At 39.9% G+C, this 115,343-nt stretch carries 107 protein-coding genes, 2 tRNA genes and 1 pseudogene (2 of these 110 running past the window's edge); 89 read left to right on the top strand and 21 right to left on the bottom strand.

Features of this window, described 5'->3' with window-relative positions; all coding sequences use genetic code 11:
- The 10 genes from J0J35_RS09700 to era form a co-directional block, all read left to right on the top strand.
- Positions 1–690, top strand: the end of a protein-coding gene (locus tag J0J35_RS09700) for a peptide chain release factor 3 (protein ID WP_003133826.1). 882 nt of this gene lie to the left of the window's left edge; the window shows 690 of its 1,572 coding nt (coding positions 883–1,572); its start codon lies beyond the left edge, outside the window; it ends in the stop codon at positions 688–690.
- A gap of 166 nt (positions 691–856) precedes the next feature.
- Positions 857–3,451 carry an LTA synthase family protein gene (locus J0J35_RS09705; protein ID WP_242534016.1) on the top strand — a complete coding sequence of 865 codons (2,595 nt, stop codon included), beginning with the start codon at positions 857–859 and terminating at the stop codon, positions 3,449–3,451.
- Between the two features lie 221 nt (positions 3,452–3,672).
- Positions 3,673–5,292, top strand: coding sequence for a DEAD/DEAH box helicase (locus J0J35_RS09710; protein WP_019291400.1), 1,620 nt, complete (start codon positions 3,673–3,675; stop codon positions 5,290–5,292).
- Positions 5,293–6,014: 722 nt separating this feature from the next.
- A complete protein-coding gene (locus tag J0J35_RS09715) occupies positions 6,015–7,175 on the top strand; it encodes a signal peptidase I (protein ID WP_206916786.1) in 1,161 nt (386 codons plus the stop codon).
- A complete protein-coding gene (locus tag J0J35_RS09720) occupies positions 7,150–8,214 on the top strand; it encodes a hypothetical protein (protein WP_206916787.1) in 1,065 nt (354 codons plus the stop codon). Before J0J35_RS09715 ends, J0J35_RS09720 begins: the two co-directional genes overlap by 26 nt.
- Before the next feature lie 101 nt (positions 8,215–8,315).
- On the top strand, positions 8,316–9,230 hold the full coding sequence (locus J0J35_RS09725) for a hypothetical protein (RefSeq protein WP_242534017.1): 915 nt from the start codon (positions 8,316–8,318) through the stop codon (positions 9,228–9,230).
- Positions 9,231–9,251: 21 nt separating this feature from the next.
- Positions 9,252–9,422, top strand: a complete 171-nt coding sequence (locus J0J35_RS11700) for a hypothetical protein (RefSeq protein ID WP_242534018.1) — start codon at positions 9,252–9,254, stop codon at positions 9,420–9,422.
- A gap of 76 nt (positions 9,423–9,498) precedes the next feature.
- Positions 9,499–12,582 carry a Cna B-type domain-containing protein gene (locus J0J35_RS09730; RefSeq protein WP_206916790.1) on the top strand — a complete coding sequence of 1,028 codons (3,084 nt, stop codon included), beginning with the start codon at positions 9,499–9,501 and terminating at the stop codon, positions 12,580–12,582.
- 315 nt (positions 12,583–12,897) lie between these two features.
- Positions 12,898–12,972 (top strand): putative holin-like toxin, encoded by a 75-nt coding sequence (locus J0J35_RS11815; protein ID WP_370569340.1) that lies wholly within the window; start codon positions 12,898–12,900, stop codon positions 12,970–12,972.
- 623 nt (positions 12,973–13,595) lie between these two features.
- Entirely contained in the window at positions 13,596–14,507 is a 912-nt protein-coding gene (era, locus tag J0J35_RS09740; RefSeq protein ID WP_061413835.1) for a GTPase Era, read from the top strand.
- 31 nt (positions 14,508–14,538) lie between these two features.
- On the opposite strand, the gene J0J35_RS09745 is transcribed toward era, so the two are convergent.
- Together J0J35_RS09745 and J0J35_RS09750 are read right to left on the bottom strand one after the other, a co-directional pair.
- Complete coding sequence (locus J0J35_RS09745; RefSeq protein ID WP_019335966.1) at positions 14,539–15,837, bottom strand: PTS sugar transporter subunit IIC; 1,299 nt, start codon at positions 15,835–15,837, stop codon at positions 14,539–14,541.
- 2 nt (positions 15,838–15,839) lie between these two features.
- Entirely contained in the window at positions 15,840–16,637 is a 798-nt protein-coding gene (locus J0J35_RS09750) for a tyrosine-protein phosphatase (RefSeq protein WP_206916793.1), read from the bottom strand.
- Between the two features lie 225 nt (positions 16,638–16,862).
- Between J0J35_RS09750 and J0J35_RS09755 the strand changes: the two genes are divergently transcribed.
- The 3 genes from J0J35_RS09755 to recA all read left to right on the top strand — a co-directional run bounded on the left by J0J35_RS09755 (position 16,863) and on the right by recA (position 19,857).
- The gene (locus J0J35_RS09755; RefSeq protein WP_019335965.1) at positions 16,863–17,603 is read left to right on the top strand and encodes a MurR/RpiR family transcriptional regulator; all 741 of its coding nucleotides are present in this window, start codon (positions 16,863–16,865) and stop codon (positions 17,601–17,603) included.
- A 177-nt stretch (positions 17,604–17,780) separates the two neighbouring features.
- A complete protein-coding gene (gene mutM / locus J0J35_RS09760; RefSeq protein ID WP_086582750.1) occupies positions 17,781–18,605 on the top strand; it encodes a DNA-formamidopyrimidine glycosylase in 825 nt (274 codons plus the stop codon).
- A 100-nt stretch (positions 18,606–18,705) separates the two neighbouring features.
- Entirely contained in the window at positions 18,706–19,857 is a 1,152-nt protein-coding gene (recA, locus tag J0J35_RS09765; RefSeq protein ID WP_019291389.1) for a recombinase RecA, read from the top strand.
- Positions 19,858–19,891: 34 nt separating this feature from the next.
- Here recA and J0J35_RS09770 read toward each other — a convergent pair whose 3' ends face one another.
- Positions 19,892–21,256, bottom strand: a complete 1,365-nt coding sequence (locus tag J0J35_RS09770; protein ID WP_019291388.1) for an amino acid permease — start codon at positions 21,254–21,256, stop codon at positions 19,892–19,894.
- Positions 21,257–21,460: 204 nt separating this feature from the next.
- Here J0J35_RS09770 and J0J35_RS09775 point away from each other — a divergent pair, with 204 nt between their 5' ends.
- Together J0J35_RS09775 and J0J35_RS09780 are read left to right on the top strand one after the other, a co-directional pair.
- A complete protein-coding gene (locus tag J0J35_RS09775; protein ID WP_019291387.1) occupies positions 21,461–21,835 on the top strand; it encodes a YlbF family regulator in 375 nt (124 codons plus the stop codon).
- Positions 21,819–22,175, top strand: a complete 357-nt coding sequence (locus J0J35_RS09780) for a YlbG family protein (RefSeq protein ID WP_019291386.1) — start codon at positions 21,819–21,821, stop codon at positions 22,173–22,175. The genes J0J35_RS09775 and J0J35_RS09780 overlap by 17 nt, the downstream gene beginning before the upstream one ends.
- 59 nt (positions 22,176–22,234) lie before the next feature.
- On the opposite strand, the gene J0J35_RS09785 is transcribed toward J0J35_RS09780, so the two are convergent.
- Together J0J35_RS09785 and J0J35_RS09790 are read right to left on the bottom strand one after the other, a co-directional pair.
- Entirely contained in the window at positions 22,235–22,753 is a 519-nt protein-coding gene (locus J0J35_RS09785; protein ID WP_019291385.1) for a hypothetical protein, read from the bottom strand.
- Between the two features lie 129 nt (positions 22,754–22,882).
- Entirely contained in the window at positions 22,883–23,479 is a 597-nt protein-coding gene (locus J0J35_RS09790; protein ID WP_206916803.1) for a CYTH domain-containing protein, read from the bottom strand.
- A gap of 317 nt (positions 23,480–23,796) precedes the next feature.
- Here J0J35_RS09790 and J0J35_RS09795 point away from each other — a divergent pair, with 317 nt between their 5' ends.
- From J0J35_RS09795 to J0J35_RS11705, 4 genes are all read left to right on the top strand, one after another.
- Positions 23,797–24,477: a GTP pyrophosphokinase family protein gene (locus J0J35_RS09795; protein ID WP_206916806.1), complete on the top strand. Its 681-nt coding sequence runs from the start codon at positions 23,797–23,799 to the stop codon at positions 24,475–24,477.
- Positions 24,464–25,276: an NAD kinase gene (locus J0J35_RS09800; protein WP_206916816.1), complete on the top strand. Its 813-nt coding sequence runs from the start codon at positions 24,464–24,466 to the stop codon at positions 25,274–25,276. The genes J0J35_RS09795 and J0J35_RS09800 overlap by 14 nt, the downstream gene beginning before the upstream one ends.
- A gap of 212 nt (positions 25,277–25,488) precedes the next feature.
- Positions 25,489–26,370, top strand: coding sequence for an RluA family pseudouridine synthase (locus J0J35_RS09805; protein WP_019291381.1), 882 nt, complete (start codon positions 25,489–25,491; stop codon positions 26,368–26,370).
- A 248-nt stretch (positions 26,371–26,618) separates the two neighbouring features.
- On the top strand, positions 26,619–26,702 hold the full coding sequence (locus J0J35_RS11705) for a putative holin-like toxin (RefSeq protein WP_225210261.1): 84 nt from the start codon (positions 26,619–26,621) through the stop codon (positions 26,700–26,702).
- Positions 26,703–26,896: 194 nt separating this feature from the next.
- Here J0J35_RS11705 and J0J35_RS09810 read toward each other — a convergent pair whose 3' ends face one another.
- Positions 26,897–27,655 carry a peptidylprolyl isomerase gene (locus J0J35_RS09810; protein ID WP_019335964.1) on the bottom strand — a complete coding sequence of 253 codons (759 nt, stop codon included), beginning with the start codon at positions 27,653–27,655 and terminating at the stop codon, positions 26,897–26,899.
- 324 nt (positions 27,656–27,979) lie between these two features.
- Here J0J35_RS09810 and J0J35_RS09815 point away from each other — a divergent pair, with 324 nt between their 5' ends.
- The 4 genes from J0J35_RS09815 to J0J35_RS09830 are packed head-to-tail and all read left to right on the top strand — an operon-like array spanning position 27,980 to position 31,828.
- Positions 27,980–29,410, top strand: coding sequence for an amino acid permease (locus J0J35_RS09815; RefSeq protein ID WP_206918202.1), 1,431 nt, complete (start codon positions 27,980–27,982; stop codon positions 29,408–29,410).
- 12 nt (positions 29,411–29,422) lie between these two features.
- Positions 29,423–30,223 carry a transporter substrate-binding domain-containing protein gene (locus J0J35_RS09820; protein WP_206916817.1) on the top strand — a complete coding sequence of 267 codons (801 nt, stop codon included), beginning with the start codon at positions 29,423–29,425 and terminating at the stop codon, positions 30,221–30,223.
- Between the two features lie 56 nt (positions 30,224–30,279).
- Positions 30,280–30,876 carry an NADPH-dependent FMN reductase gene (locus J0J35_RS09825; protein WP_019291376.1) on the top strand — a complete coding sequence of 199 codons (597 nt, stop codon included), beginning with the start codon at positions 30,280–30,282 and terminating at the stop codon, positions 30,874–30,876.
- Positions 30,845–31,828 carry an FAD:protein FMN transferase gene (locus J0J35_RS09830; protein WP_206916819.1) on the top strand — a complete coding sequence of 328 codons (984 nt, stop codon included), beginning with the start codon at positions 30,845–30,847 and terminating at the stop codon, positions 31,826–31,828. Before J0J35_RS09825 ends, J0J35_RS09830 begins: the two co-directional genes overlap by 32 nt.
- 19 nt (positions 31,829–31,847) lie before the next feature.
- On the opposite strand, the gene J0J35_RS09835 is transcribed toward J0J35_RS09830, so the two are convergent.
- Both J0J35_RS09835 and lysS read right to left on the bottom strand, forming a co-directional pair.
- Positions 31,848–33,446 carry an NAD(P)/FAD-dependent oxidoreductase gene (locus J0J35_RS09835; RefSeq protein WP_198495033.1) on the bottom strand — a complete coding sequence of 533 codons (1,599 nt, stop codon included), beginning with the start codon at positions 33,444–33,446 and terminating at the stop codon, positions 31,848–31,850.
- Between the two features lie 95 nt (positions 33,447–33,541).
- Positions 33,542–34,996 (bottom strand): lysine--tRNA ligase, encoded by a 1,455-nt coding sequence (lysS, locus tag J0J35_RS09840; RefSeq protein WP_050813460.1) that lies wholly within the window; start codon positions 34,994–34,996, stop codon positions 33,542–33,544.
- Between the two features lie 451 nt (positions 34,997–35,447).
- Here lysS and J0J35_RS09845 point away from each other — a divergent pair, with 451 nt between their 5' ends.
- From J0J35_RS09845 to J0J35_RS09860, 4 genes are all read left to right on the top strand, one after another.
- Positions 35,448–37,286 carry an APC family permease gene (locus J0J35_RS09845; RefSeq protein ID WP_019291372.1) on the top strand — a complete coding sequence of 613 codons (1,839 nt, stop codon included), beginning with the start codon at positions 35,448–35,450 and terminating at the stop codon, positions 37,284–37,286.
- Between the two features lie 179 nt (positions 37,287–37,465).
- Complete coding sequence (locus tag J0J35_RS09850) at positions 37,466–38,455, top strand: YeiH family protein (protein WP_206918204.1); 990 nt, start codon at positions 37,466–37,468, stop codon at positions 38,453–38,455.
- A gap of 89 nt (positions 38,456–38,544) precedes the next feature.
- A complete protein-coding gene (gene thiI, locus J0J35_RS09855) occupies positions 38,545–39,765 on the top strand; it encodes a tRNA uracil 4-sulfurtransferase ThiI (RefSeq protein ID WP_117516762.1) in 1,221 nt (406 codons plus the stop codon).
- Between the two features lie 65 nt (positions 39,766–39,830).
- Positions 39,831–41,258 carry an MFS transporter gene (locus tag J0J35_RS09860; protein ID WP_206916821.1) on the top strand — a complete coding sequence of 476 codons (1,428 nt, stop codon included), beginning with the start codon at positions 39,831–39,833 and terminating at the stop codon, positions 41,256–41,258.
- 19 nt (positions 41,259–41,277) lie between these two features.
- Here the strand turns inward: J0J35_RS09860 and J0J35_RS09865 are convergent, their stop codons facing one another.
- From J0J35_RS09865 to tyrS, 3 genes are all read right to left on the bottom strand, one after another.
- Positions 41,278–43,368, bottom strand: coding sequence for a sodium:proton antiporter (locus J0J35_RS09865; protein ID WP_019291366.1), 2,091 nt, complete (start codon positions 43,366–43,368; stop codon positions 41,278–41,280).
- 78 nt (positions 43,369–43,446) lie between these two features.
- Entirely contained in the window at positions 43,447–43,914 is a 468-nt protein-coding gene (locus J0J35_RS09870; protein ID WP_206916823.1) for a hypothetical protein, read from the bottom strand.
- Between the two features lie 124 nt (positions 43,915–44,038).
- Positions 44,039–45,298 (bottom strand): tyrosine--tRNA ligase, encoded by a 1,260-nt coding sequence (tyrS, locus tag J0J35_RS09875; protein WP_019291364.1) that lies wholly within the window; start codon positions 45,296–45,298, stop codon positions 44,039–44,041.
- A 136-nt stretch (positions 45,299–45,434) separates the two neighbouring features.
- On the opposite strand from tyrS, the gene J0J35_RS09880 reads away from it, so the two are divergent.
- From J0J35_RS09880 to J0J35_RS09890, 3 genes and pseudogenes are all read left to right on the top strand, one after another.
- The gene (locus J0J35_RS09880) at positions 45,435–47,858 is read left to right on the top strand and encodes a transglycosylase domain-containing protein (RefSeq protein ID WP_019294208.1); all 2,424 of its coding nucleotides are present in this window, start codon (positions 45,435–45,437) and stop codon (positions 47,856–47,858) included.
- 78 nt (positions 47,859–47,936) lie between these two features.
- Positions 47,937–48,446: a methylated-DNA--[protein]-cysteine S-methyltransferase gene (locus J0J35_RS09885; RefSeq protein ID WP_206916826.1), complete on the top strand. Its 510-nt coding sequence runs from the start codon at positions 47,937–47,939 to the stop codon at positions 48,444–48,446.
- Positions 48,436–48,840: pseudogene (locus J0J35_RS09890) on the top strand (methylated-DNA--[protein]-cysteine S-methyltransferase). The gene J0J35_RS09885 and the pseudogene J0J35_RS09890 overlap by 11 nt, the downstream one beginning before the upstream one ends.
- Positions 48,841–48,856: 16 nt before the next feature.
- On the opposite strand, the gene J0J35_RS09895 reads toward J0J35_RS09890, so the two are convergent.
- Both J0J35_RS09895 and pepA read right to left on the bottom strand, forming a co-directional pair.
- Positions 48,857–49,540, bottom strand: a complete 684-nt coding sequence (locus tag J0J35_RS09895) for a phosphatase PAP2 family protein (protein ID WP_019291360.1) — start codon at positions 49,538–49,540, stop codon at positions 48,857–48,859.
- 110 nt (positions 49,541–49,650) lie between these two features.
- Entirely contained in the window at positions 49,651–50,718 is a 1,068-nt protein-coding gene (gene pepA / locus J0J35_RS09900; RefSeq protein WP_206916830.1) for a glutamyl aminopeptidase, read from the bottom strand.
- Positions 50,719–50,918: 200 nt separating this feature from the next.
- Here pepA and J0J35_RS09905 point away from each other — a divergent pair, with 200 nt between their 5' ends.
- From J0J35_RS09905 to groL, 7 genes are all read left to right on the top strand, one after another.
- Positions 50,919–51,206 carry a hypothetical protein gene (locus J0J35_RS09905; protein ID WP_029343529.1) on the top strand — a complete coding sequence of 96 codons (288 nt, stop codon included), beginning with the start codon at positions 50,919–50,921 and terminating at the stop codon, positions 51,204–51,206.
- On the top strand, positions 51,203–51,523 hold the full coding sequence (locus J0J35_RS09910; protein ID WP_206916832.1) for a thioredoxin family protein: 321 nt from the start codon (positions 51,203–51,205) through the stop codon (positions 51,521–51,523). The genes J0J35_RS09905 and J0J35_RS09910 overlap by 4 nt, the downstream gene beginning before the upstream one ends.
- A gap of 1 nt (position 51,524) precedes the next feature.
- Entirely contained in the window at positions 51,525–52,148 is a 624-nt protein-coding gene (ytpR, locus tag J0J35_RS09915; protein ID WP_206916834.1) for a YtpR family tRNA-binding protein, read from the top strand.
- A 69-nt stretch (positions 52,149–52,217) separates the two neighbouring features.
- Positions 52,218–52,607 (top strand): single-stranded DNA-binding protein, encoded by a 390-nt coding sequence (locus J0J35_RS09920; RefSeq protein WP_019293857.1) that lies wholly within the window; start codon positions 52,218–52,220, stop codon positions 52,605–52,607.
- A 56-nt stretch (positions 52,608–52,663) separates the two neighbouring features.
- Positions 52,664–53,194 carry a ClbS/DfsB family four-helix bundle protein gene (locus J0J35_RS09925; protein ID WP_019293858.1) on the top strand — a complete coding sequence of 177 codons (531 nt, stop codon included), beginning with the start codon at positions 52,664–52,666 and terminating at the stop codon, positions 53,192–53,194.
- A gap of 117 nt (positions 53,195–53,311) precedes the next feature.
- Positions 53,312–53,593 carry a co-chaperone GroES gene (groES, locus tag J0J35_RS09930; protein WP_019291353.1) on the top strand — a complete coding sequence of 94 codons (282 nt, stop codon included), beginning with the start codon at positions 53,312–53,314 and terminating at the stop codon, positions 53,591–53,593.
- A gap of 29 nt (positions 53,594–53,622) precedes the next feature.
- Positions 53,623–55,248 (top strand): chaperonin GroEL, encoded by a 1,626-nt coding sequence (gene groL / locus J0J35_RS09935; RefSeq protein ID WP_206916835.1) that lies wholly within the window; start codon positions 53,623–53,625, stop codon positions 55,246–55,248.
- 49 nt (positions 55,249–55,297) lie between these two features.
- Here the strand turns inward: groL and J0J35_RS09940 are convergent, their stop codons facing one another.
- Genes J0J35_RS09940 through yycF form a run of 3 tightly spaced genes read right to left on the bottom strand, consistent with a single transcriptional unit; the run spans position 55,298 to position 58,219 of the window.
- Positions 55,298–56,110 (bottom strand): MBL fold metallo-hydrolase, encoded by an 813-nt coding sequence (locus tag J0J35_RS09940; RefSeq protein ID WP_019293859.1) that lies wholly within the window; start codon positions 56,108–56,110, stop codon positions 55,298–55,300.
- Positions 56,107–57,525, bottom strand: coding sequence for an ATP-binding protein (locus J0J35_RS09945; RefSeq protein ID WP_206916837.1), 1,419 nt, complete (start codon positions 57,523–57,525; stop codon positions 56,107–56,109). The genes J0J35_RS09940 and J0J35_RS09945 overlap by 4 nt, the downstream gene beginning before the upstream one ends.
- Positions 57,518–58,219, bottom strand: coding sequence for a response regulator YycF (gene yycF, locus J0J35_RS09950; RefSeq protein ID WP_003133894.1), 702 nt, complete (start codon positions 58,217–58,219; stop codon positions 57,518–57,520). The genes J0J35_RS09945 and yycF overlap by 8 nt, the downstream gene beginning before the upstream one ends.
- A 210-nt stretch (positions 58,220–58,429) precedes the next feature.
- Here yycF and tmk point away from each other — a divergent pair, with 210 nt between their 5' ends.
- The 6 genes from tmk to J0J35_RS09980 all read left to right on the top strand — a co-directional run bounded on the left by tmk (position 58,430) and on the right by J0J35_RS09980 (position 62,937).
- On the top strand, positions 58,430–59,059 hold the full coding sequence (gene tmk, locus J0J35_RS09955; protein WP_117516745.1) for a dTMP kinase: 630 nt from the start codon (positions 58,430–58,432) through the stop codon (positions 59,057–59,059).
- Positions 59,060–59,084: 25 nt separating this feature from the next.
- Complete coding sequence (locus J0J35_RS09960; RefSeq protein ID WP_061413779.1) at positions 59,085–59,948, top strand: DNA polymerase III subunit delta'; 864 nt, start codon at positions 59,085–59,087, stop codon at positions 59,946–59,948.
- 12 nt (positions 59,949–59,960) lie between these two features.
- On the top strand, positions 59,961–60,734 hold the full coding sequence (ricT, locus tag J0J35_RS09965; RefSeq protein WP_019335957.1) for a regulatory iron-sulfur-containing complex subunit RicT: 774 nt from the start codon (positions 59,961–59,963) through the stop codon (positions 60,732–60,734).
- Positions 60,735–60,758: 24 nt separating this feature from the next.
- On the top strand, positions 60,759–61,100 hold the full coding sequence (locus J0J35_RS09970; RefSeq protein WP_016171014.1) for a DNA replication initiation control protein YabA: 342 nt from the start codon (positions 60,759–60,761) through the stop codon (positions 61,098–61,100).
- Complete coding sequence (gene rsmI / locus J0J35_RS09975; protein ID WP_117516743.1) at positions 61,097–61,963, top strand: 16S rRNA (cytidine(1402)-2'-O)-methyltransferase; 867 nt, start codon at positions 61,097–61,099, stop codon at positions 61,961–61,963. The genes J0J35_RS09970 and rsmI overlap by 4 nt, the downstream gene beginning before the upstream one ends.
- A 131-nt stretch (positions 61,964–62,094) precedes the next feature.
- The gene (locus J0J35_RS09980) at positions 62,095–62,937 is read left to right on the top strand and encodes a transporter substrate-binding domain-containing protein (RefSeq protein ID WP_117516741.1); all 843 of its coding nucleotides are present in this window, start codon (positions 62,095–62,097) and stop codon (positions 62,935–62,937) included.
- A gap of 29 nt (positions 62,938–62,966) precedes the next feature.
- Here J0J35_RS09980 and J0J35_RS09985 read toward each other — a convergent pair whose 3' ends face one another.
- A complete protein-coding gene (locus tag J0J35_RS09985) occupies positions 62,967–63,146 on the bottom strand; it encodes a hypothetical protein (RefSeq protein WP_029343527.1) in 180 nt (59 codons plus the stop codon).
- Positions 63,147–63,310: 164 nt separating this feature from the next.
- On the opposite strand from J0J35_RS09985, the gene mvk reads away from it, so the two are divergent.
- From mvk to J0J35_RS10080, 20 genes are all read left to right on the top strand, one after another.
- On the top strand, positions 63,311–64,243 hold the full coding sequence (gene mvk / locus J0J35_RS09990; protein WP_117516739.1) for a mevalonate kinase: 933 nt from the start codon (positions 63,311–63,313) through the stop codon (positions 64,241–64,243).
- A gap of 153 nt (positions 64,244–64,396) precedes the next feature.
- Positions 64,397–64,810: a universal stress protein gene (locus J0J35_RS09995; RefSeq protein WP_061413748.1), complete on the top strand. Its 414-nt coding sequence runs from the start codon at positions 64,397–64,399 to the stop codon at positions 64,808–64,810.
- A 182-nt stretch (positions 64,811–64,992) separates the two neighbouring features.
- A complete protein-coding gene (gene mvaD / locus J0J35_RS10000; protein ID WP_206916839.1) occupies positions 64,993–65,940 on the top strand; it encodes a diphosphomevalonate decarboxylase in 948 nt (315 codons plus the stop codon).
- Positions 65,927–66,868 carry a mevalonate kinase gene (locus J0J35_RS10005; protein ID WP_191672884.1) on the top strand — a complete coding sequence of 314 codons (942 nt, stop codon included), beginning with the start codon at positions 65,927–65,929 and terminating at the stop codon, positions 66,866–66,868. The genes mvaD and J0J35_RS10005 overlap by 14 nt, the downstream gene beginning before the upstream one ends.
- The gene (gene fni / locus J0J35_RS10010) at positions 66,861–67,916 is read left to right on the top strand and encodes a type 2 isopentenyl-diphosphate Delta-isomerase (protein ID WP_086582727.1); all 1,056 of its coding nucleotides are present in this window, start codon (positions 66,861–66,863) and stop codon (positions 67,914–67,916) included. Before J0J35_RS10005 ends, fni begins: the two co-directional genes overlap by 8 nt.
- A 52-nt stretch (positions 67,917–67,968) precedes the next feature.
- The gene (locus tag J0J35_RS10015; RefSeq protein WP_117516733.1) at positions 67,969–68,577 is read left to right on the top strand and encodes a superoxide dismutase; all 609 of its coding nucleotides are present in this window, start codon (positions 67,969–67,971) and stop codon (positions 68,575–68,577) included.
- Positions 68,578–68,695: 118 nt separating this feature from the next.
- Positions 68,696–70,036: a DEAD/DEAH box helicase gene (locus J0J35_RS10020; protein WP_019291337.1), complete on the top strand. Its 1,341-nt coding sequence runs from the start codon at positions 68,696–68,698 to the stop codon at positions 70,034–70,036.
- Positions 70,036–70,620, top strand: coding sequence for a YdcF family protein (locus tag J0J35_RS10025; RefSeq protein ID WP_019293868.1), 585 nt, complete (start codon positions 70,036–70,038; stop codon positions 70,618–70,620). Before J0J35_RS10020 ends, J0J35_RS10025 begins: the two co-directional genes overlap by 1 nt.
- 19 nt (positions 70,621–70,639) lie before the next feature.
- Positions 70,640–71,380 (top strand): MurR/RpiR family transcriptional regulator, encoded by a 741-nt coding sequence (locus tag J0J35_RS10030; RefSeq protein WP_019291335.1) that lies wholly within the window; start codon positions 70,640–70,642, stop codon positions 71,378–71,380.
- Between the two features lie 214 nt (positions 71,381–71,594).
- Complete coding sequence (locus J0J35_RS10035; RefSeq protein ID WP_117516729.1) at positions 71,595–71,921, top strand: PTS sugar transporter subunit IIB; 327 nt, start codon at positions 71,595–71,597, stop codon at positions 71,919–71,921.
- Between the two features lie 24 nt (positions 71,922–71,945).
- Complete coding sequence (locus J0J35_RS10040; protein WP_019291333.1) at positions 71,946–73,286, top strand: PTS sugar transporter subunit IIC; 1,341 nt, start codon at positions 71,946–71,948, stop codon at positions 73,284–73,286.
- Between the two features lie 200 nt (positions 73,287–73,486).
- The gene (locus tag J0J35_RS10045; protein WP_206916841.1) at positions 73,487–74,989 is read left to right on the top strand and encodes a 6-phospho-beta-glucosidase; all 1,503 of its coding nucleotides are present in this window, start codon (positions 73,487–73,489) and stop codon (positions 74,987–74,989) included.
- Positions 74,989–76,425 carry a glycoside hydrolase family 1 protein gene (locus J0J35_RS10050; protein WP_206916843.1) on the top strand — a complete coding sequence of 479 codons (1,437 nt, stop codon included), beginning with the start codon at positions 74,989–74,991 and terminating at the stop codon, positions 76,423–76,425. The genes J0J35_RS10045 and J0J35_RS10050 overlap by 1 nt, the downstream gene beginning before the upstream one ends.
- A 91-nt stretch (positions 76,426–76,516) precedes the next feature.
- Positions 76,517–76,837 carry a PTS sugar transporter subunit IIB gene (locus J0J35_RS10055; protein WP_003133928.1) on the top strand — a complete coding sequence of 107 codons (321 nt, stop codon included), beginning with the start codon at positions 76,517–76,519 and terminating at the stop codon, positions 76,835–76,837.
- A 34-nt stretch (positions 76,838–76,871) separates the two neighbouring features.
- The gene (locus J0J35_RS10060) at positions 76,872–77,204 is read left to right on the top strand and encodes a PTS lactose/cellobiose transporter subunit IIA (protein WP_019293871.1); all 333 of its coding nucleotides are present in this window, start codon (positions 76,872–76,874) and stop codon (positions 77,202–77,204) included.
- 141 nt (positions 77,205–77,345) lie between these two features.
- Positions 77,346–77,416: transfer RNA gene (locus J0J35_RS10065), tRNA-Cys, on the top strand.
- A gap of 380 nt (positions 77,417–77,796) precedes the next feature.
- Positions 77,797–78,165 carry a phage tail tip lysozyme gene (locus J0J35_RS11710; RefSeq protein WP_242534109.1) on the top strand — a complete coding sequence of 123 codons (369 nt, stop codon included), beginning with the start codon at positions 77,797–77,799 and terminating at the stop codon, positions 78,163–78,165.
- Between the two features lie 117 nt (positions 78,166–78,282).
- Positions 78,283–78,918: a peptidoglycan amidohydrolase family protein gene (locus J0J35_RS11715; RefSeq protein ID WP_242534020.1), complete on the top strand. Its 636-nt coding sequence runs from the start codon at positions 78,283–78,285 to the stop codon at positions 78,916–78,918.
- A gap of 12 nt (positions 78,919–78,930) precedes the next feature.
- On the top strand, positions 78,931–79,596 hold the full coding sequence (locus J0J35_RS10075) for a CHAP domain-containing protein (protein ID WP_242534021.1): 666 nt from the start codon (positions 78,931–78,933) through the stop codon (positions 79,594–79,596).
- Between the two features lie 357 nt (positions 79,597–79,953).
- The gene (locus tag J0J35_RS10080) at positions 79,954–81,699 is read left to right on the top strand and encodes an ABC transporter ATP-binding protein (protein ID WP_206916845.1); all 1,746 of its coding nucleotides are present in this window, start codon (positions 79,954–79,956) and stop codon (positions 81,697–81,699) included.
- Positions 81,700–81,741: 42 nt separating this feature from the next.
- Here the strand turns inward: J0J35_RS10080 and J0J35_RS10085 are convergent, their stop codons facing one another.
- A complete protein-coding gene (locus J0J35_RS10085; RefSeq protein ID WP_206916848.1) occupies positions 81,742–83,883 on the bottom strand; it encodes a transglycosylase domain-containing protein in 2,142 nt (713 codons plus the stop codon).
- Positions 83,883–85,004, bottom strand: a complete 1,122-nt coding sequence (locus J0J35_RS10090) for a PASTA domain-containing protein (protein WP_206916854.1) — start codon at positions 85,002–85,004, stop codon at positions 83,883–83,885. Before J0J35_RS10090 ends, J0J35_RS10085 begins: the two co-directional genes overlap by 1 nt.
- Before the next feature lie 103 nt (positions 85,005–85,107).
- Here J0J35_RS10090 and ligA point away from each other — a divergent pair, with 103 nt between their 5' ends.
- The 21 genes from ligA (at position 85,108) to J0J35_RS10195 (ending at position 111,406) form a co-directional block, all read left to right on the top strand.
- Complete coding sequence (gene ligA / locus J0J35_RS10095; protein WP_206916857.1) at positions 85,108–87,075, top strand: NAD-dependent DNA ligase LigA; 1,968 nt, start codon at positions 85,108–85,110, stop codon at positions 87,073–87,075.
- Entirely contained in the window at positions 87,072–88,076 is a 1,005-nt protein-coding gene (locus tag J0J35_RS10100) for a diacylglycerol kinase (protein WP_019292903.1), read from the top strand. Before ligA ends, J0J35_RS10100 begins: the two co-directional genes overlap by 4 nt.
- Before the next feature lie 296 nt (positions 88,077–88,372).
- A complete protein-coding gene (locus tag J0J35_RS10105) occupies positions 88,373–90,127 on the top strand; it encodes a hypothetical protein (protein ID WP_165720049.1) in 1,755 nt (584 codons plus the stop codon).
- Between the two features lie 142 nt (positions 90,128–90,269).
- On the top strand, positions 90,270–91,406 hold the full coding sequence (locus J0J35_RS10110; RefSeq protein ID WP_061413723.1) for an ABC transporter ATP-binding protein: 1,137 nt from the start codon (positions 90,270–90,272) through the stop codon (positions 91,404–91,406).
- 137 nt (positions 91,407–91,543) lie between these two features.
- The gene (locus tag J0J35_RS10115; RefSeq protein ID WP_019335950.1) at positions 91,544–92,527 is read left to right on the top strand and encodes a LacI family DNA-binding transcriptional regulator; all 984 of its coding nucleotides are present in this window, start codon (positions 91,544–91,546) and stop codon (positions 92,525–92,527) included.
- A gap of 113 nt (positions 92,528–92,640) precedes the next feature.
- Positions 92,641–93,033, top strand: coding sequence for an RDD family protein (locus tag J0J35_RS10120; protein ID WP_019292899.1), 393 nt, complete (start codon positions 92,641–92,643; stop codon positions 93,031–93,033).
- Positions 93,023–93,274: a hypothetical protein gene (locus J0J35_RS10125; protein ID WP_019292898.1), complete on the top strand. Its 252-nt coding sequence runs from the start codon at positions 93,023–93,025 to the stop codon at positions 93,272–93,274. Before J0J35_RS10120 ends, J0J35_RS10125 begins: the two co-directional genes overlap by 11 nt.
- A gap of 49 nt (positions 93,275–93,323) precedes the next feature.
- Positions 93,324–95,624, top strand: a complete 2,301-nt coding sequence (locus J0J35_RS10130; RefSeq protein ID WP_206916859.1) for a glycoside hydrolase family 65 protein — start codon at positions 93,324–93,326, stop codon at positions 95,622–95,624.
- Positions 95,625–95,663: 39 nt separating this feature from the next.
- A complete protein-coding gene (locus J0J35_RS10135) occupies positions 95,664–96,923 on the top strand; it encodes an ABC transporter substrate-binding protein (protein ID WP_206916861.1) in 1,260 nt (419 codons plus the stop codon).
- 83 nt (positions 96,924–97,006) lie between these two features.
- Positions 97,007–97,921, top strand: a complete 915-nt coding sequence (locus J0J35_RS10140) for a carbohydrate ABC transporter permease (RefSeq protein WP_019292895.1) — start codon at positions 97,007–97,009, stop codon at positions 97,919–97,921.
- Complete coding sequence (locus J0J35_RS10145) at positions 97,908–98,753, top strand: carbohydrate ABC transporter permease (protein WP_019292894.1); 846 nt, start codon at positions 97,908–97,910, stop codon at positions 98,751–98,753. Before J0J35_RS10140 ends, J0J35_RS10145 begins: the two co-directional genes overlap by 14 nt.
- Before the next feature lie 19 nt (positions 98,754–98,772).
- Positions 98,773–100,764, top strand: a complete 1,992-nt coding sequence (locus J0J35_RS10150; protein ID WP_206916862.1) for a glycoside hydrolase family 65 protein — start codon at positions 98,773–98,775, stop codon at positions 100,762–100,764.
- Positions 100,757–101,434 (top strand): beta-phosphoglucomutase, encoded by a 678-nt coding sequence (pgmB, locus tag J0J35_RS10155; RefSeq protein ID WP_086582712.1) that lies wholly within the window; start codon positions 100,757–100,759, stop codon positions 101,432–101,434. Before J0J35_RS10150 ends, pgmB begins: the two co-directional genes overlap by 8 nt.
- 269 nt (positions 101,435–101,703) lie before the next feature.
- The gene (nifJ, locus tag J0J35_RS10160; RefSeq protein ID WP_206916863.1) at positions 101,704–105,351 is read left to right on the top strand and encodes a pyruvate:ferredoxin (flavodoxin) oxidoreductase; all 3,648 of its coding nucleotides are present in this window, start codon (positions 101,704–101,706) and stop codon (positions 105,349–105,351) included.
- A 114-nt stretch (positions 105,352–105,465) separates the two neighbouring features.
- Complete coding sequence (gene cdaA / locus J0J35_RS10165; protein ID WP_019292889.1) at positions 105,466–106,293, top strand: diadenylate cyclase CdaA; 828 nt, start codon at positions 105,466–105,468, stop codon at positions 106,291–106,293.
- Positions 106,293–107,246 carry a YbbR-like domain-containing protein gene (locus tag J0J35_RS10170; protein WP_019293423.1) on the top strand — a complete coding sequence of 318 codons (954 nt, stop codon included), beginning with the start codon at positions 106,293–106,295 and terminating at the stop codon, positions 107,244–107,246. The genes cdaA and J0J35_RS10170 overlap by 1 nt, the downstream gene beginning before the upstream one ends.
- A gap of 30 nt (positions 107,247–107,276) precedes the next feature.
- A complete protein-coding gene (gene glmM / locus J0J35_RS10175; protein WP_206916864.1) occupies positions 107,277–108,638 on the top strand; it encodes a phosphoglucosamine mutase in 1,362 nt (453 codons plus the stop codon).
- Positions 108,639–108,831: 193 nt separating this feature from the next.
- The gene (gene tsaE / locus J0J35_RS10180) at positions 108,832–109,287 is read left to right on the top strand and encodes a tRNA (adenosine(37)-N6)-threonylcarbamoyltransferase complex ATPase subunit type 1 TsaE (RefSeq protein ID WP_061413705.1); all 456 of its coding nucleotides are present in this window, start codon (positions 108,832–108,834) and stop codon (positions 109,285–109,287) included.
- Positions 109,284–109,799, top strand: a complete 516-nt coding sequence (locus J0J35_RS10185; RefSeq protein ID WP_019292884.1) for a GNAT family N-acetyltransferase — start codon at positions 109,284–109,286, stop codon at positions 109,797–109,799. Before tsaE ends, J0J35_RS10185 begins: the two co-directional genes overlap by 4 nt.
- 96 nt (positions 109,800–109,895) lie before the next feature.
- Positions 109,896–111,269 carry an LCP family protein gene (locus tag J0J35_RS10190; protein ID WP_046401076.1) on the top strand — a complete coding sequence of 458 codons (1,374 nt, stop codon included), beginning with the start codon at positions 109,896–109,898 and terminating at the stop codon, positions 111,267–111,269.
- A gap of 63 nt (positions 111,270–111,332) precedes the next feature.
- Positions 111,333–111,406 (top strand) — tRNA-Arg (locus J0J35_RS10195).
- A 157-nt stretch (positions 111,407–111,563) separates the two neighbouring features.
- Here the strand turns inward: J0J35_RS10195 and J0J35_RS10200 are convergent.
- Positions 111,564–112,154 (bottom strand): hypothetical protein, encoded by a 591-nt coding sequence (locus tag J0J35_RS10200; protein ID WP_019294176.1) that lies wholly within the window; start codon positions 112,152–112,154, stop codon positions 111,564–111,566.
- A gap of 11 nt (positions 112,155–112,165) precedes the next feature.
- Positions 112,166–112,510, bottom strand: coding sequence for an XRE family transcriptional regulator (locus tag J0J35_RS10205; protein ID WP_206916866.1), 345 nt, complete (start codon positions 112,508–112,510; stop codon positions 112,166–112,168).
- A gap of 280 nt (positions 112,511–112,790) precedes the next feature.
- On the opposite strand from J0J35_RS10205, the gene J0J35_RS10210 reads away from it, so the two are divergent.
- From J0J35_RS10210 to J0J35_RS10230, 5 genes are all read left to right on the top strand, one after another.
- Positions 112,791–112,997: a hypothetical protein gene (locus tag J0J35_RS10210; RefSeq protein WP_019292651.1), complete on the top strand. Its 207-nt coding sequence runs from the start codon at positions 112,791–112,793 to the stop codon at positions 112,995–112,997.
- A gap of 11 nt (positions 112,998–113,008) precedes the next feature.
- Positions 113,009–113,224, top strand: coding sequence for a hypothetical protein (locus J0J35_RS10215; protein ID WP_019292650.1), 216 nt, complete (start codon positions 113,009–113,011; stop codon positions 113,222–113,224).
- A 213-nt stretch (positions 113,225–113,437) separates the two neighbouring features.
- Positions 113,438–114,184 (top strand): tRNA pseudouridine(38-40) synthase TruA, encoded by a 747-nt coding sequence (truA, locus tag J0J35_RS10220; RefSeq protein WP_019294175.1) that lies wholly within the window; start codon positions 113,438–113,440, stop codon positions 114,182–114,184.
- Positions 114,177–115,010 carry a pyridoxamine kinase gene (locus J0J35_RS10225; protein ID WP_195916703.1) on the top strand — a complete coding sequence of 278 codons (834 nt, stop codon included), beginning with the start codon at positions 114,177–114,179 and terminating at the stop codon, positions 115,008–115,010. Before truA ends, J0J35_RS10225 begins: the two co-directional genes overlap by 8 nt.
- Positions 115,007–115,343: the 5' portion of an ECF transporter S component gene (locus J0J35_RS10230; protein WP_019294173.1), read on the top strand. The gene runs 146 nt beyond the window's last position; only the first 337 of its 483 coding nucleotides appear in the window; it begins with the start codon at positions 115,007–115,009; its stop codon lies beyond the right edge, outside the window. Before J0J35_RS10225 ends, J0J35_RS10230 begins: the two co-directional genes overlap by 4 nt.

Here is a 115,343-nt window from a genome sequence, read left to right on the forward strand (position 1 = left end):
TTTGTCTTTAAAATTCAAGCCAACATGGATATTCGTCACCGCGACCGTATTGCCTTTGTGCGGATTGTATCGGGTGAATTTGAGCGAGGAATGGGCGTAAAACTCCTTCGGACAGGGAAACAAGTCAAACTTTCAAATGTGACTCAGTTTATGGCAGAATCTCGTGAAAATGTCGAAAATGCGGTAGCAGGTGACATCATTGGGGTTTACGATACAGGAACTTACCAGGTTGGTGATACACTGACCACAGGTAAACTTAAAACACCTTTTGAACCACTACCAACTTTTACACCAGAACTCTTTATGCGCGTGACTGCTAAAAATGTCATGAAGCAAAAATCATTCCAAAAAGGGATTGAGCAGTTGGTGCAAGAAGGGGCGATACAGCTCTACAAGACTTATACGACTGGGGAAATCATGCTTGGTGCGGTAGGTCAACTGCAATTTGAAGTTTTCAAACACCGTATGGAGAATGAGTACAATTCAGAAATTATCATGACACCAATGGGCAGCAAAACAGTCCGCTGGATTAAACCCGAAGATTTAGATGAAAAAATGTCGTCAAGCCGTAATATCTTAGCACGAGATCGCTTCGATCATCCACTCTTCCTCTTTGAAAATGACTTTGCCATGCGTTGGTTTAAAGATAAATACCCTGATGTGGAGTTGATGGAGCAATTTTCTGTTTAATATTCTGACAAATTACTTGAAAAGTCCCTAAAGGACTTTTTTTATTTTTAAGATGAGTATTTCCCAAAATTGTATCAGAGGAGAAAGTTCAGTGTTAGTCTTTTTATAAGAAAAAGACTTGTATATCGGTGGTTTTTAAGTTGTTTAATATGCTATAATGAAACTTATGCAAAAGTATAGTAATATAATAAAAAAGAACAGAATATTGCAAATAATTTCGATAATTTTCTTATTTATAGGCTTATCCAGTGTAAACTTTGCTAATGTTTTACCTGAGGAGGTAACTTACTCAACACCAGTTAATTTTTTCCTTTTAGCCTATCGTATTGTTGGATTTTTCGGTCTTGCTTATCTGGCGCTTGTTTTTGTAAAGAATAAAGATATCTGGATGATGCAAGTCACGAGACGTTCGAGGAGAAAAAATAAGCTATTGGACTGGAAAAAGATCCTTGCCGTTCCTTGTATTTTAATTGCGTATTATCTTTTTCATCTTTCGATGATTCTGGTTGAGAATATAAATAATGCAGCTTTTAGCATAGATTATATTTCCTTAAATTTGAATCTTCTTGTCGAGCGGTACTTTCCATTAGCTTTTGTGATTCTTTTAGCTATCGGACTGGTCACACATATACCTGACAGTAAGAAATTACAAAAAGTCTCCAATATTGCGGCAGATATTAAAGTCGAGCATTTTTATATGGCTTTACTGACGAGTGTGGCTTTTCTTGATAATATGACACGACGCTTAGTTTGGAACACAGGCTTCGGACCGATAAATTCTGCAGGGAATCTACGCTTGGTTTATGTCGCAAATAATATCGTAGGACGTGATGACTTTTTACGTCTTTTCGGAAATTTTCTTTTTGCCTTTATAGTTATTTGTATTCTAAGCTATTTTATTGTTAAAGGGATTCAAGCGTTTAAAGCCAACAAAGTGAACTTTTCATTGGCTTTGACAAGCAGTTTACTTTTGGCTATGGTATTCAACTATTTTATCCAAGCATCAATGAAAGTTGAATCAGGACCTATGTTCTATGGTTACGTTGTTGCAGGGATGAGCCTCTTCCAAATCTTAGTTTTAACTTTGATTTTTATGGCTATCTATTTACTACTTAATCGTTACATGATTGCTACAGCAGTTATTATCCTTATCTTTGGAAGTTTCACTGTCGGAAATGCAATAAAATTTTCTGAACGACAAGAACCTGTCTATGTTTCAGAACTTTCATGGTTAATGAATCTTAAGTCTTTGCTCTCTTTCGTTGATTTAAAATTGGTAGCTGTAGCTGCGGCAATACTTTTAGTTCTTGCAGCTCTTGTCATTTTATTAAGCCGAAAATTTTTCAAGGGTAAGATAATGTCTTGGAAAGAAAGAGGATTGACAGCGGTTATTCTTATCGTTCTTGCTTTCCCTTTGGTTCAAAACTTCCGAAATTTTACTTCGCCAGATAAACAGATAAATGTGCCGGTATTAACACAATATATTAAAGTTTCAAATGGAGATATTTTATGGAAAGGCTCACCAAATATTGCGCGTGCCAAGTCCCTTTCCTATGTTTGGGTGAAGCAAATATTTGGTAAAGCGATGGATGAGCCAGAAGGTTACAGTCAAGCCAAAATACAAGAGATTGTTGAAAAGTATAGCGATGAAGCGGAGAAAATCAACAAAAATCGCTCCTCGCACATCACGGATCAAACGGTTATTTATCTTTTAAGTGAATCCTTATCAAATCCCAACCGTGTCCAAGGCGCAACTTTATCAGAAAATCCGTTGAAAAATATTGATGAAATTAAGGCAAATGCAACCGGTGGTTTGATGTATTCAAATGGATTTGCTGGTGGAACTGCCAATATGGAAGCACAAACTTTAAGTGGACTTCCGAAAGTTAATTTTTCAAGTAATATTTCTACGATTAATTCTGATGTTTTTCCAAGCATGCCGTTTATTCCTTCTATTTCGAATTACTTCCCAAATAAGATTGCGCTTCATCCAGAAAATGCAACCAATTATAATCGTAATTCAATCTATAGTAAACTTGGTTTCGATCATTTCTATGCGCTCTCGGGCACAGACAAAGCTGATTTATTAACTAACCAAGAAACACTCGATGGCAAGGTTTCAGATGCTCAAATTTATAGAGATGTTTTAGAGAAAATTGATCCCTCTAAATCACAATTCTTTAGTGTTTTGACCATGCAAAACCATATGCCATATACGAGCTATTCTGGCTCCTCTACTATCACAGCTTCAGGCGAAGGTTATTCCGAAGCGCAAAATAAACTTCTGGAGAATTATGTTCGTAAGATTTCTGATACAGATAATGCAACCAAAGAATTCTTGACAGAACTTGAGAAGATTGATAAAAAAATTACTCTGGTTTTCTATGGCGACCACTTGTCAAATGTCTTTCCTTCTGACTATGCTGGCTTCAAAGAGGATCCACTAAATGCTTATAAGACAGATTACTTTATCTGGACTAACAAAGGAAACACTACCAATAAACAAGTGGACTTAAGTTCAGCAACCTTTACGCCAGCTTTATTTGAAGCAACAGGCTCCAAAGTTTCACCTTACTATGCTCTCTTGTCAGATGTGATGTGGGAAGTTCCGGCAGCCTATAACTCGCCTCTATCTTCAACAGTAACCTTGACAGAAGAGCAAAGCAAACGTATGGAAGATTTGAAGTTGGTACAATATGACTTAACCTCTGGTAAACATTATTTGAAAGAAGATTCTCCTTTCTTCAAATTGGAAAAATAAAAAGTGCTTCAAGGAGTGCTTTTTTATTGGTTCTTTTGATGCTAAAAAAAATTTTAAAAAAAATAAAAAAGGTAAGCATTTACATCTTTAAAAGTATGATATAATAGTCAAGTTATATATTCAGGCGAGTTAAGACAAAGATTTTTTCGCCTGTAACTGAGCTTTCGAGCTTGGTCGTCATATTTGCCAGTGGCAAATTTAGAAAATTATAGGTGAAACAATTGAAATTCAACGAACTCGGCCTTTCAGAAGGCATTGTCGAGACGCTTACAGCTATCGGTTATGAGCAACCAACGCCAATCCAAGAGCAAACGATTCAACTCGCGCTCTCAGGACGTGACGTTCTTGGACAAGCTCAAACAGGTACTGGTAAAACAGCCGCTTTTGGCCTTCCAACAATCGAAAAAATTAATCCAGAAAATAAAGCGATTCAAGCTCTTGTAATCGCCCCAACACGTGAACTTGCAGTTCAAGGACAAGAAGAACTTTTCCGTTTTGGTAAATCTAAAGGGCTTAAAGTCCGCACTGTTTTTGGTGGTTCAAGCATCGAAAAACAAATCAAAGCTTTGCGTTCAGGTGCCCATATCGTTGTCGGCACACCGGGACGTATGGTTGACTTGCTTAAACGTAAAGCACTTGACCTTTCACACCTTGAAACATTGATTCTTGATGAAGCAGATGAAATGCTTAATATGGGTTTCCTTGATGATATTGAATTCATCATTGGTAAAACACCAGCAGAACGTCAAACTTTACTCTTCTCAGCAACTATGCCAAATGACATCAAAAAAATCGGTGTCAAATTCATGAAAAACCCAGAGCATATCAAAGTTGCAGCTAAAGAAATGACAGCTGACCGTATTGATCAATACTTTATCAAAACAAAAGAATTTGAAAAATTCGATGTTTTGACACGCTTGCTTGATGTGGAACGTCCAGAACTCGCTATTGTCTTTGGACGTACAAAACGTCGTGTGGATGAAATCACACGTGGTTTGAAATTACGTGGTTATCGTGCTGAAGGTATTCACGGTGACTTGGACCAAAACAAACGTTTACGCGTTTTACGCGATTTCAAAGGTGGCCACTTGGATATCTTGGTTGCTACTGACGTTGCAGCCCGTGGACTTGACATCTCAGGTGTAACCCACGTTTACAACTACGACATTACCCAAGACCAAGAAAGCTATGTTCACCGTATCGGTCGTACAGGTCGTGCCGGTAAGTCAGGTCGTTCTGTAACCTTTGTTAGTTACAATGAAATGGGTTATCTCCGTGCCATTGAAAAATTGACCAAGAAAGAAATGAAGGGCATGCGTCCACCAACAAAAGAAGATGCTTATCAAGCCAGTCTTTCTGTTGCCATGGATGAAATCAAACGTGACCTCCAAGACGGTAGCCTTAAAGGCAAGTTGACAAAATTTGATGCTGATGCAGAACAACTCATGGCAGAATACGATGTCAAAGAATTGGTTGCTATGCTTATCCAAAGCCGTGTGAAAGACCCTGACACAATGCCAGAAGTCCAAATCACAGCAGAACGCCCATTGCCATTTAATGGTGAAGGCAAAGGCTTCAAGGGCAAAGGTAAAGGCGGCAACAAAGGTGGCGGCCGTTATGGACGTGATCGTAACAACAACCGCGGTGGCCGTGGTGGCGATCGTGATGGCAAGGGCGGTTACCGTGGCAAAGGCGGCGACCGTGACCGCGACGACAAGAAACGCAACTGGCGTGATCGTGACGATAAAAAACGGGACTACTACAAAAAAGACCGTAAACCAAAAACACAAGGTAGCGAAAAACAAGCTGGCTTCGTAATGCGTAATCGCGGCGATAAATAAATAGAAAAAACGCTCAAAACGGCATTTGAATAGCTGTCTTGAGCGTTTTTTTTTTTAGAACGAATATGAAAAAAGGAAAAGTAAAGCAGTATTTGAGGATATGTCATGACAATGTTATAATAATGTCATAGCCAAGTGAGATTGATCCCTCGCTTGTCTTGTAAGTCTGTTTAACTGGAACAAATAGCGTGCCCTTCACACAATCCAAGACATGGGAGGTTAACACTATGAGGGAAAGGAAAGCATGGGATGCTTGTTATCTATGTTGCTCTTGCGATATCGATAGTTCTTAGGGCTTGGGGTCGTTTCAAAATTGACTCATCAATAGCTGATAGAATTAAAAAAACGTCTCGCAGGAGACGTTAAAGACAAGAGTTCCAAGACTTACGCTGGGAGCTACGGCAATAGCTCTCAGCTTTTATTTTAGTATATCAAAACGCGTAAATAAAGTCAATAAGAGTAGCTACAACTGTGGCAGAGAGAATATTCCCAACTCATAGGGAAGTATCCAAAAACAAAAACGCAAATTTATGAGAGCCAACAAAGGCTCTCATTTTTTTTCATAATCCTCACATATCTTTTTTATTTTCAATATTAATTTTATATAATTTTTATGTAACTAAAATGTAACTATATAAATATTAGAAATGTTATATATATATCTGTAACTCAAAATTTATATGAAGAGAGAAATCATACTTTGGCTAGAAAGGAGGAAAGGAATGGACAAGACACCCTACCCGCTCGATACGCTGAAAAGTTGGGATCTGAGTGGTGGCGGCAAGTTTACCTTGGATGCTCTTGAATTTTCACCGGACATCCAAGACCTTCTCGATGAAGTGGAACTCATCCTCTCAGCCAGCGAAGCACGGCTGAAGGATGCCCCATCAGAATCAGCCCCATCAGAATCAGCCCCATCAGAATCAGCCCCATCAGAATCAGCCCCATCAGAATCAGCCCCATCAGAATCAGCCCCATCAGAAATCTTGCGCAACAAAAGTCCGGCAGTTGTGCCCGACAGCAACGACATAGTTAAGGAGCAACCACCTACAGCTGTAGCTGTGGGAAAGGATGTGCTACATACTGATCCCCAAAAGCCTTACCATTGTTATACCGCCTTTCCTCAAGAGGCAAGGCGTTATCCGACACTGGTCGTCAGTCAGATGACGGTATCGCCGGCGGCGCGCTCGGAGTTTTATCATCGGCACAGTCCACAGCTGGCTTTTGAGGATTATGGCAGTAACCACCCAGCAAAGCCCAAATCAAAAGGCGCTAGCCTTGTGAGCAATGCTTTTTTCTACCTTATCATCATCGTGCTTTTGGTCTTTGTCGAATCACTCTTAATCTTGCAGGATGAAGCCAGTAAGCCCATCAATATAGGTGGTTTTTCGCCCATGACTGTATTGTCTAACTCTATGCGCAGCGTTTATCCACGAAATACCTTCCTCCTGACTCGACAGGTGGATGCTAATACACTGGATATCGGTGATGATATTACCTTTATCACCGAGTCCGATCGGGTGGTGACCCACCGTATCACAGGCATCGAGGAAAATCATCTGCGGACCCGTGAGCGAGGTTTCACGACTAAGGGGACGGACAACCAGCGTGAAGATGCCGATATGGTCCATGCCAGCAACATCATCGGGCAGGTTATCTTTTCCAGCTATCCGCTGGGGCGCGCCATTCACTTTATCCGAAACAATCTGATTGTTTCAGTTATCGTCATGTTAATTGCTACCTTGTTGCTCCATGAGATTATCAACTATATCCTTTTGGCATTGAAACAACGGAAGTTGAAAAAGAAAAAAGGGGGACGGCAAACGCGCGATGTGACAGAAAGCGAGGTGCGGACATATGAAACAGCGCACGAAGTTTTTTGAGAAATGGGCTTTGCAAAAGTGCACTCTAGCTGTCAAAGCCTGCCCAAAAGGCTTGCGCTTTCTGTGGCATTACAAGAAAAGGCATATCATTTTCGTCCTTCTTCTGACAACATTAAGTCTTAGCGTGAGTGGCACCTTTGCCTTTACCAACTTCGGACAACGTGTGCTGGGTATAACTTCTCATCAAGCACCGCCCGGTGCACGCTTGCATGATGACTTTGAGGGTTTTGGTCATCTGACCAATGGGTCAGGTAGAGTAAACAAAGATATCTATGTGGAGAACTTCTCCTCAAGAAAAATCTTGGCTCGAGTGCTTCTGAGCGAGTACATGGAGCGTGGACAGGGCGCGGGCGAGCTGACAGGCAATCAAGCGAGGCCACTGGAAGGTGCAGGTTTAGAGCAAGCCCAGCTTACTGATCACAGCTCTTGGGCGGTTGTTAAACCTGAGCGCGCGAGCAACTCTACGATGGCGGACTTTGTCACGCTCTATCTGGGCGATGACAATAGTCGTCCGAAAATCTTCATGCCGACCTTTAACCAAAACAATCACAGTGCCGAGTCCAATACCACAGGAGACGGGCGTGAAGGGCAGACAGGAGGATTCAACACTGACTTAGGGATACCGATGCCCGGCACGCACGATCAGTGGAGCGAGGGACAAAAGCATACGTCCGACTTACGCACTTGGGATAAGGCAGCAGAAGTAGAGGTGGTGATACCTGATGTGACCCACGTGGCACAGGCAACGGTCCAGTCCGACTTTGGCGGCTACATGACCATGCAAGAATGGCAGAGCACAGGTAAGCCGACTGGCAACTTCTGGGTGCATGATGATAACGGTTGGCTTTACTGGGCGACATGGTTGCCCCAGCGCACAGCGACCAGTCTTCTACTGGATGCTCTAGAGGTGGACTTTGACAACAAAGACACCTACTACGGGCTTTATGCCGAGTCCGACTTGGCAACATCCGAGGATGTGGGCGACTGGACAGGAGTTTCGCCCTCAGCGCAAACGCTCCTCGACAAAATCATCAACTAAAGAAAAAGACAACTAAAGGAGGATACTATCATACCGAAAAATACCGTCTCTATAAAGTTTCAACACTCAAAAAATAAAAAAAGAAAAGGAATTATGATTTTATGAAAGATAGAACCAAAAAACTCCTCAAGATTGGTGGCCTTGCTGCGGCGCTTGCCCTGATCGGCGGCACTTTCGCCTTTACCAACTTCGGACAGCGTGTCCTCAATATCACGGAAGACACCAACCGTCCAGACTATGGGGCGCGTGTCCATGACTATTTCCAAGATGATGAGGAGACATCCAACAAGGACGTTTTCGTCGAAAACTTCGGTACGGAACCTGTCTTCGTACGTGTCAAACTTACAGAGCTCTTTATGCGTAATGGTCTCCCTGTCGATGAGAACGGTGATGTAATCAATGCCGAATCAACCACAGACATTGACCCGGAAGACCCAGACACATGGCCAGTCTTCATCCCTGCTTATGACTCCTCTTTAACCCAGGGGGATGCAGAGCACTTTGCGGCGCTTGGTCACCGTACTATGCAAGATAACCCGTTGCATTTTATGGATAATTATTTCCACTTGCAGCTGGGACAGTCAACACCACGTGGTGACAATCGTCCGTGGTACATGCCAACCTTTAACTTCAATCCAAATAGCGATGAAACTGCGGCTGCCGGACGTGCACAGGATTTATCTTTAACTGTTCCTGGCATCACACATCCCGGTGACGGGACAGACGGTTATTGGTCTGGAGGAGACACAGCATTTGCCCTTCCAGCAATGATAGGTGCCCCGCATAATCACTCGGAAGAAGAGCACACAGCAGCACAAGTCTTGGAGCAAGAACGTGCACCAATTCCTTTTGAACAATGGGTTGGGCTTGATATGGAAGACCGCGTTGGGAACTTCTGGGTCTTTGACCGAACTACAGGCTGGGCTTACTGGGCAGACGCTTTAGGCGGAGCCACACCGGGGAGCGCTGCCGGCGGTCAGGCGACAAGCTTTTTGGTAGATAATAAAGTGCGATAACCTGGTCTTGAAAGCATCGATATGGACTGGACTTATAAACTCCATGTTATCGGAGGATTCGCAGCGGCTACAGAACAAGGTATTGATGATTTTGCAGCGATGGATGATCCTGATGGTGACAACCCTGCACTAACACATAATATGGGTACAATTCTTGGAGCTATCTATAATTACCATAATTTACAATCTTAATATTAAAAGAATCATAAAGATGATATGTCAGAAGTCATTTTAAATTAAAACATCACTAAAAAAAGGAGGACAGGTTTTGAGTAAATTCCAGCAGATTTTTCGCGGACTGGTAGCTAAACGCCCTGTCCTCTTTTCGTTGCTTTGCTTGCTGCTGCTTGCCACAGGGATAACAGGAACCTGGGCATGGAGCAGCGACAGACAGAGCGCCATCAATGACGGACAGGTTCAGACCGCCAAGCGCACCGTCCAGCTGCTTAAGCTGGAGCGGGATACAGAGGGCAACACGACCGATATCCCTGTCCCCGGCGCTGACTTTGCCCTCTATGAAATCATTCAGCAAGACCCTGAGGATTATGAGCAGGTCGTACTAGAGGACGAAGCGCTCTGGACCACCGATGCAGACGGGCGGATAAGTCTTGCCTTGCCACCGGGGCGGTATTTCTTCCGTGAAGGCCGTCTGCCTTACGGCTTTGCGCCCGATAAGGACCCGCAAGGACAGGAGCTAAGGCGCTACGACTTCACGGTCGAGCCCAGCACACCTAACGGCTCTACGGTCGTGACCGCCTACAACCGCCGGCTCTCAGGCGACCTCATCATCGAAAAGACACTGGAAAACGACGATGGACGTGAGCTTTCCGGGCTTCAGCGTGCGCAAATCTTTGAATTTCGTGTGTTCTTCTCTGATGGGGGAACGTACAGCTACCAGATCAATGGCGAGGGCGAGGAACATCAGCTGGCTTCAGGCAAAACCTTGAAGCTCCGCCACGGTCAGCGAGCTGTCTTTACCGCTCTACCTGTCGGACTGCACTACGAGGTTGAGGAAGTTAGGTTTCAGCATGGGCAAGCCCATAATACCTCGGGTAATATCAACCATGAAGCACCGTCTGTCGTAGCTTTTACCAACTTTGGTAAGACACGCACGCTTGATATTAAGAAAGAAGTGATAAACTTTGACGGCTCTGAGGTGACCGAAGAACAAAAGCTACTTGAGTTTGAATTTACCGTCCAACTTTCTGATGTGCCAGAAGATGCTAGCTTTCGCTATACCACAAACCGCTACCAAATCGACGATGATCCGGAGAATGACGACGACATTCGTGAAGGCAAGCTTGCGCATGGCGACACGATAAAGCTCCGTCATGGCGAGATTCTCATTATCCATGACTTGCCCATCGGCATATCCTATAAGGTCAGCGAGTCAGGCAGGGAAGACTTTGTCTCTGAGACAGAGTATGTCCGTGGAGAGATAGTGGCAGATACCGCGAGCAACCGCCATCTCTTCCGCAATATCTATCAGCCTGAGGGTCAGTTGCCAAGCTTTACAGCACTTGCCTTTACCAAGTTCCTCTACTCGGATGATCCTGCCGGCCTCAAAGAATACTTTGAGTTTGAGGTGATACTTGAACCTCATGAAGGGCGGACTTTCCAGTATAGGATTGTGGAAGGCGATAAAGAAGGGGACTTAATCGACTTCGTCTCAGGCGATATCATTCGCTTGCGCCACGGTCAGAAAGCCCTCTTTCAGGATTTACCACCGGGCTTGACCTACAGGTTGCGCGAAATTTCCACCGACTCTTATATTGAAGCCCTACAAGAAATCAAGGGGCACACGGTCAATGTGCCCAAGGAAGAGCAAGTCGATAAGGCGCATAAGACGGAAAAGACAGTAGAGATGGAAACTAATGATGATGCGGATGAGTCGGATGAGTCTGACGGCTCTGATGAAGTTCCTGCTGATAATAACGACTTGCATGTCGTGCGTTTCCCCAACTACCGTATCCCGTCCGAGCGTGCCAAGTTGATTTTGCAAAAGCTTGTCGAAGGTGTTGGTTATGACGCAGTCCATGAGTTTGTGTTTGACCTCTATATCAATGATGTGAAAGACCGGGAGATTCGCCTGCGCAGTGGTGAGAGTTCTGTACCTATCGAGCTGGAGCTGGGCGACCGTTGGCGAGTGGTCGAGCATGACAGCTTTGATGCGGGCTTCAGCCAGCAGAGCATTGAGTATGGCACAAGAAGCGTGGAGGATGAACATCGCAATCGTAATATCTATGTCCGCCAGACTAACCGCTATCTCCGCTCAAACATTTCCCTTTCAGGACAAAAGACTTGGGAAAAACCTGACAGTGTGCAAGTGCCTGAGCAAATCACAGTACAGCTCCTGCAAGATGATATGGTCGTCCGTCAGACCGATGTGACCGGTCCGGACTGGACTTACCGCTTCGAAAATTTGTCCAAGTTTGACGATGCGGGCGAGGAGATAGACTATCGTATTCGCGAAGTGCCAATCTCTGGCTGGCAAACCAAAACTAAGGCGGGGTCTATCGATCTGCATAACACATGGATACCGCCAGTTAAGGCGCAGTTAGAGATTGAAAAACGCCTGATAGGCGATCCTGCACCACAGGACGAACGCTTCAGATTTGTCATGAATCCGGGTGGGCAGACGGTGCATATCACCAATAGCGGGCGCGTTTCTTTTCCTCAGGTTTCTTTGGACCGAGCGGGAACTTTTGAGTTTATGGTCCATGAAAAATGTGGAAATACTTTGGGCTGGACCTATGACAATGCAGAGTATACCTGGCATGTACAAGTGGAGCAAGCTCTAGATGGCAAGCTGAGCTTAGGCAAGCAATGGCTGAGCAAAAACGGGCAAGCGTTTGAGGGATTACGGCCGGTCTTTACCAACCATTTTGACAAGCGCGCCTTGCTGGGTGAAAGCTTGGATATTCCTGTGAAAAAAGTTTGGGAACATAAGGAACTCACGCCTGACTTGCAACCGCAGTCCATCATTGTTCAGCTCTTTGCAGGTCAGGAGGAAGTCAGCCGGAAACAGCTCAGTCAAGCGAGCGACTGGCAGGCGGTTTTCCAAGATGTGCCACGCTTTGATGCAGAGGGCAAGGAGATTGTCTATCAGGTTAAAGAGCTGGCTGTCAATGGCTATGAGACAAAGATAAGCGGCAATGCACGGAAGGGTTTCACCATTCGCAACACTTATGTGGGCATGAAGCAACCGCCAAGCCAAGTGCCTCCAGCAGACAAACCACGAACCACGGAGCGCTTGCCAGATGTTGGCGATACGCTGGCAGTTGGTGCGGTACTTCTAGGACTTATCTTCCTACGGGTTGCTTACCAACTCTATAAGAGGAGCAACAGCTAAAAATAAAAAATGGAGCAAGTGAGGACTTGATCCGTTTTTTAATGGTGTGCCAAATATGGCTTACTGACTGCCAAGTTTTTAGAGCGGTAAAATTCCGTGGAGACAGGCTTTGCAGGGCTTCCCGAGGGGAATAGAAGCACAAGTGAGAAGGAGAAGCGCTCTTTTTAAGGCGCAACGTCTATGCTATAATGAAGCTGAGAGAGTTTTAAGCGGTTGGCTTAGTATAGAAAGAGGGGTGATGCCGATGATACAGGGCAATTCCCTATCAAACTAGAAAGGCTAGATTTTTTGAGTATTTCCGACAGCTTAAGCTTGATGCTCGCCTTTGCGGGCTTCATCCTGATGCTGCTCCATCTCATTATCGAGATAATAAAGAATACAAAAAAATAGACCGCTAACTTTTGGACAGTTCGGTCTATTTTTTGACTAACTAATGCCAACCGTCTTAAGCGGTCTCATTGGAGCTTGTTAGTAGCAAGCTCCTTTTCTTATTTTTATTATAACATTAGCCATACCTTATATCAAGAGAGTTGAAAACAAGTTTTAAAACATTAAGGGACGGGATGGGCATATCTGCCCCTAGCTAAAGCAGACAACTTAGGTTTAAGATTTCTCTATGCTAGAATGATAGGGGAGAAGTAAAAAGACGGTAGCCTGATTGGAGGTGATGCCATGGTTTTGGTAATCTCTCATAAAACATGAAAGGCGAAAGGTTTGTCAATATTTGAGACTTTAATGTTTGCTCTTGCATTTGCAACGCTGATGTTAAAAATCAACGATAGAAACAAAAAATAACTGTCATTATACTTTTAGCTGAGTATGACAGTTATTTAAACTAAATATTGGCTACCGTTCTTAAAACGGCTACAGGGGACTTGTTAGCGCAAGTCCTTTTCTTATTTTTATTATAGCATGAGCTATACTTAATATCAAGGCACTGAAAACTTTCTCTTTTCCCTCAAGAAAATATAGAAGAGGGAGAATATAAGTCTAAAATATGGTAGAATAGCACTATGACAAATAATACTTTTAAATCAGGATTTGTAGCCATTTTAGGCCGTCCCAATGTTGGAAAATCAACATTTCTAAATCATGTGATGGGCCAAAAGATAGCGATTATGAGCGACAAGCCGCAAACAACACGGAATAAAATTCAAGGAATTTATACGACAGATAAGGAACAAATTATCTTTATCGATACACCGGGTATCCATAAACCGCATAATGCCTTGGGCGATTTTATGGTGCAGTCTGCCTATTCTACGCTTCGTGAGTGTGATATGGTCCTTTTCATGGTTGCTGCTGACGAGCCGCGCTCAACGGGTGAAAACATGATTATTGAACGTCTGAAAACAGCAGATGTTCCTGTTATTTTGGTGGTCAACAAGATTGATAAAGTTCATCCAGATGCCCTTTTTGAAACTGTTTCAGACTATACTTCGCAAATGGACTTTGCAGAAGTTGTGCCAATTTCGGCACTTCAAGGCAACAACACAGAGCGTTTGCTGGAAACGTTGAGCAGCAAGCTTGAAGAAGGTCCTCAGTATTTCCCAGAAGACATGGTGACAGATCATCCGGAACGCTTCTTGGTTAGCGAAATGATTCGTGAAAAAATTCTTCTTTTGACACGTGAAGAAGTACCGCACAGCATTGCTGTAACGACAGATTCTATGAAACGTGATGAAGAAACAGGGAAAATTCATATTATGGCAACAATCATTGTCGAACGTAAGAGCCAAAAAGGAATAATCCTCGGTAAAGGCGGCGATATGATTCGTAAGATTGGAAAATTGGCCCGCCGTGATATTGAGTTGATGCTGGGTGATAAAGTTTATCTTGAAACATGGGTCAAGATTAAAAATGACTGGCGCGACCGTAAGATGGATTTATCTGACTTTGGTTACAAGAAAGAAGATTATATGTAAAAGTTGGCTCGTTTGAGCTGCTTTTTTATTTTTAGGATTTATTTTCCCCTTGGAATATAGTTTTCTCGTCTTCCAGATAAGAAAGATCTTGTGATTTCATAAAAGGAATATAGATGAGTATGCAAAGAATTAACTGTATCAGCTGTGCTACAATCCCTTGCCAGCCATTTGTTAAGAAACCTCCAAAAATAATAGGAAAACCTGAGGGAAGATTGACACCGTTTTGATAAGGAAGAAAGCCGATGATTGTTAATAGCCATGCGGAAAATACAGAGACAGCAGGTGTTAGCATGAGTGGAATGAGCATACGGACATTCATGATTTGGGGCAGTCCGAATTTTACTGGTTCAGATATTCCAAACATGGAGGGGATAAGCGCAAGCTTACCTACTGATTTAAGCTGTTCCGACTTACACTTGAAAATGGCGAGTAGGGCAACAGCAAAGCTTCGAGCACCGCGGTTGTTTAAAATAAAACCAGTAGTGAATAAAAAAGGAAGTGCTTGTCCGGCGCTGTAAGCTTCAAGGTTTGCCATCTGAGGTTGCTGGTAAACCATCATCAGGACAGGATACACAGCCAGTACGCCATGAATACCAAAGAACCAGATTAATTCGATAAAGGCAACGATAAACATAACTGCAAATATATTTGAGCCGAGAGAAAGAAGCGGTTTTTGCAGCAGTGTATTGATTAAATTAATCATATTACCTTGTGAGGTAAGCGAAACGAGGAGGAAGATTCCGCCCACTATAGCAGCCACCAGAACGCCAGGAACAATAGATTCAAAAGTTTTTTGAACCACTAAAGGTACGGATTCGGGCATCTTGATGGTTAATTTTTTATCAATGAAGAAAATGTAGAGTCGTGTTCCGACTAGTCCACCAATCATGGCAACGAATATTCCGGCAGAGCCAAGGTCTACAAGATTTAAAAATTGTGTCTTGTCCTCGACAGACAAGTTGCTTAGGATAAAGAAGGACATTAAGCCAACCAATGTCGCATTGAGCGGCTCGTGTTTGAGATTTGTTGCTAGTTTATAAGAAATCAATATAGCCACGTAAACAGCGACAATACTAATAGTCATAGCATTAATCTGCTCAAAAAACTTTGTCAAACCGATATTCTGGAAAAAGGGTTTGATTCCCCAAAAATCAATCGCATTGAGCAGTGAAGCAAGAGAACTAATCATCATAATGGGCATCATCCCCATCATTGCTTCAGAAATCGTCCGCATGTATAAATTAGTGGACATTTTTCCTGCGGTTGATGCAAGAACATGTTTGATTTTTTCAAATTTTTTTTGATTCATTTTCTTCATAACGTTACCCATTTTTAAAATTCCTCACGACTTTCTAAATATCTTTCTTTAAGATACTGAATTTGACTTTCTGTGATTGAAAGTTCTTTTTTTACGTAATTTTCAATGCTTTGATACTGCTCTTCGATGTAGTTTAGAGCTGTGCCAAGAAATCTTGTGTCTGCCTTTTTGAAATAACTCATCGCTTTCACCAGAGAAAGATTGCCTGTTTCTTCTCTAATTTTTTTTAGACTTTGCTGGTTTTTGTCTTTTTTATAGAGATTCGTTAAGAGGTAGTCTCTGAGAATGTCCTTTTTCTCGACACCAAGTAGACCTTGCAAAAGAGCGACACCATATCCTGTACGGTCTTTTCCCCCGCGGCAATGTTGAACGATTATTCCATTCTCAGGGCTTGTATAAATCTCTATCATGCTTTTATAAACTGCCTTACAGCAGGGATCAGTTACAAAAGTACGGTTTTGCTCAATCATTAAAAACTTAATCAAGTCAGGGGTTAATGTACTTTGGTCCTCCATCTCAATTTCCCCAAATTCTGCCGAAGCTAAGGCTGCGATATCAGCGACAGGAGTAAGATAAAAAGTTTGTTTTTGTCCAAAGTCTTTATTTTCGTTGCCTTGACGTTCTTCGGAGCTCCGATAGTCGATGACCGTTTTTATATGTAGTTGTTCCAGCTTTTGTTTATCTTTTTCTGTCAAATGACTGAATTCATCTGAACGGTACAAAAGTCCTTTTTTAAGTTTCCTCCCATCTCTTGTGTCATAGCCTCCAAAGTCTCGGAAGTTATAAAGCTGCTCCAAGTGAAGATTATCCATTCCTTCTTGCCCCTTTCTCTTTATACTTACAGTATAAAAAAATTTGAACACATAATATAGAGCATTTCTTAAGGTTGACAAGTTTTCCCAAACTTTTGGGATTTGTCTTAGATTTTTTTTGGAGGAGGAGTTCCGTAAGCAGTAAAACGAATTTTTTGTTAGACTATAGTAAATGTCGAAACAGTTAAAATGGGGAAATTCAGAAATAAGCTTGATTGGAGGAAAATGATATTGGCAAGGTTAGAAGAAATTATTGGACCCTATTTGAACGATTTGTCTGACAACGAAAAGCAGACTTATCAGGCTTTGCTTGAACATCGGGCGGATATTCCTAAGCTTAGTCTAACTCAGATGGCAGAACGCATCTATACATCCAAGTCTTCTCTTTTACGCTTTATTCAAAAATTAGGGTTTAAGGGAGTATCTGATTTTAAGTATTCGCTTGATTGGTCTTTGCCTCATGAGGAAAGGGAGGAGATTGATTGTGACTTTTCCCAGACTATGGTAAGTTTGGAAACAATGCTCACAAAAAATTTATTGATAGACTTTAAAAGTTTGATAAATGCTTCTTCAACTATTTATTTATGCGCTTCTTCGGAGAGCCAGTATATTTTGATGGAACTCTTTTCTTATTTATTATTAAAAAAAGGCTACCCCTCCTCGCGAATTCGTATTTCTTATGCTTCTGAACTTACAATTACTGTTTTTGAGCGACTTTCCAGCCAATCCTTGGTAATTTTCTTCTCAGCAAATGCCAAGTCATCAGCTATTCGCAATGCCTTGCATAATTTTAAAAAACGAGAAATTCCAACAATTTTAATTACTGAGCAGTCCAATGAATGGTTAGAAAAAGAGGTGAAATTGCTTCTGGCTATGGACTTTCTCTGTCATCTCTCAGAGATTTCCCGTTTTCGTCTGGGATTAAGCAGTCTTTTTATTAATTATCTTATTGAAAAATCTTTATAAGAAAAAATTTATGTTATATCGAAAAAACCAATATAATCTATTGATTTTAATAAGGAAATAGACTATAATATTGATAGGTTCAATATTTGATGGGTGGGAAGAGCTCCGGCTTTTGCATGAGTGTGCTGTACTCTCCATTTATTAGACCCAATAATTAGGATAGGATGCTGCAAACAGATGCCAGAGTTACCAGAAGTCGAAAATGTACGCCGAGGCTTGGAAAAGCTGGTGAGAAATAAAAAAATATTGGAGATTGAAAGTTCATATCCACGAATGGTTTTAACAGGATTCGAGGAGTTAAAAAAAGAACTTGAAGGTCAAGTCATCAAAGATATCCAGCGCCGTGGCAAGTACTTGCTTTTTGATTTTGGTCAGTGGACCTTGATTTCCCATTTACGTATGGAGGGGAAATACCGGGTAGAACCGCTGGAGTTTGTCAAGCAAAAGCACGATCATCTCTTTGTCAAGTTTTCAGATGCGACACTTGTTTATGCTGATGTCCGCAAGTTTGGCACCTGGGAATTATTGAAAAGTCAGGATGTTGAACGTTATTTCCTTTCGAAAAAGATTGGCCCAGAGCCAAGCTTTGAAACCTTTGATGAGAAGATTTTTGCTGAAAAACTAAAGAAATCGAAAAAGAAGATAAAACCTTATCTTTTAGACCAGACTTTAGTTGCTGGGCTAGGAAACATCTATGTTGATGAGGTACTTTGGCGCTCACAAGTGCATCCTGAAATGCTGGCTTCAGCCTTGAGCGATGTTCAAATTCACCGCATTCACGATTATACGATTGAAGTCCTCCAAACGGCAGTTGAACGTGGGGGATCCAGCATTCGGACGTATAAAAATGCGATGGGTAAAGAAGGAAGTATGCAGGAGTTACTTATGGTTTATGGCAAGCAAGGACAGCTTTGTCCACATTGCCAGCAAGCAGTGATTGAAAAGATAAAGGTCGCAGGACGCGGTTCACATTTTTGCCCATATTGTCAAAAAGTAGAGTGAAAACTTCAATTTTTTACGTACTAAAATATGCGGTGCAATCAGTTTCAAACAAAATTAAAAATGCTATAATATAAAGAGCAAGAGATTAACGGAGAAAATAATGGCTACAAAGAAAAAGAAAAAATTAGAAGATATCACAAAAAAATATGGTGCAGAACGTGAAAAAGCCTTAAAAGATGCGCTTGACCTTATCGAAAAAGATTTTGGTAAAGGTTCTTTGATGCGTTTGGGCGAAGCAGCGAGTCAAAAAGTTCAAGTCACAAGTTCAGGAAGTTTGGCTTTGGATATTGCACTTGGTGCCGGTGGTTATCCTAAAGGTCGTATCATCGAAATCTACGGTCCAGAAAGTTCTGGTAAGACTACGGTTGCGCTGCATGCGGTTGCTCAAGTGCAAGCTGAAGGTGGTATTGCTGCCTTTATCGATGCGGAGCACGCTTTGGATCCCGTCTATGCTGCAGCGATTGGTGTCGACATTGACCAACTTCTTTTGTCACAACCTGACTATGGTGAGCAAGGCTTGCAAATTGCTGAGAAATTGATTGAATCTGGTGCAGTGGACCTTGTTGTTGTCGACTCTGTTGCTGCTTTGACACCACGTGCCGAAATTGACGGTGAAATCGGAGATTCGACAGTTGGTTTGCAAGCACGTATGATGAGTCAAGCCATGCGTAAGCTTGCTGCAGGCATCAACAAAACAAAAACAACAGCGATCTTTATCAACCAATTGCGTGAAAAAGTCGGTGTTATGTTTGGTAGCCCAGAAACAACGCCTGGTGGTCGTGCTTTGAAATTTTATGCTTCTGTACGTTTAGACGTTCGTGGTAGCACAAAAATCGAAGAAGGCTCTGGTGACAACAAAACAGCCATTGGTAAGTTGACGAAGATTAAGGTTGTTAAAAACAAAGTTGCGCCACCATTTAAAGTTGCTTTAGTAGATATCATGTTTGGTGAAGGTATTTCTAAAACAGGTGAACTCTTAACAATTGCCGTTGAAGAAGGCATTGTGAAGAAAGCAGGTGCTTGGTTCTCTTATAATGACGAAAAGATCGGTCAAGGTGCGGAGAAAGCGAAAGCCTTCCTTAAAGATAATCCTGAAATTTTCAATGAAATCGACCGTAAAGTACGTCAAAATCACGGTTTGATTGAAAGTGATGAAGAAAATGAAAAAGAAGATGCTAAACCAGCAAAAGCAGATGAAAAAGTAAAGGTTGAAGCTGCTGGAGTAGAAGAAATCGAGCTTGAATTAGAATAAATAAAAAAACTTCTGTATTCAGAAGTTTTTTTATTTATAAGTCAACTGTTTTTTCTTTACGGAGATAAGAAATAATCCCGAAGACGACAATCCAGATTGCTGAACCAATCGCTGGTATACGTGTATCTTTGAAGAAGAAGAGGGAAATAAAGATTAAGCCAAATGCGACGATAGTCACTGGAACTAATACGTTCGGCATTGGAACCTTAAAGCCGTCTTCGAGATACTCACTTGATTTTCTATATTTTGTATAAGCAATCAAGGTCATGATATAAACAATCAAGAAGAGATTAGTCGCAACACTTGTGATAAAGACAAAGCCGTTAGACACACCAGGAATAAGTGAGATAAATGGGGCTAAGAAGATTAGTGCTGCTGTGAAGAAAAGGGCATTTGTTGGGATACCATTTTTCGAAAGTTTTGTGAAGGGCTGTAATGCTTTGTCTCCGTGTAATTTTGAAAGAGAGAAAAGATTACGTGTAGTTGAGAAAAGTGCTGAATTAAGCGCTGAAGCTGCAGAAGTCAAGACGACAAAGTTAATCACTGCTGCTGCCCACTTGAAACCAATAAGGTCAAAGACCATAACGAATGGAGACTGATCTGCAGGAATATCTGTCCAATGATAGATAGACATAATCGCAGTGAGTGCTCCGATATAGAAGATTAAAATACGAATCGGAATTTGATTAATTGCTTTTTTAAGTGTTGGACGTGGATCCAAGGTTTCAGCAGCAGTCATTCCGATAAATTCCATCGCAACAAAGGCAAACATTACCATTTGGAAGCTTCCGATGAAGTTTGTAATGCCATTAGGGAAGAAGGAGAAGTCCTTCGTCACATTGCTAAGGCTAACTGTTGTACCATCTGCTTGGAAGCCACTGAAGGCCATGATGATGGCAGTAACAATCAAACCAACGATAGCAACGATTTTTATCATCCCAAACCAAAACTCTGTTTCACCGAAGAATTTAGCATTGAGTGTGTTTAAAGCAGTTAATGCCAAGAGGATAACGGTTTCGGTAAGCCAGACAGGAACACTTGGTAACCAGAACTGGATGTAGACCCCGACAGCGGTTAACTCAGCCATAGCCATAAAGATAACAACAAGCCAATAAGACCATTGAATAAAATATCCGGCCTTGTTGCCTAGATAGTGACTGACGAAGTTAAGGAAAGAGTGTTGCTCAGGATCCATATAAAGCATTTCACCGATTGCACGGAGCAAGATGAACATCAAGGCACCAATAATGATATAAATCAAAAGAATGGAAGGCCCGGTCATACTGATAGATTGACCTGCTCCTAAGAAAAGACCTGTTCCGATAGTTCCTGCTATTGCAATAAGCTGGATGTGACGATTTTTCAGACCTCTCTGGGTCTGATTGTTTTCATTATTCATAAAAACCTTTCTGTAATTTTATGTACAATTATAGACATTATCAGTTAATTATATCTTTTTTGAATTAATTTGGCAAGATGATGTGCTACATGTTTAGAACAGACTTATAAAAAATGTCATTTATGGAAAATGAAAAAACAGAGAAAGTTTACGGAAGAGGGTTGAGAAAAAGCGGTAAAGTTGGTTTTCTGGTATAATAAGGTTATGTTAATCATAAATGAACAGTTGTTTGAAATTGATGATTTAATCGATGAAGTGGTTAAAGATTTTTTGGAATTACCCGAAGTCGCTACTTATCGTGCTTTAAAAAAGGCTTTTGAGGAAGATGAAGACTTACAATCTAAACTCCGACTTCTTACGGACAATCAGGAGTATATCGCTTTTAGGCCAGAACTGGCTCAGCTCCGAAAAGAAATCCTGCTTAATGAGAAGGTTTATCAGCTTCGCGTAGCTGAAAATGATTTGCAGGAGCTGTTATCCGAGCTAACAAAAGACATCAGTTCAGCAATTTCAGAACACATTTTTGTAGATGAAAATTTACCTTTGAAAGGAGGAAGCCGTCATGGACGCCATCATTGATAAAGAAATATTGACAAAGAAATCGGAAGATAAGACAGTTCGTCCGCTTGAAATGCAAGGGAGAATTGCACTTTTTGTCTATTGCAACTCTTACAAAGGGAACAGACAACTTAGTCACTATGGGGATCTTGGTTATACAAGCCGCAAAGCACATTATAGCTTGCTTTATGTGAATGAAGAAGATGTTTCCGAGACAATCAAGAAACTTAAAGCACTGAAATTTGTGAAACGAGTACGTCCAAGTCATCTGAAAGATCTCAACCAGAATTTCTCTGAAGCTTTTGCGGAGACAAATGAGGTGATTAAAGGACAACTTGAAGCTGCTTTAGGTAAATTGTAATGGAGACAAGACATTATAGACACAGCCTTTAAGGCTCTGTTCTACAAAAAAAACTGCCCTTAGGCAGTTTTTTCAATGTGACGAAGATAATTTTGAATAAGGGCTTGTGAGCAATTTTCGATGTGTAAACATTCAGTGTCGGTATAAATTAAAGTAGAGGGTACTTGGGTAAACTCATTTTTATAAAATTCCTGAGCATTCTTAATCATTTGTTTTTTAGCGAACTGACGATGAGTAATAAAGTCAGCGGTTGTGAGCTTTATTTCGCAGAGAATTTCATGGCGCATTTGATTGTTATAATCCAGTATGCTGAGGTTGTCCAGTCTCTCCTGTAAAGCTAAGATGAATTTTCGCCCATACTTTCGTCCGTGTAGATTTATCGTCAAGAAATCGGAAGAAATTTTTTGGAGGCGGTCAAAGCTCGCGTTGAGATTTTCAATATTTTTGGGAAGTTCACTGTTGTCACGTAATTCTTTAGCTGCAGCAAGTGTAGCTATTGGATAGAGGTACCAGCTGTGCGCATCAAATTCGGAAAATTGATTGAGAATAGGCGTGAAAAAATGATGAATATCATACATGAGAGTTATTGTTTTCCTTGTTAAAATCTTTAATATTATTGTTTATCAGTTGTGTATCCACGTTGTATAGTGTACCAAATTTTATATAGGAGACCAAATTATATGCAAAAAAGTGCTGAAACAGCACTTTTATTGTTTTTTCAGGTGGCGTAAACAGTCCAAGAAGCGTACAACTTTTGATTTTGAAAAACGAAATTCAATATGGTTTTTCTTCAAGAAAGTAAGGAAATCTTTTTTACCTTGTTCACTATCAGTCACTTCTAGCTCCAACTCATAATCAGTATGACCCAGATAGTCATTCTTATCCAGAGCAGCAAGCCCGATAGGGAGATGTTGTTCGTAGCGGATCGTAGTTAAACTCCCAATCAGAGTAATACTCTCCAAATCTACTCCGCGCTCAACTAAGATGTCGCAAATTTCACTCAGGTCAGTTTTACCGCAAGTGATACTTTTTTGTGCGAGCAGATATTGTGCTTCTTCAAGTGTAAGGTCGATATTATGTTCGATATTGCCTACTTGTTGAGGGACCTTGAGTGTCATTTCTGCTGAACGATCAAAGGTACGGATACGCAGAGCTAGCTTTTTCTTACGCAGTGTAAAATCTTGAGAATCAAGATAGTGATTTGTCTGTCGGACTGGAGTGACGTGTGAAAAAAGTGTTTTCAATCGGTCATACTCCGGCATAGAGAGCATCGTCTTATGCTCAATTTCTAAATTTGTTGACATTTTTATGTATAAAAAGATGCTCTGTTTAGATTACTCTTTACAAGATCTCCAAGAGAGGCATCCTCCCTTCTTATTAAAATGATGATTGATCTATTATCTAAAAGTATATCAAAAGCCTGTATCTAAGTAAAGCCAGAAAAGAAGAGGGAGCTCCTTTCTTACGGTCTACAGTGCTATTAAAACAGAATTTTGCTTCTTTTTCGTAGATGTAAATTAGTCAAGCTGTCTAGTGAATGGGGGCGATATATGGTATAATTGAGAAAGACCTGTAATAAAATACAAAGGAGAATTGACCGAGCGTCAATTTGGATAAACATATGACTGAAAGTACAACAACTGAATTTAACTGGGAAGAATTTCTTGATCCTTATGTCCAAACGGTTGGGGAACTGAAAATCAAACTTCGTGGTGTGCGTAAGCAATTTTTAAAGAAAAAACTTTACTCACCGATTGAGTTTGTCACGGGGCGCGTGAAGCGACGTGATTCGATTCGGAAGAAGGCAGCCATGCGAGGATACACCCAAGAAACAATCCGAGAAATGGAAGATATTGCTGGTGTTCGTGTCATGGTGCAGTTTGTTGATGACGTCTGGGATGTGTTAGAGCTTTTACGAAAACGTAAAGACTTAAAAATTATCGAAGAGCGGGATTATATTCATAACCAAAAAGCAAGTGGTTATCGTTCATATCACGTGGTTATTGAGTATTCGATTGATATGATTGAGGGTGCCCAAGTTGTGCTTGCCGAAATTCAAATTCGGACCTTGGCGATGAATTTTTGGGCAACGATCGAACATTCCTTAAGTTACAAATATGGTGGTGTGATCCCCGAGGAAGTTCGAGAACGCTTGACTGCTGCGGCGCATATGGCTGCGCAGTTGGATAAAGAAATGGGTGCGATTCGCGAAGATATTCAAGAAGCCCAATTGCTTTTCGATGACCCGCAAGCAAGACTGGACTACAAGAAAGAAAACGGAGAAGACAATGAGCTCTGGTAAAAAGATCTGGTTGGTAGGGAATTCAAGTGAAAAATCACAAAAGACGCTGTTAGAATTAACAGCGCTTTTGCAGTCCAAAAATTTCAGGTTTGAAAAGGAAAACCCAGAAATTGTTATTTCAGTCGGGGGAGATGGCACGCTCCTCAAAGCTATGCACATCTATGAGGACAAGCTGGATAAAATTCGCTTTGTCGGTGTTCATACGGGACATCTGGGCTTTTATACCGACTTTATGAATACAGATCTTGATAAGGTGGCGCTTGCCCTAGAGTCTGAAACTGCTGAGCATGCTGTTCATTATCCCCTTTTACGGATACGTGTGAAATTTCAAGATGGTTCAGAAATGCTGCACTACGCACTGAACGAATCAACGATTCGCCGAACGTCTAAGACTTTAGTTGCGGATATCAGGATTTCGGATTTTCTCTTTGAAAAATTTCGAGGCGATGGCTTATCTGTATCCACACCAACAGGTTCAACAGCTTATAATAAATCTATCGGCGGTGCTGTTTTACACCCTCGTGTGGAAGCTATGCAGATGGCCGAAATAGCTAGTCTTAATAATATTGTTTATCGGACATTAGGGGCACCAATGGTTGTTGCTAAGAAAGACAGTATCATTATCTGTCCAGAAGATGTTGAGGATTACAGTGTTACTGTTGACCAGCTGACTTTCAACTACGAAAAAATTGAAGCGATAGAGTACAGCATGGATGGTAAAACTATCGCTTTTGCAAATTGTGCCCATACAAGCTTTTGGGAACGCGTGAAAAATGCGTTTATCGGTGAAGTCGAATAGCGCTGCTCACACTTTTCATTTGTGTGTAGAGTGTTTCTTGACCTAATTATATTTACAGAGCGAGCAAATATGTTATAATAAAGTTCTGTTCTAGGCAAACTCCGACATATGTTGGAGTTTTTAGATGGAGAAAATTCAGCCATAGAGTTGGAGAACATTTCAGCAGTAAGGTACTCAATGTCAAGAGCAGGCTTAAAAGGAGAAGTTAAACAGTGGAATTTTCATTTACAAATACAATTGATGGAAGTACGGTAAAGGCCTTACTTAAACGTCATGGCGTTTCCAAACGCTTCCTTTCACATATCAAATTTGACGGTGGTGAAATTTTAGTGAATGGTATGGAGCGTAATGTTCTCTTTCCTTTACAAGTTGATGATGTTGTTACGATAATTACACCTATCGAGCAAGGTACCGATTTATTGATTCCTGAAGATATTGACCCAGAAGTTGTCTTTGAAGACGATCATTATTTGATTGTGAATAAACCTGCGGGACGGACTTCAATTACTGGACGTTTACATCCGACAGGAGCTATGTCTAATATTGTAAAGGGTTATATCGTACGAAAGAAATATGAGGACCAAACGGTACATATCATTACACGCTTGGACCGTGATACGAGTGGTTTGATGATCTTTGCTAAACATAGCTTGGCTCACTCTCTCATCGTGCATCCTAAATATAAGGACAGTGTGACCAAACGCTATTATGCCATTATCCATGCAGACGAGAACTTACCCAAAACAGGTGAAATTAATTTACCTATCGGTCGAGTGGAGACTTCAATCATTGAGCGGCGTGTGCATCCTGAAGGGAAGGAAGCCAGAACAAGTTATGAAGTTGTTGCAGAGAAAAATGGCTTGATGCAGTTAGATGTCGTTTTACATACCGGACGTACACACCAAATTCGTGTTCATTTTTCACATCTAGGGCATATTCTTGTTGGCGACGAACTTTATGGAGGTAATCATGACCTTATTGATCGCCAAGCGCTCCACTGTCATCATTTACAATTTGTCCATCCCTTTACAGACGAATTGATTGATATTGAATTAGAAATGCCTGAAGATATGCAAAAATTGATGCGTGAGTAAAAGCTATGTGCCATTATTGGCCACACAACAATTACGAGCTCAAAAGTATGCTATAAAGCCATTTTTCCTAAAAAAACAATAAAATAAAGCTGAATCTTGTAGGGACACAGCTTTTTCTTTTAGATTCATTTTGAGTTTGGACATGTTATAATAACGGAGTAGAAGTTAAAGGACGGTAGCCTAACTGGGAGGTGATGCTTATGACGTTTTGTAGGCTATAACCTCAAAATACAGAAAGGCGACATTTTTTGTCGGTTTATGAAGCTTTGTCACTCATGCTTGCTTTTGCAATGCTGGTGTTGACATTGAATAATAACAACAATAAAAAATAACTGTCCAACTTTAGCCGAGTAATGACAGTTACTTAAACAATAATATTTGGCTACCGTTCTTCATACGGCTACAAAGGGCTTGTTTGCGCAAGCCTTTTTACTTATTTTCATTATATCATCAACATCAGAGGATAGCAAGGCAGATGAAGTTGGGACTAGCGCTAAAAAATCTTCTGCCTACACAGAAGATTTTTTTATTTTTTAAAGTCCCAACCTTTGATAATTTTAACGCCGGTAATTTTTTCTGGATTTACAGGAGATGATTCTTCTTGTGGATTATTTGGGTTAGCTTCCACTTTGCCTGCAGCAATTTTATCAACAACATCCATGCCTGAAATCACTTGTCCAAAGACCGTATATTGTCCATCAAGGAAAGGTGAGCCACCTTTTTTATAAGCATCGATAATCTTTTGAGGATATTTGCTTGTACTTAAACCTTGCTCAGCTGCTTGTGGATTTTGGACAATAAAGAATTGCGAACTGCTTGTCTCGCCAGGACCACTGTTTGCTAAAGAAACTGCACCGCGAATATGATAAAGCTGATTAGAAATCTCAGTCGCAAATGGTTTGTTGTTATTTACTACGGATTTGCTTCCGGTTCCTTTATTACTTGGGTCACCCGTTTGAATCATGAAATCATTAATCACACGGAAGAATTCATTGTTTTTATAGTAACCTTGCTTGGCCAAAGTCAAGAAGTTTTCGACAGCCATTGGTGCCAGTTTAGGGAAGAGCTTAATATTGATGTTCCCAGCTGTTGTTTGAATTTGAACTTCAGCTTCATCCTTGCCCACTTCATTCGACAACTGAGGGAGTTCAACACTTTGCAAATCATTTTTTGCATCTGTCTTGCTGTCAGAACTGTTCGCAAAGTAAAGAAGACCACCAACAATAACAACGATGAGGACTAATAATCCTCCAAAGATAATATTCGTATTTTTTTTGTTTTCCATTCCTATATTTTAACATAAAAGTTTCGAAGACTAAACGACGACAAAAAGTTTATACTTGCAAATTTTAAAATAAAGGACTATACTAAATAAAAAATATCAGGAAGGAGAATCACATATGTTTAAGTTTGACCTACAATCTCAACATCATCATGCGCATAGATAAGAGTTGTGTCATACTTTGGTATAGATGCAACTTTAGAGTACGCTCGAAAGACATCTATGCCGGTGATTCTCAGAAAGACCGGATGGCTAGGCTATACGGTCTTTTCTTTTGGGCAAAATTATGCTGTAAATGAACGAAGAAGTATTAGAGAAAGAAAAAATATGAAAAATGAAAATCAAGTAAAGCGCAATTTAAAACAAAGACACATCACCATGATTGCGCTTGGTGGCACGATAGGAACAGGCTTGTTCCTAACCTCAGGAGCGACGATTAGTCAGGCTGGACCTTTCGGATCGGTATTGGCTTATATCTTTGTCGGGATTATGGTTTATTTTGTAATGACCTCTTTAGGAGAGATGGCCACTTATTTACCCACATCGGGCTCCTTTACAGATTATGGGGCACGTTTTGTGGATCCAGCCTTTGGCTTTGCTTTGGGCTGGAACTATTGGATAAACGGTGCGATTACGATTGCAGTTGATTTGACAACAGCAGGATTAATCACTCAATTTTGGTTGCCTCAGGTTCCTTCTTGGATATTCTCTGGTGTGGCTACAGTCCTTATTTTTGCAATTAATATCATGGCGGTACGCGCGTTTGGGGAAACAGAATATTGGCTCTCCATTATCAAGCTGATTACAATTATTTTCTTTTTGGTTGTTGGGGTGTTAACTATTATTGGAATTTTTGGAAATAATATTGATGTTGTTGGTAATCTCACAGCAGGTAACCACGGCTTTACTGGTGGAGTGACAGGATTTGTTGGTGTTTTACTTATCGCTGGCTTTTCTTTTCAAGGCACAGAACTTCTAGGAGTTACAGCAGGTGAATCAGAAAATCCTGAGAAAAGTATTCCTAAAGCGATGAATTCTATTTTTTGGCGCATTCTTCTTTTCTACATCTTTACGATTATTGTTATTGCAGCTATTATCAATTACCAAGATCCTCGCTTGCTTAACCCTGATTCGACAGCGGTTATGAGTCCTTTTACTATCGTTTTTAAGAATATTGGTTTGGCAGTAGCAGCGAGCTTAATGAATGCCGTGATTTTGACCTCGGTTATCTCGTCAGCAAACTCTGTCATGTATGCTTCAACACGTATCCTCTACTCTTTAGGTAAAAAAGAAGGCGCACCACGCCAGTTCTCCAAAATAGCCAAAAACGGTATTCCTATCAATGCTTTATTGGCAACGACAGCGGTGTGTGTGGTCGCATTTTTAACAGGAATTTTCGGCACACAAATTTATCTTTTGCTTGTGGACCTGTCAAGTTTGACTGGATTTATTGCATGGCTTGGGATATCGATTAGTCACATTCGTTTTCGTCGAGCCTTTTTGGCTCAAGGCGGTGATTTGAGCAGTTTGCCTTACCAAGCAAAATGGTTCCCCTTTGGACCAATCTTGTCCCTGATCATGACGGCCATGATTGTTGTTAATTTAGACCCAGCCATGCTTTTCAGCAGTCACTGGGGCGAAGGCTTAGCCATGTATGCCGCAATACCACTTTTCTTGGCTCTATACTTTGGCTATAAATGGAAGTACAATACAAAATTAGTGCCACTCAAAGCGGTAGATTTGAGCCGAGAGAAATGATAAAATGAAAGCATGAAGAAAATCAAATTCTACCTGCTTCCCTTCCTTCTATTATTTATTTTTATGACTTTGACGGCTTGCGGAGTAAACACGAAGAAAAATACATGGCAAAAGATTGAAGAAAGCAAGACGATTACTATCGGTTATGAGGCAGACTTTGCGCCCCTAACTTCAAAGCAAGAGAGTGGAAAACCTGAAGGTTTCAATATAGCTCTAGCAGAGGCAATCTTTGCTTCTTATAATATAAAGATTGACTGGAAAGCATTGGACTGGTCAGCCAAAGAAAAAGCCTTGAAAGAAGGAGAGGTTGATCTGATTTGGGGGCCTTATACAGCAAATAAGACAAGGGAAAAAACCATTTTATTTAGTGAACCTTATCACACGGGAAATTTAGTGTTGCTTGTTCCTAAAGAAGCAGAAATTTATAATATTGGCGATATGCATAATCAAGCAGTAGGCGGGCAAAAAGCTTCAGCAGCTTATGATTTGTTTAGCGATTATCCGCAGATTTTAAAAAATATTGTCAAAGAAAATCTGATGTTTCTCTATAACCAACCGAGCGATGCAATCGCTGCCTTGCAAGCAGGAAAAATTCAAGCTGCTCTTTTAGATAGGGACTATACTAAAACTTATCTTCGTAATCATCAGCTTGAAGGCTTATACAATATGCTGGATACTCCTTACCCACAAGTTGAATATGCTGTAGCAGCACGAAAGAATGATACTGAATTAATGGATAAAGTCAACCAAGGCTTGCAAGTCCTTCAGCATTCTAGTGAATTCAAGCTCTCTAAGCAGTGGTTTCTATCTTAAGGTGTTAAAATAAAAAGAGCGAAAGCTCTTTTTATTTATAGTGAAGAGGAATAAAGATGAAATTTATTGCAATAGTAGGAACCAATGCCAGCTTTTCTTACAATAGAAAGTTGCTTTGGTATATGAAGAAACATTTTATTAATGAAGCTGAGATTGAAGTTATTGAGATTGCAGGCTTACCCTTGTTTTCGGAAGACAGTATGGACTTGCCTGAGAGAGTTCGCGAAATCGCTGAAGCCATTGAAGCCGCAGATGGTTTGATTATCTCTACTCCGGAGTACGATCATGCCATCACTGCAGCCTTGAAGTCTTTGCTAGAATGGCTCTCTTGGGGAGCTTTGCAACCCATTATCAATACGCCAGTTATGATTGTAGGCGCTTCTCTAGGAAAGCAGGGTTCCGTTTTTGCACAGGAAAATCTTAGACAAATCCTCCAATCACCAGGATTGGAAGCCTTCGTCTTACCGGCTAATCAATTTTTATTGAGTCATGCTGCTGATGCTTTTGATATTTCAGGCAATCTAATAGATAGACAAACAATTTCTTGGTTGGAACATTGCTTCAGAAACTTTTGTCGTTACAGTGCGCATTTGCAACCTCTACGAACATTGATAGAAACGGATGCCGATACTGGAGCTTCAGAGTATGAGTGATTTTTTGTCTAAAAAATATCGAGGTTTAGGCACATTTATTGAGCTGAGTTTACTTGATGTGGAGAAGTCAAAAACTACAGAAAAAATTGAGCAAGGCTATAGAAAAATTGCTCATTATGAAGATTTATTTACAGTCAACAGGGCGTTCTCGGAGTTAATAGCAGTCAACCAAGCTGCGGGTGTAAAAGCAGTTGCCTTGTCGGAAGAACTCTATGCTTTAACGAAAAAAGCTGTACAGGTCAGTCAGGAGCATTTTGGTTTTAATGCAAGTATCGGACCCTTGGTTAGGCTTTGGCATATTGGTTTTGCTGATGCCCGTGTTCCTTCTGAGCAAGAAATTCAAAAAATGCTTGCTATGGTGAGTCCTGATGATATCGTTCTGGATGACCAGCAAAAGACCATTTTTCTCCCTCGAAAAGGAATGTCCTTAGACTTAGGAGGCATCGCCAAAGGTTATATTGCCGATAAAGTTGTAGAATTTTGGAAAGAAACAGGTTTTTCCACAGGCATTGTTAACCTTGGAGGGAATATTCGGTTTCTGGGCTTGCCCCTAAAAGGTTATTGGCGTGTCGGAATTCGTAATCCACTTACGCATGGGTCATCTTTGTTACTTCAAGTGCTTACCGCATCCACATCTGTCGTGACTTCTGGAATTGATCAGCGTTATTTAGAGCGCGACGGAAAGAGTTATCATCACATTCTCAATCCTGAAACAGGTTATCCTCATGTGAACAACTTAGCCAGCGTGACAATATTTTCTGAAAAGTCATTAGATGGGGAGATTGAGGCGAAGAGGCTGTTCTTTTCGGAAGAACCTGAAAAAGTCTTTGCGAAAAGACAACACGTGATTCAAGCTGCAGTGCTTATTACCAAAGATAAGGAAATAAAAATCCTTGGACTTAAGCCCAAGGATGTACGTTTGATGGATAAACATTTTAAGATTATAAACTGAGCATTGCTCAGTTTTTTCTTTATTCAGGTCGTGCAAAGGAGGCAATCATTTGCTCTGCGCATTTAAGCCCATCAATGGCGGCGGATACAATCCCGCCAGCAAATCCTGCTCCTTCACCAGATGGATAAATACCTTGTGTAGAAATAGATTGGAAACTTTCTTCATCACGATTGATTCGAACAGGAGAAGAAGAACGTGATTCAACACCGGTCATAATCGCATCGTTCATGGCAAAACCTTGAATTTTTTTGTCGAATCCAAGAAGAGCCTCCTTCATAGAAGAAGTAATATATTCAGGGAAGAGCTGGCTTAAGTCTGTTGGAGTGACACCCAAAGCATAAGAAGGTTTAACTTCACCGATATCAGTAGATGGACGATCTGCAAGAAAATCTCCAACTAATTGTGCAGGGGCTTGATAAGTTTTACCACCGAGGACAAATGCTTTTTCTTCAAGTTTTCGTTGGAATTCAACCCCAGCAAGAGGATGATCTTGGCCAAAATCTTCTGGGAAGACTTGGACCAGTAAACCACTATTGGCATTTTCTTCAGAACGGGCGTGCTCACTCATGCCGTTGGTTACCAAGCGACCTTCTTCTGATGCAGCAGGCACGACAAGTCCTCCAGGGCACATACAGAACGTATAAACACCTCGTCCAGAACTGGCCTTGTGTGTCAAACGATACTCTGCTGCTCCTAAACGAGGATGCTCAGCAAATTCTTTATACTGTGCTTGATTAATCAAGCTCTGAGGATGTTCGATGCGAACTCCAACAGCAAAAGGCTTGGCGGTCATGTTAATTCCCTTGTCGTACAGCTCAGCAAAGGTATCGCGTGCGCTATGTCCGATGGCTAAAACGGCATGATTGGAGAGGATTTCTTGACCATTTTTGAGAACAATCCCTTGAAGTTTATTTTTGTCGATGATAAATGAAGCGACTTGACTGTCAAAAAGAACTTCTCCGCCCAAAGAAATAATCTGCTCACGAATATTCTTGACAATATCGCGAAGTAAATCTGTTCCTACGTGCGGATGTGCTTTGTAGAGGATATCTTCAGGTGCACCGGCTTTTACAAATTCTTCTAAAACTTTGCGTCCGCGCAAGTCGCGTACACGGGAAGTAAGTTTTCCATCTGAGAAAGTACCTGCACCGCCTTCACCAAACTGGACGTTTGAAGCAGGATTGAGTTTTCCTTTCTTCCAGAAATCATCAATGGATTTCACACGTTCTTCAACTTTTTGGCCACGTTCTAAAACGATAGGACGATAACCCATTTGTGCTAAGAGCAAAGCAGAAAACATGCCAGCAGGACCAAAACCGATGACTAAAGGACGATGTTTCATGGCTTCTGTTCCGATTTGTGGCTCTTTATATTTCAAGTCTGGTGAGGGTGAAACATTTTTTATTTTTTTCTTGAGGAGCTTGGCTTCATTTTTGACTTGGGCATCAACTGTGTAGATAAAGTTGATTTCTCCCCGATGGCGCGCATCAATTGATTCCTTATAAATACGATAGTCAATCAAGTCGGACTCTTGAATTTTTAATTTTTTCAAAAGTAAGCTTTTAACTTTTTCCACAGGCTCATCAATTGAAGTTTTTATTTGAGATATTCTTAACATAGTTTGTTCTCTTATCTAGATAAAGTGTTGCAGATAAAAAATATCGCACACTTCTTGATTGTAAAAACCCAGCCCTGAGAACTGGATTTTTGCTTTTATTTCATTGTTGGGAAGAGCAAAACGTCACGGATGGAAGTTGTACCAGTGAAGAGCATGACTAAGCGGTCGATACCGATACCCAGACCACCAGTTGGTGGCATACCGTGTTCCAATGCTTCAACATAATCGTAATCTACACCAGTGGCTTCATCATCACCGAGTTCTTTCGCTTTAGCTTGGGCTTCGAAACGTTCGAGCTGATCGATTGGATCATTTAACTCTGAGAAGGCATTGGCATATTCTTTACCATTGATGAAGAGTTCGAAACGGTCAGTAAAACGTGGATCTTCAGCATTCATCTTCGCAAGAGGAGAGATTTCTTTTGGATGTCCAAAAACAAATGTTGGTTGGATCAATGTATCTTCTACGTATTTCTCAAAGAATTCATTGATGATGTGGCCAACGCTTGTGAAGTGGTTTTCCACATAAATATCATGTTCTTTCGCCAAAGCAGCAGCTTCTTCAAAATCCATTTCTTTCCAGAAATCCACGCCTGTTTGCTCTTTAATCGCATCAACCATGTGGATGCGAGCGAACTTACCACCCACATTGATTTCTTTACCATCGTATTCAACAACATCTTTGCCAAGGACAGAGTGTGCCACGTGTTGGAAAATTCCTTCAGTCAAATCCATGATATCGTCAAAATCAGCATAAGCTTCATAAGATTCCATAGTTGTAAACTCAGGATTGTGCGTCATATCCATTCCTTCGTTACGGAAGACACGGCCAAGTTCATAAACTTTTTCCATACCACCGACGATTAAGCGTTTCAAGTGCAATTCTGTTGCAATACGCAGGGCCATGTCAATGTCTAATGAGTTATGGTGTGTATAGAATGGACGTGCTGCTGCACCACCGGCTTCGTTGTTCAAAACAGGAGTTTCAACTTCGAGATATCCGCGGCCATCCATATAACGACGGATCTCGCTAATAATTTTAGAACGTGTCACGAAACGATTGAAGCTTTCTTTGTTTGAAATCAAATCCAAGTAACGTTTACGGTAACGTGTTTCAGTATCTGTCAAGCCGTGGAATTTTTCTGGCAATGGACGGAGTGCTTTAGACAAGAAAGTCAACTTGCTTGCTTTAATAGAAAGCTCGCCCATATCTGTCTTCATGATTTGTCCTTCAACACCAAGGAAATCACCGAGGTCAGCCTGTTTGAAAATTTGATAGTTTTCTTCGCCAACTTCGTCTTTACGCACGTAAATCTGAATTTGTCCTTCGCGGTCTTGGATGTGCGCAAAACCAACTTTACCTTTACCACGTTTTGTCATCAGACGTCCCGCGATTGTTGCATGCAAGTCTTTTTCGTGTAATTCTTCTTTAGTATTTTCATCGTATTCCGCATGTAATTCTGCAGAGTTGTGTGTACGAGTAAATTTATGTCCGAATGGATCAATGCCTGATTCACGCAGTGTTTCCATTTTTTCACGACGGACTTTCATTTGGTCATTAAGTTCTTCGATAATTTCAGCCAAAATGTTTTTCTCCTATAAAAAAGTTTATATCAACCATATTTTAGCATAATTTTACGGCTTTTGACAGCTTATAATCATGTTTTTGAAAAATCTTATGAAAGAAAAGTTGAACTTTATTTTTAGAAAAATGAAATGACATCATTTACTCTCGTGAAATATTACATTTAACACAAAAAAAGAGAAATATTGGCGAAATATGGAGCTCAGGAAAGCTTATTTTAAAAGACTTTCAAGCACTTTGTCTTTCTGTTGCATTTGTTACTGAAACCAAACATAAAAATACTACTAAAATTAATAAAAAAATGCTACAATAGTTGAGTTATCTTGGAGAGGCCTCTTTATGCTAGGAAAGTCAAGCCTAGACTGAATTAAGCCGGATAAATCCAACTTAAAGATTTTATGATACAGGAGTTACGTTTTGAAAAAAGTCAAAGAGCTTTTAATTGGTAAATCTTTAAAGTCAACAGTAGGAGATTCACACCTGTTGACTAAATTACAGGCCTTAGCCATGTTATCGTCAGATGCCTTGTCATCAATTGCTTATGGACCTGAACAAATTCTTTTGGTATTGGTTGCAGTAGGTGCGGGCGCTTCATGGTATTCGATACCTATTGCCTTAATTATTTTGGTTTTACTGTTTGCGCTGATTGGAAGTTATACACAGGTTATTCATGCCTATCCATCAGGAGGCGGAGCTTATCTGGTTTCAACAGAAAATCTCGGTACAATTCCAGGATTAATATCCGGTGGATCGCTTTTGGTCGACTATATGTTGACGGTTGCTGTATCTACAGCTTCAGGAGCTGATGCTATAACCTCAGCTTTACCTGAACTTCATCAGTACAATTTAGAAATCGCAGTTGCTCTTGCTTTACTGCTTATGCTGATGAATCTCCGAGGTTTGCGAGAATCAGCAGCCTTCCTCATGATTCCTGTCTATACATTTATTGTGACGACAGTTGCCCTCTTAGGTGTCGGGGTATTCCGTATTGTATCTGGAAGTTTACCCTACCAAGCGCCAGCTCATATCGGTACAACCGTAGGAGGAGTTTCACTTATCCTCTTGCTCAAAGCCTTTTCAACAGGTTCATCATCTCTGACAGGGGTAGAAGCCATTTCGAATGCTGTACCATTCTTTAAACAGCCGAAAGAAAAAAATGCAGCTAAGACTTTGGTAATGATGGGGATTATTTTAGCAGTGTTCTTCAGTGGTGTTATCTTCTTTGCTTATTGGCTTGGGTTAACACCACGCGGTGATGTGACCATTATCGCCCAAATGGCGCAACAGATTTTTGGAGACAGTGTCTTTGGGCACGCATTCTTCTTTATCTTCCAAATTGCTACAGCTCTCATTTTGGCAGTAGCAGCTAATACAGGTTATTCCGCCTTTCCAATGCTTGCTTTTAATATGGCGAAGAAGAAATACATGCCTCACTTGTTTACTGCTCGTGGGACACGTTTGAGTTATTCGAATGGGATTATCAGTTTGGCTATTGGTGCGGTCATTCTCTTGTTTATCTTTGATGGACAAACAGATCGCCTTATCCCCCTCTATGCTATTGGTGTCTTTACACCATTTACGTTGGCTCAAATCGGTATGGTTGTCCATTGGCGCAAGAAGCTGGGCAGTAAGTTCCTCTTACGTTCTATCCCTAATATTATTGGGGCAATCATTTCTTTTGTCGTGGTGATGATTTTGCTCATTTTCCGCACAGCTGAAATTTGGCCATTCTTTATTGTTTTACCTATTTTGATTTTCTGCTTTATCCGTATCCACAGTCATTATATGAATGTGGCGGAACAATTGCGCTTGCGCAAAGAAACTGCAGAGCATAAGTTTGATGGTAATACAGTTATCGTCTTGGTCGGAAATGTAACAAATGTCGATGTTGGGGCGATTAACTATGCCCGGTCTGTAGGAGACTATCTTATTGCACTTCACGTGTCTACAAAAGAAGATACGGAAAAAGAAGCCGAAATCGAACGTGATTTCAATGAAACCTTCCCAGATATTAAGTTGACCGTTGTACATACCAGCTATCGTAGTATCATCACGCCAGCTGTTCGCTTTATTAATCTCGCTGCAAAACAAGCAAAAGCGCACAACTATACAACTACTGTTTTGATTCCGACTTTCATTCCGTCGAAACCATGGCAAAATATCTTCCACAATCAGACCGGTTTACGCCTCCGTTATTACCTGAACGCTCATGAAGATATCATCCTTTCAAGCTACAACTATCATTTGAAAAAATAAATAATATAAAGTGTTCAAGACAACAAAAAACTGTTGGCTGGAGCGCTTTTTTCTTTACCTTTTAATAAGCAAACAACATCATAGTAAGACGATAAATGAGATGAATGTTATATGTCAATGAATACACAAATTAATTTTTGTTTTTTGTTATAATAGTTGTCATGTTAAATAAGAAGATCATGCCAGGTTTAGGGCTCAGTTTTGTAGTTGCCGTAGTCAGTTACTTTTTTAATCTCTATGTTTTTAAAGGGATGGGTGCAGCCACGATTGCTATTTTATTGGGAATTATTTTGGGGAATGTTTACTTTAAACAACCAGTCCTCTTTGCAGGTACGGCTTGGTCAGAAAAGAAACTTCTTGAATTTTCAGTAATGTTTTTAGGAGCGACAGTTACCTTTCAAACGATACAAAAGCTAGGCTGGAGTGGTATAAGTTTTATTCTTCTACAAATGGTGCTTACAATTGTTTTTGTCATGTTTATTGGAAAGAAACTTGGATTTTCCTTGAAAGTTAATGCGCTAATGGCGTCAGGAAACGCCGTTTGTGGTTCTTCCGCCATTGCGGCAGTTGAGCCAGTCATTGGAGCAGAAGACAAAGACAAGCGAACAGCGATAACTATGGTTAACCTCATGGGGACAGTGTTAATGCTTCTATTACCCGTTTTAGGTACATGGTTCTTTGGAGCAAATGATTTCCTACGTGGTGCTTTGATTGGGGGAACCATTCAGTCTGTGGGACAGGTTGTCGCTTCAGCAACAATGGTGAATGCTGAAACAACAACAATGGCTACCTTGTTTAAAATCATGCGTATCATCATGCTTGTTTTTGTTGTCCTTTATTTTTCTTTCCAAACACGTCGCATAGAGAAAGCACCGACAGGGCAGGAAGGTCAGCTCAAGATCAAGCGCCAATCCTTTCTTCCTTGGTATGTATTAGGATTTATTATTCTGTGTAGTCTGGATACAGTCTTTCAATTTCCAAAAGTAATTACTGAAACGGCACGTTTTATCAGTAGTTGGTGCGAAATTATCGCTTTAGCCGCTATCGGTTTACGTCTTAATCTAGTAGAATTTGTCCGCGCGGGAAGAAAGTTAGCAATCTATGGCTTAGCTGTACTTGTTTTCCAAGTGGGGATTGCATTGGTTTTGATTCGTCTATTATTAACCTAGAAAAATAGCTAATGTGGTATAATAACCTGTACTGAAATTCTCTCAGGAATAAAAAGATAACCTTATATTAAGTAACAAAGGAAAATAAAATGACTATCGTATACGATGAAATTATGGTTCGCTATGGTGAACTTTCAACAAAAGGAAAAAATCGTGGCTTTTTTATCAATCGTTTGGCCAACAACATCAAAGAAGTTCTCGCTGATTTGACAGACTTGAAGATTACAGCGCAACGAGATCGCGCGCATATCCAGTTAAATGGTGCAGACTACGAAGAGGTTTCTCAACGTTTAACTAAAGTTTTTGGGATTCAAAATTTTTCAGCATCCATCAAAGTTGAAAAATCCATCGAAGGTCTAAAAGCAGCAGTTGTTGACTTGATGAAAGAAATTTACCATGAAGGAATGACTTTTAAAATTGCAACACGTCGGGCGGACCATAGCTTTGAACAAGATTCCACAGAGTTAAACATGACTTTAGGTGATGTTGTCTTTGACAATTTTGACTATGCCAAAGTACAAATGAAAAAGCCAGATATCACTCTCCGTGTTGAAATTCGTCTTGAAGGTGCTTATCTTAGTTTCGAAACACTTAAAGGTGCAGGAGGAATGCCTGTAGGAACAGCAGGCCGCGGTCACTTGATGCTTTCAGGTGGGATTGATTCTCCAGTTGCAGGTTACTTGGCTCTTAAACGAGGTGTAGAAATTGAGGCAGTTCACTTTGCTTCACCACCTTATACAAGCCCTGGTGCTTTGAAAAAAGCAAAAGATTTAACAGCAAAATTAACAGCGTTTGGCGGAACAATCACTTTTATTGAAGTTCCGTTTACTGAGATTCAAGAAGAAATCAAAGCCAAAGCGCCACAATCTTATTTGATGACTTTAACTCGCCGTTTTATGATGCGTGTAGTTGACCGCATTCGTGAAGATCGTGGGGGTAAAGTGATTATTAACGGTGAAAGTTTAGGGCAAGTCGCTTCGCAAACATTAGGTTCAATGTCTGTGATTAATGAAGTCACAAACACTCCTGTTATTCGCCCCGTAGTCACAATGGATAAGATCGAAATTATCGATATCGCCGAAAAGATTGATACCTTTAATCTTTCAATTCTACCATTTGAAGATTGCTGTACTGTATTTGCCCCTCCATCACCAAAAACAAATCCTAAACTAGAAAATGTTTTAGCCTATGAAAAACGTTTGGACGTTGAAGGTATGGTTGATCGTGCCGTTGAAGGTATTATGATTAGCCGCATCACGGGCGAAAACTGGGACAAAGCAGAAACCAATGAATTTGACGATTTACTTTGATTTTTGAAAACTGTATCATTAGATGCAGTTTTTAGTCTCTTTGTAGGTAAATAGAAAGGAAATAAATGAAAAATAGAACAAAAGTGCTGCTCACCATTGGTTTATTTACACTCATGTCAACTTTAGACGGCTCGATTGTAAATATTGCCTTACCAACAATGGCGCGTGAGCTAAATGTGTCAACTTCACAGATTACGTGGGTGGTCACAATTTATTTGATCGTTATCAGTGCAATCATCCTTATTTTTGGACGACTTGCGGATTTGATTGGGAAAACAACCGTAACAAGATGGGGCTGGACGATTTTTATTGTCGGTTCGTTATTGGCTGGGCTAAACATCGGCTTAGGCTTACCATTCCTACTCTTTGCACGTGTCGTACAAGCTATCGGAGCTTCCATGTTTATGGCAACAAGTTTTGGGATTGTGGCGCAGGTTTTTCCTGTTGAAAGTCGAGCGCGTGCGATGTCTATCACTTCCATGTTTGTATCTGTCGGCTCGATCGCAGGACCAGCTTTGGGCGGCTTAATTTTACAAGTTGCCTCTTGGAATTATATCTTTTGGATTAATGTTCCGATAGGGATATTGGCCTGGATTTTTGGAAGTCGGGCTTTACCAGAAGATGAAGGGCAAGGCTCTATAAAAGAAGTTGACTTGTCAGGTGGTTTACAAATGACTGCTGTGATCGTTCTTTTATTCATGGCTTTGAATTTTGGCCAAACTTTAGGATGGAATAATCCGCTCTTACTTCTCGGCGTGGCTCTTGGCTTTATACTTTTTGTTAGCTTTATTTTTACGGAGCACCGAAAGGAAAAACCTTTACTTGACTTGGGGATTTTTAAAAACAGACTCTTTTCTTTGAGTCTGCTGATGTCACTTTTAAACTTCACTGTTGCGATGTTTGCTAGCATCTTGCTTCCTTTCTATCTGCAAGATTATCGTGATTATGCGCCTGGTGCGGCTGGCTTTATCATGATGGCCTATCCAGCTGCCATGCTTATTGTGAGCCCAATAGCAGGTGCACTCGCAGATAAAATAGATAAGGAAGTAATTACCTTTGTGGGGATTTCAGGGATTGTTCTTTCTCAGATTGGTTATCTTTTGATTCGAGCAGATTCGCCACAATGGTGGGTGATTGCGATGCTCTTACTCCAAGGTGCCTCAATGGGGGCTTTCCAAAGTCCTAATAATGCTTTAATCATGGAGACAGTAGAACGTAAGTATTTAGGAATAGCAGGCTCTGTGAATTCTTTGATTCGGAACATGGCTTTTGTTTTAGGAACTTCTGTAGCAACCATTACTTTGTTCCTTTCCATGTCCAGTCAACTTGGTTATACGGTAAGAACTTATTTACCAGAACATCCAGATACCTTTTTACAGGGAATGCATATGGCTTTCGTATGCTCACTTGTCCTGACAAGTATTTCTTGGATCTTGGCGGGCGTTCGTCTTTTAGGGCGTAAAAAAATAAAAGAACACCTGAGCGAAGGATAAAGCTCGGTGTTTTTTATTTTCATTTATTTGTTGAAAGTTCATTGTTTGTTGTCTTTTGAACTTTTTTACGTCTCTTTTCAATAAAGTCGTAGAGTAAGGTGTGATGATTACTTGCAAGGGAATAATCCTCTAAAGTATTTACATTTTGACGTAAGACTTTTGCCTCGCCGATCGTTAACTCACCACGGGATTCATACTCAAAGATGGTTTTGCGTTCAAGATAGTAAGCACGCATCATCTCTTTCAGATTATTAGGCTGCGCACGATGTAAAATACCAGTAATATAGCCACCGCGGGCAACAAACTCTGCAGAGCGTAAACGTTCTGCTTGTAGGTAATGGATTAAACGCTCATCGTAAACTGATTCCAGATTGTCCAAAGCTTGAAGGACTAACTCCGTATTAGAAAAGTAAAGCTCGGTAATTTCACGATGTGCTGTAGCATTATCTGGTCGTGTTTTACGGAAACTGAAATCTAGACGGATAATTCTTGAGAAGAAAAAATGAAGCACACGGATGGAAATGGCCGAAGCGAACTGGATACTTGAAACCAAATTATGCGCAACGGATTGTTCCATCGAATGAAGGTATCGCTGATAAGTCCGATAGGTGTACATGGAAATCTCATTTTGTCTCAAGGCATTTTCCAGTCCCTCAGCTTCAAGACGGACGATAAGCAATTGCAATTCATTAAAGTCAATCGAAGTATTTGAACTTTCTTGCTCGATGATGAGTTTTTGAATGCGGTCTTGATAGCTGTCGATAGCAATATTATAACCAAGGCGCGCTTTTTCTTTTGTAACTTGTTTTAGATCATTTTCCAATTCTCGAACGACATCGGCTAAGATAGAAATTTTTACCATGTTGTCAACTTTGACAACTTTTTTGGCAGCGATTAAAGGTAAAACAAATAGTCCAGTTAAAAAACTGAGCGCGGTAACTGCCGCACAGAGAAAGATGATTAAGCTATGCGGGATATCTACTGTCCGTGGCAACAAAAGGACAGTGGCAATGCTGACGGTACCTTTGGAGCCAGCAAAAGTCAGTAACAAGATATCGTTCCAGTAAGCAGAAAAGCTTTGATTGCGACGCAGAGATACATAACGATAATAAACAGCCAACAAGGAAAAGCGAAGGGCAAAAAGACCAATGGTTAAAAGTAAAACCATGAATAAAAGAGAAGTCGTAGAGTAAAGTGGATCAGCAATGAGCGGAAAAACAAGCTGATGTAACTCTATCCCGAGGAAAAGGAAGACTGTTGAATTTAAAACAAAGGTCAGCAAATTCCAGATAGTATTTTTCACTTTTGTGACTTGGGCATCAAAAAGCGTGGTCCTTTTAAGACCGTTGGCTTGCATGACTCCAGCGACAACGACAGCGATGATTCCAGAAACTTCAAGCATATCAGCAATTAAAAATGCAGATAAAGGAAGCATAAGCTCCAAAATAAGGTAACCTGTAACATCTCGGGCATCGACATCCTCAAGAATTCTGAGAATAAAGGACTTCATCCAAACTAGAATGAAACCGACCAGTGCGCCCCCGATTGCAGAGACTACAAGGTCAGCAGAAGCATGAGTTAGGGAAAATTCGCCAGTGACCAGCGCAAGAACCGCAATCTGGAAGGAAATGATACCAGAAGCATCATTCAGCAGGCCTTCACCCGTAAGGATACTCATGACCCGCTTGGGGAAACTAAAGCGTTCAGATAAGGCAGCAACAGCGATTGCATCTGTTGGTGCTAATGAAGCCCCTAAGGCAAAACAAGCAGCCAAAGGTACAGATAAATAAAAGAAATGCGTTAAGTAGCCTAAACCAATAGTTGTAATGAAAACTAAGGGAAAGATAAGCATTAATATCGTTCGAGTATGTTTAAAGATATGTTTGACATCTGCCTCTTCACTCTCACGGAAAAGCAAAGGAGCAATGATGAAGCCCAAGAAGAATTCTGGGTCAACCTGCAAAAGTTTTGACGCACCTAAAAAGCCCAAACATAGCCCAATCACGACTTGAATCAGCGGGAGAGCCAACTTTGGGAAAACTTTATTGATGATATTTGAAATAACTAGAGCAAGAAGAAAAATGATGACATAAAAAATAGTATGGAGCACAAATTTTCCTTTCTTTTGTCTATTTTAGAGCAAGAAGCTGCATTAAAAGTACAGCATATTGGTTATAAGGCTAAAAGGTTACTTTATCTTTTTGAAAAGGTCCTTTTTTTGATTAATCTTCTGATCGATTTTGGCACAGCTCTTTTTACTTAAGAGAGCGCGACAGCGTTTGATCTCAAGCTCTGCTAATTGACGTTTAAGCTTCTCTTTTTTAGTGAAGTCTGATTCACCGCTGTCGATATATTCAAGCCTTTGCTGAAGAAGAGATTGTTTATACTTGATAGCCTCAATTTGATGTTTCAGCTTTGATATTTGTTCATAACTAGCATCTTGCTGATGGAAATCCTTAAGTTTTTGAGACAAGAAAAGTTTCTTCTCTTCGAGAAGATGAAGTGATTCAAGTATTTTGTGTCTTTTTTCCTCTTGTGAAACTGGAGTATAAATCTCACTTTTTTCAGAATCAGAGGTTTCTTCTGTAATTTCTTCTTTTTCTAAATACTGTTCACGTAAATCTCTCAGCATTTGTTCAAAATCTTTATCAGGCATGCTATTATCCTTATAATCTTGTTCTTAAACTCTATTATATCATGATTCAATTAGAAAAATAATGCGTTTGGATTAAAAAAGCAACAGAGAATTCCCTGTTGCTACTTAAATATTAGACTTTAACTTAATAAGTCAAGATGAAATTTTTCTTTTTACCACGGCGAACAACAGTAAGTTGATTGTCGATTTTATCTCCATCAGAGAAGGTGTAATCCAAATCTTGGATACGTTCACCATTGATGTAAATCGCACCGTTTGTTACATCTTCACGTGCTTGACGTTTTGAATTTTCGATTCCGGCAGAAATCAAGAGTTCAATAATATTGAGATTATCGTCTGCTTTCACTTGATATGTTGGTACATCTTTTAAGCCAGAAAGGATTGACTTGGCATCAAGATCTTTCAAATCACCGCCACCAAATAAAGTTTCCGTGATTTTTACAGCTTGCTCGTAAGCGGCTTGTCCATGAACAAGAGTTACAACTTCGCGTGCAAGTACTTTTTGTGCTAAGCGTTCGTGACGTGCAGCCTCAAATTTCTCACCGATTTCAGCAATTTCTTCAAGAGATAAGAAAGTGAAAATTTTGAGCATTTTTACAGCATCATCATCGTTAACATTCAGCCAAAATTGATACATTTCAAACGGAGACGTTTTATCTGCATCGAGCCAAATGGCATTTCCTTCAGATTTACCAAATTTTTTACCTGTTGAGTCTGTAATCAATGGAATAGTGATGACATGTCCAGTTTTTCCAGCCTTACGACGGAGCAGTTCTGTGCCGGCAGTCATATTGCCCCATTGGTCAGAACCACCGAGTTGTAATGTAATACCATGACGTTGGTTGAGCTCGTAGAAATCGTAACCTTGCATAATTTGGTAAGCAAACTCGGTGTAAGAGATACCTGATTCGATACGACTCTTCACTGAATCTTTACTCATCATGTAGTTAATCGTGTAATATTTACCGACATCACGAAGGAAATCAATAAAAGATAAATTTTCGAACCAATTGTAGTTGTTTTCCATCTGAGCTTTATTTTCGCCATTTTCAAAGTCAAGGAAACGTTCCAACTGAGCACGAATTTTATCAGCCCAAGCTACAACAGTATCTTTCGTTTGTAAGCCACGTTCGGCATCTTTAAAAGATGGATCGCCAACAAGTCCAGTAGCGCCCCCAACCAATGGATAAGGTTTGTGCCCAGCCATTTGTAGACGCTTCATTGTAAGAATTAAGACCAGATTACCAAGGTGTAAACTATCAGCAGTAGGATCGTAACCAACATAATAACTTACCATGCCCTCAGTTAAAGCTTCGCGAAGAGCTTTTTCATCAGTGGTTTGGAAAATCAGACCACGTTCTTTTAGTTCGTCAAAAATATTCATGTTACCTCCTAAATTTAGTTAATACTGACAGTTTTGTTATAGTTTCTCTCAGTAATTAGATTAACGTTCTCATTATATCAAAAAAAAAGGAAAAATAGGGGCGAAAAAAGAGCCTAAGTTTGGTATAATATGTATTATGAAAAAAGATCAAGAACAGTCGAAGGAACGTGCACAGGCACGTTTGCAGGCTAAAATGGAGAAAAAGCGTGCTAGCAAAACGCAGGAAAGTCGTAAAAATTCTCCGAAAAAGCCTCAAAAACCTAAAAAAGTTCAAGCAGATGTAGAAGAAGGGAAAACAACACTTCAGACTATTTTTTCAGTCGTGCGTGGAGTAGTTGTCATTTTTGGTGTGCTTTTTCTTTTAGTTGGTGTATTTGGCGCTGCGGCAGGTGTGGGATATTTTGCTCGCCTTGTTGAAAATACCAAAGTTCCAAGCAAGGAGCAACTTCTCGAGCAGGTTAATAATATTCACGGTGTTTCAGTCATGAAATACAGTAATGGTGAAAATATTTCTGATATTTCCAGTGATTTGGTAAGGATTAATGTAGCAAGCAACCAAATTTCAGAAAATGTGAAAAAAGCTCTGATTGCGACAGAAGATGAAACCTTTAAGACGAACAGTGGTGTTGTGCCCAAAGCAGTAATTCGAGGCGTTCTGGGTGCCGTAGGTGGCGGTACAAGCTCTGGTGGTTCAACGATTACGCAACAGTTGGTAAAACAGCAGTCTCTTGGAGACAGTGTCACTTTCCAACGCAAGGCCAGCGAGATTGTTTATGCACTGCAGCTTAATCAATATTTAAGTAAAGATGAAATTTTAACGGATTATCTCAATGTCTCACCATTTGGGCGAAATAATCAAGGGAAAAATATTGCGGGTGTCCAAGCCGCTGCCCAAGGGATTTTTGGTAAGTCTGCTAAAGATTTAACCGTGCCAGAAGCAGCTTTTATTGCTGGATTACCACAAAGTCCAATTGTTTACTCTCCTTATAATGTGGATGGTTCGCTCAAATCAAAAGAGCTACTCTCTTATGGCTTAGCTCGTCAACAAAATGTCCTGTTTAACATGTATCGTGCAGGATATTTGACTCAAAAAGATTACGAAAAATATAGTGCTGTGGATATCTCGCAAGCATTTCTGCCTTCACAACCACAAGATTCTGTAGCACATGGTTATCTTTATAATGTTGTGTACAGTGAAGCCCTTAATCACGTCTATGATTATCTGATTAAGAGGGACAAGGTTTCGGCAACAGAACAAGGAAATGATAGCACCAAGCAAAAATATCGTGAATTAGCCGCGCAAGCCTTACAAACTGGTGGTTATACTATCACAACAACAATTAATCGTGGTGTGTATGATGCCATGCAAAATGCTGTAGCGCAGTATGGCGGTATTTTACAGGACGGTACAGGTGAAGTTCAAGCCGGAAATGTACTCATGGATAATAAAACAGGAGCAGTACTTGGCTTTATTGGTGGTTTAGACTATGCAACCAATCAAAACAATCATGCCTTTGATACGAAGCGTAGTCCAGGTTCTTCGATTAAACCAATCTTAGCTTATGCACCAGCAATTGATTTGGGATTGATTGGGTCAGCAAGTATGCTGAGTAACTATCCAACAAGTTTCTCTGACGGTACTCCAATCTTGCACGTTGGCGAAACAGGAACCGGAATGGTAAGTCTTAATGAAGCTTTAGGCGTGTCATGGAATATCCCTGCGCATTGGACCTATCAAGCCATTCTTGATTCTGGCAATAGCGTGGAACCTTACATGAAGAAGATGGGCTATTATGTGCCAGACTACAGTGTGGAATCTCTTCCACTCGGTGGTGGTATTGAGCCAACTGTGGTGCAACATACCAATGGCTACCAAGCCTTAGCTAATGGCGGGGTTTATGAGCCACACTATGTTGTCCAAAGCATAAAAGACGACTCCGGTAAAGATATCTACGAACATAAGAGTCAAGCAGAGAGAGTCTTTTCACAAGCAACATCAACAATTACTGAGGATCTTTTACGTAATGTTTTGACCTATGATGTCAGTCGTCGTACAACAAACTTTTTACAAGATTTACAAGCCATTAATCCAACACTTGCAAGTAGCGTGGATTGGACAGGCAAGACAGGTACTTCCAATGATTATGTAGACGGTTGGCTCATGCTTTCAACGCCCAAAGTATCCCTTGGAGGTTGGATTGGTCATGATAATAATACGCCGATGGGCAGCAAGACAGCTGCGGTCAATAATGGTACATATATGGCAAACTTGGTCAATGCAATCGCAGCAGCGGATCCAAATGTGTTTGGTCCTGGTGAAAAGTTCCCAGAACCAAGTAAAGATCCAGATGTAATTCAGAGCACTGTTCTTAAGTCGACCGGTCAAAAACCAGGCACTGTAACCGGAGGGAATCTTAAAAATGTTAAAGTCTCCGGTGAAACAACCACAAGTTATTGGGCTAAAAACGGAGCACCTGTGACACAATTCAAGTTTGGAATTGGTGGTACAGAGGCGAATTATAATGACGCGTGGAACAGAATTTTAGGAACTAGAAAATAGTAAAAAAGAGAGGGTATTCGCTCTCTTTTTTTGCTCTGAGGTAGTTTCTGGGTGAGAGAACTATGTTATAATAAGGACATGAAGAAGCGCCTCTATAAAAACTATATTGACACACCTATTGGTCAAATGATAAGTATCAGTGATGCGCAGTTTCTTTATCGCTTAGGCTTTACAGAGCATAAGAATTTACAGGCGAAGATTGCAAGATTGAATGCTATTATATTGGAACATCCAACTCCGATTTCATGTCAACTTGAAGAAGAGTTGCAAGAGTATTTTGCAAGAAAAAGAAAAAGTTTTAAATTCCCTTTAGCTGTGCAAGGTACAGAGTTTCAGCAAAAAGTCTGGAAAAAAGTTGAAGATATTCCGTTTGGGCAAACAAGAACCTATAAAGAAATCGCACAAGGACTCGCGCATCCGCAAGCCAGTATTGCAGTAGGGGCAGCAAATGCAGCCAACCCCTTTGCAATCGTGATTCCATGTCATCGATTGAAAAAAAGCTCCGGGCAGCTGGCAGGTTATGCTGGAGGACTATGGCGTAAAGAATGGCTGTTGGATTTTGAGGAGAATAATACCTATGTTGAATGAGAATATTTCACTCTCTGTAGAGCGCAATGCTAAGGGGGAGATTACCTAGGTTTTTTTCGATGACCAACATGAAAAGACGACTTACGAAGCACTTAATAAGAACCAGAACTTTATATTGACCACAGGAACAGCATTTCAACGAGCTGTTTGGTTAGAACTTCCCAAAATTCCAGCGGGAACGACTATAAGTTATCAGGAAATGGCTGCGCGTGTCGGAAGTCCTAAAGCACAACAAGCTGTGGGGCAGGCATTAGCACGTAATCCTTTGCCTGTCATTTTACCATGTCATCGTGTCACGCGTAAAGATGGCAGCTTGGGCGGTTTTATGGGTCAAGAAGCAGCAGTAGATATTAAGCAAAAGATACTCAACTATGAAAAAAAGCTTGACATATAGTCAAAGCTTTTTAGCTTTAATCAGCTTTTCTCACGCTTTTAGGTATATAAGGTTGAGGTTTTTCTGAGTTTTTATAATGAAGATAAGTTGGATAAGTGAGGCAGATGACTGAAAGCCCCCAAAGTAAGCCGCCTAAAGTATCCGAAGGATAATGTACCCCAAGAAGTACACGTGAAAACATTGTTAAAAAAATTAACCCCACAGCGACAAAACCAACTAATGTTTTGCTCCATACAGAAGAGAGATAGTGTAAGAGTATAAAAAAGAGACAGCCAAAGAGTACTACAGCAAAAGTTGTATGTCCACTGGCAAAACTTTTTCCTGGCTCATCTGTAAAGGCGGCAACACGATGAATGTCAGGGCGATCACGGCCGATAACTAATTTAATCAAGGTATTTCCCCCCACAGCAATTCCGGCTACAAGAGCTAACCATATTGCTGAAACCTTATCTTTGATAAAAATAATAGCAGCAATAACAAGACCAATTATAGCGCCCATTGTGTCGCCTAGAAATTTAGCAATTACACTTGAAATTTGAACCAAAAATTCATTGTTTTGAAGATGCCAAGCAACTGTCTGTAAATGCGAATCAATGCTTGGAATAGGTGCGTGTGTATAAGAAAGTTTTACAATGGCAGTCAGTGTGATAAAACTTACCAGAGTAAGTAAACCAGTAGTATAGTATAGTTTTTTATTCATAAATTTCCCTAAAATTCATATTTGGTGCTTTATGATTTTACTTTTTCTTTCTGAAATAAAACTGAATGACTAAAAAAAGAGGCTCAGGACCCCTTTTTTTAACTTTTTTATTAGTAGTTTTTAATAGCTGCTACTTTTTCTTGGTTTAGACTCGTAACGATAGCCCGGATAAAGTTTTGCGCTTCTGTGAAATCATCCATGTTGAAGATGGTTTGGTGACTATGGATATAACGGGCACACACACCAATAGTTGTTGAAGGTACGCCTTCGTTTTGCAAGTGTGCTGCACCAGCATCAGTTCCACCTTTTGAGATATAAGCTTGTGTTTTGATACCATTAACTTCTGCTGTATTGAGGAGGAAGTCCTTCATACCAGGCAGCATGATATGACCTGGGTCGTAATAACGAAGAAGCGAGCCTTCGCCAAGACGACCATTGTCGTTTCCAAAAGTATCCGTTGCAGGAGAGCAGTCAACAGCAAAGAAAACTTCAGGTTTAAATTTAGTTGTTGAAACATGGGCACCGCGAAGGCCAACTTCTTCCTGAACATTTGCACCGATAATCAAGGTTACTGGCAATTCTTCGTCTTTAAGGTAGTCCAAAAGTTCTAAGACCATAAGACACCCGTAGCGATTATCCCAAGCTTTACTGATGACATTTTTACCATTAGCAGTTAAAATTGTTTCAGATTCAGGAACGATGACGTCACCTTGACGAATCCCAAATTCTAAAACTTCTTCTTTGCTCATAAAACCACCGTCAAAGATGATATCTTCCACTTGTGGCATAGCAGGTGCGCCCGCTGCTCCACGTAAAAGATGTGGTGGTAGGCCACCAGTCACAACAGGTATTTTTTTACCATCACGTGTGAATAGCGTAAAGCGTTGTGCACTAACAACTAAAGGATTCCAACCACCCAGAGTGACTACACGTAAAGTACCATCTGCCTTAATTGACGACACCATGAAGCCGACTTCATCCATGTGAGCTGCAACCATAACACGAGGCGCATTTTCTGTTTTACTTTCTTTAGTGACAAAGATTCCGCCCAGACCATCAGTTTCAGGTGTGTAGCCGAGGTCCACCATACGGGCACGAAGATAGTCACGCATTGGTGCTTCGTAACCACTTGTTGCTTGAATTTCAGTTATTTCTTTAATTTTGTTAAATAGAGTCATCTCGTCTCCTTTGATTTTTTATACTCCCTTATTGTAGCATTTAAAAGCCGTATATAATAGTATTGTCCTAATGCTATTTAATAACTATAATTTTTAAAGACGGATAAGTTTTAGGGGATTTATAGAAAAGCGGAACTGATCTGAGGGGAAACAGTAATTATAAGTACTAATATACTCAAATTTATGTTAAAATTTTTTATATGAAAAAATATTTGAAAGTTGGTTTAGGGCTGCTGGCTGGTGTAGCAGGTGCGCGAGTGCTCTATCAGAGTTATAAGCACGTTGAAGAAAATTTGCGGGCAGAGGTTATTCAAGCAGTACGTGAAGCTTTTGCTGACCAAGATATTCAAACAGTATGGATCTTTGAGGAGGCAGATCGCGGAGCTATTTATAAAGGTGGCGTGATTGTTGGAGCAAACCAAAACATCAATTTTGAAATTGATGGAGAAACCTTAGAAATTACAGAATTAGGAGAGGAGTATTTATGATTATTCCAAAAAATTATGAGGAACTAGCTGAAATTGTAAAATCAGAAGGTAAACATGTCTTGTTTTTCACTGCAGGATGGTGCCCAGACTGTACTTTTATCAAACCAAAAATGCCAGAATTAGAAGCTGAATTTTCAAACTTTAACTTTGTAGAAGTTGACCGTGACGAATTCATGGACTTGGCTATTGAATGGGGAATCATGGGTATTCCTAGCTTTGTGACACTTGAAAATGGTAAAGAAACAGGACGCTTAGTGAATAAGCTACGTAAAACTAAAGAAGAAGTTAGTGAATTTTTGAAGGGTGTAGATAAATAAAATGATTGCAACGTATAATAAAAATGTTGGTGATGTCCTCATGCTGATTGTGGCAAACAATGAGGGAGCAGAAGTAACTTACGAACGTAAGGCGGATGTTGCGCGTATCTTCCGTGAAGATACAGGACAAACAGTGGGCTGGAACATTTTCGATATAAAAAAAGACTGGCCAGATTTGGCTCAAGGACAGAATGATTTATCTGAGCATCAAGTAACGGAACTTAATGTAAAACTTAAGGCAGCTGGCTTTGACGAGCAGCTTACATATGATGGCCAACCTAAATTTGTAGTCGCTGAGATTTTAACGATGGAGGATCATACAGACAGCGATCATTTACATGTGTGCCAAGTAGAAGTTGGTCTAGATGCACCAGTTCAAATCGTTTGTGGTGCTCCTAATGCCGTTGTTGGTATGAAAACAGTAGCGGCTTTACCTGGTGCAATGATGCCTTCTGGTTCTTTAATCTGGTCAGGCGCTTTGCGTGGCGTACCTTCTTATGGCATGCTGTGCTCGGCACGAGAGCTTGACTTACCAAATGCACCACAAGTTCGTGGTATCATCGAATTGAATGCAGATTTAGAAGCTGGATCAGCTTTTGATGCAACAAGCATGTGGCAAGCCTAAATATAAAATAATAAAGACCTTAGTGAAAGCTGAGGTCTTTTTTCGTACAAAAAGTAAGGAGGTGTCAAAATGAATAAAACGTTACTTGTTGGCCGACTCGTTGCAGATCCAGAACTCACTAAAACATCTAATGGGAAAAGCCTATTGAGAATAAATCTTGCTGTCAAACGACGCTATAAAAATGCTTCAGGTGAAAAAAATACAGACTTTGTCGCTTTGGTCTTTTGGGAGAAACAGGCGGAACACTGTACATCCTATGCTAAAAAAGGCGCCCTACTTGCTGTGGAAGGGGAGATACGAACCAGAAATTATGTGGACAAGCAGGAACAAAAACGCTATGTGACAGAAGTGTTGGTAAAAACTTTTGACCTTTTGGAAAGTCGCGCGACAGTTGCCATGCGACAAGATTCTATAGAAAATAGTGCTCTTAATTTAAAAGAAGATGAATTACCGTTTTAAATTGAAAAAAGCGTTTTCTTTTGATAGGATGAGAACAGGAAAGTGAGGAGGGAAAAATGGTAAAGGCAAAAACGAAAAAAGAGTTGATTTCCTTTTCAGAAGAAAACTGGAAAAAGCTGTGTCATTTGGTTGACACACTACCTTTAGAAGCACAAACGGCAACTTTTGCCTTTGGCCAAGAGAAGGGAAAAGAGGCACATTGGGGGCGAGATAAGAATATCCGTGATGTGTATGCCCATCTTTATGAGTGGCAAGTACTTTTACAAAATTTTGTAAAAAGTAATGTTTCAGGAAACTTTCAAAGCTTTTTACCCACACCCTATACTTGGAAAAACTATGCGACAATGAATCAAGAAATCTGGGAAAAGCATCAAGCTACTCCTTATGAAGAAATAAAGGAAAAACTTGCTACAAGCCACCTAAGAACTATCCAGTTATTGCAACATTTTTCAGATGAAGAGCTTTATACGAAGCAATTTTATCCTTGGACTGGGACAACATCTTTAGCGCAGTATTTTCAGTCATCATTGGCTTCACATTACGAGTGGGCCTTGAAGAAACTCAGGCTTCATAAGAAAACGATTTAAAAAAATAAAAAAAGAAGTTTTTTTCTTGACTAATTTTGACCTTCGCGGTAAAATAAGATATATAAATTAGCACTCCAACTTAAAGAGTGCTAAAATAACATAAAATGGAGGAATAACATGTTGAAACCCTTAGCGGATCGCGTTGTATTGCGTATAAAAGAGGAAGAAGAAAAATCTTTAGGTGGGATCGTCTTGGCCTCAGCAGCACAAGAGAAACCACAAGTTGCAGAAGTTGTGGCAGTAGGCCCAGGTAAAACAACTCCTCATGGTACAGTTATTACACCAACAGTGCAAGTTGGTGATGCAGTTCTCTTTGAAAAGTTTGCCGGTACAAATGTAAAATTTGAAGGCGAAGATTTCTTGATTATCAAAGAATCTGAAATTCTTGCGATTGTTTAAGGAAAATAAAGACAGGAGATAATAAAAAAATGGCAAAAGATATTAAATTTTCATCAGATGCTCGTTCAGCAATGGTTCGTGGTATTGATATTTTAGCAGATACAGTAAAAACAACACTTGGTCCTAAAGGTCGCAATGTTGTTCTGGAAAAATCATATGGTAGTCCACTTATCACGAATGATGGTGTAACCATCGCAAAAGAAATTGAATTAGAAGATCACTTTGAAAATATGGGGGCAAAATTAGTCAGTGAAGTGGCCTCAAAAACAAATGATGTTGCGGGTGATGGTACTACAACAGCGACTGTTTTAACACAAGCGATTGTTCGTGAAGGTTTGAAGAACGTAACTGCTGGAGCTAATCCAGTGGGCATTCGTCGTGGTATTGAGTTGGCAACTGAAACAGCAGTAAAAGCACTCAAGGAATTATCTATTCCAGTATCTGGTAAAGAAGCTATTGCACAAGTTGCCTCTGTTTCTTCTCGTTCAGAAAAGGTTGGAGAGTATATCTCAAATGCCATGGAAAAAGTTGGTAACGATGGTGTTATTACTATTGAAGAATCAAAAGGTATGCAAACTGAACTTGAAGTTGTAGAAGGTATGCAGTTTGACCGTGGTTACTTGTCACAATATATGGTGACAGACAATGAAAAAATGGTGGCCAACCTTGATAACCCATATATCTTGATCACAGATAAGAAGATTTCAAATATTCAAGAAATCTTACCATTACTTGAACAAATTTTGAAAACAAATCGTCCTTTACTTATTGTGGCAGATGATGTTGATGGTGAGGCATTACCAACCCTCGTGTTGAACAAAATCCGTGGTACTTTCAATGTTGTAGCGGTTAAGGCTCCAGGCTTTGGTGACCGCCGCAAGGCCCAACTTGAAGATTTAGCAATCCTCACAGGTGGTACAGTAATTACGGAAGAGCTTGGTTTAGAACTTAAAGATGCAAGCTTAGATGCACTTGGTCAAGCCAATAAAGTAACTGTTGATAAAGAACATACGACAATCGTTGAAGGTGCCGGTTCAGCAGATGCTATTGCTACTCGTGTAGCAACAATTAAAGCTCAAGTTGAACAAACTACTTCAGAATTTGATCGTGAAAAACTTCAAGAACGTTTAGCTAAACTTTCTGGTGGAGTCGCTGTGATTAAAGTCGGTGCCGCTACAGAAACTGAACTTAAAGCGCAAAAACTTTTGATTGAAGACGCACTTAATGCAACACGCGCAGCCGTCGAAGAAGGTATCGTTGCTGGTGGAGGTACTGCCCTTGTTACAGTTATCTCTGCCCTTGACAGTCTTGAAGAAGAAGGGGACGTGCAAACAGGTATCACAATTGTACGTCGCGCATTAGAAGAACCAGTACGACAAATCGCGGCTAATGCAGGTTACGAAGGTTCAATCATTATTGATAAACTTAAATCAGCAGAAAAAGGTGTTGGTTTCAATGCCGCAACTGGTGAATGGGTTGAAATGATTGAGACAGGTATTGTGGATCCGGCTAAAGTAACACGTTCAGCCCTCCAAAATGCGGCCTCAGTAGCAGGACTTATCTTGACGACTGAAGCAGTCGTTGCTGATAAACCAGAACCAGCTGCACCAGCAGCTCCAGCTATGGATCCATCAATGATGGGTGGTATGATGTAACAATAAAAAGACACGAATTTGTGTCTTTTTTTATTGCTATAAATACTGTCTAAATATCATAGAGTTTACTTGCATGCTCATGGCTAGTGTCAATAATATGAACGTCACGTTTGGTATCAACATCATGTTGCGCCAGAAAACCGTCCATGGTCATATGTGCAAGCTCTTGAATATTGTTATTCAGGCTAAGGTGACCGAGGAAGATGCGTTTTGTTTTATTTCCTAAAACATTAAAAGCAGCTTCGGCACCATCTTCGTTAGATAAATGGCCTTGGTCGCTGAGAATACGTTGTTTTGTTTTCCAAGGGTAGCCCCCCATGCGGAGGATCTCAATATCGTGATTACTTTCCATAAGATAGCCGTCGGCATTTTCGATTGTACCACGCATACGGTCACTTACATAACCTGTATCTGTAAGTAATACGAAGGATTTATTATCTTTCATAAAACGATAAAATTGGGGCGCGATAGCATCATGACTCACACCAAAACTTTCGACATCGATATCGCCAAAAGTTTTAGTTTTGCCCATTTCAAAGACATGTTTTTGCTCACTCGCAATTTTTCCTAGTGAGTTTTTACTTTCCAGTTCTTGCCAGGTTAATTCATTGGCGTAAAGCTGAATACCGTGTTTTCGGGCAAGAACACCAATTCCTTTGATATGGTCGCTATGCTCATGAGTAATCAGGAGTGCATCGACATCTTTGATGTCTCGGTCAATCTCTCCTAATAAACTCTCGATTTTTTTTCCAGATAATCCAGCATCTACCAGAATTTTCTTTTCAGGTGTTTCCAAGTAAAAAGAATTTCCAGTACTTCCTGATGCTAAAATTGAATATTTAAATGCTGATTCAGTGCTCATTCAGCAAAATCCTCCCAGTCGTTATTTTCTTGATTAATTTCATCACTGTAAGGGAAAGACAGGGTGAAAGTTGAACCAGTTTTACCATCAGAAGTGACTACTATATCACCTTTGTGGAGTTTCATAATATCATAGGCAATAGATAAGCCTAAGCCTGTACCACCGATTTGGCTATTTCTTGAAGCATTGTCGACACGATAAAAACGGTCAAAAACTTTGGCTAAAGCAGGTTTTGGGATTCCCATACCTTGGTCGGCAATAGAAGTAAATGCTTTGTTGCTTTCACACCAGACGCTTACGGTAATTGTTCCGCCTTTTGGAGAATACTTAAAGGCATTATTGATGATATTGTCAATAACCTGCGAAAGCTTATCGGTATCGATTTCAAGCCAAATCTCTTGTTGAGGTATTTGACGAATAATCTTAAAGTTATTGTAATTTTTTTCGATAATTTGATCAAAACGATCCAGGATATAGTTGATAAAATCGACATAGTTGATAATTTCAGTATGAAGTTTAACTTTATCTTGGTCCATACGAGAGAGTTCTAAAAGCTCCCCAATCATCCGAATCATTCGGTCTGTTTCGTTAAGGGAAACATCCACGAAGTGACTAGCAACCTCGGGATCAGCTAGGGCCCCATCATTGAGCGCTTCTAAGTAAGCTTTGACAGAAGTCAAAGGGGTGCGCAACTCATGCGAGACATTGGACACAAAAAGTCGGCGATCTCTTTCTGTTTTTTCTTGTTCCGTTGTATCGTGAAGAACAGCAATAATCCCAGAAATGTACCCTGATTCGCTACGGAAGAGCATAAAGTTTACGCGGAGGATAACAGCTGCACCTTCACAATTGATGGCATTGAGTGTGAGTTCGGGCTCTTTTTGTAGTAAATCATGAAAAGAATATTTGTCGGAGATATTTAGAATATCAATCAAATCTTTACCAATGATTAACTCGTTTGACTGATCAAGAAGAGTCAGTGCTGCGTGATTAGTAAGATTAATCTTACCATGCCTATCTGTAGTGATGACACCATCGGCAAGGTAGGTTAAAATACTCTCCAGTTGGTTGCGCTGATTCTCTAAATGTTCTTGCCGATCTTCGATTTCATGTCCAAGTAATAACAATTTATTGTAAGCTACTGAGAGCTCATTATTTTCTTTAGAAATTTGGCGATTTTCATAGTTATCATGCAAAAAATCATCCACTTGATGAGATATTTTATTTGCCGTTTGCGCCAAGCGACTGAGATACCAAATAAGAAGACTTAAGGTGACCAGATAAAAGATGAAAAACTGTAAGAGTGCAGTAGTGTGTGTGAGGAAGTATGGACTATTTACTATCTCAAAAATGCCAAAAAGAAGTAGATGAATCACTACTCCTTTAAGTACTATTGAATTAAAAAATTTATTCATGAGGTTCGCTCATATAGTATCCAACGCCACGACGTGTAGATACGTATTGAGGGCGGCTTGGAGTATCTTCAACTTTTTCGCGAAGGCGACGAACAGTTACGTCAACAGTACGAACATCACCGAAGTAATCGTAGCCCCAAACAGTTTCAAGCAAAGTTTCACGTGTGATAACTTCACCCAGATGTTGTGCAAGATAATAGAGTAATTCAAATTCGCGGTGTGTCAAGTCAAGCTGTGTTTCATTTTTATATGCGGCATAATGTGTCGGATTGATACGTAAGTTACCAATTACCAATTCTTTTTTAGAATCTTTTGGTTGTTCAACAGGAACGTTTGTCATGCGGCGTAAGTTTGATTTAATACGAGCAAGTAGTTCACGGTTTGAAAATGGTTTTGTGATGTAATCATCTGCACCGAGTTCAAGGCCGATAACTTTATCAAACTCTGTATCTTTAGCAGAAACCATCAAAATAGGGACTTCAGAAGTTTTACGGATTTGACGTGTAACTTCAAGGCCATCAATTTTTGGAAGCATCAAATCAAGATAGATAAGATCGGGTTTTTCTGATTCAAAGAGTTCAAGAGCTTCTTCACCATCAAAAGCAGTGACTACTTCATACCCTTCTTTGACGAGATTAAATTTTACAATATCTGAAATTGGTTTTTCGTCGTCAACAACAAGAATTTTTTTCATGATAATCCTTTCGCTTAGATGTATATAATATTAATTGCTTTTCTCATTATACAATTATTACAGTAGTATAGCAAGGTAAAGCCTTCCATAATATAGAATTTTTACAAAAGTGAAATCATTTGTAAAATAAGAAACTTATATAGTAAACAATATTTATAAAAGAACATTTTTCCCATATTTTTTCTTTTTATTTTTGCTATAATATAAGATATGAATGGAATATTAATTAGTTTGGAAGGGCCAGATGGGGCCGGTAAAACAACCGTTTTACAAAATATTCTTCCCGAACTAGAAAAATCGTCTTATAAAGTCCTTCCGACACGTGAACCTGGAGGTGTACGTGTGGCAGAAGAGATTCGAAATATAATTTTAAGTACAGAAAATACAGAAATTGACAGTAAGACAGAGCTGATGCTGTTTGCTGCGGCACGTCGTCTACACATGCAAACCAAAATGCTTCCAGCGCTGGCTGCAGGCAAAATGGTAATTGTTGACCGTTTTATTGATTCATCGGTTGCTTATCAAGGTTACGGACGTGAACTTGGTGTTGAACCTGTAAACTGGCTTAATGAATTTGCAACAGATGGTCTTAAACCGGATTTGACATTATATTTCGATATTGATACAGATGTTGCACTTGAACGAATTATGAAAAATAGAGCAGATGAAGTCAATAGACTTGATCTCGAACGTGCTGAGATGCATCGTAAAGTCAGACAAGGTTACTTAGAAATTGTTAAGAATGAGCCTGAGCGCTTTGTCACGATTGATGCCAGTCAAGAACTTGACAAAGTTGTTGCAGACACGTTAACAGTCATCAAAAAGAAATTTTGTTTGTAATAAAATTTCAAACTAAGGAGTTTTCATGAAAATTGCAGATATTCAACCAGCACTTTTTGAACGCTTTAAGCATATCTTACGTGTGAATAAACTGAGCCATGCTTATCTCTTTAGTGGGGGGTTTGGTAGTTTGGATATGGCTATTTGGCTGAGTCAGGCTATTTTTTGTGAAAATTTACAGGACAATTTACCTTGTGAGAACTGTCGTCACTGTCGTTTAGTTGCTAGGGATGAATTTAGCGATTTACACATTATTCGTCCGGAAGGTCAAACTATAAAAACAGGACAAATTCGGGATTTGTCGGAAGTTTTTAGTCAGTCAGGATTTGAAGGCGCTCAGAAAGTGGTCATTATCACTGAAGCTGAAAAAATGCACAGCAATGCGGCAAATGCTTTACTTAAGTCCATTGAAGAACCTGATAATGCAACACATGTTTTTTTGCTCACAGAAAATGATAATCTCATGTTACCCACCATTAAATCACGGACACAAGTTTTTAGCTTCCCCAAAAATAGTGCCTACATGCAAGAAACGTTGGAACAAAATGGTGTCTTAAAAACACAGGCAGAATTACTGAGTCGGGTTTGTAACTCGGTAGAAGAAGCCCAGGATTTAAGTGGAGCCACTTGGTTTAATGATACATTGAAGAAACTCCAACAATTGCTGAAATTAGTTAAGACGGATCGACGGGAAGCATTTCTTTATCTAACAAATGTTGCAGAAAATATTGAGGATAAGGAGAAACAAACTTTAGTTTTTTCTCTGCTCTTGGAGCTTTTTAATCAAGAAAAGATGTCCAAATGGGTTCAAAAAACCTTTCAAGCAGAAAAAATGTGGAAAAGTAATGTACGCTTTGGATCTTGTTTGGAATATATAGTGCTGAAATAGGAAGAAGATAATATGATTTACGAAGTAGAGTTTACACATGGAGAACAAAATACCTTTGTAAGTGGTCATGAAACATTTGCACCAAGAACGCAAGTCATTATTCAAAACGAAAAAGGCAAGACTTATGGTCGAGTAATGAAGCAACTCCCACAAGATAAAAATGTTGATACATCCGGAGAAATTGTTCGTGCAGCAACAGAAGCAGATGAAGAGTTGATTTATACGACAGAGCAGCTCTCGCAACAAGCCTGCACGAAGATTCGCCAAATTGTTGCAGATTGTGGGATTGACATGAAGGTTACAAATGCAGCTTATAATTTAAACCAAAGTCAGCTTTTTGTGTCCTTTACATCGGAAAATAGAGTGGATTTTCGAGCTTTACTTAAAGAATTAGCTGCGACTTTTCGTACGCGAATTGAGCTTCGTCAGATTGGAGCGCGTGATGCTGCAAAAATGTATGGCGGTGTTGGTCCTTGTGGACGACCGCTTTGTTGTTCGGAGTTTATTTACGAATTTCCGAATGTCTCTATTAAGATGGCAAAAAATCAGTCGCTCTCTTTAAAACAAAGTAAACTGAATGGTCTTTGTGGTCGTTTAATGTGCTGTTTGTCTTATGAAGATGAGTTTTATAGGGAAGCACGTAAAAATTTTCCTGATTTTGGTGAACATATTACGACTGTAGATGGTGAGGGGAAAGTTATTGGTCTTAATATTTTGAATAACAAAATTAAGCTTCGCTTAGAGCATACAATAAAAGAGTTTGATATTTCAGAGGTAAATCTTTAAGAAGAATTGACATAGAGGTAAGTTATGGGGGAAATGATGATCGATAAAAATGAGATTTATGTGCAACTGGGGCTGTTGGAGGAAAGTTTGGCTTATACACTGGGCCAAATTTCAACGGTACGGGATGCACTGGATGAATCCTTAAAAGAAAATGCAACGATTCGCATGGAAAATGAAAAATTACGCGAACGTTTGGCGCATATTGAGAAAAAAGAAGAAAAAGCTAGCTCAAAGTCAAAAGATGAACCTAATCCAAACCTGATTCAAATATTTAATGAAGGCTTTCATGTGTGTCATTTACATTATGCAGAGCGTTTGCAAGATGGTGAAAATTGCTTGGACTGCTTGGAGCTTTTGTACAGATGATAAATATACAACGAAGCTTTAAAGATGAAAAAAGCGCAGGTAAGCTTTACTTAGTTCCAACACCTATCGGCAACATGCAGGATATGACACTACGTGCTTTGGAAACCCTAAGAACCGTGGATTTGGTAGCAAGTGAAGATACACGCAACACTCAAAAATTACTTAATCATTTTGAAATCAAGGTGGCTCAAGAGTCTTTTCATGAGCATAACTCCTTTGATAAAATTCCGAAGCTTTTAGATTTTCTTATGTCAGGAAAATCGCTAGCACAAGTCTCAGATGCAGGTATGCCTTCAATTTCTGATCCAGGTCATGATTTAGTTGTGGAAGCCATTAAGCGAAATATCGATGTAGTAGCCCTACCAGGCGCTTCAGCTGGAATAACAGGTCTTATCGCTTCTGGATTAGTCCCACAGCCTCATATTTTTTACGGCTTTTTACCTCGTAAAAAAGGTGAACAGAAGAAGTTTTTGGAAACTAAAATGACCTATCCTGAAACGCAGATTTTTTATGAGTCTCCTTATCGTGTCGCAGAAACTTTAGAAAATATGGCTCAGATCTATGGGGATCGAGACGTTACCTTAATACGCGAATTAACCAAAATTTATGAAGAATATCGTCGAGGTAAAATTTCAGAAGTTTTACTTTCTTTAAAAGAGCAACCGATTAAGGGAGAATGTTTGATTATCGTTGCTGGCTTCAATGGAGAAGTTGAGGATAATTCAGAGGATGAGACTACAGCATTAGAAGCAGTTCAACTTCTGGTCGCATCGGGAATAAAGCCTAACGTAGCCATCAAGCAAGTGGCGAAAGAGCGTGAGCTGGTGCGGCAGGATCTTTATGCACAGTATCATGATTTATAAAATAGAAAGAGCAACTTTAGGTTGTTTTTTTTTATATTATCAATATAGCACTTATTTATAAGCGTAGAAAAAAGGAAATTGTTTAGTTTATGTTAAAATCAAAACGTAAGTAAAAAGGAAGTGGAGATATAATGAAAAGAAATAAAGTTATAACCTTATTGGCTTTGAGTGCAGCTGGTGTTACTCTACTAACAGCGTGCTCGAATTCGAATAAAAGTACAACCACCGGTCAAGAAAAAACGACCACAGTCAATGTGGCAATCTCTGGATCATCAAATCCTTATGAGTATACGAAGGATGGGCAGCTGACAGGTTATGAATATGATATTCTCAAAAAAGCAGATGAAAATTTGCCTCAATATAAGTTTGACTTTAAAACATACGATGACAGTGCTATTCTTGCAGCTCTAGATGCAGGACGTGCAGATATCGGTGTGAATATTTATGGTAAAACAAAGGCGCGTGAGGAAAAGTATCTCTTTAGTTTCCCCACAACGCAAGGCATTAATGCGATTTTCTCTAATGATAAAGATAAAATCACAACCATTGAAGGGCTTGTAGGGAAGAAAACCGAGATTCCAACAGGGACCAACTATGGTGACATTATGGATCAGTGGAATAGTGCGCATCCTGATAAAAAAATTACCGTAGATTATTCAAAACGCGGGTTGGCAGAACGTTTACAAGCTCTTTCTGATGGACAAATGGACTTTATCTTTGCTTCAAAATCTGCTGCGGAAAATCTTGTTAAAGAACATGCTGTAACAGGTGTATCTGATACAGTACCTACAGATCTTGAAAAATATCCTGAATTCAAGACCTATACTTACTATATCCTTGACAATAGTCAAACACAACTTCAAAAAGATCTTAACCAAGAGATTAAAAAAATGGCTGAAGATGGATACTTGAAAGAACTTTCTCAAAAATATTTTGGGGGAGATCAGGTACCCGGAATGGAGCAATACAAATAAAAAGTGCTAGAAGCACTTTTTATTTGTATTTAACAATGTCCATCAACATTTTCATTAACCCAATGTTGCTCTTGTTCATCAAAGATTCTTAGATGAGGATTTTCATGGATAAAATCAAGTATCACTTTTCTGCTTAACCCACTATATTTAACTGCAGCATCGACAGTGACAATATCCATTTTTTCAATTGCTTTGCGTAGATTGTCCATGTTTTTATTATAACTTTTTTGACACAATACCAGAAGAGAAAGGACAGATTTATCCTATTTATCTAGATATTATGGGCAAAAAAATAATTGCTACTTGATTTTCACTCTCAAATTTTATAAAATTGTCAAGTACCTTTGCGTACTTTAATGGAGAATTTATAGTTATGACTACAAATAAAATGGGCACAGGAACCGCTCATTCCAAATTAATTTTGATTGGAGAGCATTCGGTTGTTTATGGGCAGCCTGCAATTGCGTTACCTGTTACTATTCTGAAGACAACCGTTACAATTTCTTCTATCAAATACGGACAATATATTGAAAATAATGAATCGCGGCGCAGATTGGATGTGTTAGGAGACGAATTTGAGGGGGTACGCCAACTCATCCTACGTCTTTTAGAAAAATTCCATTCCGTCAAACTTCCATTTTCTCTGGAAATTGATTCGAATATTCCTTTGGGACGGGGATTGGGAGCATCAGCAGCTCTAGCAACAGCAATCACACGTGCCTTTTATGATTTTTTTGATGCAGAGCTAACAGATGAAATGCTCTTATCTTTTGCTAACTTCTCGGAGAATATTACGCATGGCCGCTCATCAGGAATTGATGTCGCAACCGTTAATTCGGAGTTACCGCTTTGGTTTATTAAAGGTCAAACTGCCGAATCTTTTGATCTCAATCTATCGGGTTACCTGGTTATTGGAGATTCAGGTGTACATGGCTTTACTAGTCAAGCGATTAGCATAGTCAGGGAAAAATTATCAGAGAATAAGACCAAAGCACAAGGCCATATTGAAAAGTTAGGTCAACTCTCAAAAGCTTCAAAAGATTTTCTCATGACAAATAAATTAAAAGATTTGGGGCAAGTGATGAACCAAGCGCATGAAAATCTTTCTTCACTTGGAGTTTCACACCCGCGCTTAGATACCTTAGTGGACACAGCGCTGAGAAATGGTGCTCTGGGAGCCAAGCTTACAGGCTCAGGTCTAGGTGGGGTAATGGTCGCTCTAGCAGCTAATGAAAAAGATGCAATCCGCATTAGTCAAAAGCTTTTGAAAAATGGCGCCAAGAATACCTGGATTTACTCTGTTTAAAAATGAAGTATAAGGAAACCTTAAGTGTATAAGTCACTTAAGGTTTTTTGGTTTTACGAAGTCATCTTTGACTGCTTATTTTTAATGCATGCTGCTTTTATTTATTATTAGAAAGCATTATAATATAGGCAAAGCAAGGAAGGAGAAATCTTGATGAATTACAAAAATATTTTGGTTCCCATTGATGGTTCAGACAACTCTTACAAAGCACTCCAAGAGGCAATGGAAATCGCACGTTTAAACGATGTAGAACTCTCGGTCCTAACGGTCCAAGATGACGGAAAATTATATGGGCATGCCCTGCCGATTCTTAAGCACAATTATACAAAAGCTTCCGAGATGATCTTGCAAGAAGCAGTAACTATTGTAAAAGACAATGTCAAAGTTCAAACCTTTGTGGTAGTAGGTATTCCTAAGAAGCAAATTGTTGAATTTGCAACGGAGCAGAAGTGTGATCTCATTGTGATGGGGGCAACAGGTTCTAATTACTTTGAGCGTATGACTTTGGGTTCTACAACAGCCTATGTTGTAAACCATGCACCTTGCAATGTTACCGTTGTGAAGTAGGTAGTGTATGGAGCTTCTCTTTTCTTCTTTCAGGAAATATGTATAAAAGTAACCACCTTTTCAGGTGGTTTTTTGTGAGACCTTAACGATATGGAGGAATAAATTTCAAAAACGACAAATGGCTAAATTACGCCACCTTTGTTATAATAGGAGAGATTAATCGACAAGAGGAAAAAATATAAATGAATGAATTTACTGTTAGAGCACATACGAATATTGCCTTGATTAAATATTGGGGGAAGGCGGATGTGGCGCTGAATATTCCTACGACAAGTTCCTTATCAATGACTTTGGATCAATTTTATACAACGACATCTGTTGCTTTTACTGACCAGGATCAACTGATTTTAAATGGGGTGAACACCGATACTACTCGTGTGCATCAATTTTTAGAAATGCTTCGTGCAAAGCATGGTTCTTTTCCAGGTGTTTTAGTCACTTCTGAAAATCATGTGCCAACTGCTGCCGGACTGGCTTCCTCAGCCTCAAGCTTTGCCGCATTGACAGGTGCCATGTTTGGACTCCTCGAATTACCAGCCGATTTGACAGAAATGTCAAGAATTGCACGGCGTGGCTCTGGTTCAGCTTCGCGTTCAGTCTTTGGTAACTTTGCTGTTTGGAACAAGGGTGAAGACGACGTTTCCTCTTATGCTGAGAGCTTTTATGATGAGGATATCCACTTGTCCATGATTGTTGCTGAAATATCAAGTGCCCAAAAGAAAATGTCTTCAACACGGGGGATGCAACTTGCTCAAACTGCTCCGACCTACAGCGCTTGGGTAGAAAAGTCAGCACGTCAGCTTGAAGAAATGAAAAGTGCGATTCGTCAGGCAGATATTGAAAAGATCGGTTTACTCGCAGAAAATAATGCTTTGGGTATGCATGAACAGAATCGCCTCTGTGTGGAACCTTTTGATTACTTTACTGAAGATACTCAACGGATTATTGCCTTTACGCAAGAATGCTATAAAGCAGGACTCTTGGCTTTTGTTACCATCGATGCTGGGCCAAACGTTAAAATTATTACAGACAGAGCGACAGAGAAAGTACTTCTAACAAAACTACGGGAAAATTTTCCAAATATTATTTTTGATATTGCACATGCGGGGGGCGGACTTGAGTACTTATAAAATAGATGTGCCTGCAAAACTTTTTATTGCAGGAGAATATGCGGTTACTCGTCTAGGAGGTTTAGCTCTGGTAACGAGTCTTGAGAGTGATTTCCAAGTGGTTATTTCAGAAGTAGAGGGCCAAAGTCTTTTAGAAACGAATGTGGCAATGCCTGCTCATGCCTTCTCAGTAAAGGAAATTAAACCTGAGCACAGCGGGCCTTGGAATTTTGTCATGACGGCTATCAAGTATATGAGTAAAGAAGTTGAATTGACCCGGGAATTTCACTTGGAAATCAAGAGTGGGCTGGGTTTTGGCGAAAACAAGAAGGGTTATGGCTCATCAGCTTGTGTCGTTGTCGGCGTTGTGAATGCACTCAATCTTTTTTTTCAGCTCAATCTTCCCTTGAAAAAACGCTTTGAAATTGCGGCCCAAGCACATTATGATGTGCAAGGGAGCGGTTCTCGTGGCGATGTTGCTGCAATTATGTATGGTGGCAGTATTTTCTATGAAAATCATCAGCGAGTCCTTCCGCTAACGATTCCTTGGCAGCCTTATGTTGTCCAAACTGCTCAATCTGCGAAGACAGTAGAAAAATTGAAACATCAACTTTCTGAGGCATTTTATGTTAAAAGTGATGAACTTGTTATTGAAATAAGTACAGCTATTGATATGCAGGATTTCGCTCTTTTTAAAGAGAAACTCCTCGAAAATCAACTTTTACTTATTGAGCACCAAGCAAAAGGCTATATGACTGATCAACTGGCTTTAGCTCTGAATATTGTGAATAGCCAACCCGAATTTGCTGGAAAGATTTCAGGTGCGGGGTTTGGTGAAAATATTATTCTTTTTGCAGAGCGTGAAGACAAGATAGTCGAGTTAAGGAGCGCTCTTGAAGCAGAAGGAATGAAGCTTGAGAAAATAAGAATAGGAAAACAAAATGAGTAAAGAAATCCACGGACATCGGAAGGATGAACACTTATCACTTGGCTTAAAGTACTGGCGCGAAGGCCGAAATCGCTCAGAGTTTTCTGCTGCATTACGGGTTGTTCCCAATGGCTTGCCAGAAATTTCTACACAAGAAGTTGACTTATCGGTTACTCTTTTGGAACATAAGTTTGATTTTCCTTTTTACATAGAAGCGATGACTGGGGGATCTAAAAAAGGTGATAAGGTTAATTTAGAGTTAGCGGAGATTGCTGCCCACCATCATATATCAATGGCCGTCGGCTCGCAGTCGATTGCTTTGAAATATCCCGAATTGGCGGAAGGTTTCCGTCAAGTGCGTCAACATAATCCAAAGGGTTTCATTTTTGCAAATATGGGAGCAGGACACTCTTTAGAAAATGCACAAAAGGCTGTCGAAATGCTCTCTGCTGATGCTTTAGAAATTCATATTAATACCGGACAAGAGTTAGTCATGAAGGATAGTGAAGGGGATCGTTCTTTTTACTGGCTTGAAAATATTAATCGTATCGCTGAAAATTTAGATGTTCCTGTTGTAGTCAAAGAAGTCGGCTTTGGTATGAGTCAAAAAATGTTTAAGCAGCTTAGCCAAACAGCCATCGCTGGCATTAATGTTGGCGGTAAAGGTGGCACAAATTTTGCATGGATTGAGAGTGGACGGGGGCACAGCACCTTAAACTTAAATGATTTTGGCTTTACAGGACCCGAGAGCCTCATTGAAGCTCAATTGGCGCAAAATACTAAACCTCTGATTGCTACGGGAGGTATTGCATCAGCTACAGATATCTTGCATGCTCAACTTTTGGGTGCGCCTTTAGCCAGCTCGGCTGGGCATGTTTTATCCATCCTACATACCCAAGGACCTCAAGCCTTGGATGAAATGTTTAGCCACTGGAAAGATGATTTAACAAAGCTCTATACTTTGGTTGGTGCACGGGAGTATGATGATTTAACAGGGGTTGAATTTATCTATGACCGAGATTTGAAGTATTTTCGTGAAGAACGAAAAGATAAGCAGATAATTTTGTAAACGGTTCTTATTTCTTTATAATAATAGTATATTAAAATTTAAGGAGAATACTATGGCTTATACACTTCCAGAATTACCTTATGCATACGACGCTTTGGAACCTTTCTTTGATGAAGAAACAATGCATTTGCACCATGATAAACATCACCAAACCTATGTAAATAATCTTAATGCAGCGATTGAAAAACACCCAGAATTCTTTGATAAAACTGTTGAAGAATTAGTGGCTTATTTGGACCGTTTGCCAGAAGATATCCGCGTTGCGGTACGTAACAACGGTGGCGGACATTTGAACCACACAATGTTCTGGGAATGGCTTGCTCCAAACGCAGGTGGTGCACCAACAGGTGACATCGCTGCAGCCATCGATGAAGCTTTTGGTTCATTTGACGACTTCAAAGCTGAGTTTAAAGCAGCTGCTACAGGACGTTTTGGTTCAGGTTGGGCTTGGTTAGTTCTCGATTACGGTAAACTTAAAGTTGTTTCTACAGCCAACCAAGATAACCCAATTTCTGATGGTCAAATTCCAGTACTTGGTCTTGACGTTTGGGAACATGCTTATTATTTGAAATATCGCAATGTTCGTCCAGATTACATCGAAGCTTTCTTTAGCTTGATTAACTGGGATAAAGTAAACGAACTTTACGATAAAGCTAAATAACATAAAAAAGAGCACCTTGGAGGTGCTTTTTTTGTTTTTCTGCTTTTTTCAATAAGAATTGGAATTAAAAAGGCGAACCCTGTTTTATAAATGCACTATTCATGCTATAATAGGAGCTATGAAATTTACAGAATTTAACTTTAAGAATTATATCAATGAAACGCTTGAGGCAATCAAGTTCGTTTCGCCAACCCCCGTTCAGGAAAAACTGATTCCTGTCGTATTATCAGGCCGTGATTTGGTAGGGGAATCAAAAACAGGTTCAGGAAAGACACATACTTTCTTGCTCCCTATTTTCCAACAATTGAACACAGAGCTTGATGAAGTCCAAGCCGTAATCACTGCACCATCTCGTGAACTTGCCACACAGATTTATCATGCAGCTCAAGAATTTGTCAAATTTAATGATGCAATCCGCGTGGTCAACTATGTGGGTGGAACAGATAAAGCGCGTCAAATTAAGAAACTTGAGTCTTCACAACCTCATATCGTGATTGGTACACCAGGGCGTATCCAAGATTTACTTAAATCGGGAGCTTTGATTATTCATACGGCATCCATTTTTGTTGTAGATGAAGCGGACATGACTTTGGATATGGGCTTCTTGACAGATGTGGATAAAATTGCAGCCAGCTTTGGTAAAAAAGTACAGATGCTGGTCTTCTCTGCAACTATTCCACAAAAGTTGCAGCCTTTCCTTAAAAAATATTTGAATAATCCTGTGATGGAAAAAATTGCGAATAAGACTGTGATTTCAGACACGATTGAAAACTGGCTGATCTCAACTAAAGGCGCATCACATAACCAAATTTTACTGCAACTTTCGAAGGCAACCAATCCTTATATGGCAATGATTTTTGCCAATACAAAGGGACGCGTTGATGATATTCATCATTTCTTAGTCAACAATGGTGTCAAAGCAGCGAAAATTCATGGTGATATCCCACCACGTGAACGGAAACGTATCATGGCAAGCATCAAGAACTTAGATTATCAGTTTGTTGTAGCAACGGATATTGCAGCACGTGGGATTGATATCGAAGGTGTAAGTCATGTTATCAATGATGAACTTCCTCGTGATCTTTCCTTCTTTGTACACCGTGTAGGACGCTCAGGACGTAATGGTTTGTCGGGAACGGCGATTACACTTTACAGTCCTTCTGATGATTCAGCCATTCGTGAAATTGAAAAAATGGGTGTAACATTCCAACCTAAAGCTGTGAAAAATGGTGAGATTGTTGATTCTTATGATCGTGATCGCCGTGAAAAACGTACAGCCAAGACTGGAGAGTTGTCTAACAAAATGCGCGGTCAGTTGGCTAAGAGTAAGAAAAAAGTCAAACCAGGCTATAAACGTGCCTTGAAATGGGCGATTGAAGAAGAAAATACGAAAAAACGTCGTGCAGAGCACAATAAAAATGCACGTAAGCAACGTGAAGCCCGCAAACAAAAATTCTAATGAAAAAATTCTTTCGAGTTTTAGGGTTAATCTTTGCTTTGGGAACGGCCTATGGCCTTTTCTGTTTCTTTTTGATACGGAGTGATGTCGCTCATCAAGGAGATACAGCACAAGATTTTAAGACGATACTAGTTTTAGGCAGTAAGATTGAGCCAGATGGTCAGCCTGCATCTACTACGAAGAGCCGTCTTGATACTGCTTTAACACTTGCTAAGAGCAATCCTCAAGCTAGAGTTATTGTCACAGGTTATCGAAGTTCCGCTTCTCCTGTATCTGAAGCTGAGGGAATGGCCACATACCTCAAAGCACATGGTTTAAACTCTAGCCGAATCATTGAAGAAAAGAAAGCGCGAAATACTGTCGAGAATTTCGCGCTTTCTCAAAAGTATGTGCAAGGGAAGACACTGCTTGTGACGAGCGACTTTCATCTTTATCGTAGCCTTTATTTGGCTTCCAAATTAGGCTATAAAAATGTGCAAGGTTATGCAGCGGAAAGTAAAACCCCTGCTTGGCAGACTATGAGCAATTACGCTAGAGAGTGTTTAGCTCTGGGTTACTATTTGATCAAATATACACTATTTTAAGCTAGATAAAGGAGTTTTTATGTTTCAACCTGAACAAATAAGCAAGCTTAATGAGCTCGAAACCTTGGTCCTTGATTTTATCATCAAATCTCCCGATAAGGTTCAAAAAGCAACGATTCGGAGCTTAGCTAGCCAGCTTCATGTTTCTACTACAACAATCGTAAGAATGAGTACAAAGTTGGGCTTTAATGGTTGGGCAGAATTAAAATTTTTTCTAAAAAATCAAAGCAAACCTAAAACGGCGGAAGAGCAGCATTATGACAATATGCTAGAATTTGATATGTTTTTACGCCGTATGAATTCTGAAAGTTATCAAAAGCGACTGACTGAAGCTGCCAAGATGATTGCTAAAGCAGATTATACCGTTTTTATGGGAATTGGGAACTCAGGTTCTTTAGCTGATTATGCATGTAAATACTTTGTGAATGCAGGTTTACGTGCCTTTGTTATTAATGATCCTTTCCAAGCTATCCAAATCAATGGCACAGGTAATGTCATTGCATTGATTTTATCGGCCTCAGGAGAAACGATTCAAATCATTAATAAGGAGTTGGAATTCAAACAAGAAGGCGCACAAATTATTTCATTGACAAATAATGAAGACAGTACAGTTGGCCGGCTGGCTGACTTGCAACTCTTTTACAATCTCACGCCGGAATGGTCTAAACTTTATCCGCTAGGAAATTTAACGACACAACTTCCTGTTGTTGCAGTTCTTGAAGTTCTGGCTCATAAAACGCTCCATTTTTTAGAGGAATAGTGTTCGATTTGTTCCAAAATGCGAAACATGTTTTAAAAAACTTGCAATTTTTGCAAGTTTTTTTGTATTTATTGCAAAAAATTAAGCCACAAATCCTTAATTTAAGCCATTTTCTCTTTGTTTCAATACAGGAAAGGTGTTTCATATTATTGTTTGAAAGCCTTTTCAGAAAACGCTATAATATTCTTGAGCTCAAAAGAATAAGGAGAAAAAAATGGCAGAAAAGGTTATTGCACTGGCATGTGCAGCAGGTATGTCAACATCATTGCTGGTAACGAAGATGCAACAAGCAGCAAAAGAAGCTGGAAAAGATTATGAAATTTTTGCTAAGTCAGTAGCAGAGATCGATAATATGTTAGCAGGCTCTGGTTTGAACAAACCAGATGTGCTCTTATTAGGTCCTCAAGTTTCTTATATGAAAGCAGAAGTCACTAAGAAAGCGAATGCCGCAGGAGTTCCTTGTGATGTGATTAAGATGCAAGACTATGGCATGATGAATGGCAAAAATGTAGTGGCAGCTGCAGATGCCCTAATGAATTAAAAATAAAATTTTTGGAGTAAAAATATGAATAAATTTATCAACGAGAAATTAATGCCTCCGATGATGAAATTTTTGAACACAAAAGCCGTTACAGCAATTAAAAACGGTATGTTGTATCCAATACCTTTCATTATTATTGGAGCAATCTTCCTCATCTTAGCAAACTTCCCTCAACAAAATGTTGCGGACTGGATTGCACAAATTGGTTGGGCCCCTATTTTTAATCAAGCCTATGCTGCTTCATTTGGTATTATGGCCCTCTTTGCAGCTTTTGGTATTGCTTATTCTTGGGTGAAGAGCGAAGGATATGAAGGCGCCTCTGCTGGTTTGACTTCTATTATTGTCATGGTTATGCTTCAACCAAGTACTATTTCAACGGTGACTAAAATTGCTGATGGTTCTGCTGTCGTGGGAGAGTATCAAGTAAGTGGTGTTATCGATGCAGCTTGGCTTGGTGGGAAAGGAATGATTCTCGCCATGCTTGCTGGTTTATTGGTCGGTTGGTCTTACTCATGGTTCATGAAAAAAGATATCCGTATCAAACTTCCTGAACAAGTGCCTGCAAATGTATCAGATTCCTTTGGTGCTCTAGTGCCAGCTTTCGTTATTACTTTTGTAGCAATGCTTATCTATGCCCTATCTGTATTGACAACGGATCAAACACCGATTGAATGGATTTATACTTTAATTCAAACACCTTTGCAACATGCTACAGACGGCCCACTTGGTGTCTTCTTAATTGCATTCTTACCTGTATTTATCTGGTGGTTTGGGGTACATGGTGCCACAGTTATTGGCGGTATCATGACACCGTTGCTCTTGGCTAACAATGCCGATAACCTCAAATTGTTCCAAGAGGGTAACTTATCACTTGATCATGGGGCACATATTGTTACGCAAGCCTTTATGGATCAGTTTATTACGGTTACAGGTTCAGGAATGACTTTCGGTTTCGTTATCTTTATGATTTACCGTGCGCGTTCTGTTCAAATGAAAACCATTGGTAAATTAACATTAGCACCAGCCTTCTTCAATATCAATGAGCCTGTACTCTTTGGTATGCCGATTGTCTTAAACCCAATCTTGGCTTTCCCATTCTTGATTGCTCCTCTCGTTTCAGGATTTGGAACTTATGCAGCTATTGCGCTGGGAATTATCCCACCGTTTAATGGTATCTTCGTCCCATGGACAACACCGCCAATCCTTTCAGGTTTGATTGTCGGAGGTTGGCAAGGTGCAGCATGGCAAGCCTTGATGATTTTTGTGACAGGTGCCATATACTGGCCATTTGCTAAAAAATATGATGCGATTCTTGTACAACAAGAAAAAGAAGCATATGAAGCAGAGCAAGCTGAACAAGCATAACTGTGAGATGAGATTAAGCATTGACTTAATCTCTCTTCTATAAATGTAAACTCATCAAGAGCTGGGAGAGTTTACATTTATAGAGGGGAACTGAGCGTCTAAAAAAGGGGAGGATGTTAAGAACTGAAGTATACGCAAGTTCAAACCTTGTAAAAGATTTAAAGTTAAATCAACAGAATTAGAGGAAAGAGAGAAGAAAAATGACTTTAAGAAAAGATTTCCTATGGGGCGGTGCAGTTGCTGCTCATCAACTTGAAGGCGGCTGGAATGCAGGAGGCAAAGGGGTTTCTGTGGCTGACGTTATGACTGCTGGAGCAAATGGTGTTGAGCGCCGGATTACAGATGGTGTCTTACCCGGTGAAAATTATCCAAACCATGAAGCCATTGACTTCTACCATCGCTATAAAGATGATGTCAGACTTTTTGCAGAGTTAGGTGTGAACTGTTTCCGTACATCCATTGCTTGGACACGTATTTTTCCAAATGGAGATGAAAGTGAGCCAAATGAGGAAGGTCTTCAATTTTACGATGATTTGTTTGATGAATGTTTGAAAAACGGTATTGAGCCAGTCATCACGCTTTCCCACTTTGAAATGCCTTATCACTTGGTTACCGAGTATGGTGGCTGGCGTAATCGCCGCTTGATTGACTTTTTTGTAAGATTTGCTGAAGTAGTAATGACCCGCTATAAAGATAAAGTTAAATACTGGATGACATTTAACGAGATAAATAATCAAGCAAATTTTGATCTGGATTTTGCACCCTTCACTAACTCTGGTTTGAAGTTCGTGGAAGGCGAGAACCGTGAAAAGATTATGTACCAAGCAGCCCACTATGAATTAGTTGCTTCTGCTAAAGTTGTAGATCTAGGACATAAGATTAACCCTGATTTCCAAATTGGTTGCATGATTGCGATGTGTCCTATTTATCCTGCAACATGTAAACCCGAAGATATGATGACAGCACAGGTTGCCATGCAACGGCGTTTATGGTTTACCGATGTCCATGCGCGTGGACACTATCCAAGCTATATGCTCAAATATTTTGAACGTAAAGCCTTTGATTTGGACATTACTTCAGAAGATATTGAAGATTTATCCAAAGGCGAAGTAGATTATATCGGCTTTAGTTATTATATGAGTTTTGCTATTAAAGATCAGGCTGAAAAGATTGATCCAAGTCTTAAGCTAAATTATATGCCAAGTACAGCTGAAAAAATGGAGAATCAAGAGAACCTGGGAGCGCCAACTTTTGATTATATTGAAAACCGAGATTTGGTAAAAAATCAATATGTCGAAGCATCAGAATGGGGTTGGCAAATTGATCCATTAGGTCTGCGTTATAGCATGAATTGGTTCAATGAGCGTTATGAAAAACCACTCTTTATTGTAGAAAATGGTTTTGGTGCTGTGGATAAAGTAGAAGAAGATGGTAGCATTCATGATCCATACCGTGTGGAATATCTAAAAGCACATATTGAAGCAATGAAAGATGCTGTCGAATACGATGGGGTAGACTTAATGGGTTATACACCATGGGGCTTTATTGATCTTGTTTCTGCAGGAACTGGAGAGATGAAAAAACGCTATGGTTTTATCTATGTAGATAAAGACAATGAAGGAAATGGCAGCTTGGAACGCTCGAAGAAAGATTCCTTTGAGTGGTACAGTCAAGTCATAGCCTCAAATGGAGAAAAATTATAATGGAACATACAAAACTAAAAGCTTTCCCCGATAACTTTTTATGGGGCTCGGCCTCGGCAGCTTATCAGGTTGAAGGTGCGCATGACGAAGACGGAAAAGGTCCATCAGTTTGGGATAATTTTGTCCGCATACCAGGAAAAACTTTTAAGGAGACAACAGGAGACATTGCTGTTGATCACTACCATCGCTACAAAGAAGATGTAGCACTTATGGCTGCAATGGGATTAAAATCCTATCGTTTTTCGATTGCTTGGACACGTATTTTTCCTGAAGGGCGGGGCGAAATTAATCAACAAGGCTTACAATTTTATATGGATTTGGTTGATGAATTGATTGCTAATCATATCGAACCTGTAGTTACGCTCTATCATTGGGATTTACCGCAAGCTCTTGAAGAAGAATATCAAGGTTGGGAAAGTCGCCAGATTATTGAGGATTTTGTGCATTATGCGCAAACACTATTTACAGCTTTTAAAGGAAAAGTGAAGTATTGGGTATCCTTGAATGAACAAAACATCTTTACACAACATGGTTGGATATTGGCAACACATCCACCAGGAAAAGTCGATATGAAGCTGTTTTATCAAGTCAATCACCATGCAAATTTGGCTAATGCAGCTGTAATCAATGCTTTTCATGAAATGGATATGCCCGGTCAAATCGGTCCTTCTTTTGCTTATACACCAAACTACGCGATCAATTCCAATCCCCTTAATGTCTTGGCAGCTGAAAACGCAGAGGAAATGTTTGCTCATTTTTGGATGGATGTCTATTGCTATGGCGAATATCCTATTGTGGCTTTGAATTATCTTAAAGAAAATGATCTGATGTTTGAAACCGAAGAGGGTGATTTTGAACTCTTAAAATCAGCCCGACCAGACTTTTTAGGGATTAATTATTATCAAACTGCTGCCAATGCTTGGAATCCGCGCGAAGGTGGAGTCACACTTGGTAAAATGAATACTACCGGAGTTAAGGGCTCAGGAGGCGACCAAGGCATTCCGGGCTTGTACAAACGTGTAACTAATCCTGCTGTTGAACGTACAAACTGGGATTGGGAAATTGATCCAATGGGATTGCGTATCGCCTTACGTCGAATTACCAGTCGCTACCGCATACCTGTGATGATTACAGAAAATGGTTTAGGAGAGTATGACAAGCTTGAGGCAGGGCAAATTCATGATGATTACCGCATTAGATATCTGGAAAGTCATGTTAAAGCTATAAAAGAAGCCTTAACCGATGGTGTTCAAGTGATTGGCTATCATACATGGTCTTACACTGACTTACTCAGTTGGTTGAACGGTTATCAGAAACGCTATGGCTTTGTCTATGTGGATCAGGACGAAAGTATGGAAGGTAGTCTCAAGCGAATACCCAAGGATTCTTACTATTGGTATCAAGCGCTCATTAAAGAGAATGGGGACAGTATCTAAAGTCATACTCTGTCATTATGAAAACACTTGCAAAAAATCAATGAAAGCGGTATACTTAAGACTATAAAAAGAAAAAGAAGGAAAAATAATTATGGCTGATAAAATAATCGCTTTAGCTTGCGCAGCAGGCATGTCAACATCACTTTTAGTTTCTAAAATGCAAAAAGCAGCAGCAGATAAAGGATTGGACTACGAAATTTTCGCAAAATCAACAGCAGACATCGATAACATGCTTGCTGCTACCCCTAAACCTGATGTCCTTCTCTTAGGACCTCAAGTAGGCTTCATGAAGGCAGAGGTACAAAAGAAAGCACAAGCTGCTGATGTACCAATGGATGTGATAAAAATGCAAGACTATGGTATGATGCGTGGCGATAAAGTCCTTGAAGCAGCAGAAGCTTTAATGAAGTAAAAGAACTCAAGACGACGAAATAAAAGGGGATGTAATGAACGAAGAAAGAATGGAAATTGTGATGGGAATCATCATGCATGGTGGAAATGCCAAAGGTTTAGCCTTTCAAGCAATCCAACAAGCAAAAGAAGGAGATTTTGAAGCAGCAGAAAAATCACTTCAGGAGTCGAACCAAGAGTTGCTCCAAGCCCATGATGTTCAAACAGATATGCTGACAAAAGAAGCACAAGGTATTCATACAGAAATCGATCTCTATATGGTACATGCGCAAGACCATCTGATGAACGCAATTACCTTCAAAGATTTGGCTACAGAAATTATTAGCCAGGAAAAACGTATTCAAGCTTTAGAAAAAGCGGCAAATTAATATCAATAACACTTTGAGAAAAAAGAAAAGTTCTAAGAGAAATTGCTTAGGGCTTTTTCTTAACCCTTGAGGGGTGAAATCTGAGAAGCTGTAAAAGTTCTTGCTTTTATCCTTAAATTTCGATATAATGGTTAATGTTGTGGCGGCATAGCCAAGTGGTAAGGCATGGCTCTGCAAAAGCTTGATCGTCGGTTCAAATCCGTCTGCCGCCTTTCGCAATAGATTGTATAATATAAAAAACTGCTGAATTCAGCAGTTTTTTTGTTTTTACCTGAAACAATTTAAAATTAGGGCTTACAATTATAAATGTGATCGGCGATAAAGCAAAACTTGGTCGCCATCTTCAAGCAGAAAAATTAGCTTTATAGAGGTCAGTTTACCAACCTGGAATAAATGAAAATTCGGTCATATAATTAAATCAGGCTTCAAAATGGCAAGTCCATAAGAGACTGTTGGTTCGATTCCAACTTGAAGTCATTCCTAAAAAATGCAGCTGTATGTTAGGTAGAACAATCGGTAAGTCGACGGGTTTATTAGAATTGTATAAAAAAAGGAGGAAAATAAACTGGGACAACAAGAAACAGCAAAACAAATCTGGGACTATCTTACGTCACGCGGATGGACAAAACAGTCAGTATCTGCTCTCCTAGGTAATATGCAGAGTGAGAGCGGTATTATTGCCGATCGCTGGGAAAGTGATAGAGTTGGTAATATGAATGGTGGTTATGGGCTTGTTCAATGGACACCAGCGACAAAATATATTGACTGGGCAAAATCAAAAGGTTTAGCTTATCAAGATGTTTTCTCTCAATGCAAGCGTATTGAGTGGGAAGTTGCAAACAATCAACAGTTTTATCACCCAAGTATGACTTTTGCACAATTTACTAAGAGTACGGCATCTCCTGAAACATTGGCGGATATTTTTATTCGATATTATGAACGGCCGTTAAATCCAAATTAACCTGCTCGAGGTACACAGGCACGTTATTGGTATAACCTTTTCCAAGGTTCAACTCCAAGTAATCGTAGAAAAGTAGTTGATTGGTTCAATACACATCGTAATCAAATTACCTACTCCATGACAGGCTCTCGTATTGGTACAGATGGAACAGCAGACTGCTCAGGTAGTATTGTTATAGCCCTTAAAGAAGCGACAGGAGTTGCTTATGATTATGTTTATAATACCGTAACCTTAGGTGGTTATCTCTCAAAATGTGGCTATACGAGAATTCTAACAGGAAATATGTCAGGTTCTAATCTGAATCAAATGCAGGATGAAGATATTATTCTACTATCTGCTGGAAATTCAATGGCAGAATCAGGAGGCGCAGGAGGCCATACAGGTGTAATTACTGGAGGTGGCAAAATTATTACCTCGACTTGCTATTATACTAATGGTCAAGCTAATACAGCAATACAAGATTTACCAATTAATAGTACATATTTAAGTAGCAACAGTTTTAAGTACTATGAAGTATGGCGCAAAGCCGGTGAATCAGAAACAGATGAAGGAGAAATTGAAATGTATTTAATCTATACAGTTGACACGAATAATTGGTATGTATCTAATGGGGTACAATGTAGATGGGTTAAGACCGAGCGTGCACTTAAAAATTACAAAGATGAATTTGGTAAACTTAATCTTCGAATAGATAATATGTACAGCACTGAATTATATAAAGAGTTTCCTAAAGATACGATTATTGTTAAATAAAGGAGGTAGGAAATGGCAGACTTATTGGCATTAGCATCAGCGAAGCTTGGTCAAACTGTAGATATGGATGGCATGTACGGTGGTCAATGTATGGACTTGATTGTCTATGTTGTTCAAACTGCATATGGTGTTCATATGGGCGGTAACGCTATTGATACAGGGAGTGCAAGTAATATTGCTGCTTTGCAAAATGCAGGAGTAAAAGTTCAACGTATTACAAATCGTAGCCAACTCCAACGAGGAGATATTGTTGTCTTTTCAGATGGAGGTTACGGTCACGTTGCAATCATCGAAGAGCCTACACACCCAACACTCATTCAACAAAACATTAACGGGCGACAATACGTAACACGTGACAGTTTTGCGTGGTCAGATTACTATGGCTTGTCGTTTGCATACGGATTACGTTTAGGAGATTCTACTCCAAATCCAGATCCACAACCAGAAGAAGGAGAAATTGATATGTTCATTATTAAAACAGTTGCACAAGGAAATTATAAACCATCTTATTTTATTACAGATGGTATTACAGTTCGCCACATCGGTACAGCTCGTATGCGTAAAGCTTACGAAGAAATGGGTGTAAAAACTCATGTCATGTATGAAGATGAAATTGTTCAAGAGTATAAATACTCACTACTTGTATATCAAAATAATAAAGTGAAACCTGTCGGATAATCACTTTAGCTATTAGTAGCTTTCATTTATTTATAACATATTTTTTATTTAAAGCTGTCAGAAATGACGACGTTTTTGTATTTAAAGGATAAAGCCATTGAAACAGTTTATATTAAGTAAATAACTAGACTTACTGGAGTAGAAATTCTAATAGTTACCATTTTAATACTTACTGTAGCTAAAACATCAATCATACTGGTCATTTAGATTGAAAGGCTTTATCTTAATATTTACAATGGTCTGTGTTTATTTATCTCAAAATAATTAGTTTTATTGTTGACAAAACTAATTAAAAGTTTTATAATCGATTTTGTTAGTTTGGTTAAAATAAAAACTAAGTAATTAAAGGAGATAAAAATGGAAAAAGAAATAAAAGCCAATAAAATAAAAAGTAAGGATTTTTTGAAACTCATTGCCAAGAGTAAACCAAAATACTCCTATTTTGCCATTGGGATGTTGTCAGGGATTGTGGGAGCGGTACTACAGCTCATTGTACCTCAAATGATACAGCCGCTTATTTCAGGATTTGCACAAGGGATTGATTATGGTCTTTTAGGAAATGTAGTTCTGGTTTACATCCTTTCGGCCTTACTTGGTGCAATTGGCGCCTCAGTGCTTGGATTTTTTGGAGAAAATGTAGTAAAAAGATTACGTTTAACAGTGTGGAATAAGATGGTTCACCTACCTGTAAAGTACTTTGATGAAGTCAAAACAGGAGAAATTGGAAGCCGCTTGGTCAACGATACAACACAAGTGAAAGATCTTTTAGCTAATACTGTACCTCAAACCTTAACAAGCCTTTTGCTTCTTGTGGGTTCAATTTTTATGATGTTTCGTATGGATTGGCAGATGACTGTAGCAATGGTGATAGCTGTTCCTATTGCGACATTGATTATTATGCCCTTGGCCACTTTTGGTCGAAAATTTGGAATCCAGCGTCAAGATGCTCTTGCAGGATTTTCTGGCACAGCAAGTGAAGTGCTTAGCGAAATTCGTTTGGTCAAATCTTCCAATGCGGAGGTACAAGCGACACATTCAGCTGAAAAAAACATCAATAAGCTTTATAAAATCGGGCTTCGTGAAGCAATTTTTGATGGTTCCATGCAACCAATTATGATGTTGTTAATGATGTCAACAATCTTTGGATTGCTGCTTTATGGAATTCATCGTGTTGCCGTAGGAGCAATGACGATGGCCACTTTGATGAGCTTCTTGATGTATCTTATGAACATGATTGGTTCTGTTCCTACTCTAGCACTTTTCTTTACCGCAAGTTCTAAAGCCTCAGGAGCCACAGCCCGTCTGAATGAAGTTTTAGAAGAAGAACAAGAGCAGTTAAGTCTTGGAGAAAATCTAGATATTGAAGGCCAAGTTTTACGTGCAGAAAATATTAGTTTTTCATATGATGATTCTGAAGAAATATTGAAAAATATTACTTTCGAAGCGAAACCAAATACTATTGTTGCCTTTGCAGGTCCTTCTGGAGGCGGAAAATCAACTATTTTCTCTATTTTGGAACGCTTCTACAAACCAACAGGAGGAAAACTAACAATGGGGAATCATGATATTGAAAACTTAGCCCTCAAAGATTGGCGTAGCCAAATTGGGTTTGTTTCACAAGATTCAGCGATTATGGCAGGAACAATTCGTGACAACTTGACTTATGGTTTAGACGGTACATACAGTGATGCACAATTATGGGAAGTGCTAGACTTAGCCTTTGCACGCGGTTTTGTCGAAAATATGCCCGACAAATTGGATACACAAGTAGGGGAACGTGGAGTGAAGATATCAGGTGGGCAACGTCAGCGTTTAGCTATTGCACGTGCCTTCTTGCGTAATCCGAAAATTCTCATGCTCGATGAAGCCACAGCTAGTCTAGATTCAGAGTCAGAAGCAATGGTTCAAAAGGCTTTGGATAGCCTGATGAAAGGTAGAACAACATTAGTCATTGCTCATCGTTTATCCACAATTGTTGATGCAGATAACATTTACTTTATTGAAAAGGGAGCAATTACAGGAGCAGGTAAACACAGTGATCTTGTAAAATCACACCCACTTTATGCACAGTATGTTCAAGAACAACTGACCGTTGCATCATAAATAAAAAAGCTGCTTGCAAGCAGCTTTTTTATTATAAAGAACTTAGTTCTTAGCACCATATACGGAGTCAGCATCTAAGAGTTTGTCTTGACGGTGCATTTGATAAAATTCTTCTAAACCGGGAGTAACACTTGGAGCAACAGCATCAAAGGCTTTAGCTTGCTGGATAGCTTGGGTCGTTGGTGGCTCAGTGAGCTGGGGCAGCTCTGGTAAGAGAGGTTCATGGGACATCGCTGTGCCTGAGTAACTAAATGGCGGCACATTTCTGCCTTGATTCATATATCTGATGGTGTTGTTCAAAAGATAGACACGCATATTGTTTTCTTGTTCAATAGGCGCAGCTGGCACATAATATTTTCCACTCATATCTGGGCTTCCGACCCATACAGCGGTTGAAACACCTGTAGAGGTAGCAGCCATCCAAGCATCAGGAGCACCTTGACTACGGGCCGGTTCTGTGGCAGTATCGGGGAAATTAGAGAGCCCGGACTTAGTGGCGAAAGCATTCGGCCATTGCGGCTGAGCAGCTAAAGGCTCGGAACCATTAGGTTGTGTAACATTTTGCATGAGATTAACAAGCGAACGAGCTGTTGAAGAACTCATGGCGCGTTGTGATTCAGGCTGAGTAAGTGGCAGTTCTTGACCATTTACCGTGACAGAAGCCACAGCAGTAGGGGTAACGCGAACGCCATCATTACCAATCGCAGAATATGCAGATGCAGACTGTAAAGGAGACAAATTATAGTCAATAGACATGGATTCTTGGTCATATTTGACAGAAGCAATACCAAGTGGCTGCATAATACTGTTTTTTTGCTCATTATTGGTCATGTTAAAGGTTTGCAGGGCTGCAGAGTTCAAAGAGTTACCAAGGGCAAAACCGACAGGAACAGGGCCATAATTATTCCCACCGTAATTCATCAGCGGTGTGCCATCAGCGTAAGTTGTAGCATTACCATTCAAGGTACTGTTTTCATTGATATAGCCATATTCAAGAGCGGGCGCATAATCGAGTAATGGTTTAATCGTTGAACCTGAAGAACGGGCAGAGGAAATTGGCAATTGTGGATTGTCCGAATTTGTATTTAAAGCTAAGATATGACCTGTTTGGGTATCAACCACAGATATTGCAGTTAAAGTACCTTCTGGCAGATTATTACGTGGAATATTTGAGACATCGGGTGCGGTATGATTTGCAACGCTCTCTAGATAATCCAAGTGTGCTTTCGTAGCATATGTTTTGACAACAACCTTAGCGTTTCTTGGTAAAGCAATCTGGCCAAGCTCTTTTTGTACTTGTGCAATATAGGCTTGATAAGCATGGGGAATGCCTTGTGTATAACTTGGCTTAAGTGCGAGTTCTTTTTTCACAGCTTCAGCGCTGTCTTTGTATTCTTGGTCAGAGATGATTTTGTTGGACTTCATCACCGAAAGAACAGTCAAGGCGCGTTGTTTCCCTGCGCCTTCAAAATCTTGAACATAGGTTGAAGGTGCTTGACCCAGCCCCGCTAAATAAGCAATTTGAGCAATATAGAGTGGTGTTTTCTCTGAGGTAATCATCGGTGTAGAGAAAAGATTGTTCCAAGCAGCACCAGGGCCAATGGTTTCAGGTGTCAAACGCAAGGTGTCGAGATAACTGGTGAGAATTTCTTCTCGAGAATAGCGTTCAGCAAGGCTATGCGCATCAATCAATTCGACGATTTTGCGGGACAATGATTTATCGGCAGTAAAACCACCATGCGCAAGATTTTTTGCTAATTGTTGATCAAGGGTTGAGCCACCACGTGCACCGTTTGCGAGATGTAATTTCGTAAGTACTTCTGATAAGACGGCATTAGTTACCCCTTTGATAGAATAACCTTTAGTTTTACGGGAATAGAAGTCACTATCCTCAACTGCGATTAAAGCTTTTGTGTAAAGTTCAGGAATATTTTTATCTTTGCCTGAGAGCTGTGCTGGAATGTACTTATAGATATTTGAGGAATCCTGAAGTGCTTCCCCATTAATATCCGTAATAGTAAAGGATTGGGAGATGGCTTGTGGGGAAGGCTTAAGCTCGATCGTATGTGCCTGATGTGATTCTTTATCCAGGAGATAGACTGCACCAACAGCACCAACAGCGCCTACAAACAAGAAGAGCAGAAAAAGAACGGCAAGGGTGCGGAGAATTATTTTTTTAGCCATTATTCATCTCCTTTCTTTTTAGCTTTAGTGTCCTCTTTTTTGGAGGCTTCTGTTTTTTCTTTGTCTTTTTTGGCAGAATCAGAAGAAGTTTTCTTTTCTTCAACTTTTTTCTGTGTTTGAACCGTAATTGTTTGACCTTTTAGAATACGAGTATACTGAGAGGGCTCAGGTTTTTGTTGAGTTACAATCGCTGTATCTTTGTCCTCATAGTTTGGCTCCACTTCAATTTTATAATCGATGCCTGCTTGTTTTCTTATGGCCGCAAGTGTTTGACCTTTGAGATTAGGCATTTCTATGCTTGAACTTTTTAACTGTTCTGATTTTTCGACTTTTTGTTGGAAATCTGTTAACTCTTTGATACGAGCTTCTACGGTTTCCTTCTGGCTGAGATAAGCATTTACCTTATTAAATACAGGGAGAAAGTCTGCCATGAGTGAATTATTGGTAGAAATTTTATCAAATTGAAGTTGTGTGATAGCTGTGTAATTATTGGTATAGTTTACAAACTGTGTAAAGTTACTAAGGAGAGAGTTTGCATCATTGAGGGCTTGAACCGAAGCAGAAATCGTCGATTTAGAAGCAGCATTATTATCTTCGATATAAGATTGAATGCTCTTCTCAGTCTGTTGTGCCAATTGGTTTGCATCTTGAATAAACTGAGGCAACTGATCAGCTTTTAAAGTTTCTGTTTCTGCTTGGAGCTGATCAATGGAACGATTAAGGCGGGCATTCTCATAAGTTTGAGCAAGTTGCGTCATTTGCTCATCGCTTGCGCCCAGCGCTTGTTGTAATTCGTCCTGATTTTGTGAAAACTGTTGTTCAGGAAGCACGCCATTGACAATACTGTTGACGTGTTTTTCGTTCTCCTCTAGCTTTTCCGCAAGTTCACTGGAAGCATTACTCAGGTAGACGTCAAGCGCATTATTTTTTAATTTTTTGATATAGTCGTTATCCTCAGGTAGGATATTCGTTGCTTCGACAATCTCTTTTTGGGACATTGACTGGAAAACAGGATAATCACGAAAAAGTATCTGTCGACCAAGAATACCAGCTGTTATGATGATGATACTGAGCAAGGCCGCCAGTATAATCACAATCTTATTAAAAATCTTTTTCTTCATTAAAAACCTCATAAAAATTAAGCTTAACATAAGCTATTGAACTTCTCCATTATAACAACTTTCTTACTCCGAGGAAACCGAAAAATATGATAAAATTATTAGTATGAATATCGAGTCAAAGATCAAAGATTTAACGGAGTTATTAAATAAGTACGCTCACGAATACTATACCTTGGATATGCCATCGGTTGAAGATGCGGAGTATGATCGCCTTTATCGTGAGTTAGAAACTCTAGAACACGATAACCCACATTTGATACGCGCTGATTCACCGACCCATCGTACAGGCGATGTTGTGCTATCAGGATTTGAAAAATATACTCATGAATACAATCTCTACAGCCTAGCAGATGCTTTTTCACGTGAAGAGCTGGAAGACTTTGATGAACGTGTACGTAAAATCATTCCAAAGCCTGAATACATTTGTGAGTTAAAAATTGATGGTCTCTCACTTTCTCTTAAATATACAGCAGGTAAACTTGTCGTAGCTGCGACACGTGGAGATGGCAGTGTAGGGGAAAACATTACAGAAAATGTTAAACGCATCAAAGACGTCCCACTGGTATTAAAAGAACCTATTGACATTGTGGTGCGAGGTGAAGCTTATTTGCCACGCAAAAATTTCGTCAAACTCAATAAGGAACGCGAACTTGAAGGTAAACCTTCCTTTGCCAACCCGCGTAATGCAGCAGCCGGAACTTTACGACAGTTAGATACGAAAGAGGTGACCAAGCGTGGCTTGGCAACCTTTCTTTATCAAGAAGCGAGTCCTGCGACAAATGACACTCAAGAAGAAGTTTTGGAGTACTTAGAAAAGCTTGGACTTGTCGTCAACAAAGAACGTGTTTTTGCGCGAAATATTGATGAAGTCTGGGCCTTCATTGAGCGCGTGGCTTCTCTTCGGGATGACTTAGACTATGATACTGATGGTGTTGTCATCAAAGTTAATAATCTAGCTGAACAAGAAGAGTTAGGCTTTACAGTCAAGGCACCACGTTGGGCCATCGCTTATAAATTTCCAGCTGAGCTGGCAGAAACGGAAATCCTGTCTGTGGATTGGACAGTAGGGCGTACAGGGGTCGTTACCCCAACAGCAAATATGGTTCCTGTGACCTTAGCGCAGACGACAGTATCACGCGCCACACTGCATAATGTTGACTACATTAAGGAGAAGGATATCCGTCTTAAAGACAAAGTCATGATCTATAAGGCAGGGGATATCATTCCAGCAGTTCAACGTGTTTTGTTTGAGAAACGTCCAGCAGATTCTGTAGAAATGGTAATCCCTCAATATTGTCCGGAATGTTCATCTGAACTTTTGCATTTTGAAGATGAAGTAGCCTTACGCTGTATCAATCCGCTTTGTCCAGCACAAAATCGTGAAAAACTTATTCACTTTGCCAGTCGTGGTGCAATGAATATTTCTGGTTTGGGGCAATCGATAGTTACGCAACTTTTCAAAAATAACTTAATCAAAGATGTGGCAGATATCTATAAGTTGCAGCTTGACGAATTAGTGGCACAGGATAAAATTCAAGAAAAGTCAGCAACCAAGTTATTAAATGCCATTGAAGCCTCAAAAGAAAACTCCGCAGAAAAGCTCCTTTTTGGCTTGGGTATTCGCCATGTAGGATCGAAAGCTGCCAAATTATTAATGGAGCGTTTTGGTAATCTTCGTACCTTGTCGCAAGCAAGCTTAGAAGAAATTGCTGAAATTCCAAGCTTAGGTTCAGTTATTGCCAAAGCTGTAACCAGCTACTTTGCCACAGAAGGTGCGCAAGTCTTGCTTCAAGAATTGGCAGAAGCGGGAGTCAACTTCGACTTTCTTGGTCTTAAGCCCAAGACAGACAGTGTGTTGTCAGGGAAAACCGTTGTTTTAACAGGGAAATTAATAGCTATGACACGAACAGAGGCAAAAGAAAAATTAGAAGCTTTAGGTGCAAATGTCTCAGGTTCAGTTTCTAAAAAGACAGATTTAGTTATAGCTGGAGCAGATGCTGGGTCAAAACTGGCTAAAGCACAGGATTTGGGCATTGAAGTTTGGTCAGAAGAGGAGTTGCTGAAATTATGAAAGCAAGATTGATTTACAACCCAAGTAGTGGGCAAGAAATCATTAAAAAAAATGTCGCGGATATTTTGGATAAGTTAGAAAGTTTCGGCTATGAAGCCTCTGCTTTTCAGACAACACCAGAACCACAGTCTGCCCAAAAAGAAGCTGCACGTGCTACTGAAGCAGGTTTTGATCTCATTGTAGCAGCTGGCGGTGATGGCACTATCAACGAAATAGTAAGTGGAATGTCTCCATTTGATAAAAGGCCGAAGTTAGCCATTATCCCCACAGGGACAACTAATGATTTTGCGCGTGCACTTAAAATCCCACGCAATAAGCCCTTAGCAGCTGTTGAAATGATTGGTAAAAATCAGACCTTGAATATTGATGTGGGTCAAGTGAATGATGCTGAGTATTTTATCAATATTGCTGCTGGTGGAAGCTTAACAGAGCTGACTTATAGTGTACCAAGTCGTTTGAAAACAGCTTTTGGCTACTTGGCTTATCTTGCCAAAGGTGTTGATTTACTGCCCCAAATTCGTAAACGCAAAGTCAAGGTTACGCATGATGATGGCGTGTTTGAAGGTGAGATTTCCATGTTTTTTGCGGCCTTAACCAACTCTGTTGGAGGATTTGAAAAAATCGCACCAGATGCCAAACTAGATGATGGTCTGTTTACTCTTATCTTGGTGAAGACAGATAATTTATTCGAGTTACTGGCTTTGATTTCCATGGTGATTAAAGGCAGTCACGTGGATGATGTCAATATTGAATACCTAAAATCAAGCCAAATCAAAGTCGAGCCCCTCACAGATAAAAAAATGATGATTAATGTGGATGGCGAGTATGGAGGCGATGCACCAGTAACTTTCAGAAATCTCCATGGGCACATCGAAATTTTTGTCAACCTCGATGAAATCAATAATGACCATTATTTGGGAGATGAGGAAGAAGAAGATCTCGAAGCTGTTGCTCAGAAATTTGCTGAGGAAGCCGAACAACTCAAAGAAGAAGTAAAATAAATGCTAGAACATCTCTAAAGTTCTAAAATCGTAAAAATACCTCTATTGGATAACAGCCAATAGAGGTATTTTTATAATGTGGATATTACTTTGAAATGAATAAGAAAAATATTACAATATAGTTAAATAAATGTAAAATAAATTACTTGAAGTTAACAAAAAACTTGAAGAAGGAGCACCTATGTTGTATAATCCTTTAGCAGAGCAGAGCAGAGCAGAGCAGAGCAGAGCAGAGCAGAGCAGAGCAGAATTTTCTGTGTTCTAAGTTTCCTATGTCTTAAGGGGGTGAGTCACAGATGAGCCCAGAAAAGAAACGTAAACTGCGGAATATTGCGCTCTTAGCCATTCTTGGTTTAATCGGAGGCACATTCGCCTTTACAGCATTCAACCAACAAGCCATCAATGACCGAGAATTCGAAAACCGTGCTGACGTTGGCGGACGTGTACATGACTATTTTGATGGTGATGAAAATAAAGATGTCTTTGTCGAAAACTTTGGTCAAAAACCTATCCTTGTAAGGCTTCAACTTTCTGAGTTCGGGGAGTTTCAAGAGCGTGGAAGTGATGTTTGGCAACCGATAATATCTGGAGAACGTGAAGATTTAGACAGCTGGACGACCTACATTCCAGAAGCAACCGATGTTTCACAGCGTAGAAATGACAGTCTTTCAGCTGCCTTTAATGAGCTATCTAACCTAACATTTGGTTATAGCCGTGGAGACGTCAGCCCACCATGGTACTTACCAACTTTTAATACAGCATATAATAGCCCTATCACCGCAGCAGCAGGACACGCCCGTGACCTGAGCTACCGAGGAGAGGATGGAGAACTCTATCAAAGAGCGACGCATCCCGGAGCCGGTACTGCTAATTTCTGGAGTCAAGGTGATACTTATACTAACACTGGCCAATGGCCGGGACAAACCATCACGCGTGAAACAGCGCAAAACCTGTATCAAGACCGGGCACCGATAACACTCCATCAGTGGAATGAACGTTACACTGCTTTTCGGGAGGGAAACTCTGATGGTGATGATTTACTTGGCAATTACTGGGTGATGGATGAAGCGAACGGATGGGCCTACTATGCACGAGCCCTTCAAGCAGGGGAAGCTACATCTTATCTCCTAGATGCCTCTCATATGACAGAGGTCGTCCATAACTTTCAAGGTTCTTATTATTATGGTGTGCATGTGAAGAGTGAGTTGATTGGTATGCCGCCACCTATGGAACAGGCGAATACTCTAAGCCCTGATATACCACGTTTTCAGGATGAACCAGCATACATTGGGTTTAGTGATGTATTAGGAGACTTCCTTCATCTTATCAGAGGGGGAGAAGTTTTGGATCCTGATGCAAACATTCCTGACTCTGAACTTGATAGCCTCTTACCCTCATTAAGACCAGGTAATCGCTTCACAACAGCGGGGGAGCAATTCCTCTATCTTGGAGAAGTAGGAGACCATGAACATATGATTATCCGTAATCGCACAATTAAAGGCCCTTCATGGAATGAGCAACCTACGGCATTAGCGAGTTGGTATGCAGGGCTAAATCTTGACTTTAAAGAACGTGTTCAGCCAGTAGTCATACCTGCACGAGATGATGTACCAGTGACTGTGGCTCCGAATTATATTGAATGGGGAGGGATTGAAGGTTGGGCTCCGCGTAATCTTGAGGGTCCGGTAGCCCAAGATTTGACGCGTGTTAATCCACAGGGAATACCGCAAGCCTTTGCCTTATCTATGGCGGATGTGCTATACTTTTCAGCACAGAGTCCAGGAGGGGGTGGAAATGTACCATTCCGAACTTGGCAAAATCGTGTAGCTGGTGATGGGGAGTGGTGGTTTACACGTACAGGTGCTGAAAATGTACCCCAATGGCACCCTTGGCATGAGCTTGGGCCTACGGCTTGGGGGATACATAGGGAGACCACCGAGGATGGCATTCCTTTGGGAGCCCTTTTGCCTGGCCCACGTGCCGAATCGGGGACTACCGGTGGTGTGCGCCCTGCTCTTATCGTTCAAGCTGGGGTTGTAAAAATGCGCTGAAAGATTAATAGTTTGAGCCTCATAACAAAGAAATAAAGCTGTGCATTTTGTACAGTTTTTTTGTGCATCTTAGATATTGTTTAAAGGAAGCGTTTGCATTAGAATGAAGATAGTTTAAATACAACAAGATGAAGGAGAAGCAATGACAACACTTAAATTAGACAAGGTTTATAAAAAATATCCGAATGCTACACAATATTCGGTGGAAGATTTTAATTTAGATGTCAAAGATAAAGAATTTATCGTCTTTGTTGGACCATCAGGTTGTGGGAAATCAACAACTTTGCGTATGATTGCAGGTCTAGAAGATATTACAGAAGGCGAATTTACTATCGATGGTAAACTGATGAATGACGTTGCACCTAAAGATCGTGATATAGCCATGGTTTTCCAAAACTATGCCCTATATCCTCATATGACGGTTTTTGACAATATGGCTTTTGGACTTAAACTGCGTAAGCATAAAAAAGATGATATCAAGCAACGTGTAGAAAATGCAGCGAAGATTCTTGGACTGACTGATCTACTTGATCGTAAACCTGCCGATATGTCTGGTGGACAACGTCAACGTGTAGCTATGGGACGTGCCATTGTACGTGATGCTAAAGTTTTCCTTATGGATGAGCCTTTGTCAAACTTGGATGCCAAGCTTCGTGTTTCTATGCGTACAGAAATCGCTAAAATTCACCGTCGCATTGGAGCTACAACCATTTATGTCACTCACGACCAAACTGAAGCGATGACTCTCGCAGATCGTATTGTCATTATGAGTTCAACACCGAACGCGGACAAATCAGGTACTGTCGGACGCATTGAGCAGATCGGCACACCTCAAGAACTTTATAATGAACCAGCGACAAAATTCGTTGCTGGCTTCATCGGTAGCCCAGCGATGAACTTCTTAAATCTCAAAATTGAAGGCAACAAACTCATCGGTGAAGGCATCAGCTTAACGCTTCCAGAAGGCCAACACAAGCTCCTTAAAGAAAAAGGTTATTCTTCAAAAGAAGTCATCATGGGGATACGTCCAGAAGATATCTCAGCCTCAATTCTTGCAGAGGAAGCTTATCCTGAAGCACAAATTGAAGCTGAAGTCACTGTCTCAGAACTTTTGGGTGCTGAAACAATGCTCTATCTGAAGGCAGGAGATGCAGAACTCGTGTCTCGTGTAGAAGCAAGAGACTTCCGTCAGCCTGGCGAAAAAATCACTGTCACACTTAATCTTAATAAAGCACATTTCTTTGATAAAGATACCGAAGTACGTATTAAGGAAGGTTAAATCAAATTTATTTACAAGAAGTAAAAGCTTAGAATGCCTAGAGATAGGCATTTTTCTTGTCAAATAAAAAAACGTTTTAGTTCTTGATAGTACGGATGAAAAATGCTATGATGAAAACAGTTTGTACGAGGAGAAAGATGAAAAAAATAACTATTAAAGATGTGGCAAAAGCTGCAGGTGTGTCCATTAGTGCTGTTTCTCGTGTCTTTAATGGCTACGAGGACATCAGTGAAGAAACTCAGAAAAAAGTTTTTGCTGCGGCTGAGAAACTAGAGTACACCCCTAATAGTGCAGCGCGACACTTATCCACCAAAAAAAAGAAAATCATTGCCCTCGTTTTGAATGAAATAAATGTAACACGCGGTGTTGCGATGCCTCTCGAAATATTAGGTGGAGTCATTGATAGTGTTGACCAAACCGATTATGAATTTATGTTTATTCCAACAGACCGTAAAAAGCAGGAAAAAAAGTCGCTCTTGCAGCTGGCTCGAGAATATGATCTTTCAGGAATCATCATCCAAGGCTTACGGACATCAGATCCTTATTATGAAGAATTGTCGGGCTTATCCTTGCCAATCGTAGGAATCGATCTGGCCCTGGATGATTTGAATATCGGATCGGTAGCTGTCGACAACTATGGGGCTTCGATTGAAGTGACAGAGCGCTTAATTCATGCGGGCTATAAGAAGATTCTTTTTGTAAATGGCTCTAAAGAAGCAGTCGTTTCGCAAACACGTGAAGCCGGATATCGAAAAGGCTTAGGGCAATGTGAGCCACATGTTCTTTATGCTGATTATCAAGAACAAAAAGCATTTGATTTAATTCGGGAATATCCTGATGTGGCACAATTTGACGCTATTTATGCAGCCAGTGATTTGATGGCAATTGGGATTATTAAAGCATTAATTCAACGCCAGATGATAAATGAGATTGCTGTTGTGGGTTTTGATGACATCACTTTGGCCTCATACATTACCCCAACTTTAAGTACGGTAAGACAGAATATTAGTGAAATTACAAAAAATGCCGTTTCGGATGTGATTGAGCAGATAGAAGAAGGACGCGTACGAAAACGACTGATTCCATATGAAATTATTGTGAGAGAAAGTGCACGATTTTAGTGAGTGCACTTTTTTGTGATATAAAATAAAAGTAAAAAAAATATCAGAAGCACTTGACAAATGATAACGATTACATTATACTATAACTAGCTAAAACGTTTTAGGAGATTGAAATGAAATTCTTACTAATGATTCAACGTCTTTTAGCCAGTATGATTGACCTCATCGTTGTCTATTTACCAGTCTTACTGATAAGCAGTAGCTTATTTCCAAGGCTGGGGAGTTTTAATCAACTTATAGCAGCTTTTCTCTTCATTGCTTACAATGCTCTAGCAGTGGCGAGTTTTGAGGGCAAAACCATTGGTAAATATTTTGCCAAGCTACGTGTAGAAGCTTTTTCAAAAAATTTAGCAGATGTCGCACAAAGGGAGGGAATTAAGATTTTATATTTAATACCACTCGCTGGTTGGTTCTTTATTGGTGTGAGTCTTGTCACCTATGGTTTAAGAGGTCAATTTTTGCACGACTGGCTCGGGAAAGGAAAGGTAATTATAGATGGTAGATAACTTATCCACTTGGTCTTTACTTTCACCCTTGGTCATGACAGTATTGGTAAGCTATGCTATTGCATGGTATTATCGTGAAAATTATGATCCGAAGTACTATTTAAGAGCTTATATAGTTTATACGATTGCGTTTTTAATAACGAGTCCGGTATGGCATATTCCTCTTATCCTGAGTTTAGGTATCATCCTTTTAGGAGCAGTCGTACTTATTTTCAGAAACCAACACTATTTTGATAAATAATTTTTTTAACTAAAACTAAAACGTTTTAGTGATAAGGAGTAATAAATAAATGAGCGCAAGAATGAGTTATGGAGATTGGACAATTAGTCAAGAAGGATTTGATGTCCGTTATCTTGGAAAAACAGAAAGTGTGATGAGCTTAGGGAACGGGTATATCGGCTCACGCGCGGCAGAAGAAGAATCTTATATCGGTCAAAGCAGAGATACATTTGTTTCAGGAACCTTCAACTATTTTGATGTAAATGAAGTCACTGAGTTGCCAAATGTCCCCGATGTTTGGGGCATGGATTTTCAAATTAATGGTCAGTCATTTTCTCCTTTGACAGGAAAAATTGAAACTTACAAAAAAACGCTTAACTTAAAAAGTGGACTCCTCACGCGAGAAGTGAGGTGGTCTAAAGACGATGTGTCCCTAAAAATGACTTTTAAACGTTTTATCTCCAAAAAACGGCGGCATATTATGGCTGCGCAAGTTCATATCGAAAATCTTGGTTCTCCTGTTTCCATTGGCATTAAAACAGGTATCAATGGCCAAGTCTCAAATGAGGGAAGTCAGCATTTTACGGAAGGTGAAAAGGGCCTCATTGATGGTAAGATTTTACAAATGTGTCCACAAACCACACACCGTAAACTGGATTTTGTTATTTCAGTTTGCCATGAGTTGAAAAAGGTTCAAGCCACATCCCGTCCGGAAATTGGGCGGCGCAGTTTCTCTATGAACTTTGATTTTAAACTTGCAGAAAATGAGCAGGTCACCTTAGAAAAGCGTGCTTCTGTTTATACCAGTATTGATAATGATATCAACGATTCCAGTATTCAAAACATGCGCCATGTGGCAGTAAGTGAACTTCAGGACTTGGAAAGTCAAAGTTTTGAAGAGCTGCTTGCTGAATCTACTCAGGCTTGGGCGGAGATCTGGCAAAAGCATCCTATAAAGATAAAATCTGAAGATCCACGTGACCAACTGGCGATTCGTTTTGCTAAATATCATTTACATAGCATGGTACCTGCCCACGATGAGAGAATGAATATCGGAGCTAAAGGCTTATCTGGCCAAGGTTATAAAGGCCATACCTTTTGGGATACAGAAGTTTTCATGTTGCCTTATTTTACTTTTACGCATCCAGAAATTGCCGAGAAATTGTTGACTTACCGTTATTTAGGATTAGCTGGTGCACACAAGAAGGCCATTGACAATGGCTATGAAGGTGCGCAGTATCCTTGGGAAGCCGCTTGGCCTACAGATGGTGAGGTGACACCGGTCTGGGGAGCAGCGGATATCGTAACAGGAAAGGCAATGAAAATCTTGTCTGGCTTTATTGAACAACATATCACCTCGGATGTAGCTTTTGGGGTAAAACAATATCTCGATGTCACAGGAAATCAAGCTTTCGCAAATGAAAAAGCTTATGAAATATTAGTAGATACTGCTAAATTCTGGGCTTCCAGATTAGAATTTGATACCTCTAGTGCTCAATATGTCATTACAAATGTTATGGGACCCGATGAATATAAAGAAGAAATTAACAATAATGCTTATACGAACTACACGGCACACTGGAACATTTCTTATGTTATTGATTTGATTGAACATTTGAAAGCTAAAAAACCAGAAGTGTACGCTAGATTAGATGAGAAATTTAACTTAGAGGCGCTACAGGCTGATCTTAAAGCGAAGGTTGATAAAATTTTCTTGCCTCAACCTACAAATGCTGGCATTATTCCGCAAGATGATAGCTATTTAAGCAAGCCTGAACTTGATTTGACCAAGTATAAATCAGCAGATGGCGTTGATGGCCTCTTCCATGACTATAATTTGCACCAAGTAAATGGTTTCCAAGTGACGAAACAAGCTGACGTATTGTTACTCATGCTGTTGTTTGAAGGATTGTTTGAAAAGGAATTAAAACTTAAAAACTTTGATTACTATGAGCCAAAAACGACACACGATAGCTCACTGTCGCTCTCGACGCACGCTATTTTATCTGCAGACTTAGGTAAGCTCGATCAATCCTATGACTTTTTTAAGCAAGCTATGAATATTGATATGGGAGAATACATGAAATCTTCTGATCCTGGCATTCATGCGGCATCTTTAGGAGGAATATGGCAAATGGTGGTATTTGGTTATGGTGGCGTACGTATGATTGAAGGTAAGCTCCGCATTGAACCCAATCTACCTCAAGCTTGGTCTCATTTATCGTATGGTTTCGACTACCAAGGACAAGCCATTTCTGTTGAAATTGGTAAAGGAAAAATGGTTCTGACAAAAGCAGAAGGTCCTGCTCTACAATTTATCCATAAAGATCAAATCATGAATCTTGAAGACACATTAACAATTACGCTATAAATTGGGCATTTCTGCCTCTAAAATAAAGGAGTTTTTCAAATGAAAAATTGGAAAAAAGTAACAATTTTCGGCACAGCAGCCTTGGCTGCTTTAACATTGGCGGCTTGTGGTCAGGGAACGTCCTCTGCAGAAGATGGTAAAAAGCTAACTATTGGTTATTGGAAAGGGTCTGATACCGAAAATGCAACCCTTGATAAAATGATTAAACAATTTGAAGAAGAAAATGATGTGGATGTTGTCCCTAAAGTTTATACAGATATCACCACACAGTTACCAACAGATCTGTCGGGCGGTACAGCACCGGATGTTTTCTATATTGACTCGGCGTTCTTTCCCTACTTACAGGAGCAAGGTGTGTTGAATGATCTGTCAGACGTTATTAATCAAGAGGATTTCTATCCAACGATTTCAAGTGCTTTTGAAGCAGATGGAAAGCCTTATGCTGCAGCAAAAGATGTTTCTACACTGGCAATTTATATTAATAAAGACATTTTTGAAAAAGCAAGGATTGATCAAGCCAGCATTCCAAAATCCTATGAAGAACTGGTCAAATGGGCACCTGAAGCTCAGGCTAAGATTGATGCAGCATATGGCAAAGGCAAGGTTTATCTGATTAACCAAAATGCTGATTTGGCACGTACATGGCCGTTCCAAATGGCAAGAGGAACGTCACCAATTACGGAGGAGGGTAAGTCTGATCTGGCTAATCCAGATTCGATAGCAGGTCTTAAAACGATTGTTGACTTGTTTAATGCGGGTGCAGCAGCAACACCACAACAGGTTGGTGCTGGCGATGAAGGTGCAGGCTTTGCGACAGGAAAATTTGCAATGACTCTGACCGGAAACTGGAATTATAAGGTTTATTTGGATGAATATAAAGACTTGAACTTTGATACCATCCCTAACCTGACATATCAAGGGAAGCCGATGACCATGCAATTTACTGTCGGGTGGGGCGAGTATAAGAATACTAAATCAAAAGACTTAGCAGATAAATGGATTAAGTTTGTAACCGGTAAGGAAGGAATGACAACATGGACAAATGGTGTGGGTACCTTAGCAACTCGTCCAGATGTAGCTGAAGGATCAGCATTCTTGAAAGAAAATCCGCGCTTGCAAGTTCATCAAGATTCGATTAAATTTGCGACATCATGGCAGTCCGGTACTAACTTAACAACCGTTCAGAATGCTTTTGGAAACTTTATACCAACAGCTTTTAAACAAGGTGCAACTGCAGATGATTTAAAAGCAGCAATGGAAAAAGCAGATAAAGAAGCCAACAGTAAAATTGGAAATTAATTAATATTTGGACAGTCAGTAAAAAATTTGAGAGTATCAGAGTTCTGGTACTTTCATAAGAGTTACTGACTGGAGGAAAAACTATGGAAAAACAAAAACGTACCAAGAGCCAGATTTCAGAAATGATTCAAGGCTATGGATTCATCACACCTGCATTGTTAATCATTTTAGTCTTCTTTGTTTTAGCGATTCTTTTCGCTGTATATTTATCCTTCAATGATGTTAATCTCATCATGCATACTTACGAGTGGAATGGATTTAGAAATTATCAAAATTTATTTCAAGACAAGCAGCTACTTCGTGCCTTGCAAAATACGGGTTTCTTTGCTCTTGTTGTTGTGCCTGTGCAAACGATTATCGCCTTAGTCATTGCTTACATTTTAGCTTCCAAGGGGATTAAAGCTAAGAAAATGTTTCGACTCATTTATTTCTTACCCACTTTGACTTCAAGTGCCGCTTTGACATTGATTTTCATGTTTGTCTTTAACCTTAATGGCCCAATCAATGGCTTTCTTGAAAGTATCCATTTGATTGATGGACCGATTAACTTTATCAATGATACAGACTGGACGTTGAAAGTAATTATGGTGATGAATATTTGGTCTACTGTGCCTTACTTTATGACCATCTACCTTGCTTCGTTGGTTGATTTACCAGATGCCATGTATGAAGCAGCTGAAATCGATGGGGCGAATGCTTTTCAAAAATTGCGTTATATCACGATTCCTTATTTGCGTCCGATTACAACCTTTGTTTTGCTCACAGGTATTATTGGGACATTCCAAATGTTTGACCAAGCCTATATCTTTTCTGGAGGAACGGGAGGACCTGAAAATTCAACCTTGACAGTCAGTCTCTTGATTTTCCAATATGCTTTTGGTCAACAAAATCAAATGGGGTATGCAGCGGTCATTGCGATTATGCTTGCGATAATCATCTTCGTAGTCTCACGCATTGCTGAAAAATTGAATGGAGGAAATGGGCATGAGAAAAACTAAAAAGCAAAAAGCCTTGAAAATCTTACTTTATACTATCCTGATCATCTATGCTTTTGTCACTTTCTATCCTTTCATGTGGGCAGTAGCAGCATCATTTAAACCCTTAGCCGAAATTACATCAGGAAATTTATCGCTCTGGTCTGATAACTTTACCTTGGAACAATACCGCTATCTCTTTGATCCTGTTTCAGGCTCTCTTTTCCCACAGTGGTTGATGAACTCTATTATTATTTCTGTCATTGGTACAACTGTGAATATTTTCTTAAATACAATGGCTGGTTATGCCTTAGCTCGTCTCCAGTTTCCTGGACGTCAACGCATTTATTATGGCATTTTAGCGATGATGATGGTTCCCACTCAGGTTCTTCTCATCCCCAACTATTTGATTATCCAAAACTTGGGCATGATGGATTCCTTTGCTGCATTGATTTTACCTATGGCAATCAACATTTCAAATATTTTTATGATGCGTCAATTTTTCTTAAATTTCCCTAAGGACGTTGAGGAAGCCGCACGTATTGATGGCTTATCACGGGTAGGAACCTTCTTTCGTATTGTGATGCCCTTGGCTAAACCATCCATTGCAACACAGGGTGTTTTCGTCTTCATGGGCTTTTGGAATAATTTCCTCTCGCCCATGCTTTATTTGAAAACACAGAGTAAATTTACGCTGACTGTAGGTCTTCAAATGTTGCAATCAGCTGACCAAGGAGGACAGATGTGGAACCGCGTGATGGCAGCTTCAATCCTCACGATCTTACCTATCATCGTTCTCTACATCATCTTTAACCGTTACTTCTTACAAGGTGTACGTATGGATGGAGAGAAATAAAAACGAGGATGAATAAATAATGAAAAATTTTGAATTACGACTTGAGGACATAGGCAACCATTCTTCAGGAAATATTGAAACTCTCTTTGCCCAAGCTAATGGTTTTATGGGGATACGTGCCAGTGAGCCAATAGCCAAAGCACAAGCTACGCCGGGTGTATTTGTAAATGGATTTTATGAAAAACATGAAATTATTTATGGAGAAAATGCTTATGGTTATGCGAAATATCATGAAACAATGATAAAACTGTTTGATTTACGACGAATCGATATCGAAATAGATGGTGAAGTGCTTGAAGTCTTAAAAAATCAAGAGCGCTGTCTAGATATGCAAACAGGTTTACTTCATGAAAAGTTTGTTTATGAAACAGTTTCAGGGAAACAAATTATGCTGAGTTTAGAATCCTTTGCAAGTCATGCAGATCGGCAAGTGTATGCCCAATACTGGACAATATCAGCACTGAATTTCTCTGGTCAAGCTAAGATTACGAGAAAGGCACGGTTAATTCAGCCGCAAGCTGAGAAAGCATTTGACCCACGGGCGCGTGAAGCCAGCACACAAATGCACCAAGAAGGAAATTGCTACCAAACTTTAAATAGTCAGTTGAAAATTTATGTTAAGTTCGATGCTTTTGAAGGGACAATTGATTTGAGAGAAGGTCAGGATGTTAGCCTGACACAGCTTTACCAAATATCGAAGGCCAATCATTTTGAGACACATTCTTATGAAGCATTGAAAAAGCAACAAATTGATATTTTTAAGGCCTTCTGGGAGAGTTCCGATATCGAAATCAACGGGGATGATGTGCTGCAAAAAGGTATTCGGGTAAATCTTTTTCATCTGTTCAACTCTGCTGGTCGAGATGGAAAGACGAACTTTGGAGCGAAAGGTCTGACAGGTGAGGGATACGAAGGACATTATTTCTGGGATACTGAAATGTACTTATTACCTTTCTTTATTCACACGCAGCCAGAACTGGCTAAGCAACTCCTAACCTATCGTATACATATTTTACCTGTCGCACAAGCGCGAGCAGCAGAGCTTGATTTTAAAGGTGCTTTATATCCTTGGCGGACAATTTCAGGCCAAGAAACCTCAGCCTACTTTCCAGCAGGCACAGGACAAGTTCATATCAATGCAGACATTGCACATGCTTTTAGACTTTATCATAAAGTCACAGGTGATGATGCCTTTATGGAAACAGCCAAATCAGTTATTTATGAAACGGCCAATTTTTGGTTATCTTACGGTTTCTTTTCAAAACGAGGTTTTGAGATTCACGAAGTCACTGGACCAGATGAGTATACAGCTTTGGTTAATAATAATTACTATACGAATAAAATGGCCCAACAAAACTTGAAATACGCTGCCGAACTTGCTCAGCAATTTGGTGATAAAGATGAGAAGTGTAAATTATGGGATGAAGCGGCTCAGAAAATGTATTTTGTACCTGTCAATGAAGCTGGTATTACGCCGCAAGATGAATCTTTCTTGACGAAAGAAGTCTGGCATTTTGAAGATACACCTTCAGAGAATTATCCCTTACTGCTTAATTATCATCCCATGAAAATTTATAAACATCAGGTTTTAAAGCAAGCGGATACTTTACTTGGGCATATGATTTTCGCCGATGAAACAAAGCGTGAACAAATGGGGCGGGACTTTGATTATTATGAACCAATGACCACCCATGACAGTAGCTTGTCACGTGCGGTTTATGGTGTTGTCGCGAGCCATTTAGGACGTCATGATTTAGCTTATGAATTCTTTAAAGATGCGGCTACAATGGACCTGACTGACCTGCAAGGGAATGCCAGCCATGGCATTCACGCGGCCAATATGGGAGGCTCTTGGCTAGGGTTAATTTACGGCTTTGCAGGTTTACATCTCACAGCTGATGGTTTTGCTGTCAAAAATAATCTCCCGAAGGAGATAAAAGGGCTTAGATTTAAGATTAAGTTCAAAGGACAAACTAAAATATTTGAAATTGGAGAAATTGAGCATGTTTAAAGCAGTTTTATTTGATCTTGACGGGGTGATTGCAGATACCGCAGAATACCATTATCAGGCGTGGCGAATTTTAGCAGAGGAACTAGGAATTGAGGGAGTCGATCGTACATTTAATGAGCAACTCAAAGGCGTTTCACGAGAGGATTCTTTGAGGAAAATATTATCTTTAGGAAACCGAGAAAATGATTTTTCTATGGAAGAATTTGCCACACTAACAAAACGGAAAAATGACAATTATTTACAGATGATTCAAAAAGTCAGTCCAGCAGACGTTTATCCAGGGATTTTAGAGTTGCTGCAAGAATTAAAGGACTGTGATATTAAAATTGCTTTGGCTTCAGCTTCTAAAAATGGTCCGATACTTTTGGAGCGTATGGCATTAACCCCTTATTTTGATTTTATAGCAAATCCAGAAAAGGTTGCAGCCTCAAAACCAGCACCAGATATTTTCCAAGCGGCAGCAGCAGGAGTTGGTATTTCTCCAGAAGAAGCCATTGGAATTGAAGATGCACAGGCAGGAATTACAGCTATTAAAGCTGCGGGAAGTTTACCTGTTGGAGTAGGGTGTGCGGAAGACTTGGGCTCCGACATTACTTTAGTGCCTCAGACGGACTGCCTAACTTTAAATTATTTGACAGAAATTTGGGAGAAAAATAAAGGTGCTTATTAAAAGTACCTTTTTATTATTATGTGTTGGCTTTTACCTATGAAAATGAGGCTAGGAAAGTTGTGGTTTACTTACAGTGAACACTCTTTTTGTCAAAAGTGTTTGACACTCATCACTCATGGAGCCTATAATTAAAAGTGCTAAAATAGAAGTAGTCAAAAATTTAAGCGTAAGAGCTCTTGGATTTTCAGGAATATTTCCACAGAAAAAACAAATGACACCGTTTTTTCTGATGAAAAACCAAATAAATGCTTTTACATAAGGACTTTATCATGAAAAAAACTATGGATGGGAATATGGCAGCCGCACATGTTGCGTATGCTTTCTCTGAAATTGCAATGATTTACCCCATTACGCCAAGTTCACCAATGGCTGATTATACAGATGCTTGGTCGATTTCGGGCCGCAAAAATATTTGGGGACAACCTGTTAAACTGAGCGAGATGCAATCAGAAGCAGGTGCTGCTGGAGCTTTGCATGGTGCCATAAAAGCTGGAGCTCTAGCAACAACATTTACCTCGTCTCAGGGGCTTTTACTGATGTTGCCCAATATGTATAAGATGGCAGGCGAACTTCTTCCTGGGGTTATCCACGTGGCAGCACGTGCTATTGCAACAGGTGCACTGAATATCTCAGGCGATCATTCGGATGTTATGGCAGCGCGTTCCACAGGTTTTGCCATGTTAGCAGCATCTAGCGTCCAAGAAGTTATGGACTTGTCAGCTGTATCCCACCTGACAACAATTGAAGCATCGGTGCCCTTTTTAAACTTCTTTGATGGTTTTCGCACCTCACATGAAATCCAAAAAATTGATGTTCTGGATTACGAAGACCTAGCAAAATTGATTAATCAAGAGAAATTAAGTGCTTTCCGTCAACGTGCGATGAATCCAGACCATCCAACTGTGTCAGGAACCAATCAGAATGCTGATATCTATTTCCAACAGCGTGAAACGGTCAATCCATATTATGAGGAACTTCCTCAACTCGTGCAAAAATACATGCGGGAAATAAATCACTTGCGTGGGACGGATTATGATCTGGTAGATTACTATGGAGCACCAGATGCCGAAGAAGTTATTGTAAGTATGGGATCTGTTGCCGGAACAGTTAAACAAACTGTTGATTACCTGAATCATCAAGGGCGCAAAGTGGGCTTTTTGAATATCCATCTTTACCGTCCATTTCCCTCAGAAAATTTTCTTGAAAAATTACCTAAAACGGTGACTTCACTTGCCGTACTTGACCGGACAAAAGAAGCAGGAAGTAATGCTGAGCCTCTTTTACTCGATATTAAAGATTTGCTGTTTGAGCAAAATATTTCTGTTATTGGTGGACGTTACGGTATAGGTGGTAAAGATACGCGACCAGAGCACATCGTGGCAGTTTTCGAGCAGCTGAAAAATAAATCTGTGAAGAAAAGCTTTACTATCGGTATAGATGATGATCAGACTCATCTTTCCTTACCGCTTGCAGGGAACTTGGATCTCACTTCAGCAGATACTTATCAAGCAAAATTTTGGGGCTTTGGTTCAGATGGGACCGTGGGTGCAAATAAAGCTGCTATCAAAATCATTGGTGACCATACGGACAAATATGTTCAAGGTGCCTTTGAGTACGATTCGAAAAAATCAGGTGGACTGACCGTAAGTCATTTGCGCTTTGGTGATAGTCCTATTCAGTCGGAGTATATGATTTCGCATCCTGACTTTGTAGCCTGCCATAATACAACTTATGTGCGCCAATATGATTTAACAAAAGGCTTGCGCCCTGGAGGGATTTTCCTCCTTAATACAAGCTGGACAGATGAACAACTTGATCGAAATTTACCTGCCCAGCTTAAAAAGTATATTGCGGAACATGCGATTCGTTTCTACACAATCGATGCTGCTAAGATTGCACAAACCACTGGTTTGGGGCGACGCATTAATACCATCATGCAAGTTGCTTTCTTTAAGTTGACCAACATTATGCCCTTTGATAAGGTCTATGCGATTCTTAAAGAGGATGCACAGAAGTATGCCCGTAAATCGCCAAAGATTGTAGAGCAAAATTTACAAGCTATGGAAGCAGCCCTGCATCATTTACATGAAGTAAAAGTACCTACCTCATGGGCTGACACAGAAGAAAAAGTTACCAAAGCCGCTCCGGCAGATACAGCACGTAAACGCTATGTTTTCAACTTTTTAGATAAGGTCAATGCCTTTGAAGGTGATCAATTAACTGTTCAGGATGTGGCTACCAATGTAGCAGCAGGAAGTAGTCCGCTAGGAATATCTGCTTTTGAAAAACGCGGCATTGCTTTGGAAGTTCCAGAATGGAACGGCGCTGCATGTACGCAATGTAATGAATGTTCTTTTGTCTGTCCACATGCTGCCATTCGTCCTTTCCTCGCAGATGAAGATGAATGGAATGTGGCGCCAGAAGGCTTCAGTGTGATGGATTACCGTGGCAAAGACGGTCTGAAGTACCGGATTCAAGTTTCCGTAGAGGATTGTACAGGCTGTGGACTCTGCGTGGAAGCTTGTCCGAAAAAAGGGCAAGCCCTAAAAATGGTACCTTATGAAAGTCAAAAAACTCAAGCCATCAACTGGGCTTTTGGGATGACACTTAAGCAAAAAGAAAATCCAGCACGCTCTGGTACAGTCGCTGCTACACAGTTTAACCAACCACTCTTTGAGTTTTCTGGTGCGTGTTCTGGCTGTGGGGAAACGCCTTATATCAAACTGCTTACACAGATGTTTGGTGATCGTATGATGATCTCCAATGCCACAGGATGTTCTTCTATTTATGGGGGGACACAGGCTGCCCCTTATGCCACAAATAATGTTGGTCAAGGTCCAGCATGGTCAAATTCGCTCTTTGAAGATAATGCTGAATACGGTTATGGTATGTGGTTTGCGAGTCAAACAAGACGGCAAAAACTTGCAGCACAGGTTAAGGTAGCCCTACCTGAAATGTCGGATACCTTAGCACAGTTAGCTGAGGATTGGCTGGAGCACCTGGAAGATTCTGAAGGTACAAGAGCACGTGCTGAAAAGTTCAAAGCCGTGCTCAAAGAGGAAAAAGAAAATTCAGCTCTGCTACAAGAAATATATAATGAAAAAGACCAATTTGTAAAACCTACACAGTGGATTTTTGGTGGCGATGGCTGGGCCTATGATATTGGATTTGGTGGTCTGGATCACGTTATTGCCAGCGGTGCAGATGTAAATATCCTCGTTATGGATAACGAAGTTTATGCCAATACAGGTGGACAGGTTTCCAAAGGTACACCGGCAAGTGCGATTGCGCAGTTTGCTTCTGGCGGAAAGGTTGCTGCGAAGAAAGATCTTGGCTTTATGGCTATGACTTACGGCAATGTTTATGTCGCTCAAATCGCAAGTGGTGCAAACATGATGCAAACAATCAAAGCCTTTGATGAAGCGGAAAAACATAAGGGCCCTTCTCTAATTATTGCCTATACACCATGTATTACACATGGAAACTATGAGGGAATGAGCAAGGTGCTTGATGAAGCAAAAGCTGCAGTAAACAGTGGATATTGGCAACTTTACCGCTACAATCCAGCACTTGAAGAAGTTGGAAAAAATCCTCTGACATTAGATTTTAAACGTCCAGATTTTGGACAAGTCAGAGAATTGTTGGTGAAACAGTCTCGCTTTGCCAATCTTATGAAGGTCAATGCAGAGCAAGCAGAATTGCTTTATGCAAAAGCTGCGGCAGATGCGAAGAAAAAATTCTTACGGTATGCCCGAATGTCAGGGGATTACGAAAAATTTATTGCTCGTGAAGCAAAAGCTTCGGATAAAAAAGCTGCGCAGCCAGTTCGTGAAAAAAGAGAAAGAAAAGAACGCCCAGTAGATCCTGAGCGTGAGGCAAGACGAGCTGCACGAAAAGCTGCACGTCAAGCAAAATAAAAAAGAGAAAAGCGGCAACTTAGTGTAGGTCGCTTTTTCTTTATGTGGGAGATAACATAAAGAAATGTATTTTTGGTATAATAGTAAAGAATAAGTCAGTGAGGAGGGCAGTATGTGAGTGATTTTAGTCAAATTTTTAATCTTGACTTCTGGCAAAAAATATTGGAGTTAAACCAATCGCCTTGGCGTGTGTTCATTTCAATCATCGATATCGCTATTGTAAGCTTTTTTCTTTATTTAGCTATGCGTTTTGTACAAGGCACAAAGCTGGTCAGCTTAGTACGTGGTGTTATTATTTTTGTTCTCATAAGAATAGTTGCTGGTTTGATCGGTTTGACCACTTTAGAGTGGCTACTCAATCAAGTAATTACCTATGGTGCGATTGCCGGTGTTATTATCTTTCAACCAGAAATACGTAGAGCTTTGGAAGGATTAGGTCGGACGACCAATCGGTTATCCGGTGGACGCAACCGGTCTATCAATAGCTATATTGAGGCATATGAAAAATCTTTTGCCTATATGTCTGAGCGTAAAATTGGAGCACTCATTGCTATTGAGCGAACACAAACTCTGAGTGAATATGCTTCAACAGGGATAAGATTAGATGCAGATATCTCCAGTGAGTTAATCATCAATATCTTTATCCCGAATACGCCTTTACATGATGGGGCAGTGATTATTCAAGATGATAAAATTGCTGTAACCAGTGCCTACCTTCCTTTAACTGAGAAAACGGGAATATCCAAAGAGTTTGGGACACGACATCGTGCAGCTATTGGTTTATCAGAATCTTCAGATGCTTTAGTTCTTGTTGTTTCGGAAGAAACAGGAGGAATATCTATCGCTTATAATGGTGAGTTGTACGCGGATATTTCAAAAGAAGTGTTCCATGAAAAACTTATCGCTATTTTGGGACCAGAAGAAACAGGAGGCAAAAAATAATGAGAAATAATTTTTTCGCTTCAAAACTTTTTACAATCTTAGCTTCCATTTTCTTTGCAGTAATTTTATTCTTTAATGCAAGCTCTGCTGCGTTGAGAAATCAAGGTAACTCAACAACTGGAGAAGTTTATACGACAACTATTTCCAATGTACCAATTGAAATTAAGTATAATTCAGATGAATATTTTGCCAGTGGTTATAATAATACTGCTAATGTCTACCTGACAAGTTACAATCGCGTTCAGATTAATACAGAAGAAAACCCGGATTCTCGGAACTTTTATCTTGTGGTGGATTTATCCAATGCAAAAGAAGGAACAGTGACGATGCCCGTACGTATCCAACAACTTCCTAATGGCATAAATGCACAAATTGAACCTACAACCTTGACCGTTCGCTTAGAAAAGAAAGCCAGTGCTGAATTTAATGTAACACCCTTGATTGAACAAGCGCAGCTACCAGATGGTTTCAAAGTTAATGACATCAAGCTGAGTCAAGAAAAAGTCAAAGTAACAGCAGGGGAAACAAGCATCAAACAAATCCATGCCATCCAAGCGGCCTTACCAAGTGATGCATACTTAAATGATGATTACTCTGGTACGGTTACCTTGCATGCAGTTGATGCTGACGGAAAATTACTTCCCGCACAAATCAGTCCGGCGACAGTGCAAATGAAAGTGAGCGTAGAAAAGCCGTCAAAAACAGTCCCAGTTAATGTGAAGAAAACGGGAACACTTGACCAAAGTCTTTCAGACATGAAGACGTCTCTCTCTCAGAAGACAGTCACCATTTCAGGAGAACAAAGTGCTCTAGATAAGATTAATAGTGTTGATGCGACGGTAAACATATCTAATATTACGGAAAAAGAGACTGTAAATGTCGATATACAGGCAGATGGAGCAAGTGTGAAACCTAGTCAAGTAGAAGTAACAATGACTCCAGTAAAAAAATAAATAAGTAAAAAAAGAAAAGAGAAGAATAAAATGGGTAAATATTTTGGAACAGATGGCGTTCGTGGAGAGGCAAATGTAGAGTTAACGCCAGAAATGGCCTTTAAACTTGGGCGCTTTGGTGGCTATGTTCTTAGCCAACATGAAATCGGAACACCAAAAGTGTATGTAGCACGTGATCCACGTATTTCGGGTCAGATGCTTTCAACAAGCCTTATTTCAGGTCTGTTATCAGTAGGGATTGAGGTTTATGATTTGGGTGTTATTGCTACACCAGGAGTGGCTTATTTGGTCCGTAAAGAAGAAGCCTCTGCAGGGGTTATGATTTCTGCCAGCCATAATCCAGCCTTGGATAACGGAATTAAGTTCTTCGGAGCAGATGGTTTTAAACTTGACGATGATAAAGAGTTAGAAATCGAAGCTTTGATTGATGCTGAAGAAGATAAATTACCACGACCTTCTGCTGAAGGTTTGGGAATTTTACACGATTATAATGAAGCTGTACGTAAATATCAAGCATTTTTGAAAACAACAGCTGAAGGCGATTTTGAAGGTTACAAAATTGTACTCGATACAGCTAATGGTGCTTCATATACATCTGCGCGTGCTGTGTTTGCTGATTTAAATGCCGAACTCACAGTGATTGGTGAAAATCCAAATGGACTTAATATTAATGACGGTGTTGGTTCAACACACCCAGAGAAAACAGCAGATACGGTTGTAGAAACTGGAAGCGACATTGGTCTGGCTTTCGATGGTGATGCGGATCGTCTTATCGCAGTAGATGAAAATGGCAATATCGTTGATGGTGACAAAATTATGTTCATCGTTGGGAAGTATCTCCTTGAGCAAGGGAAATTAGCAAAAGATACCGTAGTTACAACTGTAATGTCTAATCTTGGTTTTCATTTAGCATTGGAAGAAGCAGGTATGAATTCCGTAGTAACGGCTGTAGGTGACCGCTATGTTGTGGAAGAAATGCGTAAAAATAGTTACAATTTTGGTGGTGAACAGTCAGGTCATATGGTCTTCTTGGACTACAATACGACCGGTGATGGACAACTCTCAGCTATCCAACTTGTAAAAGTCATGCGTGAAACAGGTAAAAAATTATCAGAACTAGCAGCTGAAGTCACAATTTATCCTCAAAAACTTGTAAATGTTCGTGTAGCAAATAACGCTGCTAAAGAAGGGGCAATGGATATTCCAGCTATACGTGAAGTTATTACGGCCATGGAAGAAAAAATGAACGGCAAAGGCCGCATCCTTGTCCGCCCAAGTGGAACAGAACCCCTTCTCCGTGTTATGGCTGAAGCACCAACAGATGAAGAAGTAAATGAAGTTGTTGACACAATAGTTGACGTAGTCAAAGAAGAAATTGGCGTAAAACTATAAAAGAAAAAGATTCGTAAGGAATCTTTTTTTGTTCCCAGACATACTGCATGAAAGAGGGAAGTAGTCAATGGCCAAAGACAAGACTCCTTTAGACTTTGCTAGAGTCACACAAGACTTAGCGAAAAACAATCATTTCCGCTTTCCGGGATTTAATTACTAAAGTTCACTTGTTGAGTTGTGCTATAATAAGGCTATGAAATTAAAAGTTAATGAAGAAAAGATGCTCACATTTGCAGAGCGTTTAGGTGGCCTTCTTCAAGCACAAGATATTGTTGTTTTGACAGGAGAACTTGGTGCAGGTAAAACAACCTTTGTGAAGGGTTTAGCTGTGGGCTTAGGAATTTCGCAGATGATCAAGAGCCCAACTTACACCATTGTACGAGAATACGAGGAAGGAAAGCTCCCTTTATATCATATGGATGTTTACCGTGCAGGAGATGATCCTGACAGCTTTGACCTTGACGATTATCTTTTTGGTGAAGGCGTTTCTGTTATTGAATGGGGCGAGCTACTGGGAGAAAGTCTACCTGAAGCCTACTTAGAAGTGAAATTTGATAAATACGCAGACGGCTTTGCAACGGATGCTGAACGTGTCTTAGAACTTCTTCCACATGGACAACGCTATGAGGCACTACTAGGAGAATTATGAGCACAGAGTTACTGATTCGTGAAGCAACTCCTGAAGATAGCATAAAGCTTATTGCTTTTCTTAATCAGGTAGGAAAAGAAAGTCATTTTTTGACTTTAGATGAGGCGGGGATTCTTATGTCGCCCACGCAGATGCAAGATTACTTGACACAGATTCTTACGAAGGACAACAACGCTTATTTTCTAGCCTTTATTGGTCAAGAAATTGCTGGCGTTCTACATATTACGGCAGATTTTCACTATCGCATACGCCATATTGGGGATATTTTTATTGCTGTAAGTTCACAATTTCAAGGTTATGGTATTGCTTCTTTTTTATTTGAGGATGCCCTTGAATGGATTGAGGAGATGGACGTGATAAAGCGACTTGAATTAACTGTTCAAAAACGCAACAAAGCAGCTATCCATTTATATGAAAAGTTTGGTTTTGAGCTTGAAACAGTCCAAAAATATGGCGCACGCGATGAACATGGACAATTGATAGATGTGTATCAAATGGTCAAATTTTTCTAAGTGAAATAAGAGTGATCAGATAGGAAAAAAGAAGCTTATCTGGTTGCTTTTTTCATTTCCTGTTGTTTATTTGTAGAAATTTGATATAATTTTACTATGAAACTTTGGAAAAAATCGCTGTTGATGATCGTTGGGATCATCGCCTTAACGGCTGGAGCAGCCACTGTCTATGTTTCGACAGTTTTAGATAGCACAACAAAAGCATTTTCGAAAACCTATGCGGAAGTTGGAAGCACAGATGCGGGAAAAATTATCAAAGCGACTGAGCCATTAACAATTTTACTCATGGGTGTCGATACTGGAGGAGCTGACCGCGGAGGATCAACCAGCTGGGATGGTAACTCTGACTCACAGATCGTTATGACCCTTAATCCCAAAACGAATACAACAACGATGGTTTCTCTTGAGCGAGATGTCATGTCAAACATTTTGGATAATAAAGGTAATACTGTTTCGACACAGAAGATGAATGCCGCTTATCCGATGGGGTATAATGCAGGAGGGCTGGAAACAGGTGTCCAATATGCCATGAAGACAATCGGAGAACAGGCTGGTATTAATGTTGATAACTTCCTCATGATTAACTTTGATGGCTTGGTCAACTTGGTCAATGATGTGGGCGGTATTGATATTGACAATACAACTGGGCAGACTCTTTATATCTCTGACACAGAGCCGGAGTACACTGCGAAAGTTCCACCAGGTAAACAACACATTAATGGAGACCAAGCGCTGGTTTATTCGCGTGATCGCCATCACTTACCTAATGGAGACTATGGTCGTGCAGCACACCAGCGTGAAGTTATTTCAGCAGTTGTGACGAAGCTCTTGGCATTGAACAATATCACTCAATATCAAAAATTCTTGGACGATATTAGTGAAGACATCAAAACAAATATTCCAATCAATGGCTCAACTTTAACTTCTTTATTAGGTTATAGAGATTGTTTCAATAAAGTAGTTTCGATTCAATATCAAGGGATTGATTATATGAATCCAGGAGATGGTGGTTCTTATCAGCTGTTATCTACAAATACGACTTTAGCCGTTCAAAACGCTTTACGAAACTCTCTGAAAAAAGAGACAGGCAATAGTTTAAGTAATAATTTAATTACATACGAAACATTAACTGGTAATATACCTGATGCCTATTTCATGCCTTCAGCAACAGTAACAGAAAATGGCAAGTCAACTGTTTATGGTATTGATGTCAATGGTTCTTTTGTAAATCTTGACAGCAGCAATTCTGCTACCTATGTTGCGACAGATGGTAGCGCAGCGACAAGTGATAAGCCAACTTCATCGGATAAAACAAAATCTTCTGAAGAAAGTCAGGCTGATGCAACTACCCCAGATCCTTATGGGGCTTCTGTAGACGATGGCGCAGCATATGGAACAACTGACCCAGGAATGGGAGGTGCGAGTGCAGATGGTACAACCACTTATGTTGATCCTTATACAGGACAATAATTGCTTCAATTAGAAAAATATGATAGACTAGACAAGTAGTGTAAAAATCTACTTGTCTATTTTGGTCCGATAGCTCAGCTGGATAGAGCATTCGCCTTCTAAGCGAACGGTCGAGGGTTCGAATCCCCCTCGGATCATGGTGCCAAACCTCGCTCCGCCTTCGTGGCGGGGCATTTTTTGTTCTAAAAGTAAAGCTTAAAAGATGGCTTTTTAAATTAAAAAAATAAAGCACTTCATGGGAAGTGCTTTATTTTATACTATATATCGAAAGGCGTACTCCGCATTAGTTCAAAGTTAGCACGCGTAATCCAACTTTAAAATCTTTTTAAAAATTTCGACGGCAGCATCATAATCCTCATAAGGCAAATTATAGGCTTCAAGAAATTGATAAGTATTGATTTGCTCAACAACATCAAAGTGTGAGATGTAGTCAATCACACATTCTTTGAGCGACATCGTGCTAAAATCTTTCGTTCGGCTGTCTGATTTGTTTAATGCGTGTATCACTTCCTCGTTCACTTTACAGAGTAGCGCAAAAGAAGTGTCACATGGACAACCAGAAATTTCGATAAATTTTTGGAAGAGTTCAAAATTTCCGCCTTCGGACACAAAGATATCCCAGAGGAAGAGGATAGCTTCTTTATTTGTTCGTTTCTCCTGAGGGCTGGTTGTATCACATTCTCCAAGACGATAGCGATCATTATTCTTAATGTGCATTAACTCATGGCACAACTTAAAGGCCTTGACCGTTTTCGGATTAAAAATAGTAATCTTTTTTCTGTTATGTGTGACAGCATCCAATGGAAAATAGTTGTCCCCGATAACTTCAATTCCATATTTTTCTATCTCAAGGATTATACGCTCTATTAGTTCCTGTTCGTTCATAGAGCCCCCATTTAGTCTTCAAGACGCTTACCTAAAATAAGTTTTAATGCCGTTTTTACTTCATCAGTAAGTGGTTTGCCATCAAAAGACACCCATTCGTCCCAGTCAACCTTACTCTCGTCTACTAAAGGAGCAAGGTCGATAGGTTCTTGATGATTGTTTTTTTCTTGGTGTCCAAGGAGATAATCAACACTGACATTAAAGTATTTGGCGACTGCTGTTACTTTATCAACACCAGGTGTTTGTTTACTCCAGCGGCGTATTGTTCCATTACCATAGCCCAGATGTTCTTCAATTTGTCTGATGGATACATGCTTTTGGGCCGCTAACTCTTTTATTTTTTCGTATAAATCCAAATTTATTAACCTTTCAGAATAGCTTTATCTGTTTGTAGCATATTAGTATATTTTTCGTTTGACATTTTATACCAATATGCTATAATGTTTCTTGTAAAGAAGATTTGCAACTTTTATAAAGAAGTCCTATAAGGTATGTGTGAGTGAGAATATACACACCAATCAATAGGTTTTTCATTCTACATTAATTGTAGCTTATTAGTATACAAAAGTCAAATTGAGATAGACAAAAGTTCTATAAAAGATGTGAGTTGAAAAAAGGTATAGAAAGGAAGAAGATATGACAATAATCCAGACAAAAGTTTCTAGGGCTAAAGAAAGAGTTAAAATATCGCAAAGGAAAAGCAAGCAGGAAGAATTAGTCTTTGAGGAGGAACTGCTCAAGCTAGAAATAGAGCGACGCAAGCATGAAAGTAAGGAGAAACGTAGAATGCGGCGTAAGATGCAAAGAGAAAAAATGCTTGCCAACTTGCATCAAAATGATTAAGGAGAAAGACGATGAAAAAGTTATATGCGGTTTATAGAGGAGAAGCATTTTTAGATTGTGGAACAGCCAGTGAACTTGCAGCGCGTTTTGATACTAATCTAGAAAATGTCTATTCAAAAGTTAGTAAAGAACGCAAAGCAAGAAGTAGGGGCCAGTCTTTTTCAGACAATACTTTGCATTGGTATAGCTTTGATGATGGTAATGATGAGAACATCTGGCTTTCTTAGCAAAAGGTTCCTTTGGGTGACTCCAAAACGTATGTGGGCATTTCTGGCTTCTATATTGACATATAGCATTGTTGTGTAAAAGAGCTTCTAACCTAAATAATGCAAGGTTGGTCGCATTAAAGGGTTTTCAAAATAGAGTAGAAAGTTTGCAGAATAAGGGAAACTCTAAATTAGGTTAGACAAATCTATACTTGATTTTGCTATAATATAAACATGACTAGATATATGGCAACGATTGCTTATGATGGCACAAATTTTGCAGGTTTTCAAACCCAAAATAATCAACGGACTGTACAAGAAGAGATTGAAAAAGTTTTGACAAAATTAAATTCTCACCAGACTGTGATATTGCATGGCTCAGGACGTACAGATTCGGGAGTGCATGCGCATGCTCAGCGTATTCATTTTGACTTAAAAGGGCAGCGAGATGAGGAACGTTTACGTTTCGCTTTGGACACGCAAACCCCATCAGATATTGCCTTTCGTGAAGTCATACAAGTTGAAGAGGATTTTCATGTTCGCTTTAACAAGCATGAAAAGATTTATGAGTATTTTCTGGAAAACAGTAAAGTTCGGAGTCCTTTTCACCGTTTGTATCGTGCACATTTTCGCTATCAACTTGATGAAGATTTGATGCGACAAGCTCTAGCAGATTTGGTTGGTACACATGACTTTACTGGCTTTACAGCAGCTGGTGCTACAGTTGAAGATAAGATACGAACGATAACTCAAGCTGAGCTTGTAAAACTAGACGATGAAAACTATAAATTTATTTTTCGGGGCAATGGGTTTCTTTATAAACAAGTTCGTAATATGATGGGAACTGTGATTAAAATAGGAAATGGGCGGATGCCTGTCTCGCAAATTAAAAAGATTTTAGAAAGTAAAAATCGCGACCTAGCAGGTCCGACTGCTGCCCCAGAAGGGCTCTATCTCAAGGAGGTAATTTATTTTGACTAAAAATATTGTTGCTGTACATGACATTTCTTGCGTAGGTCGTTGTTCCTCAACAGTGGCGCTTCCGATTATTAGTGCTTACGGCATAGAGTGTCGACTATTGCCCACAGCGCTTTTATCAACACATACAGGTGGTTTTACCAACTTTACTTATCTTGATCTTACAGATGAAATGCGCAACATTATTCAAGCCTGGCAAGAATTAAATCTCCATATGGATGGAATTTATAGTGGCTTTATGGCTTCTGCGGAACAAATTGACGTGCTCAAAGAATTGATTGGCATATATAAAGATGCGAATAATCTGGCTATAATTGATCCAGTCATGGCTGATCATGGGGAACTATATAGTGTTTTCGATATACACTTTGTAGAAAAAATGGGTGAACTTTTGCCTTATGCAGATGTTCTTTTGCCTAATATCACAGAAGCGTGCCTTTTAACAGGAACACCTTACCAAGAAGGTGTGCAGTCAGAAGCATTTATTGAAATGCTCATTGAAAAATTACAAGCACGTGGAGCAAAAAATGTTGTTTTGACGGGTGTTATGCTTGATGAAAAATATATTGGAGCCGCGGCTGCAAGAAGTACCGGACAGATTGACTATGTTTTGGCAGAAAAATTGCCAGGAGCTTATCATGGCACTGGAGATATCTTCGGTTCTGTTTTATCTGCAGAGTTAACTAATGGTAAAACTTTAGCCGCAGCAACGCGAGAAGCTGTTGACTTTGTAGTTAAATCAATAAAAAATACACCAAAGTCTGCTGACAAACGTTATGGAGTAGAATTCGAGCAAACTTTGAAAAGTAAAAGAAAGCAGGAGCAATGAAGTACTCAACTAAAAAATTAACCCTGTTGGCTTTGTTAGCTGCCTTGACATTTGTCTTAGGCTATTTCACAAAAATACCTATTCCTGGTGGTTATTTTACCTTGCTTGATGCGGGTATTTTCACGACAGCAATGCTTCTTGGAAAACGTGAAGGTCTAATTGTTGGTGCACTAGCAGGTTTTCTCAATGATTTTATTGCGGGATATGCGGCATACATGTTCTTTACTTTAGTCATTCATGGACTCCAAGGTTATTTAGGTGTTATAACAAAAAATAAAGCACTTAATTACGTGTTGGCTACTGTGGTTATGGTCGGCGGTTATTTTATAGCAG

It is taken from the genome of Lactococcus sp. LG606, assembly GCF_017309645.1.
Classification (GTDB): domain Bacteria; phylum Bacillota; class Bacilli; order Lactobacillales; family Streptococcaceae; genus Lactococcus; species Lactococcus petauri.

What these genes read in the sequence shown, in the direction of transcription:
- J0J35_RS09880 (WP_019294208.1), top strand. Translation starts at nt 45,435, where the DNA reads ATGAAAAAAGATCAAGAACAGTCGAAGGAACGTGCACAGGCACGTTTG.
- J0J35_RS09715 (WP_206916786.1), top strand. Translation starts at nt 6,015, where the DNA reads ATGGACAAGACACCCTACCCGCTCGATACGCTGAAAAGTTGGGATCTG.
- J0J35_RS10105 (WP_165720049.1), top strand. Translation starts at nt 88,373, where the DNA reads ATGAGCCCAGAAAAGAAACGTAAACTGCGGAATATTGCGCTCTTAGCC.
- J0J35_RS10090 (WP_206916854.1), bottom strand. Translation starts at nt 85,004, where the DNA reads ATGAAGAAAAAGATTTTTAATAAGATTGTGATTATACTGGCGGCCTTG.
- J0J35_RS11715 (WP_242534020.1), top strand. Translation starts at nt 78,283, where the DNA reads ATGACAGGCTCTCGTATTGGTACAGATGGAACAGCAGACTGCTCAGGT.
- J0J35_RS09940 (WP_019293859.1), bottom strand. Translation starts at nt 56,110, where the DNA reads ATGAGCACTGAATCAGCATTTAAATATTCAATTTTAGCATCAGGAAGT.
- J0J35_RS10190 (WP_046401076.1), top strand. Translation starts at nt 109,896, where the DNA reads ATGAAACTTTGGAAAAAATCGCTGTTGATGATCGTTGGGATCATCGCC.
- J0J35_RS09775 (WP_019291387.1), top strand. Translation starts at nt 21,461, where the DNA reads ATGTTAATCATAAATGAACAGTTGTTTGAAATTGATGATTTAATCGAT.
- J0J35_RS10085 (WP_206916848.1), bottom strand. Translation starts at nt 83,883, where the DNA reads ATGGCTAAAAAAATAATTCTCCGCACCCTTGCCGTTCTTTTTCTGCTC.
- J0J35_RS09850 (WP_206918204.1), top strand. Translation starts at nt 37,466, where the DNA reads ATGCCAGGTTTAGGGCTCAGTTTTGTAGTTGCCGTAGTCAGTTACTTT.
- lysS (WP_050813460.1), bottom strand. Translation starts at nt 34,996, where the DNA reads ATGAAAGTCCGTCGTGAAAAAATGGAAACACTGCGTGAATCAGGCATT.
- yycF (WP_003133894.1), bottom strand. Translation starts at nt 58,219, where the DNA reads ATGAAAAAAATTCTTGTTGTTGACGACGAAAAACCAATTTCAGATATT.
- J0J35_RS09785 (WP_019291385.1), bottom strand. Translation starts at nt 22,753, where the DNA reads ATGTATGATATTCATCATTTTTTCACGCCTATTCTCAATCAATTTTCC.
- J0J35_RS09825 (WP_019291376.1), top strand. Translation starts at nt 30,280, where the DNA reads ATGAAATTTATTGCAATAGTAGGAACCAATGCCAGCTTTTCTTACAAT.
- J0J35_RS09835 (WP_198495033.1), bottom strand. Translation starts at nt 33,446, where the DNA reads ATGTTAAGAATATCTCAAATAAAAACTTCAATTGATGAGCCTGTGGAA.
- J0J35_RS09720 (WP_206916787.1), top strand. Translation starts at nt 7,150, where the DNA reads ATGAAACAGCGCACGAAGTTTTTTGAGAAATGGGCTTTGCAAAAGTGC.
- J0J35_RS09790 (WP_206916803.1), bottom strand. Translation starts at nt 23,479, where the DNA reads ATGTCAACAAATTTAGAAATTGAGCATAAGACGATGCTCTCTATGCCG.
- J0J35_RS10035 (WP_117516729.1), top strand. Translation starts at nt 71,595, where the DNA reads ATGGCAGAAAAGGTTATTGCACTGGCATGTGCAGCAGGTATGTCAACA.
- J0J35_RS10055 (WP_003133928.1), top strand. Translation starts at nt 76,517, where the DNA reads ATGGCTGATAAAATAATCGCTTTAGCTTGCGCAGCAGGCATGTCAACA.
- nifJ (WP_206916863.1), top strand. Translation starts at nt 101,704, where the DNA reads ATGAAAAAAACTATGGATGGGAATATGGCAGCCGCACATGTTGCGTAT.
- J0J35_RS10170 (WP_019293423.1), top strand. Translation starts at nt 106,293, where the DNA reads ATGAGAAATAATTTTTTCGCTTCAAAACTTTTTACAATCTTAGCTTCC.
- glmM (WP_206916864.1), top strand. Translation starts at nt 107,277, where the DNA reads ATGGGTAAATATTTTGGAACAGATGGCGTTCGTGGAGAGGCAAATGTA.
- thiI (WP_117516762.1), top strand. Translation starts at nt 38,545, where the DNA reads ATGACTATCGTATACGATGAAATTATGGTTCGCTATGGTGAACTTTCA.
- ricT (WP_019335957.1), top strand. Translation starts at nt 59,961, where the DNA reads ATGATTTACGAAGTAGAGTTTACACATGGAGAACAAAATACCTTTGTA.
- J0J35_RS10200 (WP_019294176.1), bottom strand. Translation starts at nt 112,154, where the DNA reads ATGAACGAACAGGAACTAATAGAGCGTATAATCCTTGAGATAGAAAAA.
- J0J35_RS10110 (WP_061413723.1), top strand. Translation starts at nt 90,270, where the DNA reads ATGACAACACTTAAATTAGACAAGGTTTATAAAAAATATCCGAATGCT.
- groL (WP_206916835.1), top strand. Translation starts at nt 53,623, where the DNA reads ATGGCAAAAGATATTAAATTTTCATCAGATGCTCGTTCAGCAATGGTT.
- J0J35_RS10045 (WP_206916841.1), top strand. Translation starts at nt 73,487, where the DNA reads ATGACTTTAAGAAAAGATTTCCTATGGGGCGGTGCAGTTGCTGCTCAT.
- J0J35_RS09945 (WP_206916837.1), bottom strand. Translation starts at nt 57,525, where the DNA reads ATGAATAAATTTTTTAATTCAATAGTACTTAAAGGAGTAGTGATTCAT.
- J0J35_RS10100 (WP_019292903.1), top strand. Translation starts at nt 87,072, where the DNA reads ATGAAAGCAAGATTGATTTACAACCCAAGTAGTGGGCAAGAAATCATT.
- J0J35_RS09800 (WP_206916816.1), top strand. Translation starts at nt 24,464, where the DNA reads ATGAGCTCTGGTAAAAAGATCTGGTTGGTAGGGAATTCAAGTGAAAAA.
- J0J35_RS09895 (WP_019291360.1), bottom strand. Translation starts at nt 49,540, where the DNA reads ATGAATAAAAAACTATACTATACTACTGGTTTACTTACTCTGGTAAGT.
- J0J35_RS09795 (WP_206916806.1), top strand. Translation starts at nt 23,797, where the DNA reads ATGACTGAAAGTACAACAACTGAATTTAACTGGGAAGAATTTCTTGAT.
- J0J35_RS09860 (WP_206916821.1), top strand. Translation starts at nt 39,831, where the DNA reads ATGAAAAATAGAACAAAAGTGCTGCTCACCATTGGTTTATTTACACTC.
- mvaD (WP_206916839.1), top strand. Translation starts at nt 64,993, where the DNA reads ATGAATGAATTTACTGTTAGAGCACATACGAATATTGCCTTGATTAAA.
- J0J35_RS10040 (WP_019291333.1), top strand. Translation starts at nt 71,946, where the DNA reads ATGAATAAATTTATCAACGAGAAATTAATGCCTCCGATGATGAAATTT.
- J0J35_RS09815 (WP_206918202.1), top strand. Translation starts at nt 27,980, where the DNA reads ATGAAAAATGAAAATCAAGTAAAGCGCAATTTAAAACAAAGACACATC.
- mvk (WP_117516739.1), top strand. Translation starts at nt 63,311, where the DNA reads ATGACTACAAATAAAATGGGCACAGGAACCGCTCATTCCAAATTAATT.
- J0J35_RS09725 (WP_242534017.1), top strand. Translation starts at nt 8,316, where the DNA reads ATGAAAGATAGAACCAAAAAACTCCTCAAGATTGGTGGCCTTGCTGCG.
- J0J35_RS10125 (WP_019292898.1), top strand. Translation starts at nt 93,023, where the DNA reads ATGGTAGATAACTTATCCACTTGGTCTTTACTTTCACCCTTGGTCATG.
- J0J35_RS10060 (WP_019293871.1), top strand. Translation starts at nt 76,872, where the DNA reads ATGAACGAAGAAAGAATGGAAATTGTGATGGGAATCATCATGCATGGT.
- J0J35_RS09755 (WP_019335965.1), top strand. Translation starts at nt 16,863, where the DNA reads ATGATATTGGCAAGGTTAGAAGAAATTATTGGACCCTATTTGAACGAT.
- J0J35_RS10015 (WP_117516733.1), top strand. Translation starts at nt 67,969, where the DNA reads ATGGCTTATACACTTCCAGAATTACCTTATGCATACGACGCTTTGGAA.
- J0J35_RS10075 (WP_242534021.1), top strand. Translation starts at nt 78,931, where the DNA reads ATGGCAGACTTATTGGCATTAGCATCAGCGAAGCTTGGTCAAACTGTA.
- J0J35_RS10130 (WP_206916859.1), top strand. Translation starts at nt 93,324, where the DNA reads ATGAGCGCAAGAATGAGTTATGGAGATTGGACAATTAGTCAAGAAGGA.
- J0J35_RS09910 (WP_206916832.1), top strand. Translation starts at nt 51,203, where the DNA reads ATGATTATTCCAAAAAATTATGAGGAACTAGCTGAAATTGTAAAATCA.
- J0J35_RS10215 (WP_019292650.1), top strand. Translation starts at nt 113,009, where the DNA reads ATGAAAAAGTTATATGCGGTTTATAGAGGAGAAGCATTTTTAGATTGT.
- J0J35_RS09810 (WP_019335964.1), bottom strand. Translation starts at nt 27,655, where the DNA reads ATGGAAAACAAAAAAAATACGAATATTATCTTTGGAGGATTATTAGTC.
- tsaE (WP_061413705.1), top strand. Translation starts at nt 108,832, where the DNA reads ATGAAATTAAAAGTTAATGAAGAAAAGATGCTCACATTTGCAGAGCGT.
- J0J35_RS09830 (WP_206916819.1), top strand. Translation starts at nt 30,845, where the DNA reads ATGCCGATACTGGAGCTTCAGAGTATGAGTGATTTTTTGTCTAAAAAA.
- tmk (WP_117516745.1), top strand. Translation starts at nt 58,430, where the DNA reads ATGAATGGAATATTAATTAGTTTGGAAGGGCCAGATGGGGCCGGTAAA.
- J0J35_RS09885 (WP_206916826.1), top strand. Translation starts at nt 47,937, where the DNA reads ATGAAGAAGCGCCTCTATAAAAACTATATTGACACACCTATTGGTCAA.
- pepA (WP_206916830.1), bottom strand. Translation starts at nt 50,718, where the DNA reads ATGACTCTATTTAACAAAATTAAAGAAATAACTGAAATTCAAGCAACA.
- J0J35_RS09985 (WP_029343527.1), bottom strand. Translation starts at nt 63,146, where the DNA reads ATGGACAATCTACGCAAAGCAATTGAAAAAATGGATATTGTCACTGTC.
- groES (WP_019291353.1), top strand. Translation starts at nt 53,312, where the DNA reads ATGTTGAAACCCTTAGCGGATCGCGTTGTATTGCGTATAAAAGAGGAA.
- J0J35_RS09750 (WP_206916793.1), bottom strand. Translation starts at nt 16,637, where the DNA reads ATGGATAATCTTCACTTGGAGCAGCTTTATAACTTCCGAGACTTTGGA.
- J0J35_RS10115 (WP_019335950.1), top strand. Translation starts at nt 91,544, where the DNA reads ATGAAAAAAATAACTATTAAAGATGTGGCAAAAGCTGCAGGTGTGTCC.
- J0J35_RS10185 (WP_019292884.1), top strand. Translation starts at nt 109,284, where the DNA reads ATGAGCACAGAGTTACTGATTCGTGAAGCAACTCCTGAAGATAGCATA.
- J0J35_RS09705 (WP_242534016.1), top strand. Translation starts at nt 857, where the DNA reads ATGCAAAAGTATAGTAATATAATAAAAAAGAACAGAATATTGCAAATA.
- J0J35_RS10210 (WP_019292651.1), top strand. Translation starts at nt 112,791, where the DNA reads ATGACAATAATCCAGACAAAAGTTTCTAGGGCTAAAGAAAGAGTTAAA.
- era (WP_061413835.1), top strand. Translation starts at nt 13,596, where the DNA reads ATGACAAATAATACTTTTAAATCAGGATTTGTAGCCATTTTAGGCCGT.
- J0J35_RS09960 (WP_061413779.1), top strand. Translation starts at nt 59,085, where the DNA reads ATGAAAATTGCAGATATTCAACCAGCACTTTTTGAACGCTTTAAGCAT.
- J0J35_RS09820 (WP_206916817.1), top strand. Translation starts at nt 29,423, where the DNA reads ATGAAGAAAATCAAATTCTACCTGCTTCCCTTCCTTCTATTATTTATT.
- J0J35_RS10140 (WP_019292895.1), top strand. Translation starts at nt 97,007, where the DNA reads ATGGAAAAACAAAAACGTACCAAGAGCCAGATTTCAGAAATGATTCAA.
- J0J35_RS10030 (WP_019291335.1), top strand. Translation starts at nt 70,640, where the DNA reads ATGTTTCAACCTGAACAAATAAGCAAGCTTAATGAGCTCGAAACCTTG.
- ytpR (WP_206916834.1), top strand. Translation starts at nt 51,525, where the DNA reads ATGATTGCAACGTATAATAAAAATGTTGGTGATGTCCTCATGCTGATT.
- J0J35_RS09905 (WP_029343529.1), top strand. Translation starts at nt 50,919, where the DNA reads ATGAAAAAATATTTGAAAGTTGGTTTAGGGCTGCTGGCTGGTGTAGCA.
- J0J35_RS09745 (WP_019335966.1), bottom strand. Translation starts at nt 15,837, where the DNA reads ATGGGTAACGTTATGAAGAAAATGAATCAAAAAAAATTTGAAAAAATC.
- J0J35_RS09925 (WP_019293858.1), top strand. Translation starts at nt 52,664, where the DNA reads ATGGTAAAGGCAAAAACGAAAAAAGAGTTGATTTCCTTTTCAGAAGAA.
- truA (WP_019294175.1), top strand. Translation starts at nt 113,438, where the DNA reads ATGACTAGATATATGGCAACGATTGCTTATGATGGCACAAATTTTGCA.
- J0J35_RS10150 (WP_206916862.1), top strand. Translation starts at nt 98,773, where the DNA reads ATGAAAAATTTTGAATTACGACTTGAGGACATAGGCAACCATTCTTCA.
- tyrS (WP_019291364.1), bottom strand. Translation starts at nt 45,298, where the DNA reads ATGAATATTTTTGACGAACTAAAAGAACGTGGTCTGATTTTCCAAACC.
- J0J35_RS09770 (WP_019291388.1), bottom strand. Translation starts at nt 21,256, where the DNA reads ATGAATAATGAAAACAATCAGACCCAGAGAGGTCTGAAAAATCGTCAC.
- J0J35_RS10145 (WP_019292894.1), top strand. Translation starts at nt 97,908, where the DNA reads ATGAGAAAAACTAAAAAGCAAAAAGCCTTGAAAATCTTACTTTATACT.
- pgmB (WP_086582712.1), top strand. Translation starts at nt 100,757, where the DNA reads ATGTTTAAAGCAGTTTTATTTGATCTTGACGGGGTGATTGCAGATACC.
- J0J35_RS09980 (WP_117516741.1), top strand. Translation starts at nt 62,095, where the DNA reads ATGAAAAGAAATAAAGTTATAACCTTATTGGCTTTGAGTGCAGCTGGT.
- J0J35_RS10025 (WP_019293868.1), top strand. Translation starts at nt 70,036, where the DNA reads ATGAAAAAATTCTTTCGAGTTTTAGGGTTAATCTTTGCTTTGGGAACG.
- J0J35_RS09920 (WP_019293857.1), top strand. Translation starts at nt 52,218, where the DNA reads ATGAATAAAACGTTACTTGTTGGCCGACTCGTTGCAGATCCAGAACTC.
- J0J35_RS09870 (WP_206916823.1), bottom strand. Translation starts at nt 43,914, where the DNA reads ATGCCTGATAAAGATTTTGAACAAATGCTGAGAGATTTACGTGAACAG.
- fni (WP_086582727.1), top strand. Translation starts at nt 66,861, where the DNA reads ATGAGTAAAGAAATCCACGGACATCGGAAGGATGAACACTTATCACTT.
- rsmI (WP_117516743.1), top strand. Translation starts at nt 61,097, where the DNA reads ATGATAAATATACAACGAAGCTTTAAAGATGAAAAAAGCGCAGGTAAG.
- J0J35_RS10080 (WP_206916845.1), top strand. Translation starts at nt 79,954, where the DNA reads ATGGAAAAAGAAATAAAAGCCAATAAAATAAAAAGTAAGGATTTTTTG.
- J0J35_RS11700 (WP_242534018.1), top strand. Translation starts at nt 9,252, where the DNA reads ATGGACTGGACTTATAAACTCCATGTTATCGGAGGATTCGCAGCGGCT.
- mutM (WP_086582750.1), top strand. Translation starts at nt 17,781, where the DNA reads ATGCCAGAGTTACCAGAAGTCGAAAATGTACGCCGAGGCTTGGAAAAG.
- J0J35_RS10050 (WP_206916843.1), top strand. Translation starts at nt 74,989, where the DNA reads ATGGAACATACAAAACTAAAAGCTTTCCCCGATAACTTTTTATGGGGC.
- ligA (WP_206916857.1), top strand. Translation starts at nt 85,108, where the DNA reads ATGAATATCGAGTCAAAGATCAAAGATTTAACGGAGTTATTAAATAAG.
- J0J35_RS10135 (WP_206916861.1), top strand. Translation starts at nt 95,664, where the DNA reads ATGAAAAATTGGAAAAAAGTAACAATTTTCGGCACAGCAGCCTTGGCT.
- J0J35_RS09780 (WP_019291386.1), top strand. Translation starts at nt 21,819, where the DNA reads ATGGACGCCATCATTGATAAAGAAATATTGACAAAGAAATCGGAAGAT.
- J0J35_RS09995 (WP_061413748.1), top strand. Translation starts at nt 64,397, where the DNA reads ATGAATTACAAAAATATTTTGGTTCCCATTGATGGTTCAGACAACTCT.
- J0J35_RS10120 (WP_019292899.1), top strand. Translation starts at nt 92,641, where the DNA reads ATGAAATTCTTACTAATGATTCAACGTCTTTTAGCCAGTATGATTGAC.
- recA (WP_019291389.1), top strand. Translation starts at nt 18,706, where the DNA reads ATGGCTACAAAGAAAAAGAAAAAATTAGAAGATATCACAAAAAAATAT.
- J0J35_RS10020 (WP_019291337.1), top strand. Translation starts at nt 68,696, where the DNA reads ATGAAATTTACAGAATTTAACTTTAAGAATTATATCAATGAAACGCTT.
- J0J35_RS09970 (WP_016171014.1), top strand. Translation starts at nt 60,759, where the DNA reads ATGGGGGAAATGATGATCGATAAAAATGAGATTTATGTGCAACTGGGG.